This window comes from Pseudomonas sp. Irchel s3h9 (genome assembly GCF_900187475.1).
Classification (GTDB): Bacteria; Pseudomonadota; Gammaproteobacteria; order Pseudomonadales; family Pseudomonadaceae; genus Aquipseudomonas; species Aquipseudomonas neuropathica.
Window position 1 is genome coordinate 1 of record NZ_FYDH01000009.1, and the last position, 111,768, is coordinate 111,768.

The following is a 111,768-nucleotide window of genomic DNA, read 5'->3' on the forward strand; positions in this document are numbered from 1 at the left end:
AAAAAGGAAGGAAAGTATTAATATCGCGCATAAGAACGCCGGTTTGTTAGATGTGTTTGCTCGCACGAACATCATCAATCAAATCGGCGTTCTTGTTTCTGTGTTTCCCGGGATTCCGTGAAGAACCTTTTTTCATCCACAAACTTCGCTACGGCTTGGCCGCCACGCTTCGCACTTCAATCTGGTCGAGCGTCCCTTCCACCATCAATCTCACCCCGTCCGCCATTCTGCTCAGGGCCAGTGCCACCGAGCGGCGGGAGCCGTGGAGGTCGTCGGCGAGGTCACAGGCGATGACGCTGATGGACAGCAGGTCTTCGGAGGCGTTGGCCATGAGGGCTTCGGCGTCGGTGCCGGGGGAGAGTTTGAAGAGGCCGTTCTCACGTTTGGGATGTGGTTCGACGGCTGGTTTGAAATGGTGGTCGAGGGCGCGCTCGGCGGCTTCGTGGAATTTCTTCGAATTGGGGGATTCGTAGGGCGAGGTTGCTTCCGCGCTGAATGTTTCATCGGTCATCGGTGTAAATCCTGAGCAGTTAATTGATTTCCCCGAGTTCGGACTTGCACATCCGGCCACCGATTTTGCGGCGACACACAAAGCCTATCTATAGCCAGCCAACTCGCCTAGTTCATGGGCAGCACCGCACTTTGCAGGAAATTTCCCATAGATTCGCGGGGCGGAAGATCAAAAGATCGCAGGCTTCGCCAGCTCCTACAGGGATGTGTTTCAACAGGTGTAGGAAAGGTGAGTGGTGAGACGCAGAGCGTCTCGGGATGCATTCCCACGCGGAGCGTGGGGACGATCAGTCGGCGAGCGCTGAATCGTGACTTGGCGGTCATCGTGCGGGAAATAGTCTGCATCCTCTTCCAACAGCGTCAGATACTGGCGTTATCGTCCGAATCCCTTACACTGCCCCGGCCGTTCATTTTCCTTTTGAGGCTGTGCGCATGAAATTTCGTTTTCTTCTGTGGATGATGGGTTTGTTGATGGGTAAGGCCAGCCGGACAAATCCTGCGTTCCAGCAGCAGTTGGGTGACAAGGATCTGGTGTTTCAGCTGCAGACGCTGGATGGGAAAGTGGCGCGGCATTTCGTGGTCAAGGATCAGCGCATCACCAGCAAGTCTGGCGTGGTGGCGGAGCCGGCGTTTGCGATTGCGTTTAAAGATGCCGGTTATGGCTTTGCGACGATGCAGGCGAAGAACAAGCAGTTGGCGTTTATGCAGGGCATTCAGGACAAGTCGATCCAGCTTAAGGGCAACCCTGCGCTAGTGATGTGGTTTCAAGGGTTGATGAAGTATTTGAAACCAAGAAAGGCGAAGGCTAAAGCTTAAGAAGTCGTTGACTTGAACAAACCCATGCACGCGCACTGAATAACGGTGCGCTTGTCTTGTAAGGCCATTACTCAGGCTCGCAAAGACAGCCGAACTGTCATTTCTATCAGGTGTTTCGTGCACAGGCGCGATGCTCTACTCAAGTTCCAGTTCCGGCATTAAGGGACTTAACTGACTTGATGGAGCAAGCTCATGACGCAGACACACAGTATTTCGATCCCTAGGTCTCTCGATCCGACATTTGCTCAGGATGGCGTGCTGACCTTACCGATACCTGGTATCGCGGGCGACGAAGCGGCGGCGGTCCTGGCGCTCCCCGATGCAAAATTACTCGTTGCGATACCTTTAACGGGAGCGAATGCCCCGGTTGCCATTGCGAGGCTGAATGACGACGGTTCGCTGGACGAAACCTTCGGTCCGGCGCGCAGAGGTTTTGTTGAAATAGCGCTGGAAGGGGCTCGGATCAGCTATGTATCCGGTCTCGATGCGCTTGAGGATGATGGTTGGCTGATACACCTTCAATATTCCTCGACTACCTCCAATGACGTTGGCCTTGCACTGGTCCGCCTGAAAAATACCGGTGAACTGAACGAGGCGTTCGGCACCAACGGCATGCGGTTTATCTCCCATTACGGCAATCCCCATCCCGCTAGCGTGCCGCGTGAGGCAAGTCACCCGAACACCGGATCCTCACAGACTGCCCACCTCCCATCACGATCAACGGCCCGGCAGGTGGATGGCAAAATCGTCCTGCTCCATTTCGTGTTTTTTGATGATGCACCACTGCCGGCGGGTGTTGTGATTCGTCTGCTAGCGGATGGGTCACTCGATCAATCATTCAACGGTTCGGGCTATGTGGTTGTGGATGTCGCCACATCGAATAACGTCTACGGCATCACCATTCAAGCCGATGGCAAGGTGCTGGTCTGCGGTTCATACCAGGACGGATCGGGAGGTCGTGGAGTTTTTCTGGCGCGTCTGGACGCAAGTGGCGCGCCGGACAGTCAATTCAACAACGGTGTGGCCGTGTTGATGCCCGATGATGAAGGCGAGAGTTTTCTGCAATCGATTTCGGTACGTGAAGGCGATGGCAGGATTATCGTCGCGGGCCAAGCTCTGCGTAATGGTCTCGACGGTGGGTTGATCGCTGCATTCACGACCAGCGGCGCGGCCAACCTTGTGTTCAATGGTGGCAAGCCGCTGTTTTCGCCGTTACTAAAAGGGTTGGCATGGACGCACACCTCACAGGTGGGTGGTTCGATCGTTGTTGTCGGTCAGGGTGAATCAGCCATGGTGACGGCGCGCTTCCTTGCTGATGGAAAACCGGATACGGCTTTCAACGGTACGGGGCATGCGCTGTTTGAAGACAGCGCAGGGGAAGCCTTTGCGCGAGGTTTGGCCGTCATGGGGGACAGCCGGATCGTGGTGTGCATCGAACTCTCCGTCCATTCTGATCTTCCCAACGTCCCTGGGCGTTTCGTGCGCTATCTGGCGGGCACGCCATCCTTGAATAACGATCCGACCTTCGGCGACGGTGGCATCCTCAGATTTCCATTCCCGGAATTCTCGGGATATGACGTCAGGGCGCTGCTGGCGCTGCCGCAAAACAAATTGTTGGTTGCCGTTCGCCTTTCAACGCCCGGTGCGCCTACGCGGATCGTTCGTCTGCTTGAAGACGGTGTTCTCGACTCAGCTTTCGGTGGAGAAGGCTCCGGCTACGTCGAGATCAGGCTGAAAGAAAATTTTTACATGAGCCGGATCCTCGGGTTTACACCGCTGAGCGATGGCGGCTGGCTGGTTCGTGCTCAGTACACGGAAGAGGGCGCGAATAACTCGACGGGTCTGGTGCTGGTCAGACAGCGCGAGGACGGCCAACTGCAGACGTCTTTCGGGGAACAAGGTGTGCTCTATCTTCCCTACGCGAAGATGGGCGGCGGCGGATATACCGGGGTGGTGCAAGCGTCTGCCAGCGGTGCCGCAGGGGCTGGCGCAGCAGGGATGGTCGCTCAACAACTGGACGAAAAAATCGTCGTGGTCAGTAACGTTGAGGATGCTTCCGGCCGGACAAAAGGTATCGTTCTGAGGTTCGATCCGAATGGCTCACCCGATACGACCTTCAACGACACGGGCTTTGCGTTCTTAGAGCTTGCAGAGATTTCGCCTTCTGACATCGTTGCGCAAGCGGCCGCGACCCAGGCTGACGGCGCCGTGGTGATCTGCGGCAATTACTTTGCGGTGAGTGCGCATGGCGCCTTCGTTACTCGTTTCGACGCTACGGGTAAGGTTGACACAGGTTTTGGAATCAAAGGCGCGGTGGACGTGCCCCACGATCAATGGATAAGCCTGGACGTTGCGGCAATCGTCGACGACAAGATTGTTGTGGCCGGCGGTGCGGCGGTGGAGGGCGTCTCTCAGGGCTTGATTGCGGTGCTCAATCTCAGTGGCTCCTACAATCGGGTGTTCAATGATGGTCAACCACTGATTTCGTCACCTGTGTCCCAAGGCGTCAGATGGTTGCATTGCGTGCCGCGTACGGACGGTTCAGTCATCGTTTGCGGTAACAGTGGCACTGGCGCGCTTGATGAGAATCTCAGCGCGGTCACCGCACGCTTTCTGGCGGATGGTTCTCCAGACTCCTCTTTCTTTGGTTCGGGATTTACCGTTTTCAATGAAAGCGCGGGTTTCGAATACCCCCACGGCATGGCGGTAATGGACGATGGGCGCATCGTGGTGGGCGGAGTGTATTTCACCGACTCTGGGTACGATAAAGGCTGGGTGATCCGTTACCTGGACAAGTCGGCTTAAGCCGCAGGTTGGCCCATCGCGGGCAAGCGTCGCTCCAACTGGAGGTCGCTTGCCCGCTTTGCATTCAGGCCTGGCTGAACTGCGAAGCCAGTTCGCGCAATAACACCTCGGCCTCAAGCACTTTACTGACGACGTCGTTGGCCTTGTCGCGAGTCAGGCCGACGCGGTCGAGCAGGGCGTCCGGGATGTCTTCATCCGGGCCGGAGCCAATCCCGCGGCTGCGCAGCAAGCGCACGGCCAGGCAGACGAGGTTCGGGTATTCGGCGTAGGCGCCGTCGTAGCTTGGGTCGTGCTGGAAGCGCAGGGCGGTGGCCAGCTCATCCGGCATGTCCCAGTAGCGCATCAGCCACGAGCCGATCTGTTCACGGCTGATACCGAGCAGATGTTGCTCGATGTAGCTGTGGCACAGGTGCGGGTTGACCTCCAGGTGGCGGCAGATCAGCGAGAAGTGCGGCGGAAAGACGTGGGCCAGCAGCAGGTAACCGAAGTTATGCAGCAGACCGGCCAGATACGTCAGGCCGGCTTCCGGGCGCTGGGCGCGCGGCATGGCACGGGTCAGACCTTCGATGACGGCGGCGGTGTAGATCGACTGCTGCCAGTACGGCGTGGTTTGTTGGGGATGGTCTTTCGGCAGGCTCAGGGTCTTGCCGAGGGCCAGGCCCAGCGCGAGGTTGATCACCAGATCGAAGCCGAGTACGCGAACGATCGCGTCTTCCACCGAACGGATCTTGCCCGGCGAGGCGTAGTACGGCGATGCCGCCCAGCTCACCACTTGCGCGGCCAGCGCCGGGTCGGTTTCAACGACGCCAGTGATGTCGTCGATGGTGGCGTTGGGGTCGACGCGCAGTTTGATGATTTTTTGCGCGGTTTCGGCCAGCGGCGGAATCTCGATGGTCGCTTCCAGACGCTGCTGAATGCGCCGCGCGGTGAACGCTTGCACGGCCTGGGTGATTTCCTCGCGGTCATCGTCCGGGCGGTCGAGGTTCGGGCGGATGCTGCTCAGGGCTTCGCCGAAGTTGGCGGCGCTGGCCTTGGTCAGCATGGTCTTGAAGTCTTCGCTGGCGATTTCCAGCAGCAGGCCCGGCTCGCCGGAGTTGATCAGCAACTTCGGTTCGCGCAGCAGGCTTTCTTCGTAGAGGCACGGCGAGCTGGTCAGCGCTGGCAGGCCCGGCAGCAGGCTCAGGCTGTGTTTGCCGAGCATCTTTTCCAGGCGCTCGGTGGACACGGCAGTCAGACGCCGGCCAGTGAGTTCGGCGAGGCGGTTGAGGTCGAGCAATTGGCTCTGCGGAAACAGCACCATCAGCGCGCCGACGGCGTCGTCCAGCAACACGGCTTGTACCTTGCGCGATGCATTGAGGCCGTGGTGGTCGAGCACTTCTTCGTAGGCGATGCCCAGCTTGCCTAGCAGCAGCCGAATAACAGACGGCGCGTGCGGGGATTCGGGGGCGAGAGCGGCTTCGGTCATGGTCTGTATCCGTTTTTGAAACAATGGCAGGAGTATAACCAGCTTGGTCGGAACGATCTGTCAGAAACTGCGACGGTGCTCACACTTGGCCGTATTGCTGCCCGTGACGCAACCAGCGATCGAGTAATGGGCTGACGTGGGTTGGCCAGCGTTCCAGCAAGGCTTGCGCGGCGTCGCGGACGGCGGGCAGCAGGTCGGCGTCGCGCATCAGGTCGGCGACTTTGAATTGCAGCAGACCGGTCTGGCGGGTGCCGAGCATTTCCCCGGGGCCGCGCAGTTCGAGGTCTTTTTCGGCGATGACGAAACCGTCGTTGGTTTCGCGCATGATGCCCAGGCGCTGGCGACCGATCTGCGACAGCGGCGGATGGTAGAGGAGCACGCAATGGCTGGCGGCGCTGCCCCGGCCAACGCGGCCGCGCAACTGGTGCAGTTGCGCGAGACCGAGGCGCTCGGGGTTTTCGATGATCATCAGGCTGGCGTTGGGCACGTCGACGCCGACTTCGATCACCGTGGTGGCGACCAGCAGTTGCAGGTTGCCGGCCTTGAACTCGGCCATGACGGCGGCCTTCTCGACGGGTTTCATGCGCCCGTGAATCAGCCCGACTTTCAGTTCACCGAGGGCGAGAGTGAGGTCTTCGAAGGTGGTTTCGGCGGCCTGACAGGTCAGCTCTTCCGACTCTTCAATCAGCGTGCACACCCAATAGGCCTGACGGCCCTCGGCGCAGGCACCGCGCACGCGTTCGATGACTTCGACGCGACGGGTGTCGGTGACCAGCACGGTGTTGACCGGGGTGCGCCCGGGTGGCAGTTCGTCGAGGATCGAGGTGTCGAGGTCGGCGTAGGCGCTCATCGCCAGCGTCCGCGGAATCGGCGTGGCAGTCATGATCAGTTGATGCGGGCACATGCGCCCGCCGACGCCTTTCTGCCGCAGCGCCAGACGCTGCTGCACGCCGAAGCGGTGTTGTTCGTCGATGATCACCAGCGCGAGGTTCTTGAACTGCACTTCGTCCTGGAACAGCGCGTGGGTACCGACCACCATCGGCGTGCCGCTGGCGATCTGCTCCAGCGCGGCGACGCGGTTCTTGCCCTTGAGCTTGCCGGCCAGCCATGCGACTTCAATGCCCAGCGGCTCGAGCCAGCGCTTGAAGGTGATGAAGTGCTGTTCGGCGAGAATCTCGGTCGGCGCCATCAGCGCGACCTGATAACCGGCCTCCAGCGCTTGCAACGCGGCGAGGGCGGCGACCACGGTTTTGCCGGCGCCCACGTCGCCTTGAATCAGTCGTAGCATCGGTTCGTGCTGGCTGAGGTCGTAGGCGATTTCATTGCCGACGCGCTGTTGCGCACCGGTCGGGTTGAAGCCGAGGTTGGCCAGATATTTCGGCGGCAGCTTCGTCGCTTTCGGCATCGCTGGTGCGCGCAGTGAACGCATGCTTTCGCGCAGACGTTGCTGTGACAGTTGGTGCGTCAGCAGTTCTTCGAAAGCGAGGCGATGCTGCGCCCAGTGATGGCCGAGGGCGAGTTCGTCGACGTCGGCATCGGCGGGCGGGTTGTGCAGGTAGCGGATCGCATCGGCCAGTGGCGCCAGTTGGTAGTCGCGGGCCAGTTCGGTTGGCAGCCAGTCGGGCAAGGTGTCTGGCTTAAGCATTGTCAGCGTCTGCAGGCACAACTGGCGCAGACGCGCTTGGGTCAGGCCTTCGGTGAGCGGGTAGACCGGGGTCAGGGTTTCATCTACTGGCGGCGGTTCGTCACCGGTGATGGCGCGGTACTCCGGGTGGTAGATTTCCAGGCCGGACGCACCGGGCCGGGCTTCGCCGTAGCAGCGAACCCGCGTGCCGCGCTTGAGGCCTTCTTTCTGTGCGTTGCTGAAATGGTAGAAGCGCAGGCTGAGGCCGCCAGTGCCGTCCTGCAGGCGTACGACGAGGCTGCGCCGGCGACCCATGACCACGTCGGCGCCGCTGACGGTGCCTTCGACCACGGCGTCCTGCCCCGGCCGCAGCGCGCCGATCGGCACCACACGGGTGCGATCCTGATAACGCAGCGGCAGGTGAAACAGCACGTCCTGAAGGTTCTCAAGACCGACCTTGGCCAGTTTCTCGGCCATGGCTTCGCCGACACCCTTGAGTGCCGTCACCGACACTTGCGACAGCTCCGTCATGACGCTCGCTTAACCGGCTGTAACCGGTGCCGCTGGCTTGGCCACCGAACACAGGCGAATGGAGTCGGCGAGGATCTCGATGGCTTTTGGCCGTGGGAAGCTCGCGCGCCAGGCAATGGCCACGGTGCGGAACGGCACCGGCGGCGACAGTGGGCGCACTTCGATCACGCCGGGGGCGTAGTGATGGCTGTCGACCGCCGACAGCGGCAGGATCGAGATGCCCAGACCGGACGCGACCATGTGGCGGATGGTTTCCAGCGAGCTGGATTCAACCGTGGTGTGCTTGGCGCCATCGTTGCCCTTGGTCAGGGTCGGGCAGGCTTCCAGCACTTGGTCGCGGAAGCAGTGGCCTTCGCCGAGCAGCAGCAGGCTCTTGTCGTTGAGCAGGCCGGCGTCGATGGTTTCTTTTTGCGTCCACGGGTGCTGGGCCGGCATCAAGACGTAGAACGGCTCGTCGTAGAGCGGCAGGGTCAGCACGTCGGCTTCGTTGAACGGCAGGGCGATGATGATCGCGTCGAGCTCGCCGTTGCGCAGTTTGTCGCGCAGCACGTGGGTGAAGTTTTCTTCGATGTACAACGGCATCTGCGGGGCGACCCGGTGCAGTTGCGGAATCAGGTGTGGGAACAGGTACGGGCCGACGGTGTAGATCGCGCCGACTTTCAGCGGCGCGGTCAGCTGGTTCTTGCCGGCCTGGGCCAGTTCGCGGATGCCTTGCGCTTGCTCGAGGACTTTCTGCGCCTGGGCGACGATGCCTTCGCCGACCGGGGTCAGGCGCACGGCGCTTTTGCTGCGCTCGAAAATCAGCACACCGAGTTCGTCTTCAAGCTTTTTCACGCCCACCGACAAGGTCGGCTGGCTGACGTGGCAACGTTCGGCGGCGTGGCCGAAATGCTGCTCTTGGGCGAGGGTAACGATGTAGCGTAATTCTGTGAGGGTCATAGCAAGCGTCCATGAAGATGCGGGCCAAGCATACCGGCTGCAATCGATAGACGCACGTTATCAGACTGAGTGTGGAATGCGACTATGGCAAAAAGCAAAAGATCGCAGCCTTCGGCAGCTCCTACATTGGAATGCGATCCTTTGTAGGAGCTGCCGGAGGCTGCGATCTTTTGATCTTGCTACTTAGCGGCGGCGTTCGAGGGAGTAAACAAACGGCGCCACAATTTCAATCGAGCCATTGGTCAACATGTCGGCCGGTGGCTTGGGCAGCGGTTGTGCGCGGCGGATCATTTCCAGGGTGGCCCGGTCCAGATCGGCGTTGCCCGAGCGGCCCACCAGTTCGAACGACAGCACATTACCTTCGGCATCCACTACGAAGCGCAGGCGGTTCAAGCCTTCCTTGCCCCGTGCCTGTGCACTTTGCGGGTACTTTTTGTACTTGGCCAAATGCGCGAGCAGGGTGCCTTGCCAGCTGGCCTTGGCTGCCAACTGTGCCGGCGACGGGCCGGGCGCCGGTGCAGCGGATTTCTCCGTCGGTGCCGGGGTCGGTGGTGTATCGGCCGGTTTCTCCTCGGAAGGTTTTTCCTTCGGCGGATCTGGCAGCTTCTTCTCGACCGGCTTCGGCGGTTTAGGCTTGGGCTTTGGCTTGGGTTTTTGCACCGCGATTTCAGCTTTCGGTGCTTCGGCCAGTTTCGGAATCGGCAACTCTTCAACCGGAGCCGGTGGCTGCGGCGGTGTGACGACTTTCGGCGGAGCAGGCGGTGGCGGGGCCGGAACCGGGGCCAGCTCGACCATCATTGCCTGTGGGGGCAATTCGATGGGCGGGCGGGCGGTCCAGTTCAGCGCCAGCGCGATGGCCAGCGCGTGAACGCCCAGCACCACGGCCAGGCTACCGCTGTAACGCGTCAGCTTATGGCGCGTCGTGATCATTTCTTGGCTGCCGTCTCAAGTCCGACCAGACCGACCTTCAGGTAACCGGCGGAGCGCAGCTTGTCCATCACGCTCATGAGGTCGCCGTAATCCACGCCTTTGTCGGCCTGGAAGAAGATGGTGGTGTCTTTCTTGCCCTGAGTCTTGGCGTCGAGCACGGCGCCAAGGGTTTCGGCTTTCACTTCATCGTCGCCGATGTACAGGCGCTGGTCAGCCTTGACGCTGAGGAACACCGGTTTCTCTGGCCGCGGCGCCGGTTTGGCGGTCGAGGCAGGCAGGTCGACTTTGATGTCCACGGTGGCCAATGGAGCGGCCACCATGAAGATGATCAACAGCACCAGCATCACGTCGATGAACGGCGTGACGTTGATTTCGTGGTTCTCGGCCAGATCGTCGTCTGCGCCTTCTTTCAAATGCAGGCCCATGGCCGATTACCCCACTTTCACCATGTGCGGTTGCGAGCTGCGCTCAGGCTGGTGATCGAGGTCGCGGCTGACCAGCAGCAGAACTTCTGCCGACGCGTCGGAAACCTGCGCCTTGTAACCGGCGATGGAACGGGCGAAGACGTTGTAGATCACTACCGCAGGAATCGCCGCAACCAGGCCCAATGCAGTGGCCAGCAGTGCTTCAGCAATACCGGGCGCTACGACAGCAAGGTTGGTGGTCTGGGTTTTGGCGATGCCGATAAAGGAGTTCATGATGCCCCACACGGTACCGAACAGGCCGACGAACGGCGCGGTGGAACCGATGGTGGCGAGGACGCCAGTGCCGCTGCTCATGTTGCGACCGCAGGCAGCTACCAGACGCTCGAGGCGGAAGCTGACGCGTTCCTTGATGCCTTCCTTCTCGCGGCTGTTGACCGACAGGCGCATCTCTTCGAGGGCGTCGTGCACCAGCAGGTTGGCGAGGGTGCCTTCCTTGCCGGCAGTGGTACTGGCTTCTTTAAGGGTGGTGGCTTTCTTCAGGGCGGCGATCTCGCCACGCAGGCGACGCTTGGCGCCCATCAGCTCGAAGCCTTTGGCGATCCAGATGGTCCAGGTGATGATGGAAGCGATGGCCAGACCGATCATCACGATTTTCACGATGATGTCGGCGTTCTGGTACATGCCCCACGGCGACAGGTCGTGGGCCATGCCCAGGCTGTTGTCGGCTTCGAGAACTTCAGGTACGTCGGCAGCGTCTACCGCTTGCACTGGATCAGTGGCAGCGGGAGCAGCGGCAGGCGCGTTGGCGGCCGCTGCGTGCTGTTCGGTCGCGGCCGGGGTAGCTGGCGCTTGTGCGTCGGCGAACGCGGCGGTCGGTGCCAGCATCATGCTGAGCAGCAGAGCCGCCAGCGCGCTCCAGGCGCGAGGTCGATTGGTTGGCGAAGCGGGGATTTGATTGCGTGTCATGCTGGCCGGACCTGAGATAGAAAAACGTTGATGCTCTTCCAGGCCTCGTGAGGCCGAGAACAAAAGTGAGGTGCATTATTGCAAGTAATTCTTGTTAACAAAAGTAATAGAGTATCTTTTTTTCCTTCATTGCTAGCCGCCCGTCCTTTGCCAGCGCTAGTCTGTGTCTTTCCGATAGGAGTTTTTTGATGTCCGCGCCTTCTGTTTTGATTGCCGGTTGTGGTGATGTCGGCAGTCGTCTGGCCAGGCAATTGCTGGCGGCTGGTTGGGAAGTTCATGGCTTGCGCCGGGATGTTTCGAAGCTGCCCGACGGGGTGATTGGCGTTGCCGGCGACTTGTTCAATGAGGACTGCCCGGCGACCTGGCCGGTGGGTGCCGTGGACTATCTGGTGTATTGCACTGCAGCGACTGATCACGATGAGGCCGGTTATCGCGCGGCTTATGTGCAGGGTTTGCAGAATGTCCTGAGCTGGCTCGACGACTATGGGCAGGTGCCTGAGCGGCTGATCTTCGTCTCCAGCAGCAGTGTGTATGGGCAGCAGGAGGGTGAGTGGGTCGATGAGAACTCAGAGACCATCGCTGCCGGTTATTCCGGGCGATTGATGCTGGAGGCTGAGCAGGTCGCGCTCAATAGCGGTATTCCGGCAAGCATTCTGCGTTTGACCGGGATCTATGGACCGGGCCGCGAGTGGCTGCTGACTCAAGTGCGTCGCGGCTATCGCGTGGCGGTCGAGCCGCCGCTGTATGGCAACCGGATTCATGCTGACGACGCGGCAGGGTTGCTGGCGTTCCTGTTGGAGAGAGATCGGCAGGGCGTGAAGCTGGAGGATTTCTACATCGGCGTCGACGACGCGCCGGCACCCTTGGCCGAGGTAGTGGGCTGGTTGCGTGAGTATCTGGGCGTTACCGAATGGTCGGAAGACGCCAGCGTGCGGCGCACGGGCAGCAAGCGTTGCAGCAATGCCCGGGCTAAAGCGTTGGGCTGGACGCCAATTTACCCGAGCTACCGCGAAGGCTATGCCGCGATCCTAGAAGGTAAATGCTGACTTCCTGACACCCCAAAACAACTGTAGGAGTGAGCCTGCTCGCGATGAGGTCATAACATTCAACACTTGTGCTGACTGTTACACCGCTATCGCGAGCAGGCTCACTCCTACAGGGGATATCTGCGAATTCAGAAGCAGGTTACTGCTTCTCCAGCAACCACTTGCGCTCGCCCGGCGTGTACTGCGGCATTTCATCTGCCAGCGCGGTGTTCACCGCCTGGAAAATCTCTAGCTCCTTGCCCTTGCGCGCAAAGATGTAGGCATTGCCCTGACCGTTGAGCTGCAACCACATGTTGTCGTTGGTGCTGCTCATCGAAGCGCAATCACCTGCCAGGCACAAGGCATAACGGTCGGCTCCTGGCAGCCCGGAGACCTGGCCGTCAGCCTGAAACTGCACGGTGCCGCCTTCGCCCTGACCGCTGGCGATTGTCCAGTTGCCGCCCATGTAGGCGGAATACAGTGCACGTTCGAAACTGGCACCGATCGGTGCGCCTTCCGGCACCGGAATCTGTGCACGGTCGAAAACCTGCTCCGGTTCGTTATCGCTGGCGGCTTGCTGCAGTTGCCCGCCGTCGCGTTTCAGCTCACTGGCGGAGCTGCCATAGAAGTCGACTTTCCAGGCGCCGGACTGTTCACCCAGCAGCCGTCCTTCGACGTTCTCAAAACCGTTGGTGTAGCGGGCCTGACTGGCCTTGGTGTTGACGTCCCATTCCAGGTTCGGGCCGTAGGCCTGAAGCGCTTCGCGCAGGGGGCCGCCCTTGGCTGCGGCATCGATCGCCACCTGATTGATCCAGGTGCCACTGATGTCACGGTCGGCAGGGTTGCTGGCGCAGCCGCCGAGGAAAATGGCGAGCAGCGGGAGAGCTAGCGCTTTGCGCATGGTGGAATCCTTTCAAAACCTTTTCTTGCAGAGCAGTCGGCGCGGCTTTGGAGGCCGCGCCGTGCGCATCACTCGATGACCAGAATGGCATCCATTTCAACCTGCGAACCCTTTGGCAGGGCAGCCACGCCGATGGCGGCGCGGGCCGGGTATGGCTGGTCGAAGTACTTGCCCATGATCTCGTTGACCTTGGCGAAGTGGCTCAGGTCGGTGAGGAAGATATTCAGTTTGACGATGTCCTTGAACGAGCCGCCAGCGGCTTCAGCCACGGCTTTGAGGTTCTCGAACACCTGGACGGTCTGGGCTTCGAAGCCTTCAACCAGTTCCATGGTTTTTGGGTCCAGAGGAATCTGGCCCGACATGTAAACGGTGTTGCCGGCCTTGATCGCCTGGGAGTAAGTACCGATGGCGGCCGGGGCCTTGTCGCTGGTGATTACGGTTTTGGTCATATATGACTCCTTGTAATAGGCAGGTTATGCACGCATGCGGGTGATGCGGATCACCCCGGTCAAGGCGCGCAGTTTCTTGATCACGCGGGCCAGGTGCACACGGTCGTGAACGCTGACCACCAACTGGACCACGCTGATGCGCCCATCGCGTTCGTCCATGCTGATTTTCTCGATATTGCCGTCGGCTGCGTTGACGCTGCTGGCCAGCAGGGCAATCAGGCCGCGCTGGTGTTCCAGCTCGACGCGCAGTTCGACGTTGAATTCGCCGGTGACATCCTTGGCCCACGAGAGCTGGATGCATTTTTCCGGGTTGTGCCTGATTTCACTGATGTTGCGGCAGTTGTCCAGGTGCACGACCATGCCTTTGCCCGCCGACAGGTGCCCGACGATCGGGTCGCCTGGGATCGGCGTGCAGCACTTGGCGTAGCTCAGCACCAAGCCTTCGGTGCCACGAATCGCCAGCGGGCCTTCCGGGCTTGGCAACTGTTCGCCTTCGCCGAGCAGGCGGCGGGCGACCACATAGGCCATGCGGTTGCCGAGGCCGATGTCTTCGAGCAGGTCCTCGATCAGTTCGAGGCGGTACTCGGTGAGCATCGCCTTGACGCGTTCGGCCGGGATCTTCTCCAGCGAACTGTCGAAACCGTTGAGCACCTTGTTCAGCAGGCGTTCGCCGAGGCTGATGGACTCGGAGCGACGTTGCAGTTTCAGCGCATGGCGGATGTGCGTGCGTGCCTTGCCGGTGACGACGAAATTGAGCCACGCCGGGTTTGGCCGTGCGCCCGGGGCGCTGACGATCTCGACTGTGGAGCCGCTTTGCAGTGGTTCGGACAGCGGTGCGAGACGGCGGTTGATCCGGCAGGCTATGCAGCTGTTGCCGACATCGGTGTGCACCGCGTAGGCAAAGTCGACCGCCGTGGAGCCTTTCGGCAGCTCCATGATCCGGCCTTTTGGCGTGAACACGTAGACCTCGTCCGGGAACAGGTCGATCTTCACGCTCTCGATGAATTCCAGCGAGTTGCCGGCACGTTGCTGCATCTCCAGCACGCCTTTGACCCACTGACGGGCGCGGGCGTGAGTGCCTTTTGGCTGCTCGTCACCGCTGGATTTGTACAGCCAATGGGCGGCGATGCCGTTGTTGGCCATCTCTTCCATTTCGCGGGTGCGGATCTGGATTTCGATCGGCACGCCATGCATGCCGAACAGCGTGGTGTGCAGCGACTGATATCCGTTGGCCTTGGGAATCGCGATGTAATCCTTGAAGCGCCCTGGCAACGGTTTGTACAAATTATGCACAGCACCCAGCACGCGGTAACAGGTATCGACCTTGTCGACGATGATCCGGAATGCATAGACGTCCATGATCTCGTTGAAGGCCCGACGCTTGCCGCGCATTTTCTTGTAGATGCCGTAGAGGTGTTTCTGACGACCGCTGACTTCGCCCTGGATGCCGTCGATGGCAAGGCAGTGACCGAGGGATTCTTCGATCTTGTTGACGATTTCCTTGCGGTTGCCCCGGGCGCGTTTGACCGCTTGGTAGATCCGCGCGGAACGCATCGGGTGCATGGCCTTGAAGCCAAGGTCTTCAAATTCGATACGAATGGCATGCATGCCCAGCCGGTTGGCGATGGGCGCGTAGATTTCCAGGGTTTCCTTGGCGATGCGTCGGCGCTTTTCGCCGGACAGCACTTCCAGCGTGCGCATGTTGTGCAGGCGGTCGGCGAGTTTGACCAGGATCACGCGAATGTCGCGTGCCATGGCCATGGCCATTTTCTGGAAGTTTTCGGCTTGGGCTTCGGCCTTGGTCTCGAAATTCATCTGGGTCAGTTTGCTGACCCCGTCGACCAGTTCGGCCACGGTTTCACCGAACTGCGCTTGCAGCGCTTCTTTGGCGATACCGGTGTCTTCGATCACGTCATGCAGCATCGCCGCCATCAGGCTCTGATGGTCCATGTGCATGTCGGCAAGAATATTGGCCACGGCAAGGGGATGCGTGACGTACGCCTCGCCGCTGCGACGGCGTTGACCGTCATGGGCTTGTTCGGCGTAGAAATACGCTCGGCGGACCAGGTTGACCTGGTCGTTGCCGAGGTAGGTCGATAAGCGATCGGCGAGGGCGTCTATGCTCGGCATGATAATTCCTGCCGTAAGCTGTGATCCCGCGCCGTGCTACGTCGACCAGGCATAGGCTTAGACGGCCTCGTTGGACTCGTCCTCGAACGCTGCAAACAGCGGCTCATCCTGGACGATTTCCTGCTCGGCGATGAACTCGTAGCTCATCAGGCCTTCAGCGATTTCACGCAGTGCGACAACAGTCGGCTTGTCGTTTTCCCACTGGACCAATGGCTCTTTGCCGCCGGTGGCCAGTTGACGGGCACGCTTGGTAGAGAGCATGACCAGCTCAAAGCGGTTTTCCACGTGTTCTAGGCAGTCTTCAACGGTTACGCGGGCCATGGTATTCCTCGGAGCGAATGCAATATGCGCGCTGCCCGGTTGGGCGAGCGGACTCAACAGTTTAAAAAATCACCAGCGATTAGGGAAGCGCTGATTTTTTGACCAAGCCCTTCAACGCGCTGCAAGCACCAATGTAAAGCGCTTGCAGCTGTTTTGGGAAGTGCTGATTATCCGAGCAATTCGGCCAGCAATTTGCCGAAACGTACTTGCTGGCGTTTCTGCTGGAGTTGATTGGCGCGGAAAATCGCCTTCAGATCGTCCAGTGCGTGAGCAAAATCGTCGTTGATGATCAGGTAGTCGTATTCGACATAGTGACTCATCTCGCTGACCGCTTCGCGCATCCGCCCGTCAATGATCTCGTCGCTGTCCTGGCCGCGATTGGTCAGGCGTTGGTGCAGGGCCTGAAGCGACGGCGGCAGGATAAAGATCGAGCGTGCTTGCGGCATCAGCTTGCGCACTTGCTCGGCGCCTTGCCAGTCGATTTCCAGAATCAGGTCGTGACCTTCGTCCAGCGTCTGCTGCAGGCGGCTTTGCGAGGTGCCGTAGAAGTTGCCGAAGACTTCGGCGCGTTCGAGGAAGTCGCCATGCTCGCCCATCTTCACGAACTCTTCGCGGGTCACGAAGTGATAGTTTACGCCGTCCACTTCACCCGGACGCATAGCGCGGGTGGTGTGGGAAACCGAAACGCGAATTTCCGGTATGGCATCGGTCAACGCCTTGACCAGACTGCTCTTGCCCGCGCCCGATGGCGCGGAAATGATGTACAGGGTGCCGGTGCTGTGGGTCATGTCGGGGTAGCCTTACTCAATATTCTGCACTTGTTCGCGCATCTGCTCGATCAACACCTTGAGGTTGACGGCGGCTTGGGTGCTGCGCGGGTCGAAGGCCTTGGAGCCCAGTGTGTTGGCTTCGCGGTTGAGTTCCTGCATCAGGAAGTCCAGGCGCCGACCAGCGGCACCGCCGGACTTGAGCACCCGGCGAACTTCGATGATGTGGGTGCTCAGGCGATCCAGTTCTTCGGCCACGTCGCTCTTTTGCGCGAGGATGACCATTTCCTGTTCCAGGCGCTGCGGATCCAGCTCGGCCTTCATGTCAGCGAAGCGATCGAGGACTTTCTGACGCTGGGTCGCGAGCATCTGCGGCACCAGTTCGCGCAGGGTCACGACGTCCTCTTCGATGGAGGTCAGACGCTCGTTGATCAGGCGTGCCAGCTCCGCGCCTTCGCGCTCGCGGCCGGCCTTCAGCTCTTTCAGGCCTTGATTGAAAAGCGCCAGTGCGTCGGCATTCAGCGCCTGCGGGTCGCTCGCATCGCCCACCAGTACGCCGGGCCAGGCCAGCACTTCCAGCGGGTTGAGTGCGGCAGGGTTTTTGATCAGCCCGGCAACGGTCTCGGCTGCAGCAACCAGCTGCGCGGCGCGCTCGCGATCGACTTGCAGGGTTTTGCCGGTGCTTTCTTCGGTGAAACGCAGGGTGCATTCGAGTTTGCCCCGCGACAGGCCCTGACGCAGCGCTTCACGCACCGCGCCTTCGAGGTCGCGAAACGACTCCGGCAGGCGCAGGTGGGGTTCCAGATAGCGGCTGTTCACCGAGCGCAGTTCCCAGCTCAGGGTGCCCTGTGCGCCGGCTTTTTCGACGCGGGCGAAGGCGGTCATGCTGTGCACCATGGCGGTGACCTCGCAAATGCAGATCGGCGCGAAACCTGTGTTCCGCAGGCGCGATATGTATGAATTTAAGCCGACTGGCAGCAAAGGCGCAGGATTGTAGCGCAGTGCGGCGAATGCGCCCAAACACACGGTGTGACAAAGGGCTGCATCCCGTCGGTAACGGGTGTTTCAGGGCCTTCGATCGTCGGGCTGGATTTTTAACGAGTGCCCACGCGCGGTGCAGCGCTCTATAATGCTCGGCAGTTTTCCGTCCCCAGTACAGGTATTCCCTATGAAACGTCCAAGTGGTCGCGCTGCCGATCAGCTCCGCTCGATCCGCATTACCCGCAACTACACCAAACACGCCGAGGGATCCGTACTGGTCGAATTCGGTGATACCAAAGTCATCTGCACCGTCAGCGTCGAAAACGGTGTGCCGCGCTTCCTCAAAGGCCAGGGCCAGGGTTGGTTGACCGCCGAATACGGCATGCTGCCGCGCGCCACTGGCGAGCGTAACCAGCGTGAAGCGAGCCGTGGCAAGCAGGGCGGCCGCACCCTGGAAATCCAGCGCCTGATCGGCCGTTCCCTGCGCGCTGCGCTGGACATGTCCAAGCTGGGCGATGTGACCCTGTACGTCGACTGCGACGTGATCCAGGCCGACGGTGGTACTCGCACGGCTTCGATCACCGGCGCCATGGTTGCACTGGTTGATGCGCTGAAAGTAATCAAGAAGCGTGGCGGCCTGAAGGGTGGCGATCCGCTCAAGCAGATGATCGGTGCCGTGTCGGTCGGCATGTATCAGGGTGAGGCTGTGCTGGATCTGGACTATCTTGAAGATTCCGCCGCCGAGACTGACCTCAACGTGGTGATGACCAGCACCGGTGGTTTCATCGAGGTGCAGGGTACGGCTGAAGGCGCGCCGTTCCAGCCTGAAGACTTGAACGCCATGCTGGAACTGGCCAAGCAAGGCATGAACGAAATCTTCGAACTGCAAAAGGCAGCACTGGCCGACTGAGCAGGTTCATAACCGCAAGGAGGACGCGATGAGTGACGAACAAGAGTTGCTGCCCAAACCGAGCCAGGAGGTTCGCCAGTGGGCGATGTTTTGTCATTTGTCGGCCTTGCTGGGGATCTGGATTCCGTTCGGCAATCTGATCGGGCCGTTGATCCTCTGGCAGATGAAGCGCGAAACGGACCCGTTCATCGACGCTCAAGGCAAGGAGGCGCTGAATTTTCAGATCACCGTCGCCATCGCCTCGTTGATCTGTTTCCTGCTGATGGTGCTGATCATCGGGTTCTTCCTGTTGGGGATACTGGCTATCGGTGCGCTCGTTTTGACCATCATCGCCGGTGTGAAGGCCAATGAAGGTTTTCCTTACCGATATCCGTTTACCTGGCGACTGATCAAATAAGGCGCTCGAAAAGTTTTAAAACAAATGCCCTGACCTGTCAGGGCATTTTATTAATGCAACAAAATTAATCGCTATTATGGGTAGGAATGATCTGATCGCGATGATCGGTCGATACTCTTTCTGTATATACACTTTTAGTCACAACTGCATCGGCTTAGTTAGGATTCATGGCCTTGGAATCAAAGGCGACGATTGTTAAAGTTGCTCGGATAATATTTCTCCTGAAATATTAAGATATATTCAAGCCATCGAAGGCTATTGAATTTCCGAGTAATCAGTGTTGAGACAATCAGCCGGTTCATGAGGTGCGTGCAGGTAAACAGCTCGCCTCTGAATATATAGCCAAGAATAATCCCAATGATTCAGCTCGATTTTTACGGAACACTTGTGGCCGCCTCCTTAGTTCTTTTGCTAGGGCGCGGGCTAGTTATGCGTGTTGGCTTCATGCGCAGTTACAATATCCCTGAACCGGTCGCGGGTGGCCTGGTAGTTGCCTTGATCTTGTTGCTGCTGCGAACGCTAAATATTGAAATTCGTTTCGATACTTCGCTGCAGACACCTTTGATGCTGGCCTTTTTTGCCACCATTGGTCTAAGTGCAGACTTTGCCAGCTTGAAGAAAGGCGGGCGCGTTGTCGGGATATTTCTGTTGGCAGTCACCGGATTGTTGGTGGTGCAAAATGCGATGGGGATCGGGCTGGCAACAATGCTCGGGCTCGATCCATTGATGGGACTGCTGACCGGATCGATCACCTTGGCGGGCGGTCACGGCACTGGGGCTGCGTGGGGTACGGTATTCAGTGAGAAATACGGTCTGGCCTCTGCCTCCGAGCTGGCGATCGCCTCCGCGACGTTTGGTCTGGTGCTGGGTGGTTTGATTGGTGGACCGGTTGCACGGTTGCTCATCAAGCGAGTGCAGGTGCCCGGTTGTCAGAATCAGCAAACGCCGCGGTTGCCAAGAGGCTTCGAGCAACCAAACAAAGAACGCTCGATTACCCCGTTTTCGTTTATAGAAACACTCGCCCTGATTGCAGTCAGCTTGTTGGCGGGCAATCTTCTGAATGGCTGGCTGCACGGTACTTCATTCGAGTTGCCGACGTTCGTTTGTGTTCTGTTTGTTGGCGTGGTCTTGCGCAACGGGCTTTCGGCGTTGGGTCTGTATCAGGTGTTCGAGCGTGAGGTGTCGGTGCTGGGTAATGTCAGCTTGTCGCTGTTTCTGGCGATTGCCCTGATGTCGCTCAAGTTGTGGGATCTGGCCGCACTGGCGTTGCCGATTTTCATCATTCTGGCTGTACAGGCGCTGGTCATGGCGTTGTTCGCGATTTTCGTGACATTCCGGATGATGGGGCGCAACTACGACGCGGCCGTGCTGGCGGCAGGGCATTGCGGTTTCGGATTGGGTGCGACGCCGACGGCGATTGCCAATATGCAGGCAGTGACGCAGCGTTATGGGCCGTCGCAGATTGCCTTTCTGGTGGTGCCGATGGTCGGAGCGTTTTTCATCGATATCATTAATGTCGTCGTGATCAAGCTCTACCTGACCTTACCGTTCTTCGCCGCTGTCTGAGTCCGAATCGGCTTGGCACTGACGCACAAAAAATGCCCGTATCTTGCGATACGGGCATTTTTAACTGCGAAACGACGCTTAGATGGTCAGCGTCCAGTCGTAGTCGACGATCAGCGGTGCGTGCTGCGAGAACCGTGGTTGACGCGGCAGGCGAGCACTGCGCACGAAGCGCCGCAGGCCCGGGGTCAGGATCTGGTAGTCAAACCGCCAGCCGAGATTGAGCATCTCGGCCTGTTCGTTGTCCGGCCACCAGCTGTACTGGTCGCCTTCGCGGCTGACTTCGCGCAGGGCATCGACATAGCCCATGTTGCCGACAATCTCGTCCATCCAGGCGCGTTCTGGCGCCAGGAAGCCCGGGGATTGCTGGCTGTCGCGCCAGTTCTTGATGTCGAGCTTCTGCTGCGCCACGTACAGCGAGCCACAATAAATGTACTCGCGACGTTTGCGCCGCTGTTTGTCCAGGTACTTGCCGAAGTCGTCCATGAGCTTGAACTTCTGGTTCAAGTCCTCATCGCCGTTCATCCCCGAAGGTAGCAGCAAGGTGGCAATACTGACTTTGTCGAAATCTGCTTGCAGGTAGCGCCCGTAGCGGTCGGCCGTCTCGAAACCGAGACCGCTGATGACAGCCTTCGGTTGCAACCGCGAATACAAAGCCACGCCGCCTTGGGCAGGGACTTCAGCATCGCAGGCATAAAGGAAGTAGCCATCCAGTTGGAAGGCTGGGTCATCCAGTTCAAAGGCGGAGGCACGGGTGTCCTGCAGGCAGATGACGTCGGCATTCTGTGCTTGCAGCCAACTGAGCAAACCACGCTCGACTGCAGCCTGAATACCATTGACGTTCACACTGATGATCCGCATAAATGGCCCCAAAAATCGCGTGCGTGTATGATACACGGCGTCAAGCTAATTAGCTAAATCCGTGGTATTTGGGGTTTTTTTCATGCAAGCGTATCAGCGCGATTTCATTCGTTTTGCCATCGATCGCGGCGTTTTGCGCTTCGGTGAGTTCACCCTGAAGTCCGGGCGCACCAGTCCTTACTTCTTCAACGCCGGCCTGTTCAACTCGGGTTCGGCCCTGGCGCAGTTGGGGCGTTTCTACGCTGCAGCCATTGCCGAAAGCGGTATTCCCTTCGACGTTCTGTTTGGACCGGCCTACAAAGGCATCCCGTTGGCAGCGACCACAGCTGTCGCGTTGGCCGAGCACCACGACCGTGATCTGCCATGGTGCTTCAACCGCAAGGAAGCCAAGGCCCACGGCGAGGGCGGCAGTCTGGTCGGCGCGCCGCTGACTGGCGATGTGCTGATCATCGACGACGTGATCACCGCTGGTACGGCAATCCGCGAAGTGATGCAAATCATCGCTTCCCAGGACGGCGCCAAAGCTGCGGGCGTGCTGATCGCGCTGAACCGTCAGGAGCGTGGCAACGGTGAGTTGTCGGCGATTCAGGAAGTAGAACGCGACTTCGGCATCCCCGTCATCAGCATTGTTTCGCTGAACCAGGTGCTGGAATTCCTCGCTGACGACCCGCAACTCAAGCAGCACCTGCCAGCCGTGGAAGCCTACCGCGCCCAATTCGGCGTCTGACACACCTTCTCTGTAGGAGCTGCCGAAGGCTGCGATCTTTTGATTTTGGCATTTGCGAGCAAGATCAAAAGATCGCAGCCTTCGGCAGCTCCTACACAGGAGAGGTGCAGAAGTCTGAGGTTGCAGGCAAAAAAAGACCCCGCTCAGCCTGGCTGAGCGGGGTCTTTTTGTTTGCGTCTGCGCTTACGGACGCTTGCGATTGCTGATCAGCGTGCCCACACCGGTGTCGGTGAAGATTTCCAGCAGGATCGCGTTCGGCACGCGGCCGTCGATGATCAGCGAGCTGCCCACGCCGCCCTGAACCGCTTCCAGTGCACAACGGATCTTCGGCAGCATACCGCCGTAGATAGTGCCGTCGGCGATCAGGTCGTCGACCTGCTGCGTGCTCAGGCCGGTCAACACGGTGCCCGACTTGTCCATCAGGCCGGCAATATTGGTCAGCAACATCAGCTTCTCGGCTTTCAGTGCCTCGGCGACTTTACCAGCCACCAGATCCGCGTTGATGTTGTACGACTCGCCGTTCTCACCCACGCCAATCGGCGCAATCACCGGAATGAAGTTGCCTTTGACCAGCAGGTTCAGCAGTTCGGTGTTGATCCCGACCACTTCGCCGACCTGACCGATGTCGATGATTTCCGGCTGGGTCATCTCCGGGGTCTGACGGGTGACGGTGAGCTTCTTCGCACGAATCAGCCCGGCGTCTTTACCGGTCAGGCCGATGGCGCTGCCGCCGTGACGGTTGATCAGGTTGACGATGCTTTTGTTGACCTGGCCGCCAAGGACCATTTCCACCACATCCATGGTCGCGGCGTCGGTGACGCGCATACCATCGACGAAGTGGCTTTCGATCGACAGACGCTTGAGCAGATCGCCGATCTGCGGGCCGCCACCGTGAACCACGACCGGGTTGATGCCCACGGCTTTCATCAAGACGATGTCGCGCGCAAAGCCGGTTTTCAGCTCCTCACTTTCCATCGCGTTGCCGCCGTATTTGATCACCAGGGTCTTGCCGACATAACGTCGGATGTAAGGCAACGCTTCGGACAGGACCTGGGCGGTATGGGCGGCGGCTTCGCGTTCGAGGGTCATTCAGGGCTCCGGGTGGATCAGAACGGTAGTTGGAGATCAGGTGCAACACGTTTCAATTGGGCGTGGAATACGTCCTTGATACGCGCAAGTTCTGCCTCGTCATCGGCCTCGAAGCGCAGCACCAGCACCGGTGTGGTGTTGGACGCGCGCACCAGGCCCCAGCCTTTGGCGTAATCGACTCGCACGCCGTCGATGGTGGTCAGGTCAGCGCCTGCGCCCCACTGTGCGTCGTGCAGTGCATCAATGATGCTGAATTTGCTCTCTTCGGTCACATGGATATTGATTTCCGGCGTAGAAATATCGTTCGGGAAGGTTGCAAACAGCTCTTCCGCGGTGGATTTTTCCTTGCTGAGGATCTCCAGCAGCCGTGCGGCGCTGTAGATGCCGTCGTCGAAACCGAACCAGCGCTCCTTGAAGAAGATGTGCCCGCTCATTTCACCGGCCAATAGTGCACCGGATTGTTTCATTTTCTTTTTGATCAACGAATGACCGGTCTTCCACATTAGCGGACGACCACCGTATTCCTTGATCAGCGGCACCAGGCGGCGGGTGCATTTGACGTCGAAGATGATTTCCGCGTCCGGGTTGCGCGCGACCACGTCACGGGCGAACAGCATCAGCAGGCGATCGGGGTAAACGATGCTGCCGGTGTTGGTCACCACGCCGACACGGTCGCCGTCGCCGTCGAAAGCCAGGCCGATGTCGGCGTTGGTTTCTTTGACTTTGGCGATCAGATCGACGAGGTTTTCAGGCTTGCCCGGATCCGGGTGGTGGTTCGGGAAGTTGCCATCGACCTCGCAGAACAGCGGGATGACTTCGCAATTCAGCGCTTCGATCAGTTGCGGGGCGATCACACCGGCCGCGCCGTTGCCGCAGTCGACCACGACCTTCATGCGCCGCGCCAGTTTGATGTCCTGGACGATTTCGGTGTTGTAGCGGTCGAGGATCTCGACCTGAGTGACACTGCCGGTGCCGCTGCTCAAGTTGTTGGTCTTGAGGCGCTCGTGCAGGGCCTGGATCTGTTCGTTGGCGAGGGTGTCGCCGGCGATGACGATCTTGAAACCGTTGTAGTTCGACGGGTTGTGGCTGCCGGTGAGCATCACCCCGGATTTGCCGGCCAGGACGTTGGCGGCGTAGTACAGCGCGGGCGTTGGCACCAGGCCGACATCGCTGACGTGGCAGCCGCTTTCGGCGATGCCGCGAATCAGTTCTGCAACCAGCTCCGGGCCGGACAGGCGGCCGTCGCGACCGACGGAAACGTTCGGCTCACCTTGGGCCAGGCTCTGCGAACCGATGGCGCGGCCGATCCAGTAAGCGGTTTCGGCATTGAGGAATTCCGGCACGGTGCCGCGAATGTCATAGGCGCGGAAAATGCTGTCGGGCAGCTTCGGGGCGATCTTGGCTGGGGTGCTCATCTACGGAAATGCTCCATCTCGAAAGTGGCGGGACAGACCGACGAATCGTTCGACGGCAGGCTCAAACTGAAGGGTATGACGGCGTTTTCCACGGAGAGTTCGTGGTATGAAAGGGCCATGATGCCTCGGCGGGCGTGGCTTTCGGCCGGCAAAACCTTGATTTTCGGTGTTAAACCTTTCAGCTGATCTGCTGAAACTTCCCCCTGTAGGAGCTGCCGCAGGCTGCGATCTATTGATCTTGATCTTAAAAATCAAAAGATCGCAGCCTGCGGCAGCTCCTACAGAAGATGGCTCCGGTTATTTGGTGCCGGTATGGCCAAATCCGCCAGTGCCGCGTTCGGTTTCGACGAACTCTTCAACCATTTCGAAATGCGCCTGTACCACCGGTACCAGCACCAGTTGCGCCAGACGTTCGCCGACGGTCATGGTGAAGTCGGTCTGGCCACGGTTCCAGCAAGACACCATCAGCGGGCCCTGATAATCCGAGTCAATCAGACCCACGAGGTTGCCCAGCACGATGCCGTGCTTATGGCCCATGCCCGAGCGCGGCAGGATCAGCGCGGCGAGGTTCGGGTCGCCGATGTAAACCGACAGACCGGTGGGGATCAGCACGGTTTCACCCGGCTTGATCACGATGTCCTGATCCAGCATGGCGCGCAGGTCGAGGCCGGCGGAACCCGGGGTGGCGTATTGCGGCAGCGGGAATTCGGTGCCGATGCGTGGGTCGAGGATCTTGGCTTGCAAAGCGTGCATGTAAATTAAACCTGGTTCAGACGTTCGGCGATAAAGGTGACCAGTTGGCGAGCGATCTTGCTCTTGCTGGTCTGGGCGAAAACCGTGGCGTGCAGCGCACGGTCAATCACGCTGCAGGCGTTTTCTTCGCTGTTGAAACCGATGCTCGGGTTGGCGACGTCGTTGGCGACGATCAAATCGAGATTCTTGTCCTTCAGCTTGCGTGCAGCGTAGTCGAGCAGGTGTTCGGTCTCGGCGGCGAAACCGACACTGAACGGACGGTCGGGACGCGTCGCGATGGTGGCCAGGATGTCCGGGTTACGCACCATTTGCAGGACGAAGCCGTCACCGCTCGTAGGATCTTTCTTGAGTTTTTGCGGGGCGACGACTTCCGGGCGGTAGTCCGCAACGGCTGCCGAGGCGATGAACACATCGCACGGGATCGCCGACTCGCAAGCCGCGAGCATGTCGCGGGCGCTGACCACGTCGATACGCGTGACGCGATCCGGTGTCGGCAGGTGCACCGGGCCGCTGATCAGCGTGACGCGGGCGCCGGCCTCAACTGCGGCTTCAGCGAGGGCGAAGCCCATTTTGCCGGAGCTGTGGTTAGTGATGTAGCGAACCGGGTCGATGTTTTCCTGAGTCGGGCCGGCGGTGATGACGACGTGTTTGCCGGTCAGCGCCTGGCGCTGGAAGCAGTCCGCCGCGCATTGTGCGAGGTCGGTGGCCTCCATCATGCGGCCCATGCCGACGTCGCCGCAGGCCTGGCTACCCGAGGCCGGGCCGAAGGTCTTCAGGCCACGACTTTCCAGGAGTTGCAGGTTGGCCTGGGTCGCCGGATCACGCCACATCGCCTGATTCATTGCCGGCGCGACTGCCACAACGGCGTCGGTGGCCAGCACCAGGGTGGTCAGCAAATCGTTGGCGATGCCTTGGGCCAGGCGGGCGATCAGGTCGGCGGTGGCCGGGGCGATCAGTACCAGATCGGCCCATTTCGCCAGCTCGATGTGGCCCATCGCGGCTTCGGCAGCCGGGTCGAGCAAGTCGAGGTGGACTGGGTGGCCGGACAGCGCTTGCATTGTCAGCGGGGTGATGAACTCGGCGCCGCCATGGGTCATGACCACGCGTACTTCGGCACCCTGATCGATCAGGCGACGAACCAGATCGGCGCTCTTGTAGGCCGCGATGCCGCCGCCGACGCCGAGCACGATGCGTTTCCGATACAGCCGCTGCATAGGTCTGCCTTTCATTTCGTGGGTGACATACGTGGCGAAACCCCCTCCCCAGGGTGAATTCGCCCGCAAAAAAGATGGGCTACGATATCACAGCGACCGCTACGGAACAGCGGCGCCCACAGACAGGGAAGTGCTATGAGTATTCGCGATTGGCCTGCGGCGGAACGTCCGCGGGAAAGGTTGTTGGAACACGGGGCAGCGAGCCTTTCAGACGCTGAGTTACTGGCGATTTTTCTGCGCACCGGGTTGCCCGGACTAAGTGCTGTGGATCTGGCGCGCAATCTGTTGACTCAATTCGGCAGCCTGCGTTTGCTGCTTGAGGCCGATCAGGACGAATTCAGCAAACAATTGGGGCTCGGGCCGGCGAAGTTTGCGCAACTGCAAGCTGCTCAGGAAATGAACAGGCGGCATCTGGCTGAGAAATCACGGCAGAAACCAGCCCTGGAAAACCCTCAGGTCGTTCGCGATTATCTGAAATCGATGCTGCGTCACGAACCGCATGAGGTGTTTGGTTGCCTGTTTCTCGACTCCAAACATCAAGTACTGAATTTCGAGATACTGTTTCGCGGCTCAATCGACAACACCAGCGTGCATCCACGCGAGGTTGTGAAGCGATGTTTGGCCAATAACGCCGCTGCGTTGATCCTGTGCCACAACCATCCATCGGGGAACACTGACCCCAGTCAGGCAGATCGGCTGCTGACCAAGCGACTGCAAAAGGCACTGGAGCTGATTGATGTGCGGGTGCTCGATCACTTCATCGTCGGCGATGGTGAGCCGTTGTCGATGGCTGAGTGTGGCTGGATGTAAAGTTCAGGGGAAAAACGCTAAACCCCTGTAGGAGTGAGCCTGCTCGCGATAGCAATTTTCCAGTCACCGAATGGGTTGACTGAAATGACGCCATCGCGAGCAGGCTCACTCCTACACGTTATGTGCAGGGCAGGTTATTTCAGGTTTACCTTCGAATAGTCCTGGCGGCCAAAGGGGCTTACCGAGTAACCCTGCACGTCCTTACGTGTCAGCGCATAAGCGGTCGGATGCGCCAGCGGCAACCACAACGCCTGCTGCTGAATCTGCGCCTGCGCCTGCTCGTACAGCTTGGTGCGTACACCTTGTTCGCTGGTGGTCTTGCCGGCGCTGATCAGCTTGTCCAGATCGGCATTGCAGTAGCGCGCGAAGTTGGTGCCCGATTTGACCGCGGCGCAGGAAAACTGCGGTGTCAGGAAATTGTCCGGGTCGCCGTTGTCGCCGGCCCAGCCCATGAACAGCAGGTCATGCTCGCCCGCCTTGGCGCGGCGAATCAGTTCGCCCCACTCGATCACGCGGATTTCCGCCTGAATACCGATTTCCGCCAGATCCGATTGCAACAACTGTGCACCGAGGCTTGGGTTCGGGTTGAGCAGGCTGCCTGATGGACGCGTCCAGATGGTGGTCTGGAAGCCGTCTTTCAAACCGGCCTTGGCCATCAGCGCCTTGGCTTTGGCCACGTCATGCGGGTAACCCGGTAGGTTCTTCGCATAACTCCAGGTGTTCGGTGGGTAAGGGCCATTGGCCGCTTCGGCGGTGTCTTCGAACACCGCTTTGATGTAGTTGGCCTTGTCGAAGGCGAGGTTGATGGCCTGACGCACCTCTGGCTTGTCCAGCGGCGGATGCTGGCTGTTGATGCCAACGAAAGAGGTCATGAAGGCGTCAGTCTTTTCGACTTTTAGTGTCGGCTCTTTCAGCGCGGCCTGTACGTCCAAAGGTTTTGGCGACAGGGCGATCTGGCATTCGTTGCGCCGTAGCTTTTGCAGGCGCACGTTGGCGTCCGGGGTGATGGCGAAGATCAACGGGTCTACCGAAGGCTTGCCGCCAAAGTAATCCGGGTTGGCCTTGTAGCGAATCGCCGCGTCTTTCTGGAAGCGGTTGAACACAAACGGGCCGGTACCGATCGGCTGGCTGTTGAGCTTGTCCGTGGCGTTGGCCTTCATCAATTTGTCGGCGTATTCGGCGGAGTAGATCGAGGCGAAGCCCATGCTCAGTGTCGCCAGGAAGGTCGAGTCCGGGTGATCAAGGGTGAAACGCACGGTCAGCGGATCGAGCGCGTCGATCTTCTTGATCAGCGCTGGCAACTGCATCGATTGCGCATGGGGGAAGCCGCTTTGGGCGACTTTGTGCCACGGGTTGGCCGGGTCGAGCATGCGGTCGAAGCTGAATTTGACGTCTTCTGCGGTCAGCTCACGGCTCGGCCTGAAGTAGTCAGTCGTATGAAACTTCACCTGCGGGTGTAGCTTGAAGACATACGTCAGGCCATCGGTGCTGACTTCCCAGCTGTCGGCCAGGCTCGGCACGACTTTGCCGCTGGCGGTGTCGAATTCAACCAGACGGTTCATCAGCACGTCGGCCGAGGCGTTGGTGGTGGTCAGCGAGTTGTACTGCACCACGTCGAACCCTTCAGGGCTGGCCTCGGTGCAGACGCTCAGCGCGGCGGCCTGGGCCAGGGGGCTCAGCAGGAGCGGGGCGAGCAACAGGGGTAGGGCAGCGAGGCGCATGGTCGGTTTCCTTTTACAGATCGAAGGCCCATCTGCAAGTGCAGTCTGGAAAAGGCCTACCCTAGAGGTCTGGATTACAAATGACTATCCCCTTTTTGCATTTTCGGGGCACAGTGATGGCGGTTTTTCAGACCGCGGTGCGCGGTAAAAAGTCTGAATCGCCCGCAAGGGTGGTTTTCTGCGACGAGTGGTAAAAATCGATGCCAGCCTTTATCCAAGCCGTTCGCAGGCTGAAAAAGCGCCTTTTTGTGGACTGTTTGCACACCGAATGTTGTTGCTCTGAAGTCTTTCTGGTATAAAGCAGCGCTCTTTTCTAGGGGCCCGGTTCCTTCACTGTAGGTGTAGCCGGTAAGACCTCTAAAGAAACGCGGCGCCTGGCGCCAAATGACTGAGAGATTAAGCGGCCAACCCATGCCGGGTTGGGCATGTGGTTTTAGAGGGCTGAGGCATGTCGAGAGTATGTCAAGTTACCGGTAAGGGTCCGGTGACTGGGAATAACATTTCCCACGCAAACAACAAAACCCGTCGTCGTTTCCTGCCGAACCTGCAGCATCACCGCTTCTGGGTTGAAGAAGAGAAACGTTTTGTGCGTCTGCGCGTATCTGCCAAAGGCATGCGTATCATCGACAAGCGTGGCATCACTGTCGTGCTCGCCGAACTTCGCCGCGATGGCAAGATTTAAGGGAGCTAATCATGCGTGAATTGATTCGTTTGATCTCGAGCGCCGGTACTGGTCACTTCTACACTACCGACAAGAACAAGCGTACTACCCCGGACAAAATCGAGATCAAGAAATATGATCCGGTTGTTCGCAAGCACGTGATCTACAAGGAAGGCAAAATCAAGTAATTGATTTTTCCCGACTTACGAAAAAGGCCCGTATCTCACGATACGGGCCTTTTTTGTTGCCTCGGATTTTGTGTTTCCTGTTCTGGCCCTATCGCGAGCAGGCTCACTCCTAAATTGGAATGCGGTCACCTGTAGGAGTGAGCCTGCTCGCGATAGGGCCGGATCAGCCAGCGAAAATCCTCAAGCCTTCTGTTCAAAGATCACATAGATCTTGCGGCAAGCCTCAAGCACTTCCCAAGTGCCCCGAAACCCTGCCGGAATCACAAACCGGTCGCCAACGCGCAACGTCTTGGCATTGCCCTCGCCGTCACGCAGCACCGAGACCCCCTGCAGGATTTCGCAGTACTCATGCTCGGTGTAATTCACCGTCCACTGCCCGATCGCACCTTCCCAAACGCCAACGCCCATCTGCCCACAGGGGCTTTCGTACTGATGGAACACCGCTTGCTCAGGATCTCCCTTCAGCACCTTCGCCGGGTCCGGGCGATAGCGTTCGGCTTCGCTGCTGGTCAGGCTGATGTCGACGACGTTCTGGATGTTCATTGTTGTTATCCCCCGTGAATACGGCGCGATTGGCTGGAAAGGGTCAAAGTCTATGTTGATTAAAATCAACACCGCAAGGCCGTATGACCACCTTATGTCAAATATATTGAAACAACCCCGGCCGCTGGTTTAGGGTGGCGGGTGCCTCTGGCCGAAAAACCGGCTGGCCGGGCAGAATTCCTGAGGACGCTGGCGAAGATCGCGCGGCGCTCGTATTCAACAAGCGGAGGACACTCGAAATGACCACCCTGACTCGTGCCGACTGGGAACAACGCGCCCGCGACCTGAAAATCGAAGGCCGCGCCTACCTCAATGGCGAATACACCGACGCCGTCTCCGGGGAGACCTTCGAGTGCATCAGTCCGGTCGATGGCCGTCTGCTTGGCAAGATCGCCAGCTGTGACGCCGCCGACGCCCAGCGCGCCGTGGAAAATGCCCGCGCCACGTTCAATTCCGGCGTCTGGTCGCGCCTGGCGCCGACCAAACGCAAAGCCACCATGATCCGTTTTGCCGGCCTGCTCAAGCAGCACGCCGAAGAACTGGCCCTGCTCGAAACCCTCGACATGGGCAAGCCGATCAGCGATTCGCTGTACATCGACGTTCCGGGCGCGGCGCAAGCGCTGAGCTGGAGCGGTGAAGCGATCGACAAGATCTACGACGAAGTCGCCGCTACGCCGCACGACCAGCTGGGTCTGGTAACCCGCGAGCCGGTAGGCGTGGTCGGCGCCATCGTGCCGTGGAACTTCCCGCTGATGATGGCCTGCTGGAAACTCGGCCCGGCGCTGTCGACCGGTAACTCGGTGATCCTCAAGCCATCGGAAAAATCCCCGCTGACCGCCATCCGTATCGCTGCGCTGGCTGTTGAAGCCGGTATTCCGAAAGGCGTGCTCAACGTGCTGCCGGGCTACGGTCACACCGTCGGCAAGGCGCTGGCCCTGCACAACGATGTCGACACGCTGGTGTTCACCGGTTCGACCAAAATCGCCAAGCAACTGATGATCTACTCCGGCGAATCGAACATGAAACGCGTCTGGCTGGAAGCCGGCGGCAAGAGCCCGAACATCGTCTTTGCCGATGCGCCGGATCTGCAAGCGGCTGCCGAATCCGCTGCCAGCGCCATCGCCTTCAACCAGGGCGAAGTCTGCACCGCCGGTTCGCGTCTGCTGGTCGAGCGTTCGATCAAGGACACATTCCTGCCGATGGTGATCGAGGCGCTGAAAACCTGGAAGCCGGGCAATCCGTTGGATCCGGCGACCAACGTCGGTGCGCTGGTCGACACTCAGCAGATGAACACCGTGCTGTCGTACATCGAATCCGGGCACACCGATGGCGCCAAACTGGTGGCTGGCGGTAAGCGCATTCTTCAGGAAACCGGCGGCACTTACGTTGAGCCGACCATTTTCGATGGCGTGAGCAACGCGATGAAGATCGCTCAGGAAGAGATCTTCGGCCCGGTGCTGTCGGTCATCGCTTTCGATACGGCTGAAGAAGCGATCCAGATCGCCAACGACACGCCGTATGGCTTGGCCGCTGCGGTATGGACCCAGGACATCTCCAAGGCGCATTTGACCGCCAAGGCACTGCGCGCCGGCAGCGTGTGGGTTAACCAGTACGATGGTGGTGATATGACCGCACCGTTCGGCGGCTTCAAGCAGTCGGGTAACGGTCGCGACAAATCGCTGCACGCGTTCGACAAGTACACCGAGCTGAAAGCGACGTGGATCAAGCTGTAAGCCGTTAGGAGGGTCTGTTCGCAAGAGCAGATCCTCCAGACGAGGCAGATCCCTGTGGGAGCGAGCCTGCTCGCGAAAGCGGTGTATCAGTCAGCCCATGTGCTGAATGTGCAGCCGCATTCGCGAGCAGGCTCGCTCCCACATTTGTTTGATGTGGCCTCTAAAAAAATAATCCACAGGAGCGTGGAACATGCGGTGGGCGACGTATTTCGCCGTGTTGGCGTCTGTCTTGAGTGTCGGCCTGGCCCTGGGGGTCAGCATGCCGTTGGTGTCGTTGCGCCTCGAAGGTTGGGGCTACGGCTCCTTCGCCATTGGTGTAATGGCAGCGATGCCAGCAATTGGCGTGTTGTTGGGCGCGAAGATTTCCAGTCATCTGGCGGCACGTTTCGGCACGGCGAACCTGATGCGCCTGTGCCTGTGGGCCGGGGCGCTGTCGATCGGTCTGTTGGCGTTGCTGCCGAGCTACCCGATCTGGCTGGTGCTACGGCTGATGATCGGGGTGATCCTGACCATCGTGTTCATCCTCGGCGAGAGCTGGATCAATCAACTGGTGGTCGAGAACTGGCGCGGGCGACTGGTGGCGCTGTATGGCAGCAGCTATGCGTTGAGCCAACTGTCGGGTCCGTTGCTGTTGGGCGCGCTGGGTACCGAGCATGATTACGGTTTCTGGGTCGGTGTCGCTTTGCTGTTGCTGTCGCCATTGCTCTTGCTGGGTCGCAGCGGTGCGCCGAGCAGTGAAGCCAGCAGCGTAACGTTCAAGGAATTGTGGGGCTTCGCCCGTGAGTTGCCGGCGATTGCCTGGGCGGTGTCGTTGTTCGCCGCATTCGAGGCGATGATCCTGACGTTACTGCCGGTGTATTGCCTGCAACAGGGCTTCACTGCCGAGATTGCGCTGGCGATGGTCAGCACGGTGGTGGTGGGTGATGCGCTGCTGCAACTGCCGATTGGTGCGCTGGCCGATTATCTGTCACGGCGTACGCTATTCGCCGGTTGTGCGGTGGCGTTGATGGTGTCGAGTCTGGCGATTCCGCTGTTGCTCGACACGCTACTGATCTGGCCATTGTGGGTATTGTTCGGGGCGAGTGCCGGTGGTTTGTTCACTCTGTCGCTGATTCTGATTGGCGAGCGTTATCGTGACGATGCGCTGGTGCGGGCGAATGCGCACATTGCGCAGTTGTGGGGTGTCGGTTGTCTGGTCGGGCCGCTGGCTGCGGGGGCGGGCAGCCAGTGGATCAGTGGGCATGCGTTGCCGTTGTTGATGGCGATCGGAGCGTTCGGGTTGGTGATATTGCTGTTGCGCCAAGGTGCATTTGGCGCAGTTACTGAGCCTGCCTGACATCAAAAGATCGCAGCCTTCGGCAGCTCCTACAGGAGGAATGCACTTCAACTGTAGGAGCTGCCGAAGGCTGCGATCCTTTGCTTTTTTAAAGCATTCGCTCAAGCCCTACCGTGGTGCTGAACCACGCATTGAACCGCCGCCACCAACTCCCCGGCTCCTTGGTCAGGGTGTGCATCTGGCCGTTGTCCTCAGTGATCCAGACGATCTGGCCATCCTGTAACTTCGCCTCGTAACTCAGCGCCGGCGCCATCCCCTGCAAGGCCAGCTCACGCACATGCTCGGCCAACTCCGGACTGTCGACCAAGACCCCAACCTCGGTGTTCCACAACACCGAACGCGGGTCGAAGTTGAACGAGCCGATAAACGACTTCTGCCGATCAAAGATCATCGCTTTGCTGTGCAAGCTTGAATCAGAGCCGCGAAACGATTTGCTGTAAAAAACATGCGGGCCACTGCCGTAGTTATCCCCAGGCTGACGGCGCAGTTCATACAGTTTCACGCCATGCTCCAGCAACGCTTTGCGATACGGCGCATAGCCGCCGTGCACCGCTGGCACATCGGTGGCTTCCAGCGAGTTGGTCAGAAGGCTTACCGAGACGCCGGCATCGGCACGACCGGTCAGGTAAACCAGCCCTGGCTGGCCCGGCACGAAATACGCCGAAATCATGATCAGTTCTTTGCTGACGCCGCGCAGCTCCGGACCCAACTGCGTGGTTAACAGCAATTGCGGATCCGGCTCACCCTTGGCCAAGACCTTGCTCGGCGCATCCCACAGCGCCTGATTCCATGCCCAGATCAGCTCTTTGCGCCAGATGTCCATGCGCGGTGCGGTCTTGAACGTCATCAACTGCTGGTACAGCGCGTGATTCTGTTTGCGGGTTTCCTCCAGCGATTCTTCCAGGCGTGTGCGGGTGTTCTCCAGGTCCTTGACGGTCGGTTGGCTGGTAAGGAATTCGTCGATCGGTTTGCTCAGGGCGCTGTTCCAGTACTGGTCGAAACTGTGCCCGAGCTGCTCGGCCACCGGCCCGACACTGAGCATATCGATGTCGGTGAAATTCAGGTTTGGCTCGGCGTCGAAATATTCGTCACCGAGATTGCGCCCGCCGACGATGGCCACGCTGTTATCCGCCAGCCACAACTTGTTGTGCATGCGCCGGTGTTGCAGCGACAGGTTGAACAAGCGGCCTGCCGCGCGGGTGACGCCGGTGCTGCGGCCCAGATGCAGCGGGTTGAACAGACGAATCTGGATCTGCGGATGCGCCGCCAGCGTGGCGATGATCTGGTCCAGACCGTCGCTGGTGGTGTCGTCGAGCAGAATGCGCACGCGCACGCCGCGATCGGCAGCCTTGAGTAGTTCCTCCACCAGCATTCGCGTGCTGATGCCGTCATGGACGATGTAGTACTGCAGATCAAGGCTGGTCTGGGCGTTGCGGATCAGTTCGGCGCGGGCGGTGAACGCCTCGCTGCTGTTGGACAGCAGGCGAAACCCTGAGCGGCCATGGTAGGGCGCCGCTTGTGCCTGAATCGAACGACCGAAGCTGGAATCGGATGCCGGCAACGCCTGACTTGGCTCGCGCGGGACATCGAGACTGGCACAGCCGCTCAGGAACGAGGCGAGTAACAGCGAAGCGAGTAGGGGCTGTCTGAAGCTCACGTAGGATCATTCCGGTTGGCGGCAAGGGTCGGCATATGGACGCGGTTCTCTGGAAAAAGGTCAGTCGGCTTCCGCCAGCAATCTGACAGCGGTCTCGCCGACCTTGCGCACCGCCTCTTCGATCTGCGCTGTCGGTTTGGCAGCGTAGTTCATCCGCAGGCAATTGCGGTACTTGCCTGAGGCGGAAAAGATGCTGCCGACGGCAATCTGTACGCCTTGGTCAAGCAACTCGCGATTGAGTTTCAGGGTGTCGAAACCTTCCGGCAACTCGACCCACAGCATAAAGCTGCCTTGCGGCCGGCTGGCGCGGGTGCCCGCCGGAAAGTAGCGGGTCACCCAATCGATCATCAGGTCGCGACTGCGCTGGTATTGCGTGCGCATGCGCCGCAAATGCGGTTCGAAATGGCCAGCCTTGAGAAATTCGGCGATAGCGATCTGCGGCTGCGGCGCGGTGGAGCCGGTGCTGATGTATTTCATGTGCAACACCCGCTCAAGGTATCGACCCGGCGCGACCCAGCCAATGCGCAGCCCCGGCGCAAGGGTCTTGGAAAACGAACTGCACAACAGCACACGGCCGTCTTCGTCGAAGGATTTGATCGTGCGAGGGCGCGGGTAGGTGTAGGACAGTTCGCCATACACGTCGTCCTCGATGATCGCTACGTCGAAGCGCTGCGCGAGGTTGAGCAGGGCGCGTTTGCGCGACTCCGGCATGATGTAGCCGAGCGGGTTATTGCAGTTGGGCGTGAGCTGGATGACCTTGATCGGCCATTGTTCCAGTGCCAGTTCCAGCGCTTCGAGGCTGATCCCGGTGAGCGGGTCGGTGGGAATTTCCAGGGCTTTCATGCCCAGGCCTTTGAGGGTCTGCATGGCGCCATGAAAGCTTGGCGAGTCCACCGCGACAATGTCTCCCGGTTCGCAGATCGCGTGGATGCTGGTAGACAGCGCTTCGTGGCAACCGGTGGTGATCACCAGATCGCTCGCGCTCAACTGGCAGCCGGAGTCGAGCATCAGTCGAGCGATCTGTTCGCGCAGTTCTAGAGTGCCGTGGATGTTGTCGTAATACAGACCGGGCATGTCCTGACGGCGGCTGATCCGCGCCAGCCCACGCAGCAAAGGCTTCATCGTCGGCGAGCTGATGTCCGGCATGCCACGACCCAGTTGCACGACATCCTTGCGCGGCACCGCACGAATCAACTCCAGCACTTGATCCCACTGCGAAATCTCCACCGGGCGCTGCGCCGGACGGCCGACGGCGGGCAGCTCCGGCAGTTCGCGGCCGACCGGCACAAAGTAGCCGGACTTGGGTTTCGGCGTGGCCAGGCCGCTGTCTTCGAGCACGCGATAGGCCTGTTGCACCGTGCTCAGACTGACCCCGTGTTCGACGCTCAAGGCGCGCACCGATGGCAGCCGGTCACCTGGGCGATAGAAGCCGTTTTCGATGCGCGTGCCGAGCAATTCGGCGAGGTTTACATAAAGGGTCATGGCGCTGCCTCGGTGCGGTGATTCGATAAACCAGTACAGATCTCGCAAAAATCGACAATTCAGTCGACAAAGCGGCAAATCTGTATGGAGTTAATACAGTGTCTTTGAATCTGTAATGGTTTTGCTCGCCCGCGCATCATGGAATCTCTGGCTACCCAAGTAAACAGGAGCATTGAAAATGAACGGCTTGAGCGATGTGCGGTTGACGTTACACGGTCAGGAACTGGCGGCAGGGCAGAAGGACAGTGCGCGCAATGAGATCATGCGCAATGCGCCGTCCGGCCTGAGTCGCTGGAGTCTGTTGTGGCATCGTCTGCACACGCGCAAGGCGTTGCTGGCGCTGACGGCGGATCAGCTCAAGGACATCGGGCTGACGCGTGAGCAGGCGCAGGAGGAGGGGTTGAAGCCGTTCTGGCGGATCTGACAACCACTGATCGCTCCCACGCTCTGCGTGGGAGCGCCGCGCCGGACGCTCCGCGTCCGCTGTGACGCAGAGCGTCACTGGATGCATTCCCACGCAGAGCGTGGGAACGATCACTCAGACCAACTCTTTAAGGCGATGCCACAACATCCCCAACGCCAACAACGGCGAACGCAAATGCTTGCCGCCCGGGAAGGTGATGTGCGGCACCTTGGCAAACAGATCAAAGCCCCCGCTTTGCTGCCCGCTGATCGCTTCGGCCAATAACTTGCCCGCCAGGTGCGTGGCATTCACCCCGTGGCCTGAATAGGCCTGGGCGTAATACACGTTCGGCTGGTCCGCGAGCCGGCCAATCTGCGGCAAGCGGTTCGCGCCGATACCGATCATGCCGCCCCACTGATAGTCGATTTTCACGCCAGCGAGTTGCGGAAACACTTCGAGCATCTTCGGCTGCATGTAGGCGCCGATATCCTTTGGATCGCGTCCCGAATAGTGGCAGGCGCCGCCGAACAGCAAACGACGATCCGCCGAGAGTCGGTAATAATCCAGCGCGACACGTTGGTCGCAGACCGCCATGTTCTGCGGCAGCAGGTTATGCGCCTGTTCTTCGCTCAACGGCTCGGTGGCGATGATGTAGCTGCCCGCGGGCAGGACCTTGCCGCTGAGTTGCGGATTCAGATCACTGAGATACGCGTTGCAGCCAAGCACGAGGGTCTTGGCGCGCACCGAACCTTGAGCTGTATGGACTTTGACTTCAGGGCCGTAATCGATACGCGTCACTGCCGAGTGTTCAAACAGTTTAACGCCCAGTTGCTGCGCTGCTGCTGCTTCGCCCAAGGCCAGGTTCAGCGGATGCAGATGCCCGGAGCCCATGTCGATCAAGCCGCCGACATAGCGTTTGGAACCGACCACCGTGTGCATGTCGTGGGCTTGCAGCAAGCGGGTTTCGTAGCGATAGCCAAGGCCACGCAGTTCTTCGGCGTCTTCGGCAAAGCCTTCGAGGTCGGACGGTTTGTTGGCGAGGTCGCAATAGCCCCAGGTCAGGTCGCAGGCAATCTGAAAACGCTCGACGCGCTGGCGAACGATTTCCACTGCTTCCAGGCCCATCAGTTTCATCTCGCGCACGCCGTCGGCACCGATGACGTTGGTGAACTGATCGAGGCCGTGACCGACGCCGCGAATAAGCTGCCCGCCGTTGCGACCGCTGGCGCCCCAACCGATCTTGTGCGCTTCCAGCAACACCACGCTGAGGCCGCGTTCGGCCAGTTCCAGCGCCGTGTTCAACCCGGAAAAGCCGCCGCCGACCACACAGACGTCGGCCAGCACGTCACCTTGCAACACCGGGTGATCGGGCTGCGGCAGGCTGCTGGCGGCGTAGTAAGAGGCAACGTGGGGTTGGCTCGCGGAGGTAAAGGCGCGGGCAGTCATGGGCGTCATCCAACGGCTAAGTGTCGAGAAAATTTGACGGAGCATAAGCCGCACGCCCGAATGTGGGCAACATTGGTCGGCCTGCGGTGTCTGGATCTCGGCTTTTGCGGCACAATTGTCGCCTATTCCTCCTCGGTCATCGCTGCAATGAGCTGCAACAGCCAGAAAATCCGCACCTTGCGCCAGCAGATACCCTCGTTCGAGTGCGTGCCCGGCTGCCACGATTGCTGCGGCCCGGTGACCACTTCGCCGGAAGAAATGGCCCGCCTGCCACGCAAGACCCGCGCCGAGCAAGATGCGGCGATGGAAGAGCTGAACTGTGTGCACCTGGGGCCGAACGGCTGCACGGTGTATGAAGAGCGGCCGTTGATTTGCCGTTTGTTCGGCACGACCAAGACCTTGCCTTGCCCGAATGAGCGGCGCCCGGTGGAGCTGATTCATCCGAGAGTGGAGAAGCAGATATTCGAGTACATGGCGGCGAATCGGCAGGTTTTGGTTTAGCGCGTTCACTCGGAACCGAGTCGACGCCATCGCGAGCAGGCTCGCTCCCACATTTGGAATGCGTTCCCCCTGTGGGAGCGAGCCTGCTCGCGAGTGGAGCGCCAGCGATCTTCAATCCGGAATAGGTAAGCTCAAGCTCTCCTTCACCTCTTCCATCACGATATAGCTCTTCGACTCGCGCACATGCGGCAGCTTCAGCAGAATGTCGCCGAGCAGCTTGCGGTAAGACGCCATCTCGGAAATCCGCGCCTTCACCAGATAGTCGAAATCCCCCGACACCAGATGACACTCCAGCACGTGCGGCAACTTCAGCACCGCGCGTCGGAACTCCTCGAAAGTGTCGCCGGATTTGTAGTCGAGGCTGATCTCGACGAACACCAGCAAGCTACCCTTCAAATGCTGCGGATTCAGCCGGGCGTTGTAGCCCATGATGATTCCTTCGCGCTCCAGACGCCGTACTCGTTCGGTGCAGGGCGTGGTAGAGAGGCCGACCTTTTCCCCAAGTTCGGTAAAGGAAATCCGCCCGTCCGCCTGCAGGATCCGCAAGATGTTGCGGTCGATCTTGTCCAGCTCACGTTTGGTCTGAGTGTTGGTACGCATAGGGGATGCGCCTCCGTGAAAAGGGTTTTTGCCGAGAATTGTCGCCAAATATAGGCGCTTATATAGTGAAAAGCACTGGCATTTCTTTTTTACACTGCGCGCATCATTGCTCTAACAACAGACGTACGCGGCCCCGCCGCGATGAGGGATACAAAAATGCGCGTAATGGTCTTGGGTAGCGGCGTCATCGGTACCGCCAGTGCTTACTATCTGGCCCGTGCCGGGTTTGAAGTGGTGGTGGTCGACCGACAGCCAGCCGCGGCCATGGAGACCAGTTTCGCCAACGCCGGCCAGGTCTCGCCGGGCTACGCCTCGCCGTGGGCCGCGCCGGGCGTGCCGCTGAAGGCGATCAAGTGGCTGTTGCAGCGCCACGCCCCTCTCGCGATAAAAGCCACCGCCGACATCGACCAGTACCTGTGGATGGCGCAGATGCTGCGCAACTGCACCGCCAGCCGTTACGCGGTGAACAAGGAGCGCATGGTGCGTCTGTCCGAGTACAGCCGCGACTGCCTCGATGAATTGCGCGCCGAAACCGGCATCGCCTACGAAGGCCGCAGCCTCGGCACGACTCAGCTGTTCCGCACCCAGGCACAACTGGATAACGCCGCCAAAGACATCGCCGTGCTGAAAGAATCCGGCGTGCCGTTTGAAGTACTCGACCGCGCCGGCATTGCCCGCGTAGAGCCGGCCCTGGCGGGTGTCACTGACATCCTCGCCGGTGCCCTGCGCCTGCCGAATGACCAGACCGGCGACTGCCAGATCTTCACCACGCGCCTCGCCGAAATGGCCGTGAAACTCGGTGTCGAATTCCGCTTTGGCCAGGACATTCAGAAACTCGACTACGCCGGTGATCGCATCAACGGTGTGTGGATCGACGGCAAGCTGGAAACCGCTGACCGCTACGTACTGGCGCTCGGCAGCTACTCGCCGCAACTGCTCAAACCGCTGGGCATCAAGGCGCCGGTGTATCCGCTCAAGGGTTACTCGCTGACCGTGCCGATCACCAACCCGGCGATGGCCCCGACTTCGACTATTCTCGACGAGACCTACAAGGTCGCGATCACCCGTTTCGATAACCGTATCCGTGTGGGCGGCATGGCCGAGATCGCCGGTTTTGACCTGTCGCTGAACCCGCGTCGCCGTGAAACCCTGGAGATGATCGTCAACGACCTTTATCCTCAGGGCGGCAATCTGGCCGAGGCGAGCTTCTGGACCGGCCTGCGTCCGACCACCCCGGACGGCACGCCGATCGTTGGCGCCACGCCGTTCAAGAACCTGTTCCTCAACACCGGTCACGGCACGCTCGGTTGGACCATGGCGTGCGGCTCCGGTCGTTTGCTGGCCGATCTGATGGCGAAGAAAAAGCCGCAGATCAGCGCCGAAGGCCTCGATATTTCCCGTTACGGCAACAAGACCCAGGAGTCCGCAAAACATGGCAATCCAGCGCCAGCTCACCAATGAGCGCATGAGTCAGATCGTCAGCCACAACGGCACCGTGTATCTGGCCGGGCAGGTCGGCGACGACTTCGACGCCGGGATTGAACAGCAGACTCGCGAGGTACTGGCCAATATCGAGCGCTTGCTCGATCTGGCCGGCACCGACAAACAGCATCTGCTGTCGGCGACGATCTACCTGAACGATATCGAAGCCCACTTTGCCGGGATGAACTCGGTGTGGGACCAGTGGCTGCCCAAAGGCGCCGCCCCGGCCCGCGCCACCGTCGAAGCGAAAATGGCCAAGCCGAGCATTCTGGTGGAAATTTCCATCGTCGCCGCGCTGCCGTAGCCGTTGTAAAGATCCCTCTCCCGGCGCTGTTGGCGGTTCACGTCGTCAGTCGGCGCCGGTTTTTCTTCCCATGACCGCCTAGAAGTCTGCCGCCATGCGTCCTGCCCGTGCCCTGATCGACCTAGAAGCCCTGCGCCACAACTACCGAATTGCCCGCGAAGTCACTGGCGCCAAGGCGCTTGCGGTGATCAAGGCGGACGCCTACGGCCATGGCGCGGTGCGTTGCGCCCAGGCACTGGAAGCCGAGGCCGACGGTTTTGCCGTCGCCTGCATCGAAGAAGCGCTGGAGTTGCGCGCGGCCGGCATCAAGGCCCCGGTGTTGTTGCTCGAAGGCATCTTCGAAGCCGATGAGCTGGCGCTGGTTGTCGAGCATGATTTCTGGACCGTGGTGCATTCGCTGTGGCAGCTCGAAGCGATCGAGCAGGCGACACTGAGCAAGCCGATCACCGTGTGGCTGAAGCTTGATTCGGGCATGCACCGCGTTGGTCTGCATCCCAAGGATTACCCGGCAGCCTACCAACGGCTGCTGGCCAGCGGCAAAGTGGCGAAGATCGTGTTGATGAGCCACTTTGCCCGTGCCGATGAGCTGCACGCGCAGAGCAGCACCGAGCAAGTCGCGGTGTTTGAAGCGGCGCGTCAGGGCCTGGCGGCGGAAGTCAGCTTGCGCAACTCGCCAGCAGTGCTTGGCTGGCCGCAGATTCACAGCGACTGGGTACGTCCGGGCATCATGCTCTACGGCGCGACCCCGTTCGAGGAGGCCAACGCCGTGGCTGATCGCCTGCAACCGGTGATGACCCTGGAGTCGAAAGTCATCTGCGTCCGTGAACTGCCCGCTGGCGAGCCGATCGGCTACGGCGCCAAATTCATCACCGACAAACCGATGCGCATCGGCGTGGTCGCCATGGGTTACGCCGACGGCTACCCGCGTCAGGCGCCGACCGGCACGCCGGTACTGGTGGCGGGTAAACGCAGCCGGATTCTCGGTCGCGTGTCGATGGACATGCTCTGCATCGACCTCACCGATGTGCCTGAAGCTGGCCTCGGTTCGAGCGTTGAGCTGTGGGGCAAAAACATCCTCGCCAGCGAAGTGGCGCAGTGGGCCGACACCATTCCGTACCAGATCTTTTGCAATCTGCGCCGAGTGCCAAGGCTCTATTCCGAGGGTTGACGCCGCTGCGGGGGCGAAGTGTTGTAAATACTGAACGCTGTCGCCATGATAACGCTCAATATTCTTACAACATCAGGAGGCTCCCGCCTTGGACGTCGGTGAACGACTGCAATCGATCCGCAAGCTCAAAGGGCTTTCCCAGCGTGAACTCGCCAAACGCGCGGGCGTCACCAACAGCACCATTTCGATGATCGAAAAGAACAGCGTCAGCCCTTCGATCAGTTCGCTGAGGAAGGTACTGGGCGGGATTCCCATGTCCATGGTCGAGTTCTTTTCCGAAGAAATCCTGCAGGAAGTCCCGACCCAGATCGTCTACAAGGCCAACGAGCTGATCGACATTTCCGACGGCGCCGTGACCATGAAACTGGTCGGCCGCGCGCACCCCAGCCGCGCCATCGCCTTCCTCAACGAAATCTACCCACCGGGTGCCGACACCGGCGAAGAAATGCTCACCCATGAAGGCGAAGAAACCGGGATTCTGGTGGAAGGTCGTCTGGAACTGGTGGTGGGTCTGGAAACTTTTATTCTCGAAGCCGGCGACAGCTACTACTTTGAAAGTACCAAGCCGCACCGTTTTCGTAATCCGTTTGACGCGCCTGCGCGACTAATCAGCGCAGCCACGCCGGCGAATTTTTAACAAAGAGGTGCCAAGCCATGATGGCAAAGGCATCCGGACCGTTTATCTACCGTGCGGTATAACCCCTTCGACTATGGGGTTGTTTCAGTGTGGCGGGCTACCCGCTATACTTCCGCCCGCCTGCGAACCGTGGCCGCAGGCGTGAATAGCCACCATTGAGGGTGAACGCGTGAACCTAATTATGAAAATGCTGGCCGCACCAGCAACCGTACTGGCCCTCTGGGCTGTCAGCGCTCAAGCTGCGACGAATGACGACATTGCCAAACGCCTGGAGCCGGTTGGCCAGGTGTGTGTACAAGGTCAGGAATGCAAGGGGATGGAAGTTGCCGCTTCCGCAGGCGGCGGTGGCGGGGCGAAAACCCCGGATGAGGTGATTGCCAAGCATTGCAATGCTTGCCACGGTACCGGGTTGTTGGGCGCGCCGAAGATCGGTGACACCGCAGCGTGGAAAGAGCGTGCTGATCATCAGGGTGGTCTTGATGGCATCCTGGCCAAGGCCATTACCGGCATCAATGCCATGCCGCCGAAAGGCACCTGCGCCGATTGCTCGGATGATGAGTTGAAGGGCGCGATCCAGAAGATGTCTGGCCTGAAGTAAGGCGCACTTCTGACGAAAAAAACCGTCTTCGGACGGTTTTTTTGTGGGCGCGATTCAAGAACCCCTCACCCCAGCCCTCTCCCGGAGGGAGAGGGGGCAGACCGAGTTGTCTTTCGTCCGACATCGACCTGAAACATCAAGTCGATTATGGATTCGGCAAAGCAGGTTCACGTCGGCGTACCTCTCCAATATCCCCCAATCAGTCCCCTCTCCCTCCGGGAGAGGGCTAGGGTGAGGGCAAACAATCTCCAGTCATAAAAACTCCCGTGGCCGACAATCGTCCAGGAATTTGGGCTGTCCTTTGCAGCAAACTCAAGGCAAGCTCGGTCTACCCCTATTCACGGAACGGGCAGGAGGCTTCAGATGGTGCAGTTGTGTTCGATCGAACAGGCGGTGGACGACGTGCTGGCGCGGTTGCCGGCGCATATCCACATGGGCATGCCGCTGGGGTTGGGCAAGCCCAATCACTTCGTCAACGCGCTGTACCGGCGGATCAAAGGCCTGCCCGAGCGGCAACTGACGATCTACACCGCGCTGTGCCTCGGCCGGCCGAACCTGGGCGATGGTTTGCAAAAACGCTTCATCGAACCCTTCGTCGAACGCGTCTTCGGTGACTATCCGGAATTCGATTTCCTCGCCGACCTGCACCGCGACAGCCTGCCCGCCAACATCCGCATCGAACAGTTCTTCATGCAGCCCGGCAGCCTGCTCAACAGCGCGCCGGCCCAGCAGGATTACGTCAGCAGCAATTACAGCCACGCCGCCCGCGACATCAACGCCGCCGGGCTCAATCTGGTGGCGCAATTACTGGCCAGCAGCAGCGAGCATCCCGATCGACTGAGCCTGAGTTGCAATCCCGACATTACCCTCGACCTGTTGCCGATGATCGCCAAGCGCCGCCACGCCGGGGAGACCATTTTGCTGGTCGGTCAGGTGCACACCGATCTGCCGTACATGCCCGGTGATGCCGAAGTCGATATCGACACCTTCGACCTGCTGATCGACGCGAAGGACAGCAGCACGCTGTTTTCCACGCCGAACATGCCGGTGGGCTTTCAGGATCATTTCATTGGCTTGCACGCGAGTACGCTGGTGCGCGACGGCGGTACGTTGCAGATCGGCATCGGTTCGATGGGCGACGCGTTGACCGCCGCATTGCTGGCGCGTCAGGCGGATAACACCGGTTATAAGGCGTTGCTCGACGACATCAACCTCAGCCAGTGGGCGCAATTGATCGAACGCGAGGGCGGCACGGGGCCGTTCGCCAAAGGCCTGTACGGTTGCAGCGAAATGTTCGTCAACGGCCTGCTGGTGCTGGCGGATGCCGGGATCATCCGCCGCAAGGTCTACCCCGATGTGCCAACGCAGGAACAGGCCAACGCCGGCACCCTCGACGAGGCGGCGCAGACTGACGGCATCTCGGTGCACGGCGGTTTCTTCCTTGGCCCGCGCAGTTTCTACGAGCGCCTGCGTGAGTTACCGCAGAGCAAACGCATCGAATTCAACATGACCCGCATCAGTTACATCAACGAGTTGTATGGGCAGGAAGAGCTCAAGCGCTTGCAGCGTCTTGACGCGCGATTCATCAACACCGTGTTCACTATGACTTTGCTCGGTGCCGGTGTGGCGGATCAACTGGAGGATGGACGGGTACTCAGCGGTGTCGGCGGGCAGTACAACTTCGTCGCGCAGGGCCACGCGCTGCACGATGCCCGATCGATTCTGATCCTGCGTAGCTGGCGCGAATCCGGTGGTGACGTCAGTTCCAACATCGTCTGGGAATACGGCCATTGCACGATCCCACGGCATCTGCGCGACATCGTCGTGACCGAGTACGGCATCGCTGATCTGCGCGGCAAAGCCGACGCAGTAGTGATCGAGTCGCTGCTGAACATTAGTGACTCGCGCTTCCAGCAGGGGCTGATCGAGCAAGCGCAAAAGGTCGGCAAGCTGCCAAAGGATTTCCGCCTCGACCCACGCTTTGCCGATAACACACCGCAGCGTCTGCAGGCGATCGCCGCACGGCATCCGAACCTGTTTCCGGAGTATCCGCTGGGCTGTGATTTCACTGCGATCGAACGGGATTTGCTGCGGGCGCTGAACTGGCTGAAGAGCAAATTCAAACTCACCGAAATCCTCGATCTCGGCAAAGCAGCCCTCGATGCGCCCGAGGCATCGCTATACCCCGAACACCTCGAACGCATGCAGCTGACAAACCCGGAAGGCCTGAAAGAAGACCTCTTCCAACGCCTGCTGCTCACCGGCCTCAAAGCCACCACCCAATAACTGCCTGACCCAAAACAACTGTAGGAGTGAGCCTGCTCGCGATAGCGGTGTTTCAACCGACGAATATATCGACTGACACTACGCTATCGCGAGCAGGCTCACTCCTACAGGGGGGCTGCGGTGTGGCTTTATTCGATGAAAGTGACCACGCCATCCTTCAGCGATTTCACCCGAGCCAGCGATTCAACGCGGTAGCCCTGCGAATCCAGTTCGGCACGCCCGCCCTGGAACGACTTCTCGATCACGATGCCCAGACCGGCAACGGTCGCGCCGGCCTGCTTGATGATCGAGATCAGCGCTTGCGACGCCTTACCGTTGGCCAGGAAGTCGTCGATGATCAGCACGCGGTCGCTGCTGGTCAGGTGGCGCGGAGAGATCGCCACGGTGCTTTCGGTCTTTTTGGTGAAGGAGTAAACGGTCGCCGACAGCAGGTTTTCGGTCAGGGTCAGGGACTGTTGCTTGCGGGCGAAGATCACCGGCACGCCGAGGTTCAGACCGGTCATGATCGCCGGGGCTATCCCTGAGGCTTCGATGGTGACGATCTTGGTGATGCCCGAGTCCTTGAACAGCGAGGCGAATTCGTCGCCGATCAGCTTCATCAGGGCCGGGTCGATCTGGTGGTTCAGGAAGGCGTCGACCTTCAGGACCTGGTCGGAAAGCACAATGCCTTGTTCGCGGATTTTCTGGTGCAATGCTTCCATGAAGCTGTCCTCTTTTGGCGCTTTGTGCGCCGAAGGTCTAGTAAAAAAATGGTCAATTCTAGCGCTTTAACATCGCGCGTATATCAGCCAATGCGCTATTGCCACGCACGACTTTGACTTCGGTCGGTGTGTCGTCGTTGCCTTCCCAGGCCAGATCGTCCGGCGGTAGCTCATCGAGGAAGCGGCTCGGCGCGCAGTCGATGATCTCGCCGTACTGCTTGCGCTTGGCGGCGAAGGTGAAGGCCAGGGTCTGGCGCGCGCGGGTGATGCCCACGTAGGCCAGTCGGCGTTCTTCTTCGATGGTGTCGGCTTCGATGCTGGAGCGGTGCGGGAGGATTTCCTCTTCCATGCCCATGATGAACACGTAAGGGAATTCCAGACCCTTGGACGCATGCAGCGTCATCATCTGCACGCCTTCGGCGCCGTCTTCCTCTTCCTGCTGACGTTCGAGCATGTCGCGCAGGACCAGTTTGCCGATGGCGTCCTCGACGGTCATTTCGCCTTCTTCGTCCTTTTCAAGGGTGTTTTTCAACGCCTCGATCAGGAACCAGACGTTGCTCATCCGGTAATCGGCCGCCTTGTCGCTGGAGCTGTTGGTGCGCAGCCAGTTCTCATAGTCGATGTCCATGACCATGCTGCGCAGCGCCGAGATCGGATCCTCGCCGGCGCACTGCTCACGGACCTTGTCCATGAAGCGTTTGAAGCGCGACAGGCGATCGGTGAAGCGGCTGTCCAGATGTTCGCCCAGACCGATTTCGTCGGTGGCGGCGTACATCGAAATTTTGCGTTCGGTGGCGTAGTTGCCGAGTTTTTCCAGGGTGGTCGAGCCGATTTCGCGGCGTGGCACGTTGATCACGCGCAGGAAGGCGTTGTCGTCATCCGGGTTGACGATCAGGCGGAAGTAGGCCATCAGGTCTTTCACTTCCTGGCGGCCGAAGAAGCTGTTGCCGCCGCTCAGGCGGTACGGCACCTGGTGGTGCTGCAGCTTCAGTTCGATCAGCTTGGCCTGGTAGTTGCCGCGATAAAGGATGGCGAAATCGCTGTACGGACGGTCGGTGCGCAAGTGCAGGCTGAGGATTTCCATGGCCACGCGCTCGGCTTCGGCGTCCTCGTTGCGGCAGCGGATCACGCGGATCTCGTCGCCGTGGCCCATCTCGCTCCACAGCTGCTTTTCGAATTCGTGCGGGTTGTTCGAGATCAGCACGTTGGCGCAGCGCAGGATGCGGCTGGTGGAGCGGTAGTTCTGCTCGAGCATCACCACTTTCAGGGACGGATAGTCGTCCTTGAGCAGCATCAGGTTTTCCGGCCGCGCGCCGCGCCAAGCGTAGATCGACTGGTCGTCGTCGCCGACCACGGTGAACTGGTTGCGCTTGCCGATGAGCATTTTCACCAGCAAATATTGGCTGGCGTTGGTGTCCTGGTATTCGTCGACCAGCAGGTAACGCACCTTGTTCTGCCACTTTTCGAGGATGTCGGCATGTTCTTCGAAGAGTTTTACCGGCAGCAGGATCAGGTCGTCGAAGTCCACAGCGTTGAACGCTTTCAGCGTGCGCTGGTAGTGGGTGTAGACGATGGCGGCGGTCTGTTCCTTGGGATTGCGCGCGTTCTCCAGCGCCTGAGGCGGCAGGATCAGGTCGTTTTTCCAGGCGCCGATCATGTTCTTGATCTCGTCGACGCCGTCTTCGCCCGCGTATTCCTTCTGCATGATGTCGGTCATCAGGGCTTTGACGTCGGTCTCGTCGAAGATCGAGAAACCGGGTTTGTAGCCCAGCCGCACGTGTTCCTTGCGGATGATGTTCAGACCGAGGTTGTGGAACGTGCAGACGGTCAGGCCGCGACCTTCGCCGGCCCGCAGCAGGGTGCCGACCCGCTCTTTCATCTCGCGCGCGGCCTTGTTGGTAAAGGTCATGGCGACGATGTACTGGGCACGAATGCCGCAGTTCTGGATCAGGTGCGCGATTTTGCGCGTGATCACGCTGGTCTTGCCGGAGCCAGCACCGGCGAGCACCAATAGAGGGCCGCCGACGTAGTTCACGGCTTCTTGCTGCCGGGGATTGAGTCGGGACATACGAAAATTCGGGAGTCGTTGACGAAATGGGCCGGCATTTTAACAGGCTCAGCGATTTGTGCTGCTCTCTCCGACTTGTGACGTACCACGCGATTCAAATTTGCCGGTTTTGTTACTTTCGCGGAGGATGCGCGGTGATTTTGCGGCTAATGTTCTCATTCGTGACACAAAATAACGTTTTGATAACCGTTGTCATTTGGTCATTGAACGGCGCAACGGCATAATGCCCCGCCCACATCATTGCAGAGTCTAGGGAGCTAGCTTGTCTACGCCTGTCGAACCCTTGCGTTTGCTGCTACTGGCCGAAGAGCCAGCGTGGACAGCGTTATTGCGTGAGTGTCTGGCTCCGATGGGGAGCGCGGCGGTGCTGATCAGCGCGCCGAGCTGGGATTCGGTCAGCAGTTTGTTCGAAGACAACCGCCATGCGGTGTTGTTGACCCTTCCGGCATTGCAACCGGCACCGGGCCGTTGCAGCCTGCCGACGGTCTTGCTGCTGGAACATGAACCGGACACCGCGCCGGTTGGCGTCAGTGACTGGCTGGTGTTCGACGCCCTCGACGCCGGCATGCTGCGCCGCTGCCTGCGCCATGTGCGCGAACGCGGCGTTCTCGAAAACACCCTGCAACGCCTCGCCGAGCAGGATCCGCTGACCGGCATCGCCAACCGTCAGGGTTTCCAGACCTTGCTTGCTGCGCGCCTCGCGGAAAACGACGGTCGCGGCCTGGCCCTCGGGCATCTCGATCTCGACAACTTCCGCCACGCCAACGATGCGCTTGGCCATCAGGCGGGGGATCGCTTGATCCTGCAAGTGGTCGCACGCCTGAAAAGTCAGCTCGAAGCCGGTGATCAACTGGCGCGGCTGGGCAGCGATGAGTTTGCCCTGCTGATCGACACCCGCCGTGCACCGCAGCGCGCCGAGTGGATGGCCGAACGCATCACCGAAGCGCTCGCCGAACCGTATTGGGTCGATGGCGAAAGCCTGCTGATCGGCTCCAGTCTCGGCATCGCCCACGCCCGTGCGCAGGGCGGCGCCGATCCGCTGATGTGGCACGCCCACATCGCCATGCAGCAGGCCAAGAGCACCCAGGGCTGCACCTTCCATATCTTCAACGAACGCATCAACCGCAATGCGCGGAGCATGGCCGACCTCGAAAGCGAGTTGCGCCGAGCGTTGCGTCGCGATGAGCTGGAATTGCATTACCAGCCACGCCTGAATCTTGAGGATGGCCAGATTGTCGGCCTCGAAGCGTTGGTGCGCTGGCGTCATGGCGAGCGCGGTTTGCTGCCGCCGAGTGAATTTGTCCCTTTGGCCGAGCAGAGCGGTTTGATCGTGCCGCTGGGTTACTGGGTGATTTCCCGGGCCTTGCGTGACATGCAGGCGTTGCGCGAGCGCGGGCTGCCGGCGCTGCACATGGCGATCAACCTGTCATTCCGCCAGTTTCAAGACAGTCAGTTGTTGCCGACGCTGAGCCGGTTGATTGCCGAGCGTGGCGTTGAGGCGCAGTGGCTGGAATTCGAACTGACAGAAACCGCCGTGATGCGCCGTAGCGATCTGGTCAAGCAGACCATGGACGCTCTCGGCCGTCTCGGTGTGCGCTTCTCGCTGGATGACTTTGGCACCGGGTTCTCGTCGTTCGTGCACCTCAACAGCCTGCCGATCACCTTGCTGAAGATCGACAAAAGCTTTGTCGGCGGCATGGAGCAGCGCGAAGAGAACCGCAAACTGGTGCACGCGATGATCAATCTCGCGCACAACCTGCATCTGGAAGTGGTGGCGGAGGGGGTGGAAACCCCTGAACAGCTAGAACTGTTGCGCGGGTTTGGTTGCGATCAGGTGCAGGGTTATCTGATCAGCCGGCCGTTGCCCTTGGCGGAATTGGTTGAATATCTCACCTTCGGCTCAAGCCAGCAGCCAGCCCTCGAGATCGTAAGCTGAACACATAACCCCTGTAGGAGTGAGCCTGCTCGCGATAGCAATCTACCAGTCAACATTTGCTTCGACTGACACACCGCAATCGCGAGCAGGCTCACTCCTACAAGGGATCTCAGTCGGTCTGCGGGACCGTAAACTGACTTGATGACGCAGGCTCCAGCCGAATCATCCGCTTCATTTTCCACTCGAACGCCAGCGTCAAACTCACCGCCGCACACGCCAGGCCCAACGCCAATCCCCACCAGACGCCCGTCGGCCCCCAATTGAGGTGGAACGCCATCCACCACGCCGCCGGTGCGCCAATCAGCCAATAGCAAGCGAGCCCGACCAGAAACGTGGTCTTCGCATCCTTGAGTCCACGGATGCAGCCCATGGCAATCGTCTGCGTGCCGTCGAACAGCTCGAACCACGCCGCCACTGCTAGCAGGCTCACCGCCAGGCGAATCACCTCGGCAAACGCCGGATCGTTGTGATCGAGGAACAACCCGACCAACTGGTTGGGCAACAGCCAGAACACCATCGCGAATCCCAACATCACCACCGCGCCAAAGACGATCCCGACCCGTCCGGACATCCGCGCATCACTCAGTTGCCCGGCGCCGTAATGCTGGCCGACGCGCATGGTGATCGCGTACGACATCCCCGCCGGCACCATGAACGCCACCGAGACAATTTGCAGGGCAATCTGGTGCGCGCCCAACTGCGTGCTACCCATGGTGCCCATGCACAGAGCTGCGAACGCGAACAAACCGACTTCCACCGCATACGTGCCACCGATTGGCAGGCCGAGGCGCCACAACTCTTTCAGGTACTGCCGGTTCGGCCGCGACAGGCCCGCGCGCAGCGGGTACGCGTCATAGGCCGGATGCCGGCGGATGTGCCAGGCCAGCGCCAACGCCATGCAATTGGCGACAATCGCTGTGACCAGGCCGATGCCCGTCAGGCCCATTTTCGGCAGACCGAACATGCCGGTGATCAGCGCGTAATTGAGCAGGAAATTCGCCACCGTGCCGGCCAGACTGATGACCATCACCGGTGTCGCCCGGCCGATTGCACTGGTGAAACCGCGCAGGGCCATGAAACTGAGGTAGCCGGGCAGGGCGAAGGGCAGGGCAATCAGGAATTGCCCGGCCGCGTTGACGTTGGTTTCGGTCTGGCCGAACAGCAGCAACACCGGTTTCAGGTTCCACAGCAGCAACCCGGCGCCCAGCGCCATCAGCCACGCCAGCCACAATCCGGCCTGGGTCAGACGCGCAGCGCCAATGATGTCGCCGGCGCCCTTGCGAATCGCCACCAATGTGCCGACCGCTGCAATCACGCCGATGCAGAAAATCGACACGAACGAATAAGTCGCCGCACCGAGACCGCCGCCCGCGAGCGCTTCAGGACTCAGGCGCGCCATCATCAACGTGTCAGTCAGCACCATCAACATGTGCGCCAACTGTGAAGCAATCAACGGCCCTGCCAGCCGCAGAATGGCCCAGAGTTCGGTACGCACAGGATGCTGCATGGTCATCACCACTCAATTTCAGAGGGAACAGGAGACCGTCGATTCTCGGCGCTTGGCGGGCTTTGCACAAAGGGATAAAAAGGATGGGTGGCATGATTAAAACTCATCCTGGATAAACGGTTTAAGATTGGCTTTATCCCGCTATCGGAGCTTTCTGCATGTCTCGTCGTCTTCCTCCCTTGTATGCCCTGCGCGCATTTGAAGCGGCGGCGCGACATAGTTCGTTCACCCGGGCTGCCGAGGAACTGTCGATCACCCAGAGTGCGGTAAGTCGGCATATTCGGACCCTCGAAGAACACTTCGCCTGTCGGCTGTTTCATCGCAGCGGTCGCAATCTGCAGCTGACCGAAGCGGCGCGGTTGCTGCTGCCCGGGATCCGCGAAGGCTTCAGTGCGCTGGAGCGGGCCTGCAATACCTTGCGTGCCGAGGACGACATTTTGCGCATGAAAGCGCCCTCGACCCTGACTATGCGCTGGTTGCTCGCGCGCCTGAGTCGCTTCCGCCATTTGCAGCCTGGCAACGAAGTGCAACTGACCAGTGCGTGGATGGACGTCGATTCGGTGGATTTCAACGATGAGCCTTTCGACTGCGCTGTTTTGTTGAGTGACGGGCATTTTCCGCCGGATTGGGAGGCGAGTTTATTGTTTCCCGAAGAGCTGATTCCGGTGGGGGCGCCAAACCTGCTGAATGATCAGCCGTGGGATCTGGCTCGACTGGCTTGCACCGAATTACTTCACCCGACACCGGACCGTCGCGATTGGCGCAGTTGGCTGGAACACATGGGGCTGTCCGATCAGGTGTCACTCAAGGGTGGGCAAGTGTTCGATACCCTCGAATTGGGCATGATCGCGGCGGCGCGCGGGTACGGTGTGTCGATGGGCGACCTGTTAATGGTCGCCGAAGATGTGGCGCAGGGAAGGCTGAGCCTGCCGTGGCCAACCGCGGTCGCCAGCGGTTTGAATTACTACCTTGTGTGGCCAAAGACCCGCCCGGGAGGTGAACGTTTGCGCCGTCTCAGCGACTTTCTGCAAAGCGAAGTCCGCGCCATGGAGTTGCCGGCGGTCGCGCGCTTGAGCTGAAACGTTAGAGCCGCCGCAATGCCGGCCTTGTGCCATAACCTTGTTTTCCGCTCAAGTATTTGGATCCACCGCCGAATACGTGCTTGTGGAACCGTCGTGCCGGTATCCACGATTCACCCCCACAACCAGAAAAATTTCCGAGTCGAGATCAAGGAGGATCCCGTGGCTCGGCCAGGAGCTGTCCATGTCTCAACCTCGCGCTCGGATCGCCTCGCAGCTGGGCCTCGCGCTCGCTGTAATACTGGCGATAGTTATCAGTGGCAGTACGGTGTTCGCCTTGCGTTCGCTGGACTCCGCCAACCTCGCCACTCGTGAAGAGCATCTGGCCAGTGAGGCGCGGCTGCTGGCCGACCAACTGAGCACCTTCCACGGCACGCTGCGTGAAAGCACCCAGCGCCTGAGCGGGCTGTTCGAGAAGCGTTTCAGCGCAGGTCTGAGCATTCACCCGAGTGAGCCGGTGAATGTTGCCGGCACCCAGACCCCGGGTCTGCATCTGGGCAGCGAAGTGCTGAACAACAACTTCAAGGAAGTCGACGAGTTCAAGCAGATGACCGCCGGCGTCGCCACCCTGTTCGTGCGCAGCGGCGAAGACTTCATCCGCGTCAGCACTTCGCTGACCAAACAGGATGGCACCCGTGCCATCGGCACCTTGCTCGATCACGCGCACCCGGCCTACGCGAAGTTGATGGCGGGGCAGGGTTACGTCGGTCGCGCCTTGCTGTTCGATCGCTCCTACATGACCCAATACACCCCGGTGCGTGATGGCAGCGGCAAGGTGATTGCGGTGCTGTTCGTCGGCTTCGATTACACCGACGCGCAGAACATCCAGTTCGATAACCTCAAGCGCTTCCGCATTGGCCAGAGCGGTTCGCTGGCGTTGCTCGACGAGCAAAACAAATGGCTGGTCGCGCCAGCGGGGGTGCAGGCGCTGGATCAAGCCGTTCCGGTGATCAAAGGTTTGGCTGCAAAGCCGGGCAAGGGTGAGTTCTGGAGCGACACCTCGGAAGATTTCTATAGCATTGCCGTGCCGTTCGATGGCGGACCATGGTCGGTCGTGGCGAGCATGCCGAAAGCTGAGATCCGCGCGGTGACCTGGAGCGTGGGTACGCAACTGGCCATTGGCAGTCTGTTGGCGATGCTGCTGGCGGTCGGATCTGTGGTCTGGCTGCTGCGCAGCAAACTGGCGCCTCTGGGGGATCTGGTGCGTCAGGCCGAGGCCTTGGGCGCCGGTGATCTGAGCGTGCGCCTGAACGTATCGAGCAACGACGAAATCGGTCAGTTGTCTCGCGCGTTCAACCAGATGAGCCAGGCGCTGTCGACCATGGTCGAGCACATCCGCCGCTCTTCGGAAGAGGTCAACAGCCGTGCCCAGGCCCTGTCCGGTTTGTCCGGCGGTGCCTATGAAGGCATGGAGCAACAATCTGGCGAAATCACCAGCATGGCCGGCGCGGTGGAAGAGTTCAGTGCGACGTCGTTGAACATCGCCGACAACATGGGCGCGACCCAGCGTCTGGCGCAGGAAAATGCCCAGCAAACGCAAATTGGCCGCAGCTCGATGGAAGAAGCGTCGTCCTCGCTGGAGCAAATCGCTGGCGCCCTGAACAGCACCGCCACCGTGATCAACACCCTCGGTCAGCGCTCGCAGGAAATCGGCGGCATCGTGGGTGTGATCACCTCGATCGCCGAGCAGACCAACCTTCTGGCACTTAACGCAGCAATCGAAGCTGCCCGTGCTGGTGAGCAGGGTCGTGGCTTTGCTGTGGTGGCCGATGAGGTGCGCAGCCTGGCTTCGCGTACTCGTCAGGCCACCGATGAAATTTCCAGCATGATTCACAGCATCCAGCAGGAAACCGGCAACGCGATCAGCACCATGGAGCAGGGCAATGTGCTGATGCAGGAAGGCTTGTCGCGCAACGCCAACGTGGCGTCGGCGCTGGCGCGAATCGATGAACAGAGCCGTTCGGCGGGGCAGCAGTTTGCCGCGATTACCACGGCCACTCAGGAGCAGAGCAGCACCGCGACGTTGTTGAGCAGTAATTTGCAGAGCATTGCGTTGGCCAACAGTGAGCAGCGTGAGGTTGTGTCGAACCTGGCTGTTACCGCCAAGGAGCTTGAGAAGCTGGCGGCGGATCTGCGTTCCGAGGTTGATCGCTTTCGTTGATACAGCCTTGATATAGCTTTCGCGAGCAGGCTCGCTCCCACAGTGTCCGGTGCGAATCACAGATTTTGTGAAGACCCGGATCCCCTGTAGGAGTGAGCCTGCTTGCGAATGCAACACTGCAGATCTTCGGCTGAACCTGCAATCTGTCGATCTAATACACTTGCTGAAACGTTTCCGCAGCGCTATAAAAATGACACAACTCCAATAAAGGCTGCTGCCATGACCCCGCTCAAACTCGCCGTCGCCCTCGGCGCATTCTCTGCTGCTTCCCACGCCATGGCCTGGGATTACGTCCTCCTCGATACCAACAAGCCCGCACAAAACTGGACCATCACCAGTGAGCAACTTGGCGTGAAAACCGCCAAACCCTTCTCCGTGAGCCTGCGTACCTTGCACGGTGGGCGGCAGGAAGGCGTCAGCATCGTTGATATCGATAACGGCACAATGAAACTCTCGGTGGTGCCAACCCGAGGCATGAATGTCTTGCAAGCCTCTGTCGGCAGTGTGCGCATGGGGTGGGATTCGCCGGTCAAGGACGTGGTCAACCCGGCGTTCATCGAACTCAACGGACGCGGTGGGCTGGGCTGGCTGGAAGGTTTCAACGAGCTGGTGACCCGCTGCGGGTACGAATGGGTCGGCCATCCAGGCATGGACAATGGCGAACTGCTGACCCTGCACGGACGCGCTGCCAACATCCCGGCCAGTACCGTCACGCTGCACATCGACGAAAAACCGCCTTATGCCATCAGTCTGCGCGGCGAGCTGAAAGAGCAAGCCTTCAAGAAAGTCGACTTTTCGGTGGTCACGGAACTGGTCACCGAGTCTGGCAGCGTGCGCTTTGCACTCAACGATACGCTGACCAACAACGGCGACTATCCAAAGGAATACCAGGCGCTGTACCACAGCAATTTCAGCACGCCGTTCCTCGAGCAGGGCGCACGTTTTGCTGCACCGGTTAAACAGGTCTCGCCGTTCAACGACAAGGCCAAGGGCGATCTGGCTGACTGGCAGACTTATCGCGCACCGACCAAGGACTACGACGAAACCGTCTACAACGTCGTGCCCTATGCCGACGCCAAAGGCGAAACCCTGACTGTTCTGCATAACAAGGCGGGCAGCCTCGGTGTTTCTGTTGGCTTCAATACCCAGCAGTTGCCGGTGTTCTCTCTGTGGAAAAACACCGATACGCAAGGGCAGGGCTATGTCACGGGACTGGAGCCGGGCACCAGTTTTTCTTACAACCGCCGCTATCAGCGTCCGCTGAATCTGGTGCCGACCATTGCACCGAAAGAACACAAACAGTTCCAGATCAGCTACAGCCTGCTCGCGGACAAAGGTGCTGTGGATAAGGCCTTGAAGCGTGTGACCGAGATTCAGGCGGGGCGCGAGACCGAAGTGCGGCAGACGCCGTTGGTGGATCTGACCGAGCATTAAGGTGTCGCCGGCCGATATTGCAGCGCCTCGGCCAAGTGTTCGCGTTTGATTGCATCGACTTGCTCAAGGTCTGCCAGAGTGCGGGCGACCTTGAGTAGCCGGTGTGCTGAGCGCAGCGATAACGTCAGCCGTTCACACGCTGATTCCAGCCATTTCTCATCGGCTGTGGATAACTTGCAGTGTTTTTTCAGTCCTGGCAGATCGAGAAACGCGTTGGCGCAGCCTTGACGCTTTTGCTGTCGCTCGCGTGCCTCGGCCACCAATGCCGCAGCGCTGGCGCTGTCCTCGCCGGGTTTAATCGCAGGATTCAGCGCCGTGGCTTCCCGCGCCACTGTAAGGTGCAAATCGATCCGATCCAGCAGCGGCCCTGACAACTTGTTGCGGTAGCGTTGAACCATGTCCGGAGTGCAGGAGCACTTGCCGCTGGGCTCGCCAAGATATCCACAGGGGCAGGGATTCATCGCTGCGACCAACTGGAATCGTGCCGGAAAACGTACGCGATCCTTGGCTCGGGCGATCACGATGAATCCCGACTCCAAAGGCTCCCGTAAAACCTCCAGAACCTTGCGATCAAACTCCGGCAACTCATCGAGAAACAGCACACCATGGTGGGCGAGGGTGATTTCGCCGGGCTGCGGCTTCGAGCTGCCACCAACGAGTGCCGGCCCGGATGCCGAGTGGTGCGGTTGACGAAAGGGACGCTGCGGCCAATGGGTCAGCGGCGCGCCACTGGCGACCGACTGAATCGCCGCCACCTCTAGCGCTTCACTCTCGGCCAGCGGCGGCAACAGCCCCGGCAGGCGACTCGCCAACAATGTCTTACCCGTCCCAGGCGGCCCGCTGAACAGCAAGTTATGGGCGCCCGCAGCAGCAATCAGCAGCGCTCGTTTCGCCGCCACTTGCCCCTGCACTTCATTCAAGTCGGGATAAGGCTTGCTGGCATGCATCAACCCGTCTGATACATAGGGCTCAACCGGCGTATGCCCATTGAAATGCGCCACCGCCTCCAGCAAATGATCCACCGCAAACACCTTCAACCCCGAAGCCAGGCACGCCTCCTCGGCATTCGCCCGCGGCACCACCAGCGCACGACCCGCCTTGCGCGCCGCAAGTGCTGCCGGCAACACGCCACGCACCGCTCGTACGGCGCCGGACAACGCCAACTCACCCAGACATTCCACATCATCCAGCGTCAGACACGGCACTTGCACACTCGCCGACAGAATCCCCAAGGCAATCGCCAGATCAAACCGCCCGCCATCCTTTGGCAGATCCGCCGGCGCCAGATTCAAAGTGATCCGCCGCGCCGGAAACTGCAGCCCGGAATTGATGATCGCGCTGCGCACCCGATCCTTGCTCTCCTTCACCGCCGCCTCGGGCAGGCCGACCATGGTCAGCGACGGCAGACCGTTGGCCAGATGGACTTCGACGGTGACAGCGGGGGCTTCCACGCCTATCTGGGCGCGACTGTGGACGATGGAGAGGGACATGGTCGTTCCTTGAGCTGAATCGGGGAGCCGCTTCCTGCGGGTTTTTGAAGGGTAGTTGGGAGAAGACGCTTAAGCGGGTCGAGCGGAGCGCGAAAATTTCTCAGGATGTTGCTGGAACAAGTCGCAAGGAATCTATCCAGTACTGCAAGCGGACATGCGAGTTGTTTGTGTAGGAAAAAGCAACGGATTCGGTGAGGACCGAGCCGCGTGAGTAGTCCATTTCTGAGAGTCTTGAAAGAACACCCAAATCACAAGATGGACTGTTTGCTTTGATGATTTCCGCGAATACACTCAAGATTAATGCATAACGTTAAGCTTTAAATTATGATCGTTAGCTTCGGATGTTCTGAAACCGAATACCTGTTCCGCAGCGGTAAAACCCGTTTCTGGTCAGCCATATTGAGTGTCGCGGAACGCAAGCTGACGATGCTTGATGCGGCAGCGGCATTAGCTGATCTCCGGTCTCCTCCGGGAAATCGGCTCGAAGCTCTGGAAGGAGATCGAAAAGGGCAATTCAGCATTCGGATCAACGCCCAATGGCGAATTTGCTTCGTTTGGGGGCTTAATGGCCCTGAGGGTGTGGAAATCGTCGATTATCACTGAGGTGACTATGACTAAGAATGGTATGCGTCCGGTTCATCCCGGTGAGATCCTCAAAGAGGAATACCTGGAGCCTTTGAGCCTTACAGCAGCTGCGTTGGCGAGAGCACTAAATGTGTCGACTCCGACGGTGAACGATATTGTTCTACGGCGGCGAGGTGTCAGCGCTGATATGGCGTTAAGGCTTTCTATCTGCCTGGACACCACCCCTGAATTTTGGCTGAACCTGCAATCGGCTTACGATTTGCGAAAAGCTGAAATTGAGAAAGGAGCTTCCATCCGTGATCAAGTTGAACGGCTGGCACATTGCGCTTGAATCCGAATTCAAGGTCGGACGGTTGGGAGCTCAAGAGTTGCGGTAACTATTTCTCAGAGAACATTTGTAAGGCGTCCTTTGGACGCCTTTTTTTGCTATCTAGTCAAATTCACTGTCTTCTTCCAGCCAGCAGGCCACTTGGCTCAAGCTCTGGCCCACACGTCACGGCAACTTCAATAAACCTCAGTTGATTGGCTGAAGGGCGCACGCTCAAACTAAGCGTTTCTGCGCGCAGTTCAAAAATTTTAAGCAGCTTTGCTTTTCGCTTTTTTAGACTCATACGGACCTTGTGCTTTTGGCGTTTAGGTTGGGTATTCATATCAACTGCAATGCCTTTTTCCACCAAGAACCTGCTGTTCCTATCGGACGTTTTACCTGCTCTCGTTCCACCACCATCAACGGCACATCCTGCAACCGTATCCACAGTTGATTATTCCAATGCAACAAACTCAACGTCATGTCCGGCCAACTGAGCAAGCTGAGGTGTGGACGTTCGCTTGTGATGGGGTGTTGGGCGTCGCGCAGGGTGGGGATGACTTGGTGGGTGAGCCATTCGCGCAGGGCTCGGTATTCGGGGCAGTAGTGGTAGACGAGGAGGGCGTAGATGCCGGATTCGCTGATCAGCAGGGCGTTTTCGATTTGATTGTGGATCAGGGTTTTGCTGGTCTGGTATTGGTCGGGGTCGAGTTTTCGCAGCATGCGTTCGTTGAGGTAGATGTGCAGCAGGCGGCTCAGGTCTCGGGCGCAGAACCAGGGTTGGTTCTGGATGAGGAGGGCGTGGAGGGGGAGTTTGTGGCGGGTGAAGATGTGCGGGCTTAGATAAGTCTCTTCTTGATTCATGGAGCAGTTCCTCTTGCTTAAGGGGCTGCCCTCAATCGTCGCCAAACGATTGGGTGGCAGTTGTACGCGGGTTGGCGAACCGGAGCAAAAGGAACCCGGCAGACCCGAAGGTCTCCCACGCACAACCGCCATGAAACGATGTGGCGGTAAATGTAGCCGCCATCATGGTTGTCGTGCGCCTTAAGCTGTTCGGGTCGCCAAACCCGGTGCTGAACATTCAGCATCGGGTGAGCTTAGAAACCTGGGCTTTTCGGCGCAATCGGACGGCGGTGGTGCAGGTTGTAGGACGTTGCCGGGATGGTTGAAGGGCTGGAGATCAAAAGATCGCAGCCTTCGGCAGCTCCTACAGGGGGCGCGGATTATTCAGCGGACGGCGTCAGCTTCGCTTCCATCTCGGCAACTTTGGCTTCGAGGCTTTCAAGTCGAGCGCGAGTACGCGCCAACACAACCATCTGACTATCAAATTCTTCACGGCTCACCAGGTCGAGTTTGCTGAACGCACTCTGCAGCAGCATCTTGAACTGGCTTTCGATTTCGGCTTTTGGCAGCGGGGTGTCGCCGTTGAACAGGCGGGAGGCGGTGCCGCTCAGGGCGTCGAGGAAGTCTTTGGGCGCGAGCATGGTGGATGTCCTGGAAACAATGGCCGGCAGTGTATCACGCAGTGTCTATAGTCAATCTCGTGGTCAGGGATGCACGCTTTTCGCGCAGGCGGACGGACGGCGACGCACCGTTGTTGTGCGTATCCGCTGTGCCTTCTGCACGGGATGGCTTGCGGCAGCGGCCAAGGGATTGAAATCAGGGGATTTTGGCGAGATGGCAAGGTTTCTGCTTAGTCACCTTCGACCCATGCACTGATGCAGTCGCTGTGACGAATGCAGTGCGGCAGACGGAGCGGGGAGTTTCGTCAGCAGCGGTTAGCTGGCGTCAGTCGGGCAGGTAAGGCCGACGATGCGTTACAAAGCCAGGCACTGCGCTTAGACTTGAGTCGGGTTTGTTTTCCTGGGGCAAGTCCACCAATTCGGGAGAGAGTTTCATGAAGCTAGTCACTGCCATCATCAAGCCGTTCAAGTTGGACGACGTGCGCGAGTCGCTGTCCGAAATCGGCGTGCAGGGCATTACCGTTACTGAAGTTAAAGGCTTCGGTCGGCAGAAGGGTCACACCGAGCTGTATCGCGGCGCGGAATATGTGGTCGATTTTCTGCCCAAGGTGAAAATCGACGTGGCCATCGACGACAAGGATCTGGATCGGGTTATCGAGGCGATAACCAAAGCGGCCAACACCGGCAAGATCGGTGACGGCAAGATCTTCGTGGTCAATCTGGAACAGGCGATCCGCATCCGTACCGGCGAAACCGATACCGACGCGATCTAAGCGCCGCCACAAACCCCAACGCCCCAGGAGAAAACAATATGACTCTGCGTAAATTCGCAGGGCTAGGAGCCCTGTTGTCCATCGTAATGCCAAGCCTTGCAATGGCGGCAGACGAAGTGGCGGCCCCGGTCCTCAATTCCGGCGACACTGCCTGGATGCTCACCTCGACAGCCCTCGTGCTGTTCATGACCATCCCCGGCCTGGCACTGTTCTACGGCGGCATGGTTCGCTCGAAAAACATTCTTTCCGTGATGATGCAGTGCTTCGCCATTACCGGTCTGATCAGCATCTTGTGGGTCATTTATGGCTACAGCATTGCGTTCGACACCACCGGCATGGAGCAGGGCGTCGTCAACTTCAACTCGTTCTTCGGCGGCATGGGCAAGGCGTTCCTCGCCGGTGTCACGCCTTCGAGCCTGACCGGCCCAGCGGCTTTGTTCCCTGAGGCGGTGTTCATCACCTTCCAGATGACCTTCGCGATCATCACCCCGGCGCTGATCGTCGGTGCGTTCGCTGAGCGGATGAAGTTCTCCGCGATGCTGATCTTCATGGCTATCTGGTTCACCCTGGTTTATGCACCGATCGCGCACATGGTCTGGTCCGGCAACGGCGGCCTGATGTGGGACTGGGGCGTGCTCGACTTCGCCGGCGGCACCGTGGTGCACATCAACGCCGGTGTGGCTGGTCTGATTGCCTGCCTGGTATTGGGCAAGCGCAAAGGCTTCCCGACCACCCCGATGGCGCCGCACAACCTCGGTTACACCCTGATGGGCGCGGCGATGCTGTGGGTCGGCTGGTTCGGCTTCAACGCCGGCTCCGCTGCAGCGGCCAACGGCACTGCCGGCATGGCGATGCTGGTCACTCAGATTGCTACCGCTGCTGCGGCACTGGGCTGGATGTTTGCCGAGTGGGTCACCCACGGCAAGCCAAGCGCACTGGGTATCGCATCGGGTGTGGTTGCCGGTCTGGTAGCGATTACTCCGGCTGCTGGCACCGTGGGCCCGATGGGCGCACTGGTGATTGGTCTGGCCGCAGGCGTGGTGTGCTTCTTCTGCGCCACAACCCTGAAACGCAAACTCGGTTATGACGATTCCCTGGACGCGTTCGGCGTGCACGGTATCGGCGGTATCCTCGGCGCGATCCTCACCGGTGTGTTCGCTGCGCCGGCGCTGGGTGGCTTCGGCACCGTTACCGATATCGGTGCGCAAGTCTGGATTCAGGTCAAAGGCGTGGGCTTCACGGTGATCTACACCGCGATCGTCACCTTCATCATCCTCAAGGTCCTGGACGCCGTCATGGGTCTGCGTGTGACCGAGGAAGAAGAGTCGGTGGGCCTCGATCTGGCACAACACAACGAACGCGGCTACAACCTGTAAGTACGCGCACTAAAAAACTTGCCCGGTTCGCCGGGCATTTTTTTGTCTGGAATTTGTCGCAGAGAGAATAGCTGAAAGGATTTTTCGTACGGCTTTGGTCGTGTTTACGACGAGCGTTTTTCTGCGGCCAATGGCTTACATCATTGCAGGAATATTAGGGCCTTTGTTTTTTCCCAGAGCGCGCTAGAATGCGCCCCGAACGTGCGGAGAACTGTATGTGGCAACAGACTCTGATAACCCTGCGGGCGCGGCCCCGGGGCTTTCATCTGGTAACGGACGAGTTACTCGCCGGGCTGCCTGAACTCAGGCAGTGTCGGGTCGGTCTGTTGCATTTGTGGCTGCAGCATACCTCGGCGTCGTTGACCATCAACGAGAACGCCGATCCGGCGGTACGTCGCGACTTCGAACGATTTTTCAATCGTCTGATCCCACAAGGAACAGACGGCTATGAGCATAACGACGAAGGCCTGGACGACCTCCCGGCGCACTTCAAGGCCAGCGTGCTTGGCTGCCAGATCAGTCTGCCGGTTTCGGCAGGTCGCCTGGCACTGGGAACCTGGCAAGGCGTTTATCTGGGCGAGCACCGTGATCATGGCGGTGCCCGAAAAGTCCTCGCCACCTTGCACGGTGAAGGGGCGTAAACCGTTGGTCATCAATGGTTACTGATTTTTTAACGGCGACTTTCGACAGTTGCCAAAGCTGGTCTATAACTAATCTGCTTTTCGCAAGTCATGAGGTAGAACATGAGCGACGATGATCTGGAAAACGACGACCTCGAAGTAGGCGACGAAGACGAGGCCGAGGAAGGTCTGGAAGCAGTAGCGGACGACGCTGCTGAAGACGATGGCGGCGATACGCCGGCCCCGGCTGCCAAAGGCAAAGCCAAGGCTGCGGTGTCGGTAGATGAGTTGCCGAGCATTGAAGCCAAGAACAAGGACCGCGACGCCCTGGCCAAGGCCATGGAAGAGTTCCTGTCGCGTGGCGGCAAGGTTCAGGAAGTGGAGGCCAACGTGGTCGCCGATCCTCCGAAAAAGCCGGACAACAAGTACGGCAGCCGCCCTATCTGAGGCGTGCCGCTGGCTTGCTGAAAAGGCCCGCCGTCGCTGCGGGCTTTTTCATGGGCGAAAGAAAAATTTGAAGGCGATGCAGACCCTGTGGGAGCTGGCTTGCCAGCGATGGCGGCCTGTCAGACAACATTGATGTTGAATGTGCTGGCCTCATCGCTGGCAAGCCAGCTCCCACAGGGAATGATGGAAATCAGGGTCAGTGTTGGGCATTCCAGCGTGCAAGAACGGCAGGCAAATCGCTCAGGCTACGAATCTCGGCATCCGGCAGACGATCCGCTTCCCAGACTTTCCCCGCCGGGTTGAACCAGATCGCCCGCAACCCGGCCTGCTGCGCGCCGGCAATATCATCGCCCGGATGATCACCAATATGCACGGCAGTTTCGGCTGTAGCACCACCACGCTGCAACGCCTCATGAAACAACCGGGCATCCGGTTTGGCAATGCCGATGTCTTCCGCGCACAACGCAAACTTGAAGTAGTCCGCCAAACCCAGCCGACGCACATCGGCATTGCCATTGGTGACTACGCCAAGCGAGTAATGATTGGCGAGAATCTCCAGTACTGGTTCGACTTCAGGGAACACTTCGATCTGATGCCGAGCATGCAGAAACACTTCAAAACTCTTGTCCGCCAGCGTCGACGCCTCGTCATGGGCGTACCCGGCTTCTTCCAGTGCATGGAACAACACCCGCCGGCGCAGCGCGCTGATGCGATGTTTTAGCCCCGGCTCATTGGCCAGCACCCGCTCACGAATCCCCCACAAATGCTCCACCGGCACCGCACCCAGATTCGGCGCATGTTCGCTCAGCCATTCGCGCAATATCGCTTCGGCGCTGACGATCACCGGAGCGGTGTCCCACAAGGTGTCGTCAAGGTCGAAGGTGATCAACTGGATGCTCATGAATCATCGCCTTTCATGCGTTTGGCCCGGGGGTGGGCGCTGTCGTAGACCGCCGCCAGGTGCTGGAAGTCCAGGTGGGTGTAGATCTGCGTGGTCTTGATGTCCGAGTGGCCGAGCAATTCCTGCACCGCGCGCAGATCCTGCGAGGATTCGAGCAGGTGGCTGGCGAAGGAGTGGCGCAGCATGTGCGGGTGCAAGTTCTGCCCCAGTTCGCGTTCGCCGGCGAGTTTCACTCGCACCTGAATCGCCCGTGGACCGAGGCGTCGGCCTTGCTGGCTGACGAATACGGCGTCGTCTGCGGGGTTGGTCATGGCCCGCAGAGGCAGCCATTGTTCGAGGGCTTCGCGGGCCTTTTTGCCCACCGGCAGCAGCCGGGTTTTACTGCCCTTGCCGAGGACTTGAACCATGCCATCGGCGAGGTCGAGTTGATCGAGATTGAGTCCGGTCAGTTCGGAAAGGCGCAGGCCGGAAGAATAGAACAACTCAAGAATCGCCTGATCGCGCCGCGCGAGAAAATCATCCTCGACCGCCCCTTCAAGCAGTTGCAGTGCGCGATCAGTATCGAGGGTTTTCGGCAGTCGGCGCTCGCCTTTTGGCGGTGCCAGACCCGTCGCCGGGTCGTGGTCGCAAAGACCTTCGCGATTCAGATAGTGATAGAGCCCGCGTACTGCCGAGAGCAGCCGCGCGAGGCTGCGCGAGGATTGCCCCTGCGCATGCAGACGGGCGATCAGGCTGCGCAGGCGCTGAATGTCCAGCGCCGCCCAGCTGCCGATGTTCTGTTTGACGCACCAGCCAAGGACTTTATCGAGGTCGCGGCGATAGGCCGAGAGCGTGTGCGGCGACACCTGTCGCTCACTGCGCAGGTGTTCGCAGTAAGCGTCCAGTTGCCGTTCCATGCTCAGCGTACCGAGCGCAGGGAGCTATTGACCCGTGGCAGCACACGGCCCATGACTTCGGCGATGTAGCTGAGGAACAGCGTGCCGACCGAACTCTTGTAGTGCTGCGGGTCACGGCTGGCGATCGCCAGAATGCCGTGGATGCCTTGATGGCTGACCGCGACGACGGCAGTGGAGCCGATCTGCTTGCGTTGTTCTTCGCCGAAGAGGAAGTCCAGTTCATGCTCACGCAGGCTGCCGCTGACGCTTTTGCCTTCGGTAAGCAAGCCGCCGATGGCGACTTGGGCGTCAGCGTGAGTGACCCAGCGACCGACCGGCGCCGGGTTGTCACCGAGCAGGATCAGGCTGACAAAGGGCACCTGAAAATCCTGGCGCAGGCTGTCTTCGACGCTGATCACCACGTCTTCGAGGCTGGCGGCGTCCATAAGGGACAGTATGAGACGGCGGGTCTTGTCGAACAGGCGATCGTTGTCGCGGGCGACGTCCATCAACTGCGAGAGGCGATGGCGCATCTCGATGTTGCGGTCGCGCAGAATGGTCATCTGCCGCTCGACCAGCGAAACGGTATCGCCACGCTGGTGGGGAATACGCAGGGCGGGCAGCAGTTCTTCGTGCTCGACGAAGAAGTCCGGATGAGCCTCGAGGTATGCGGCAACCGCTGCCGCCTCCAGGCTCTCGGACGCTGATTCGTCGGACTGTCGGGCGGGTACCTGAGGCTTATCGGTCATGATTTCTGCTCACTCAAAGACGTACTTGTCCTTCGTATACACGCACTGCCGGACCGGTCATCAGCACCGGTTGGCCAGGGCCTGCCCATTCAATGGACAGACGCCCGCCGGGCAGGTCGATCAATAGCGGCGAATCCATCCACCCCTGGCTGATCGCAGCGACAGCCGCTGCACAGGCGCCGGTACCGCAGGCTTGGGTTTCCCCGGCACCGCGTTCCCACACGCGCAACTGCGCACGGTTACGGTCGATGACCTGGAGAAAACCGACATTCACTCGCGCGGGGAAGCGCGGATGGTGTTCGATTTTCGGCCCCAGCTCATGCACCGGTGCACTGTTGATGTCCTGCACGCGCAACACGGCGTGCGGGTTGCCCATCGACACTGCGGCCAGTTCGACCGTGGTGCCGTCGACTTCCAGCTGATAGCTGGTCGCTTGCGCTGGCGCTTCGAACGGAATGTCCGCTGGCACCAGACGCGGGGCGCCCATGTTCACGCCGATCTGGCCGTCGTTACGCACGTCCAGTTCGATGATGCCGCCCTTGGTCTCGACGCGAATCTGCCGTTTGGCGGTCAGACGCTTGTCGAGCACGAAGCGTGCAAAGCAGCGCGCACCGTTGCCGCACTGCTCGACTTCCGAGCCATCGGAATTGAAGATCCGGTAACGGAAATCCACGTCCGGATTGCTCGGAGCCTCAACGATCAGCAACTGGTCGAAACCGATGCCGGTGTGGCGGTCGCCCCACTGCTTGGCGTGCTTTGGCTGAATATGCGCGTGCTGGCTGACCAGGTCGAGAACCATGAAGTCATTGCCCAAGCCGTGCATTTTAGTAAAACGCAGCAGCATGGGTTACTCCGGCAGCAGGCTTTCGCCGGCAAACAGCTCGGCCACGGTTTCGCGGCGGCGCACTTCAAAAACCTGAGCACCGTCTACCAACACTTCGGCAGCACGGCCACGGGTGTTGTAGTTGGAACTCATCACAAAACCGTAGGCACCGGCCGAATGCACGGCCAGCAGATCGCCTTCGGCCAGGGCCAATTCACGGTCCTTGGCGAGGAAGTCACCGGTTTCGCAGATCGGGCCGACGATGTCGTATTTGCGCGCAGCGGTGTCACGCGGTTTGACCGCGGTGACGTCCATCCACGCCTGATACAGCGCCGGGCGGATCAGGTCGTTCATCGCCGCGTCGACGATGGCGAAGTCCTTATGTTCGGTGTGCTTGAGGTACTCGACCTGCGTCAGCAGCACGCCGGCATTGGCGACGATGAAACGGCCCGGCTCGAACACCAGCGCCAGGTCACGTCCGTTCAAGCGCTCGCGCACAGCCTTGATGTAGTCGGCAGCCAATGGCGGCTCTTCATCGCGATAGCGCACGCCCAAACCACCACCGAGATCGATGTGGCGCAGGTGAATGCCGCAGTCGCCCAGACGGTCGACCAGATCCAGCAGGCGATCGAGCGCATCAAGGAACGGTGGCAGGGTGGTCAGTTGCGAACCGATGTGGCAGTCGACACCGACCACTTCCAGGTTCGGCAGATGCGCGGCGCGCACGTACACGTCTTCGGCGTCGGCGATGGCGATGCCGAACTTGTTCTCTTTGAGACCGGTAGAAATGTACGGGTGGGTGCCGGCATCGACGTCCGGGTTCACGCGCAGCGAAACCGGGGCGCGAACGCCCAGCTCGGCGGCGACCACTTGCAGGCGCTCCAGCTCGTCGGTGGATTCGACGTTGAAGCAGTGCACGCCGACTTCGAGGGCGCGACGCATGTCGTCACGGGTCTTGCCGACACCGGAGAAGACGATCTTGTCAGCGCTGCCGCCAGCGGCCAGAACGCGTTCCAGCTCGCCACGGGAAACGATGTCGAAACCGGCACCGAGACGGGCCAGGACATTCAGTACGCCGAGGTTGGAGTTGGCCTTGACCGCAAAGCAGACCAGGTGCGGCATGCCGGCCAAAGCATCGGCGTAAGCCAGATACTGAGCTTCGATATGCGCGCGCGAGTACACATAAGTAGGCGTACCGAAACGATCGGCGATGGCGGACAGCGCCACACCTTCCGCGAACAGTTCCCCGCCACGGTAGTTAAAAGCGTCCATGGCGATCCCTTATTGGTAAACGTCGTGCTTATGTGCTTTGGACGGTTGCTTCTGCGAAGACTGGGCTTGCTCGGCCGGGTCCTGATCGTCATCCGGCAGGTACAGCGGGCCTTTTTGACCACAGGCCGAAACGAGGCAGGCAACCGCGACGAGCGCAGCAAGGGAAGAGATCAGGCGCTTCATGGCGAAATCCTTGAAAATGCGTTAATTGCGCCGGAGTATACCGGCCACCCGGCGGCTTGCCTATGTGATGGCCTTCCCGTCCGGCGGGGCTTGCCCGTGAGCACTGGTAACCCTGTGTGAGCGAGCCTGCTCGCGATGGCGGTGTGTCAGGCAACAATAATGTTGAATGTGCCGGCCATTCGCGAGCAGGCTCGCTCCCACAGGGTTGGGTGTTCGATGCCCTGACCGGTGCTTGGTCGTTAATCTTTGCAATCGGCCGGCAGCGTCCGTATCTTTCGGCGCTTGAGCCTGATCAGACATTTTTTGAGGTTGCCGCAATGAGTTTGTCCGAAGCCCGTTTCCACGATCTGGTCGACGAAACCCAGGAAAAACTGGAAGACATCTTTGACGAGAGCGACCTGGACATCGATCTGGAAAGTTCGGCCGGTGTGCTGACCGTCAAGTTCGAAAACGGCTCGCAGCTGATCTTCAGCCGCCAGGAGCCGCTGCGTCAGCTGTGGCTGGCAGCGGTGTCCGGTGGTTTCCACTTCGATTACGACGAAGAAAGCGAGCGCTGGATGTGCGACAAGAGCGAAGAGCAACTGGGCGAAATGCTAGAGCGCATCGTCAAGCAGCAGGCTGGCGCTGAATTCGATTTCGAAGGTCTGTGATTCCGTGACTGACACCGCTCCCGTTCGTCCACCGAAGCCGCTGTACAGCAACATCAGCCCGGCCGTGCCTTCGCCGTGCAGCGGCGTTTGCCGATTGGATGAGCAGAAGGTCTGCCTCGGCTGCTTCCGCCATGTCGAAGACATTCGCGAATGGCGCTCGGCAGACGATGACCGGCGACGTGTGATTTGCGCGCAGGCGTCGCAGCGCAAACAGTGCGGCGGGGCGTGACTTGTATATTTTTTGAGCTGTGATAGTGTCCGAACACGCCTCAACCCATCGAGGCCTGGTGAAAACCCCGTCTTTTTTGGCGGGGTTTTGCTTTTTTTGTGTGCAGAAGAAAGGAGTCTGCCCGGATCATGACCGCACCTTCCATCACCCTTACCCGTCTGGACGTGCAACGTCTGGAGCGCCTGATCGACAGCCTGGATGACACGCTGCCGGGCGTGATTGCGCTGCAAACCGAGCTGGATCGCGCCGACACCGTGGTCGGTCACGATGAAGTGCCCGCCGATGTCGTGACGATGAATTCCCGTGTGCATTGCCGCGAAGAAGGCAGTGGCAAGGATTACCACCTGACGCTGGTCTATCCGAAGGACGCCAACGCCGATGAAGGCAAGATCTCGATCCTGGCTCCGGTCGGCAGCGCGTTGCTGGGCCTGAAAGTCGGTCAGCACATTGACTGGCCGGCACCCGGTGGCAAGACCCTCAAACTGACTTTGCTGGAAGTCGAATCGCAACCGGCCAACGGTGGCGCGTTTCCCGAGTAACCCGCCTCAGACCTGTTCGAGTGCCTCGTTCAGGGCGCGCTCCAGATCAGCCTTGTAGCGCAGATACAGATTGCTTGAACTCTGCCCGTCACCGAGCAGGCCCGAAAGGTCGAGGTCGGTGATGTAGCAGCGATAGCGTTCGCTCTCGCGGCGCTGCTCGACGATCTCCCGGGCGACCACGCTGAACAGCTGGTCGCCATGTTCCAGTTCGCTGAATTCCCGTTGATTGCAATACAGGGTGACCTGCACTTCGCCCGGTGCGGCTTTGCCGACGATCGCTTGCACGTCGTAGAACGGCTTGTTCACTGGCGTCTGCGGTGCCGGCCGCGCTTCGACCCGGCGCGCGCGCCCCGGACCTGAAGGCAATAGCTGGTAATACAAAGTGTCGAGACGGCCGTCGGGACCGGCGTCCATCGGCAGCACGGCTTCGCGGCGAAACAGAATCGATTGCAGGAAGCGCTGCAACGGCACCAACAGACTCTGCTCGTCGTGATAGGGCAAATGTTGCTGCCACAGCGCGTTGAACTCATCCAGCACGTACAGCTCGGCCTGCTGCTCGGTGATCCGATAGAACACTTGAATGCACTCCGGCTGGCCCATCGGCAGGATCAGTGCAAGGTCGTGATCTTCCAGTGCCATGGGATCCAGGTGCAGCGGACTGTAACGCGGCTGTTCTTCGCCAAGGTAATCGTGCAGGGCCGGCAGGGTGGCAAGCGCCACATGGTTGACCTGGCCCGGCACCAATTCCAGCACGTGATAGTGCTGCTGCACCTGAATCAGGTAGCGATGGTTCAACTCGCTGAGCAACAGGTTCTGCGCGGTGTCGATGATTTCTTCAACGCGACGGGCAATGAACTGCGCGCGGTTGTGGCAGAAGCAGCGCACCTTCAATGACGGCTGCAACGGCCCGCGCGGCAGGTTGTTGAGGTAATCGCGTAGGCAGTCGAGCAGCGCATGCGGGCCGTCGAAGCGGTTGACCAGTACTTCGTTCCAGCTGTTGAGCGTGACCTGATCCAGCGTCAGCACGAGGTTTTCGCGCACTCCGGCGTAACTCAGCGAGTCGGTACGCTCGGTGGTCATCAGGATATTCAGGTCGCGGTGATGCTTGAGCGGGTCGACGCCGACGTTGACCAGAATCAGCACTTCGCTTGGCACCGCTGCACGCAGCAACGGTTCTTCCGCGACGGTGGGCAAGGGCAGGGCGATGCACTGTTGCAGGCTGCCGAGCAGGTTGAACAGCTCGAACTCGCTCAGGTCGCTGGTGCCGGGATGCAGGGCCAGGCGGGTGCTGCTGTCGATCACGCCGTTGCGGTGGCACCAGGTCAGCAGCTCCAGTAACTCGCGGCTGCGCTTGATCGGTGCGAAGTGTTCCCACTCCAGTGCGGTCAGGCTGCCGTTATACAAGCCCCACTGGGTTTGTCCCGGTTCCTTCTTGTTGCGCGACTGCACCAGGGTCAGGGTGTCTTCGGCCAGATCCGGGGCGATGCCGGGGTTGATGAACTCGACCTTGTCGGCCTTGCGTTCGAAGGCTGCGTAGAGCCGGCGCCCCAGCACATTGAGATCGCGTTTATTGATCAGGCTGACGGTTTGTTCTGTGCGGGCGAACTGGGTCAGGAAGCGGTAGCTGTAGTTCAGCTCATTGACCAGTGCGCGACGCTCGGCGCTGACCTGGCGGACTTTCCACTGGCTGCGGCTGTCGAGCAGCGTCAGTTGTCGCTGATCCCAATGCCATTCGCTGGCCAGTCGTTCCAGCAACGTGCGTTGCCAGCTCTGGGTGCGGCTGTTGCCAGTGAGCTTGCGGTTGACCTTCAGGTACAGCGCGCGGCGCACCAGTTCCAGCCGCTCCGGCTCGTTGCGCGCGGTGAGGTATTCCTCGATACGCCGGTACACGACCATGTACGGATCCAGTTCATCCAGATCCAGCTGATTGGCGAACACGGCTTTTTTGAAGCGCAGGCTCAGGCACTGCACCTGCGGGTGTTCGCTGGCGTAGACCTCGGTCAGCAGCAGCTTGAGCACCGATTTATAGGGTGACTCGATGCCCTTGAACAACTGCCACAATCCGGCACCGATGAACTCGCCCGGCGGAATCCGCGCCAGATGACCAAGGTCGAGGGTTTCGTCGGCGCGGATAAAGCGCTTGGACAGCAGGGTATGGGTGTAAAGGTCGTAGGCGGTTTCTTCGTAAACCGGCACCAGCCACCAGATCGGTGTGCGCCCTGCCAGCCAGATTGCAGTGCGATAAAACTCGTCGAGCAGCAGATAGTGCTGAGTGCTGCCGCAGTTTTCCGAGCTGAGCTGGGTGTCGCGTTCGCCTTTGACGAAGCGCTCCGGGTCGATCAGGAAAAAATGCGCTTCGGCGCCCTGACTCGCCGCCCAGGCTTCCAGCAGCTGGCATTTTTTGCGCAGTTCGGCAAGCTCGCTTTCGTTCAAGTCCGGCGCGTGGCAGACCCACACGTCCATGTCACTCTGATCGGCTTGCGCCAGCGTACCAAGGCTGCCCATCAGGAACAGGCCGTGAATCGGTCGCGGCGGATTGCTGCCGTGACGCGGTTTGTACGAAAACGAACGAGTCAGACGCTGTGCTTCGGTCAGCACGTTGGCGTCGGGCTCGTAATTCGACAGGCCGGCCGGCGTGCTGCCCGACACGTAGCCCGGCAGCAGCGGGTGATTAACATGAAAGAACAGCGGCAACAGCGTCAGTACGCTTTGCTGGCGTGTCGACAGCCCTTCAAGGGCACGACCGAGGCGGCCTTCATTGAGTTTGAGAAAACGCGCGCGCAGCTGGCTGAGTACCTTGCGGTCGATGCCTTCGTCCAGGTCGGGGCGGATTTCGTGGGTGCGCGTCATGTCAGCTCAAACCGGCTCGCAAGCTCGGACGAAGAGGGTCTCGGAATGGGAGGCAGTTTAGCCTTTGCGCAGCGGGACTTTTAAGCTGAATTTGTTTTTTGACGTCAGATTTCTATCGCGGATGGCCGGGCAAGCCCGCGGAAATCCCGTGGCAGGAGTTCCCGTGGGCGAAGTCAGGGGGAATCAGGCGGTTTCCTGCTCTCTCAGAATGGTCAGCACGGTTTGCACACTTTGTGCGGCATCGCGACCGAGGCTGGTCAGATACCCGCCATCGGGCTGGTCGGTCAGTTCTTTTTCAAAGAGGCGTTTGGCGGCGGCGATGTGTTTCGGGGCAGCGGTCTGATGAATTTTCAGACCTTCCTGGGAACTGTCCAGGTTGAAGAGTGCGAGGACTTCCAGTTCGGCAACCAACTCAGGGGTAAGCGACATAAGGACTCCAGACTTTCTAGGAATTGGACGACAGCGTCCCTAAGGTGAACCCGCTTTTGCGGCATGTCCAGTGCTCAGATCAGGGATTTTGTCTTGAGGCGGATTGCAGTGTAGTCGGGAGGCGGGAGTTGGCTGGATGGATGGGTGACAAATTGTGTGGGAGCGAGCCTGCTCGCGAAAGCGGTGTGTCATTTAGCGTTGTTTTTGCTGATGCACGGCATTCGCGAGCAGGCTCGCTCCCACAGGGGGATGTGTTTGGCTTACTGCTTTTCTGGCGGTAATTCCGGCAAGGCGCGCAGCGCCGCTTCGTACCATTCGGTATTGAACGCACGGTCTTCATCGAGCATCGCGTCGATTTCGTAAGCCAGCACGTGAGCCATCAGATTGAGGATTTCTTCGCGCTCGACACCCACCAGGGTCAGCTTGTTGAACGTCGCTTTGGCGGCCGGCGGATTGTCGCTTTTGATCTGGTTTTCGATGGCTTCGATCAACGTCGCTTCGGTGAACTCTTCTTCGTCGTTGTCATTGTCGATGTCTGTCGGCTCGCTCATGGCAGGCTCCTCATGGAAAGGCGCCAGTTTACCCGCATTCAGTGGCGTGATGCTGCTGGCGGGAAAGGCTTGAGCGATCTATAAACAGGCACTGCCCACCCCGCACGGCCTGGAGGCTATGTGATGTTCAAGCTCTACGGATTCTCAGTCAGCAACTACTACAACATGGTCAAACTGGCACTGCTGGAAAAAGGCCTGCCGTTCGAAGAGGTCACGTTCTACCCGACGCAGACACCGGAGTCTCTGGCCATCAGCCCGCGCGGCAAAGTGCCGGTGCTGGGTGTAGACGATGGTTTTATCAACGAAACCGCGATCATCCTCGAATACCTCGAACAGACCCAGAAAGGCACGCCGCTGCTGCCGAGCGATCCGTTCCAACGCGCGCAGGTGCTGGCGATTGCCAAGGAAATCGAGCTGTACATCGAGTTGCCGGGACGCGCTTGTTACGGCGAGGCGTTCTTCGGCATGACCCTGCCGGAGGCGATCAAGGAAAAGACCAAGACTGAATTGCAGCTGGGTTTCGCCGCGCTGGGACGACACGGAAAATTTTCTCCGTACGTGGCGGGCGACAGTATGAGCATTGCCGATTTGTATTTCCTCTACAGCGTGCCGCTGGCCTATGCGGTCGGGCAGAAGCTGTTCGGGATTGATTTGCTGGCGGAGATGCCGCAGGCGAAGGCGCTGCTGGAGCGGTTGGAGCAGAATCCGCATGTGCAGAAGATCGCGGCAGACAAGGAAGCTGCGATGCCGGCGTTTTTGGCGATGATCGCTGCCAAGAAGTGAGTTTTATAGCGCTCTGAAGGAAGCCTTCGCGAGCAGGCTCGCTCCCACATTTGGATTTTTGTTGAACACAAAATTTGTGGCCGACAAAAATCCCCTGTGGGAGCGAGCCTGCTCGCGAAGCTTTTGGCTTTTGGCCTTTAGCGGCTAGCGATCAGCGCCTGACCGCGCACCACCGCTGCCTTGACCTGCGCCGGCGCAGTGCCGCCGATATGATCACGGGCATTCACCGAGCCTTCCAGGGTCAGCACGGCAAACACGTCCTGCTCGATCTGATCACTGAACTGACGCAGTTCTTCCAGGCTCATCTCGGCCAGATCCTTGCCAGTGTCGACGCCGTACTTCACCGCGTGACCGACGATTTCGTGGCAATCACGGAACGGCAGACCACGGCGCACCAGATAATCTGCCAGGTCGGTCGCGGTGGAGAAACCGCGCAGCGCCGCTTCACGCATGATCGCGTGTTTCGGTTTGATCGCCGGGATCATGTCGGCAAAGGCACGCAGCGAATCGCGCAGTGTGTCGGCGGCGTCGAACAGCGGCTCTTTGTCTTCCTGGTTGTCCTTGTTGTAGGCCAGCGGTTGGCCTTTCATCAGGGTCAGCAAACCCATCAGTGCACCGAACACACGGCCGGTCTTGCCACGCACCAGCTCCGGTACGTCAGGGTTTTTCTTTTGCGGCATGATTGAGCTGCCGGTGCAGAAGCGGTCCGGCAGATCAATGAACTGGAACTGCGCACTGGTCCACAGCACCAGCTCTTCGGAGAAGCGCGACAAGTGCATCATCGCGATGCTCGCGGCCGAGCAGAATTCGATGGCGAAGTCGCGATCGGAGACGTTGTCCAGCGAGTTGCCGCCAACTGCGTCGAAGCCCAGCAGTTGCGCGGTGTATTCGCGGTCGATCGGGTAGGTGGTGCCGGCCAGCGCGGCGCTGCCCAGTGGCATGCGGTTGGTGCGCTTGCGGCAGTCGACCAGACGCTCGTAGTCGCGGCTGAGCATTTCGAACCAGGCCAGCATGTGGTGCCCGAAGGTCACTGGCTGCGCGGTCTGCAGGTGGGTGAAGCCCGGCATGATGCTCGCGGCTTCGCGCTCGGCTTGCTCCAGCAGGCCTTTCTGCAGGCGGGTGATCTCGGCGAGGATCAGGTCGATTTCGTCACGCAGCCACAGGCGGATGTCGGTGGCGACCTGGTCGTTACGGCTACGGCCGGTGTGCAGCTTTTTACCGGTAACGCCGATGCGGTCGGTCAGGCGTGCTTCGATGTTCATGTGCACGTCTTCGAGGTCGACACGCCAGTCGAACTGGCCGGCCTCGATTTCGCCCTGAATGGTCTTCAGGCCGTCGATGATGCTGTCGCGTTCGGCATCGGTCAGCACGCCGACCTTGGCCAGCATGGTGGCGTGGGCGATCGAGCCCATGATGTCGTGGCGATACAGGCGCTGGTCGAAAGTGACGGAGGCGGTGAAGCGGGCGACGAAGGCGTCGACGGGTTCACTGAAGCGGCCGCCCCAGGACTGATTGGTCTTGTCAGTGCTCATGAATTCGCTCGTATCGGCTTGAAGAAAGAAGGCGTGAAACGCTGGCGCGGATAATAACAGGGTTGCCAATCCTGTCGCTGACACTGGTCGATACGTTTTTTTCTCATTGCGTCAGCCATAGTGGCCGCTGGTGCTGGGAGATTTGCACAAGGATATTTTTCGATTGAGCAATATCGGCCCGGCGAGCGTCTACAGTTGGACATAAGGGTCGACGCGGCTCTGGATCGCGCAAAGGTCTGGCCGGCGACTATAAGAAGAGGGGGTGGGTGTTTTGTCCTTCGGCAAACCCCGTGAGAAACGCAGGAAACAGCGGGCTTTGAGCAGTACGACCCGGACACTGGCAAATATTGCTGGCCGACGTACGGCACTTTTTGGCGCTCGGGCTAGTCTTAGCGTGGATCGCGGTGACGGACGTCACTTCACCTGTCTACGCTATCCTTGTGCGAGACTCACGCAGGAATCCAGCGCAATATGAATGTCCTGATCGTTGATGACGAACCACTGGCTCGCGAGCGCCTCAGCCGAATGGTGAGCGAGCTCGAGGGTTATACAGTTCTGGAGCCCGGCGCCACGAATGGCGAAGAGGCGTTGGCACTGATCGACAGCCACAAGCCGGATATCGTGCTGCTCGATATTCGCATGCCGGGTCTCGATGGCCTGCAGGTTGCTGCCCGTCTGTGCGAACGTGAAACGCCGCCGGCCGTGGTGTTTTGCACCAGCCCCGATGAATTTGCCGTGGAAGCCCTGCAGGCCAGCGCCGTGGGCTATGTGGTGAAACCCGTGCGAACCGAACATCTGCATGACGCCCTGAAACGGGCTGAACGTCCCAATCGGGCGCAACTCTCGGCCCTGACCCGTCCCGCTGCCGAAAGTGGCAACGGCCCGCGCAGCCATATCAGCGCCCGAACCCGCAAAGGCATCGAACTGATCCCGCTGGATCAGGTGGTCTACTTTATCGCCGACCACAAGTACGTGACCCTGCGCCACGAGGCCGGTGAAGTGCTGTTGGATGAGCCGCTCAAAGCCCTCGAAGACGAATTCGGCGAGCGCTTTGTGCGTATCCATCGCAACGCGCTGGTCGCCCGCGACCGCATCGAACGTCTGCAGCGTACGCCGCTGGGGCATTTCCAGCTGTTTCTCAAGGGTCTAAATGGTGACGCGCTGATCGTCAGTCGTCGGCACGTGGCCGGTGTGCGCAAGATGATGCAGGGCCTGTAACCCGGTCATTCCGGACAGCTCCAGCTCTTTTTTACCAGGCACTGCGGGCCAGGGAGGCCGCGCCGACTCTGATTCAAGTCAAAGTGGATTTGGCTGAGCTGTTATTATCCGCCGTATCTATTCAGTACGGATTGATCCATGTCCTCTCGCGAAATCCGCATCGCCACCCGTAAAAGTGCGCTTGCCCTCTGGCAGGCCGAATACGTCAAAGCCCGTCTTGAAGCGGCCCACCCGGGCCTACTGGTGACGCTGGTGCCCATGGTCAGTCGCGGCGACAAACTGCTCGATTCGCCACTGTCGAAAATCGGTGGCAAGGGCCTGTTCGTCAAGGAACTGGAAACTGCGCTGCTGGAAAACCAAGCCGACATCGCCGTCCACTCGATGAAAGATGTGCCGATGGACTTCCCGGAAGGCCTCGGCCTGTTCTGCATCTGCGAGCGTGAAGATCCGCGTGATGCCTTCGTTTCCAATACTTATGCCAGCCTGGAAGCATTGCCTGCCGGCAGCATTGTCGGTACGTCGAGTCTGCGTCGTCAGGCACAGTTGCTCACCCGTCGTCCGGATCTGCAGATCCGCTTTCTGCGCGGCAACGTCAACACCCGCCTGGCCAAACTCGATGCCGGTGAGTACGACGCGATCATCCTCGCCGCCGCCGGCCTGATCCGCCTCGGCTTCGAAGATCGCATCACCTCGGCGATCAGTGTTGATGACAGCCTGCCGGCCGGTGGCCAAGGTGCAGTCGGCATCGAATGCCGCAGCGCCGACACCGAAATCCACGCCTTGCTCGCACCGCTGCATCACGCCGACACCTCGTCGCGCGTCACCGCCGAGCGTGCCCTCAACAAACATTTGAATGGCGGCTGCCAAGTGCCGATCGCCTGCTATGCCGTGCTCGAAGGCGAGCAGTTGTGGTTGCGTGGTCTGGTCGGTGAGCCAAGCGGCGGCAAGCTGCTCAGCGCCCAAGCGCGCGCGCCACGGGCCGATGCCGAAGCACTGGGGGTGAAGGTCGCCGAAGACCTGCTGAGCCAGGGCGCCGACGACATTCTCAAAGCGGTTTACGGCGAGGCAGGTCACGAGTGACCGGTTGGCGCCTGCTGCTGACGCGCCCCGCGGAAGACTGTGCGGCGCTGGCGCAGACGTTGGCTGGGCAGGGCGTTTTCAGTAGCTGTTTGCCGCTTCTGGACATTGTCCCGCTGCCAGTCTCTGAGAAAATTCGTCAGGCGATTACGCAGTTGCCAAGTTGCAGTGCAGTGATTGTCGTCAGCAAACCGGCGGCGCGTATTGCGCTGGATCTGCTCGAAGGTGCATCTGCGCTGACGATGCCGTGGTTCAGTGTCGGCGCGGCGACTGCGCAGATTTTGCTGGATCACGGTCTGGACGCGAGCTTCCCGGCCACCGGCGATGACAGCGAAGCCTTGCTGCAATTGCCGCGTCTGCGTGAGGCGGTCAGCCAGCCCGGAGCGCAGGTGTTGATCTTGCGCGGGGAGGGTGGGCGTGAACTGCTCGCCGAGCGCTTGCGTGAGCTAGGTGCTAGTGTCGAGTATCTGGAATTGTATCGACGCGACCTGCCAGCCTATGCCCCGGATGAGCTGCCACGGCGGATCGAAGCGGAACGCTTGAACGGGCTGGTGGTCAGCAGTGGACAGGGTTTCGAGCACCTGCGCCAAATGGCCGGTAATACCTGGCCGGCCATCGCGTCGTTGCCGTTGTTTGTACCAAGCCCAAGGGTCGCCGAGCTGGCACGTGCCGCCGGGGCTCAAACAGTTGTGGATTGCCGCGGCGCGAGTGCCGCGGCTTTGCTGACGGCGTTGCGGGAGTATCCCGAACCCGTTTTCTAATGCAAAGGATGGATACGTGAGCGAAACAGCCTTGCCAAAAGATGACGTCCAGCCTGTGATTGAACCCCAGGTTGAAACTCCACCGCCGGCCACAGAGCCGCGCCGAGGCAATGGATTGGCCATCGTCGCCTTGTTGCTCGGCGCCGCCGGTGTCGCGATCGGCGGCTGGGGTGTCTGGCAGGTTCGTCACCTGCAGACCAACACTCAACAGCAGTCCGGTGAAGTGCAGGCATTGAACGATCAGGCGCAGAGCCTGAAGCTCAATGAACAGCGTCTGACCGAGCGCCTCGCGCAACTGCCGGGTGCTGACGAACTTGCCGAGCGCCAGCGTCTGGTGACCCAGCTTCAAGGTGATCAACAGCGCCTAAATCAGCGCCTGGAAACCGTTCTTGGCGCCAGCCGCAAGGATTGGCGTCTGGCTGAGGCTGAGCATTTGCTGCGTCTAGCCAGTCTGCGTCTTTCGGCGTTGCAGGACATCAGCAGCGCTCAGGCGCTGGTCCAAGGCGCTGACGAAATCCTCCGTGAGCAAAACGATCCAGGCTCTTTCGCCGCCCGCGAGCAAGTGGCGAAAACCCTGGTGGCGCTGCGCAGTACTTCGCAACCGGATCGCACCGGTCTGTTCCTGCGCCTCGGTGCGCTGCGTGATCAAGTCATCGACCTCACCGAGCTTGCGCCGGAGTACAAGGATCGTGGCGAATCGCTGCTGGGCCTGACTGCTGACGGTGACGGCGCCAGTCGTTGGGCGCAGTGGTGGGATCAGGTCTCGCGCTATATCCGTATCGATTTCAATGCCGACAAGAATGTGCGGCCGCTGCTGGCCGGGCAGAGCCTGAGTCAGGTGCGTCTGGCCCTGAGCCTTGCGCTTGAGCAGGCGCAGTGGGCAGCCCTCAACGGTCAGGCGCCGGTCTATACCCAGGCGCTGGCCGAAGCGCGCGATGTGCTCAAGGGCAATTTCAACCCGGACAATCCGCAAAGCAAAGTGATGCTCGAACAGGTCGGTGAGTTGAGCAAGGAACCGGTCACGGTCACGACGCCTGATCTGGCCGGCACGCTGAGTGCGGTGCAAGCCTACCTTGAGCGGCGCAACGTTAACGCCGAAGAGTCGGTGAAACCCTTCGCCAAGCCTGCCGCCAACACCGCGCAGGAGATCACGCCATGAAACGCCTGTATGTGATCGTGTTTCTGGTGATCGCTGCGACAGCGGCGCTGGGTCTGGCGATTGCCGAGCATTCCGGTTACGTGCTGGTGGCCTACAAAAGCTTCCGCTACGAGTCCAGCCTGTGGGCGACGCTGGCGGTCATCGCGGTGTTGTGGCTGCTGATCTGGGGGATCAAGGCACTGGTCGAATTGGTCATGGCCTCCAGTGGCGTAGTCAACCCATGGTCGCGCCGCAACCGCAGTCGGCGCGTGCAGGTGGCGATCGAGCACGGTCAACTGGATCTGGCCGAAGGTCGCTGGGCCAGCGCTCAGCGTCACCTGTCTCGAGCGGCTGAAGCCGAGCGCCAGCCATTGCTGTACTACCTCGGTGCTGCTCGCGCAGCCAACGAGCAAGGTCTTTACGAAGAGTGCGATCGTTTGCTGGAGCGGGCGCTTGAGCGTCAGCCCCAGGCGGAGCTGGCCATCGCTTTGAGTCATGCGCAGTTGCAGACTGACCGTGGCGACACCGACGGTGCCTTGGTGACGCTGCAAGCGATGCACGATCGCCATCCACACAATGCGCAGACGTTGCGTCAGTTGCAGCGCTTGTATCAGCAGCGCGGCGAATGGTCGGCGGTGATTCGTTTGCTGCCGGAATTGCGCAAGGACAAAGTCCTGCCGCGCGCCGAACTGGCTGAACTCGAGCGCCGCGCCTGGGGTGAAAACCTCTCGCTGGCTGCGCAACGGGAAGAGGATGGCAGCGTGGGTTTGCAGTCGCTCACGCGCGCCTGGGAGCAGCTCACTTCGGCGCAACGGCAGGAGCCGCCGCTGGTGTTGGCGTACGCCGAACAGTTGCGGCAGTTGGGCGCCCAGGTCGAAGCGGAAGAAGTGCTGCGCACTGCCCTCAAACGCAAGTACGACAGCCATCTGGCCCGTCTCTACGGGCTGGTGCGCGGCAGCGATCCGGCCCGCCAGTTGCAAACCGCCGAAGGCTGGCTGAAGGAGCATCCGAACGATCCAAGCCTGCTGTTGACCCTCGGCCGACTGTGTCTGCAAACCAGTCTGTGGGGCAAGGCACGGGATTACCTGGAAAGCAGTCTGCGTGTGCAGCGCAATCCCGAGGCCTGTGCGGAGCTGGCGCGCCTGCTCGCCCAGTTGGGCGATACCGAGCGCAGTAATCAGTTGTTCCAGGAAGGCCTTGGTCTGCTGGACGAGCGCCTGCTGGCTGCGCCGTTGCCGGTTCCGGCCCATGTCTGAAGTGGCGAGGGAGTTCGCTCCCTCGCTTACCTTTTGTGGCTGAATTTTCCACTTCGTTGAGCGCTTGAGGCAAATTCCTACAGCGGTCTACACCAATTCCTCTCGATCCTGTCGGGTTTTCCCTACACCTCTGGTGAACTGTCGGCAGGGCCTTGCCTTGAAAGGCTGACACGCTTTCCTCTACCGTAACCGTCTGTCTCTACTGTTACGGAAAAGCCATGTCGTTGGCCTGCTCACGCTCCTTGTTCTTCATGGCTTTCACTGCGGGGGCCTTTGCTCTGGGAGCTTCCTATTATCTTGAATATGCAGTCGGCCTGACGCCGTGCAGCCTGTGTCTGGTGCAGCGCCTGTTCCTTACGCTGCTGTGCGTAGTCAGTGGTCTGGCGGCGGTGCACGGTCCCAAACGTGTCGGTTTGTGGTTCTACTGGCTGTTGACCCTGGGCGCCAGCCTGGGTGGGACCACGGCGGCCTGGCGGCAGGTACTGATACAGAGCGATCCGATGCTGCAGCTGCTCAATTGCTCGCCTGCTCCCGAGGCCTTGTTCAGTGGTCTGCCATGGATCTGTGCCCTGCAAACAATGTTTAGCGGCGGTACCGATTGTGCGGAAATATCCTGGACGCTGTTCGACCTGAGTGTCCCGGAGTGGAGCCTGCTGTTCTTTGTCGCGGTATCGATTCTGGCGGTGTATCAATTGTTGCGGCTGGTATGGAGTGCTCTGCAACGCCCGCTCAGCGGCCAAGCGTCGCACCCGGTGCTGTTGCGGGATTAAACACTTGTATGAACTTTATCTCCTGCGTACCTTGAAGCCATAGGCGTGCGGGCATAATCTGGCCCGCACGTGTCATTGGATTTATGTTGCTCGATGACGCTCTGCCCGGCCGACCCCCAAGCCAGAATCAAAAGAGGGGCGCGGGTGTAGAGCAGCATGACCCACAAGGGAAGAGAGATCGCCATGCTCGAAAGTTGTCAGAATGCTCAGGAACGTTGGGGTGGGGTTCATCTGCTGATCGACCGCTGGTTGCAAGAGCGTGAAGAGCTGATCGGTGCCTACGACAAGCTCGGCGCAGAGCCTGATTCGCTGTCCGAGAGCCGCAAGCCCTTGCAGGAGTTCTGCGGCGTGTTGGTCGACTACGTGTCGGCCGGGCACTTCGAAATCTACGAACAGCTGACTGGCGAAGCCAAGGCGTTCAACGACAAGCGCGGCCTCGAACTCGCCGAGACGATCTATCCGCGCATCGATGTCATCACCGAGAAGCTTCTAGCCTTCAACGACCTGTGCGATGAAGGCAAATGCGTTGCAGAGAAGTTCAAAGAGCTAGGTGGCCTGCTCCACGAACGCTTCGAACTTGAAGACTGCCTGATTGAAGTGCTGCACACAGCACACAAGGAAGAAGATCCGGTTCAGGCCTGATCCCGAACCCTGATCAAAAAAAACGGTGCGCCCGAAAGCGCACCGTTTTTTATTGCCCGATCAACTCGTCGCACCACGCAATTCCACTTCAAACACCAGCGGTGTGAACGGCGCAATCAGGTCACCGGCACCGTCAGCGCCATAGGCCTGATCCGATGGAATCACCAGGCGCCATTTCGCGCCTACCGGCATGTTCTGCAACGCGGTGCGCCAGCCGGCAATCACGCTGTCGAGGTTGAACCATTGTGGCTGAGTGTTCTGATCGAACACGGTGCCATCCGGCAGCCGTCCGACATACAGCACCTGCACTTTTCCATCGGGGCCAGCCTTGCCGCCAGTGCCCGGTGTCAGCTCGGTGAGCAGGATGCCGTCAGCCAGTTCCTTAACACCCGGTTTGGCTTTTTCAGCGATGAGAAAGCGTTGCTCGTTTTCCATCGCCGCATCACTTGAAGGCTGTGCAGAGTGCTCGGCGTTTTGCGCTTCATGATCAGCCAGAATCTGCTCGATGCGTGCTTCGCTCAGCGCCAGCGGCTTGCCTTGGTAGGCTTGCTGCAAGCCATCGACCAGCGCCTGAATCTGCAGTTGCGGGACTTCCTGACGCAGTCGTTCACCGAGGCTGGCACCGAGGCTGTAGGCCAGATCGTGAGCATCGTTCGCGGTGTTTTTTTCGTCAGCGTGAACGGCCGAAAAAACCATGCAGAGGGATAAAAAAAAGTAGCGCGACATGGGCACACTCCGTCCTGAGATGCGGTGGATTATGCCAGCGCGAACGTCTGCAACGGTGAACTGCTTTTGACTTCGCGCAGAACATTTTCGATTCGGTGCAACGCAACGCAATCGATACTGTCAAGATGCCCTAGCGGCGGTAACTGCAGAGGTCTAGTATGAGCCGCACTCACGTCAGCCAGGAGGTAAACCATGTCGGCCACCAAGAAGCCTGTAAATACTCCGTTGCACTTACTCCAACAACTCTCGGGCAGCCTGCTCGAGCATCTGGAAAACGCTTGCTCCCAAGCCTTGGCTGATGCTGAAAAACTGCTCGCCAAACTGGAAAAGCAACGCGGCAAGGCGCAAGAAAAACTGCACAAATCCCGCACCAAATTGCAGGACGCAGCCACTGCCGGTAAAGCCAAGGCACAGAACAAAGCCAAGGCCGCAGTGAAAGAACTGGAAGACCTGCTCGATGCCTTGAAGGATCGTCAGTCCGACACTCGCAGCTACATTCTGCAACTCAAGCGCGATGCACAGGAAAGCCTGAAACTGGCCCAGGGTGTGGGTCGCGTTCAAGAAGCCGTGGGCAAAGTACTGTCCACCCGCGCCGCCAAACCGGCAGCGGCACCGGCGAAGAAAGCGGCTGCCAAACCGGCTGCAGCCAAGCCTGCAGCGAAAACCGCAGCGGTTAAACCTGCGGCAAAAACGGCGGCCAAACCTGCTGCCAAGGCACCGGTGAAAGCGGCGACCAAGCCAGCTGCCAAAACCGCGGCAAAACCTGCGGCGAAAAAACCGGCTGCGACGAGCGCTGCCAAACCGGCGGCTAAAACCACTGCTGCAAAACCAGCTGTTGCCAAGCCAGCCGCTAGAACGGCCGCCGCCAAACCGGCTGCAAAACCAGCCGCGAGCAAAGCTGCTCCGGCGAAAGCTGCAGCTGCCAAACCGGCCGCTAAACCTGCGGCGAAAGCTGTGGCGAAACCAGCCGCAAAACCTGCTGCCAAAACCGCCGCTGCCAAGCCAGCCGCAAAACCGGCTGCCGCTAAACCCGCTGTAAAAGCCGCCGCAAAACCTGCCGCCAAGCCGGCTGCAAAACCAGCAGTGAAAGCCGCCGCCAAGCCAGCCGCGAAACCGGCCGCCGCTGCTAAACCAGCGACCACTGCTGCCAAGCCTGCTGCTGCAAAACCGGCCGCCAAACCAACTGCCAAACCTGCCGCCAAACCAGCCGTGAAAAAGCCTGCCGCTGCCAAACCAGCTGCCGCCAAACCGGCTACCACTCCAGCTGCCAAGCCTGCCGTGCCAGCCACTCCGGCCACGCCAGCCGCCGCTGCTCCAGCCGCCGCCACCTCGACTCCTTCGACTGCGCCATCGCCAGCCGCTGCGTCGAGCGTCAGCAACAACCCGACCAGCGCTTCCTAAGTGCCGGTTGCCGCGACGCGCAGCACTTGCAGCGCGTCGCGGTTCGGGCTGGCCGCCATGCCGGCCAATCCTTCAAGCCAGGTCTTCGAGCCTGCATCGTTTAGCGCCCATTCCTGCGCCACCCCTTCAAGCCGTGACAGCAACGCTCGTTCAGCCTCAAGCTCCAGTGATTTGATCTGCTCGCGCATGCCTTTCAGCACCGCATCATCAACGGCCCGTACTTTCCATTGCATCCGCAGGGAGCGCAGCGGCTGTACCACCTCGGTATCCCAAGGCTCGGTCAGCGTCTGAAGCTGGCTTACACGTTGTTCATCACAGATCACCCCGCGTTGTTCGAGCCATAAACCGCACAGCAGCAGGCACACATTGGCGCCCGCCGTTTGCAGTCGCAGGCAGGCATCTTCCACGCCCGGGCGGGCGTAGGTGGCAAGGGAAAAGCTCCACAGGTCAGAGGACATCGTGCTACTCGCGCCAGTTGTGAGCGAAGCTGGTAGACTCCGCCGCCATTATGATCCGACTTCAGAACCTGACTTTACAGCGTGGCCCGCAACGTCTGCTAGAAGACGCCGAGCTGACCCTGCACGCCGGCCACAAAGCCGGCCTCATCGGTGCCAACGGCGCCGGCAAATCGAGCCTGTTCGCTTTGATTCGGGGCGAACTGCACCCCGACTCGGGTGATTGCTTCCTGCCGGCTGACTGGCGCATCGCCCACATGCGCCAGGAGATCGAGACCCTTGAGCGTCTTGCCGTCGACTATGTGCTCGATGGCGATTTACGTCTACGCGAGGTGCAACGTGACCTCGCCGCCGCCGAAGCGGCGCACGACGGTGCCGCTCAGGCCCGCCTGCACTCGGAACTCGACAGCGCCGACGGCTACACCGCCGACGCGCGGGCGCGCAAATTGCTCGCCGGTCTCGGCTTCACCAACGAGCAGATGGATCGCCAGGTAGGAGATTTCTCCGGTGGCTGGCGGATGCGTCTGAATCTGGCGCAGGCATTGATGTGCCCGTCCGACCTGTTGTTGCTCGACGAACCGACCAACCACTTGGACCTCGACGCGATCATCTGGCTCGAAGAGTGGCTGAAAAGCTACCCGGGCACCTTGCTGCTGATCTCCCACGACCGTGATTTCCTCGATGAAGTCGTCGATCACGTGGCCCACGTCGATCAGCGCAAAATCACCCTGTATCGCGGCGGCTATACCGCGTTCGAACGCGCCCGTGCCGAGCGTCTGGCCCAGCAGCAACAGGCCTACGAGAAGCAGCAGGCGCAACGTGCGCACATGGAAAGCTACATCGCCCGCTTCAAGGCGCAAGCGACCAAGGCGCGTCAGGCGCAGAGCCGGATCAAAGCCCTGGAGCGGATGGAAGAGCTATCGGCGGCCCACGTCGATTCGCCATTCGACTTCGTCTTCCGCGAGTCGACCAAGATCTCCAGCCCGCTGATCGACCTGTCGGATGCGCGTCTGGGCTATGGCGACAAAACCATCCTGGAGAAGGTCAAGCTGCAACTGACCCCGGGCGCGCGGATCGGCCTGCTCGGCCCGAACGGCGCAGGTAAGTCGACGCTGATCAAAAACCTCGCCGGCGAGCTGTCACCGATCGCCGGGCGCCTGACCCGTGGCGAAAACACCGTGGTTGGCTACTTCGCCCAGCATCAGCTCGATTCGCTGGATTCCAAGGCCAGCCCGTTGTTGCACTTGCAGCGCCTGGCGCCGACCGAGCGCGAGCAGACTCTGCGTGACTTCCTCGGCGGTTTCGACTTCCGTGGCGCGCGCATTGATGAGCCGGTACTGAATTTCTCCGGTGGTGAAAAAGCGCGTCTGGCCCTGGCGTTGATCGCCTGGGAACGCCCGAACCTGTTGCTGCTCGACGAACCGACCAACCACCTCGACCTGGAAATGCGCCTGGCGCTGACCATGGCGCTGCAGGAATTCAGCGGCGCGGTGCTGGTGGTGTCTCACGATCGTCACTTGCTCAAGAGCACCACCGACAACTTCTACCTGGTCGCTGATGGCAAAGTCGAAGAGTTCGATGGCGACCTCGAAGACTACGCGCGCTGGCTGGTGGAATACCGCCAGCGCAACGCGCCGGTCAGCACCACCCCGGTGAATCCGGACAAGACCGACAAAAAGGCCCAGCGTCAGGCTGCTGCTGCGTTGCGTCAGCAACTGGCCCCGCACAAGCGTGAAGCCGACAAGCTTGAAGCCGAGCTGGGCAAGCTTCACGAGAAACTGGCCAAGGTCGACGCCAGCCTTGGCGACAGCGACATTTACGAGCCGGCGCGTAAGAACGAACTGCGTGATCTGCTCGCTGAGCAGGCCAAATTGAAGGTTCGCGAAGGCGAGCTGGAAGAAGCGTGGATGGAAGCCCTAGAGGTGCTGGAAAGCATGCAGGCGGAGCTGGAGGCGCTGTCCTGATGGAAGCGTTCAAGCTGCCGCTGCCGGCGGAGTGGGTCGAGCCGATCTGGTTCGCGGTGCAGATTCTGCTGATCCTGCTGGCCGGTTATCTCACCCAGCGCTTCGTCGCCAAAGCCCTGACCCGCCTGGGTGAGCGCTATCCATTCCCGCCGCAGTTGCTGATGCCACTGCGCGGCGTGTTGCGCTGGCTGATCATGGGCAGTGCGCTGATCTTTGTTCTGGAACGCCTCGGTGTCTCGGCCACGGTGCTGTGGACGGCGCTGTCAGGGTTCGTCGCCGTGGCGGCGGTGGCGTTCTTCGCGATGTGGAGTGTGCTGTCGAATCTGCTCTGCGCGATTCTGATCTTCACGGTTGGGCCGTTCCGGCTGGGCGATATCGTTGAGCTGGTGGACACCACGGACAAGCCTGGTGTCAAAGGCCGGGTGGTGGCGATCAATCTGCTTTACACCACGTTGATCGAGGCGGAAGAGTTGGGGACTGGCAGCGCGATGGTGCAGGTGCCGAACAGCTTGTTTTTCCAGCGCTCGGTGCGACGTTGGCGCGGGACTGATGTGTTTCCTTCCAGCGGGTTTGAGAAGTAAGTCTTACAGCAAGATCAAAAGATCGTCCGATCGCGGCCCGAGCCTTCGGCAGCTCCTACAGGGATCGCATTCCAAAGTAGGAGCTGCCGGAGGCTGCGATCTTTTGCTTTTAGGCCCAATCCGCATTAGCTTGAGCGTCTGTCACGATTCAGATGCGAGGTGTGCGATGGAGCTTCAAACATGGCTGGCATTTTTTGCCGCCTGCTGGGTGATCAGTCTGTCCCCGGGTGCTGGCGCCATTGCGTCGATGTCCAGCGGTCTGCAATACGGTTTCTGGCGCGGTTACTGGAACGCCCTCGGCCTGCAGATTGGCCTGGCGGTGCAAATCGCGATCGTCGGCGCCGGTGTTGGCGCGATCCTGACCGCCTCGGCCACCGCCTTCCACGCGATCAAGTGGTTCGGTGTGGCTTATCTTGTTTATCTGGCCATCAAGCAATGGCGCGCGCTGCCCATGGACATGAGCGACGACGCGGCGGTACGACCGATCGGCAAGCCGCTGGCGCTGGTGTTCCGCGGCTTTCTGGTGAACATCAGCAACCCCAAGGCTTTGGTGTTCATGCTCGCGGTGCTGCCGCAGTTCATCAACCCGCATGCGCCGTTGCTGATTCAGTATGTAGTAATCGGTGTAACGATGATCTTCGTCGACCTGATTGTCATGGCGGGCTACACCGGTCTGGCGTCGAAGGTGCTGCGTTTGCTACGCACCCCGCAGCAGCAGAAGCGTATGAACCGCACGTTTGCCGGACTGTTCATCGGTGCGGCGGCGTTTATGGCGACGTTGCGTAAAGCGGCGGCGTAAACCTCGCGAGCACAAAAAAGGCGACCTTTGCGGGTCGCCTTTTTTGTGGCTGGGACGCAGAGCGTCCCGGGATGCATTCCCACGTCGAGCACGGGGACGATCAGGCGCCAGTCATCAGCGCAAAATCACCGGCGCAGTATCACGCGGCAGATTGTTGCGCTGTGGTGCTTCGCGCGGCTGCTCGTAACCGCCGCCACCGAGCTGCATGCTCAGTTGCCCGGCCACGTCCTCACCCAGCGCCTTCGACACGTCACGCACCACCCGTGGGCGGTTCAGCGAGATCTTGATGTCGCGGTGGTTCACCAGTTTGGTGTCCTGCGCTTCGCCCATCGCCGTGAAGGCCGAGGTGATTTCGAAGGTCTTGGTGTTGATCAGGCTGAAATCCGCCACCAGCGTCAGGCCCAGTACCGTCGAATAGCTGTCGGTGTGCGCCAGTTCGTTGATGTCCTGAGTGAAGTCGATGTCCGACACCGTACCAAACAGCACATAGTCGGCGCCCTTGAAGTTGCCGGCCTTGATGCGCTTGATCACGTCGTAGACGTCACCCTTGGACGACGCGGTGTACGGCGTGCCTTGCACTAGCTGGAACATGCCGGTGCGCAAAATTTCACCCTTGATGTCGCCGGTGAATTTGCGCAACTCGCCTTGCTCGATGTAGCTGGTGCTCGCTTCGATCTCGTTATAGCTCGAAGAGCCGCTGGAGCTGTAGTAACCCTCGCGATGATTGCTCTGGGCCGAAACGATGTGGATGTATTGCTCCACACGCTCCTGATAGGCCAGATCCGTCACCGCGACTTTCGGGGCCGCCTGCACGCTGAACGCGCAAGCCAGGGCCATCATGCCAATCCATGCGCGCATCAATTAACGCTCCGTGGTTTTGCGGATCTCTTTTTCGTCCATCCACTCGGCCAGACCGCTTTCAACGTCGATCAGTTGCAGGCTGAATTTGTAGAAGACGTCCTTGTAATCGCTGCTGCGCTTGACGATCGAGCTGATCGAGCCTTCGATGCGGTACTTGGCGGCAACCATGTTGCCAGTCTTGGCCACGGTGCTTTTCTTGTACAGGCCGCTCTGGTTTTGCAGCTTGAGCTGGTCAACCTGGCTTTGCATGGCGTTGTTGTCGCTGGCGAAACGCGCTACACCGGTTTTCATCAGCTGAGTCTTGATGCTGGTGGTGATTTCGCGGGTGTCGATGTACTCGCTGGTCTTGTTCTTCACGTCGTAGACCTGAACCACCGGACGGCCCTGCAGAATGCCGGACTGGGCCAGCGAGCGGGTCATCGACTCGGCGATCATTTGCAGGTCGGTCGAACCGAATTCGTTGGTCACGGTTTCAACCGCTTTGGTGTCGCCGTAGCTGATGTTCTTGCTGCCCAGGGTCGGCGAGGTGTTGGCGCAACCGGAGGCCAGTAGGGCGATAACAGCGATGCAGGAAAAGCGTGCAAACATGGGAATGCTCTCTAAAACAGGAATAGGGTGACAGGCTTACGGCGTCTTGATTTCCAGACGGAAGTCCACGGCTTTCGGGGTCGGGGCGATGCCTTGGATGAAGCTGGTCTGGGCGCCGTACATCATTTGGCTTTTCCACACTTCTTCTTCGGCAATCGGGAAGCCTTCCGCGCCGAGCCAGGCGAAGCGGTAGTAGAAAATCTTGTTGCTGTTGAGGGTGTTGCTCAACTGCACGTTGACCGTCATGAAGCCGTTTTCGCGGGCCACGCGCATGGCGCCGACGACAATGTGTTTCTGTGGACCCATGGCCACGACTTTGCTCGCGGCGCTGCCCGGCTCTGGCGGTGGCGGGGTGGCGCAGCCGCTCGCCAGCAAGGCGAGGGCGGCGACGGCGATGAGTTTGAAGCGCATGCAAAGACTCCGTTCTTAAGGTTGTTTGAGGCTGGCGACGTTGGTCGCGCTGGCGCTCGGGATGACGTGGGCGGCGAGGCCACCGGCGAACACCTGGTTGCCCACGGCGCGCAGAGTGATCACTTGATAACGCTGATCGACGGTGACCTTGACCACCGAACCGCCCACGGCGCTTGGCAGGGTAACCTGATGCTCACCCTTTTTCAGACGCAGACGCACCACTTGGGTGTTGTCCGGCAGGGTGCGCCACGTACGGGTATCGGCACCTTCGAGCACAGCTGAAGAGATACCGACGGCGAGACCTGCCAGCGGGTTGGTTTCGTTGATCTGCTTCTGCGCAACACCCTTGGTGATTGCCCGCACGGTGGTGCGCAGGATGATCCCCGGCATGTCGTCACGCAGGGCGCGGCGGGACATCGCGGTGGTGCTGTTGAGGGCGGTCAGATCGACCTGCTGGCCATCGACACCGATCTGCGCGAACGGCGCGGTGGAGGTGTCTGGCTTGATGATCGGGAACGACAGCGGCGTAATCACCACATTGTTTGAGATCGGCAATGGCAGCGGCACGCGGATCGAGTCGCGGGCTGGCGCCAGACCACTCTGGACGACGATGAGAATGTCGCTGTCGTCGGATTTGCCCGGCTTGTCGAGGTTGACCAGCGCCTGTTCCAGCAGCGGCGTGTTCGGACGCAATTCGGCAGCCTTGCGGTAGCCCGGTGCAGCCAGGCCTTTTTCGCCCAGTGCTTCATAGACGAACCCGGACAGGTAATGGCTGAAAGCACTCTGGTAGCTGTTCTTCAGACCGACCACTTCCGGTGCGTCGAGGCTGGCGACCGGATAACCTTGCAAGTCTTTGTACTGCGTTTTAATGCCTTCTTTCTCGGCCTCTTCTTCGCTCTTGAGGTATTCCTTGTCACGCAGCTCGGCGATCACCGCTTCGCGCTCGTGAGTCTTCTTGATCGCGGTACGCGCGCCGTCGAAGTCATTGACCGCCAGCAGGTTCAGGGCCATCTGGGTGGTCAGCATGACTTTTTCGTAGTCGTAGCCTTCGTAGCGACGCACCTTGTCGTTGACCAGGAAACTGCCGAACTGGGCCAGATATTTGTCGGTGTCGAGCTTGACCGAATCTTCCCACTTGCCCACCACCTGATCAGCGCTGGTCCAGGCGTTCTGGCTGCCGGACAGGTCGCCCTTGGCGCGCAGCAATTCACCTTTCTCGAAGTAATAGAGCAGGTCTTTGTCCGGGCCGGTGTTGTTCTTTTCCAGCAGAGTCAGCGCGGCGTCAACATTGCCGGTGGCCAGTTGCTGATTGGTCTGGGCGAGTTCGGAGTCGTAGTTGCGAAACGCCGAACAGCCGGACAGCAGAGTGACGGCGCTGAGCGCAATCAGAGTGGGAGCGCGGAATGCCATGGGGGTACTTCTTCCCTGGAGTAATACAGCCGCGAATGCTGGTCGGGCTGGTGTGACCCATCGACAGTGGCGCTGGCCTCCTGCCAATTCCTCATAACCTGAGGAGCTTTAATGCCGTTTCGCGATAGCGAGGGCGCGGCATTATAGGCGGGCGGTGGTGGCTATGTAATATCTTTTTAATTGCACTTGTTAGTTTGGTGCCATTACTTATTTCAGGTCGGATACCGCACTGCCGGTCGGCGCTCCGCTGGGCTGGAACGCGCTGCCATTGGCAAACACTCGCTCACCCAAAGCCCGCAGGCCGATGACCTGGCGGCTCTGGTCGATGCGGATTTTCATGGGCGTAGCGCCGGGAGCGTTGGGCAGGCTGATCAGGTGCTCACCTTTTTTCAGGCGCAGGCGCACGACTTGGGTGAGGTTGGGCAAGGTGCGCCAAGTGCGCGTGTCGGCATGCTCGAAAGCATCCCAGTGGGTGACGTAGGAGGCTTTGCTCGGATCGCGTCGATTGTCCCTGGCCTGAACATCGGCTGCCAGAAATGCTCGATAGGTTGTGCGCTGAATAATGCCCGGCATGTCGTCACGCAGGGTGCGCAAGGACATGTCGGCAATGCTGTTGACCGCAATCAGCTTTTTTTGACGACCATCGATGCTCAGTTGGTTGAATGAAGGCGTCGAGGTGTCGGGCACCATTATGGGGAACGAGATATTGGCGACGATGACCTGACCGTCCGCGAGCTTCACCGGGTAGGGCACACGCACGGAGCTGCGGGCCGGCGCCAGGCCGCTTTGTACGATGATCAGCACATCGCTTTCATCTGCCTTCAGACCAGGGCTGTCGAGGTCGCGCAGTGCCTGTTGGAAAAACGCCATGTCCGGACGCAGTTCAATTGCCTGACGATAGCCGGGCGCTGCCAGATCTTTCTCGCCCAGTGCTTCGTAGGTGAAGCCGGCGAGATAGTGACTGAATGCACTTTGGTAGCCGTTTTTCAGCGCAATCACCGCAGGCGATTCGAGCATCACCACGGGGTAACCTTGCAGGTCCTTGTAATGCACGCGCGCGCCCTGGGCCTTGGCCGCTGCTTCGACACGCTCGTATTCCAGCTCCCGCTGTCGGGCTATAAGCGCTTCGCGCTCGTGGGTTTTCTTGATGTCGGCACGGGCGCCGTCAAAATCATTCATGGCCAGTTGGTTGAGGGCCATTTGCGTGGTCAGCATGACTTTTTCGTAGTCGTAGCCATCGTAGCGGCGCAGCTTGTCATTGATGATGCTGCCCCAGTGATCGCCCATGGCAGCGAGCAACTTGTCGCCGGTGGTCTGGATCGTGTCCTGGCGCTCGATGATCATCTGCTCGGCGCTGCGCCAGGTTGTCTGGCTCTGCGCAAACTCGCCGCCCGCACTCAGTACGGCGCCCTTTTCGAAATAGTAGAGCAGGTCTTTTTCCGCAGCCGGATTGTTCGCTTCGATCACGGCCAGGGCGCTGTTGATGTTGCCGGCCTTTAACGGGTCGGTGGTCTGTTGCAGTTCCAGATCGTAGTTGCGATATGCACCGCAGCCGCTCAGTTGCACAACGGCGGCGATCAACAGGGGAAAGTGCAAGCGGTGGCGCATGAAAGCGGTTCATCCTTGAGCGGGAAATGCGACAGGTCGCGCAGTATAGGGTGCAATAGTGGCTAAGTGATGTGGCGTTTTTGCAGGCCGATGGCTCGCGTCTTGTGTGGCGTTACGTCGACAAAGCTTGAGGGAAACGCGTTCGAAGTGAACAATATGTAACTTCGCATTTCCATTTGAGACTCATTCATGACTGCCTCGTCCCGTTTTCTGGCTTGGCTGGTGTTCCCGTTGTTTGCCCTGAGCAGCTTTAATCTGCTGGCCGATACCGTGGAAGGCGCGCCGCAAGCGCTGCACCTGCTCGATTACATCAGCGCCGACTACCCGCCGACGGTAGCGGCGGGCAAGGTTGTCGATGATTCCGAATACCGCGAGCAACTGGAGTTCACGCGGGCGCTGCAAGGCTTGATCGCCGGCATGCCGGCCAAGCCTGAAAAGGTTGCGCTGGAGCAGGGTGTCAGCGCTTTGCACGCGGCAATCACTGCCAGGCAGGATGGCGCCGAAGTGGCCCGGCAGGCACGGCAACTGGGCGCGCAACTGGCGGTGGCGTATGAGGTCAGCCAAGCGCCGATCATCACCCCCGATCCCACCCGGGGTGCGCCGCTCTATGCGCAGAATTGCTCGGTGTGCCACGGCGACAGTGGCGCCGGTGACGGTCCGGCGGGCCTCGGCATGACCCCGGCACCGGCCAATCTGCGTGATGCGGCGCGGCTGGATCACCTGAGTCTGTACGCGATCTACAACACCCTCGGCCAAGGCGTCGAAGGCACCGACATGCCGGCGTTTGCCGATCAGCTCGATGATCGGCAGCGTTGGGATCTGGCGACCTACATCGCCGGGTTCAGCGCTGATCCGGCGGCGGCCAAAGCCGAGAAAACCTACAACATCGCCGATCTGGCGCGCCAGACACCGGCCGAAGTGCAGGCCGCCGATGGTCCGCAAGCTGCAGCGACGTTCCGTGCACAACGCGCGCAGCCGCCGCAGGTCAAGCGTGGCCCGGCGCAGTTGCTCGACTACACCGCCGCAACGCTGGACAAGAGCCTTGCCGCCTATCGCGCCGGTGAACACGATCAGGCTTACGACCTGTCGGTGGCGGCGTATCTGGAAGGCTTTGAGCTGGTCGAAAGCTCGCTGGATAACGTTGACGCCAATGTGCGCAAGGACACCGAAAAATCACTGATGGCGTATCGGCAATCGTTGCAGGACGGTTTGTCGGTCGAGCAGGCCGAGCAGCGCCTGGACGCCGCCAAAGCCAAGCTTAAAGAGTCCGCCGGGTTGCTCGGCAGTGACGGTTTGAGCTGGTCGCTGAGCTACATCTCCGGTTTGCTGATTCTGCTGCGTGAAGGTCTGGAAGCGATTCTGGTGCTGGCAGCTATCCTCGCTTTCCTGCGCAATACCGGCCAGCAATCGGCGGTGCGCAGCGTCAACGTCGGTTGGGGCTTGGCGTTGCTGGCCGGCCTCGGCACCTGGGCGCTGGCGGCGTATGTGATCGACGTCAGCGGTTCGCAGCGTGAACTGCTCGAAGGTGCGACGGCGCTGTTCGCCAGTGTCATGGTCTTGTGGCTGGGCGTGTGGATGCACGACCGTCGCCATGCCGCAGCTTGGCAGGATTACATCAAGAGCAGCCTGGTTGGCGGCGGCGGGCGTTTCGGCTTCGCGATCCTCGCGTTCTTCTCGGTGTACCGCGAGCTGTTCGAAGTGATCCTGTTCTACGAAACCCTGTGGTTGCAGGCGGGTCCGGCCGGGCATGACGCCGTGCTCGCCGGTGGCGCGACGGCACTGGTGCTGCTGGTCGGTCTGGCGTGGGTGATTCTGCGCGGTTCGGCGAAACTGCCGTTGACGTTGTTCTTCAGCATCAACGCGGCGCTGCTGTGCGCATTGTCGGTGGTGTTTGCCGGGCATGGCGTGAAGGCGTTGCAGGAAGCCGGGATCTTCGGCACGCGGCCGGTGGCGTTCTTCGAGTTTGATTGGCTGGGGATTCATGCCGATGCGTATTCGTTGACGGCGCAGGCGGTGGCGATTCTGGCGATTGCTGTGTTGTATGGGCGTAGTTGGATGGCGGAAAAGCGGCGGGTAGTCGCCTGAAAAGCATTCGCTGCGCTCACATTCGCGAGCAGGCTCGCTCCCACAGGGTTTACGCGTAACCTGTGGGAGTGACGGTGCGACGATTCGATCTGCTAGCGAATTGTTTTTGGAGATTAGAAAAATGCGTGTATGGATCGATGCCGACGCCTGCCCAAGGGCAGCGAAGGATCTGGTGGTGAAATTCGCCCTCAAGCGCCAGTTCGAAGTAGTGCTGGTGGCCGGGCAGCCGCAGATCAAGCCGGGACTGGCCATCGTCAAACTGATCGTGGTGCCGAGCGGTCCGGATGCGGCAGACGATTATCTGGTCGAACACGCAGTGCCCGGTGAGCTGGTGATTTGCAGCGATATCCCGCTGGCCGATCGTTTGGTGAAGAAGGGCGTCGCGGCGCTGGATCCGCGCGGCAAGGAGTTCGATGCGCAGAACATGGGCGAGCGCCTGGCCGTGCGCAACCTGTTCACTGATCTGCGCGAACAAGGCCAGATGAGCGGCGGACCGGCCCCGTTTGGCGATCGTGAGAAGCAGGCGTTTGCCAATGCGCTGGATCGCATTCTCACGCGCCTGACCCGCAAACCTTAAGCCTTGCACAAATCCCCTTGTAGGAGTGAGCCTGCTCGCGATAGCGGCCGGTCATTCAACAGATATGTTGCCTGATACACCGACATCGCGAGCAGGCTCACTCCTACAGTAGACCGTATCAGGCGTCGCTTTCGTGGGTCAGTTCGAGCACGCGGTCGACCAGTTTGTTGATCCCCGAAGCCGCCTCACTGATGTTCTGTGCCAGCATGTAAGCCGGGGTCGTCACCAGTTTGCGCGCCTTGTCTTCGATGATTTCCGTCACCGCACAGTCTTCGTGGGTGGCGCCCATCTTGTTCATCGCCGTGGCGGTGTCGGCGTCGTTGCCGATGGTGCAGGTTACGCCCGGGCCGTAGATCTTCGCCGCCAGTGCCGGCGAGATGCACATCAGACCGACCGGTTTGCCCGCTTCGGCAAATGCCTCGGCCAGCGCCAGTACTTCCGGCTGCACGCTGCAGCCAGCGCCTTCAACAGCAAAGTTCGACAGGTTCTTCGCCGCACCAAACCCACCCGGCACGATCAGCGCATCGAAGTCATCGACGTCGGCTTCGCGGATGTCCTTGATGTTGCCGCGGGCAATGCGCGCCGATTCCACCAGAACGTTGCGCGACTCGGGCATTTCTTCGCCGGTCAGGTGATTGATCACGTGCAATTGCGCGATGTTCGGGGCGAAGCACTGCACCTGCGCACCGCGTTGGTCGAGGCGCAGCAGGGTGATGACGCTTTCATGGATCTCGGCGCCGTCGTACACGCCACTGCCGGACAGGATCACTGCAACTTTTTTGCTCATGGGTTTCTCTCCAGATTCATGGCGCTAAATGTCCACTAAATTGTCGTGCGTTGCCATAGGCTCAAGGGGTGGTTGCACCTGCGTGGAACGCTTTCTACATGGATCGCAACAACGGCGGGGTGTTCATTATTTGGGGTTGACTGCTGCGTAACGAGGGGGAGATTTTTGGCGTAAGACCGCTGCTGGCGAACTTGGATGCGCCAGAGCAGCGAGGATAAAAGTGACCTGTCTGACTGAAAGGGCCGGCCAGCCCGCTCAGTGCCGGCGGGCTGTAGCAAGTCGCCAGCGAGTTATTCGGCTGGCGTCTTCGGTGCGGCAGGCTTGGGTTCTTCGGCTTGATTCAGCAGTGCAGCTTTCGCGGCTTGCTCGTCGGCGTAAACCTGTTTGGCCAGCCGCGCATTCTTGAAGCGGCGGCGCAGCCACAGGCCAACTCCAAGAATCAGCAGCGCCCCGAGTACCCACAACTCGTACTTCTTGATGCTGCCGAGCATGCCTTCCAGTACCGCACCGAAGTGGTAAGCGGCGGCAGCCAGTGCGGTCGCCCAGATCGCCGCACCGATGCCGTTGAGCAGCAGATAACGTCCCGGCGGATACCCCGACAGACCGATCGCCACCGGCATCACTGTGCGCAGACCGTAAACGAAACGGAAACTCAGTACCCAGATGTCAGGATGCTTACGAATGTGCTCCAGCGCGCGGTCGCCCATCAGCTGCCAGCGCGGTTTGCGCGCGAGTAATTTGCGCCCGTGCTTGCGGCCGAGGAAGTACCACAGCTGATCGCCGGCATAGCTGCCGAAGAACGCCACGACCACCACCAGGTTGATGTCCATGTATCCACGAAACGCGAGGAAGCCCGCGAGCACCAGAATGGTTTCGCCTTCGAAGAACGTGCCGAGGAACAAGGCAAAGTAGCCAAAGTCATGCAGAAATTGTTGGAGCATTGTCTGGGTGCTGGCGAAATGAACGCGCAGCCTAACCCTTCGGACACATTCATGAAAGTGTCCAAATGTGTCTCGACGTGAACAATTCCTACACTGACAATGGAATGCGGCTACATGTCACGGGGCACACATAACTGTCATCTGTTCGTCATAATGGCCGTCTATAACTGTCACGCTCGCCCGTTTGCGCGGGCTCAGGAGTCCGCCGTGAGCTTTACCCCTGCCAATCGTCTGTTCCCTGCCACTCGCCTGCGTCGCAACCGTCGTGATGATTTTTCGCGTCGGCTGGTGCGGGAAAATGTGCTGACAGTCGATGACCTGATCCTGCCGGTGTTCGTGCTCGACGGTGAAAACCGCCGCGAAGCCGTGGCCTCGATGCCTGGGGTAGAGCGGCTGACGATCGATTTGCTGCTCGAAGAAGCGGCCAAGTGGGTGGAACTGGGGATTCCGGCGCTGGCGCTGTTCCCGGTCACTCCGCCCGAGCTGAAATCCCTCGACGCCGCTGAGGCCTGGAATGCCGAAGGCATCGCTCAGCGCGCCACCCGCGCTCTGCGTGAGCGTTTCCCTGAGCTGGGAGTGATCACCGACGTCGCGCTCGATCCATTCACCACCCACGGCCAGGACGGCATTCTCGACGAAGAAGGCTACGTACAGAACGACATCACCGTCGACGCACTGGTCCGTCAGGCGTTGTCCCATGCTGAAGCTGGCGCGCAGGTGGTGGCGCCGTCGGACATGATGGACGGTCGCATTCAGGCAATCCGCGAAGCGCTGGAAATCGCCGGCCACGTCAACGTGCGGATCATGGCTTATTCGGCCAAGTACGCCAGCGCCTATTACGGCCCGTTCCGCGATGCTGTCGGTTCGGCGTCGAACCTCGGCAAGGCCAACAAGGCCTCTTATCAGATGGACCCGGCCAACAGCGACGAAGCGCTGCACGAAGTCGGCGCCGACTTGTCTGAAGGCGCGGACATGGTCATGGTCAAGCCCGGCATGCCGTATCTGGACATTCTTTTCCGGGTAAAAGATGCCTTCAAAGTGCCGACCTTCGTCTATCAGGTTAGCGGCGAATACGCCATGCACATGGCGGCGATCCAGAATGGCTGGTTGAGCGAGGCGGTGATTCTCGAATCACTGACCGCCTTTAAACGTGCCGGCGCTGATGGCATCCTGACTTACTTTGCTGTCCGCGCCGCTCAATTGTTACGAGAGCAGAAATAGCCCTCCCAGGAACATTCAATGAATACCGAAGGACTCACGGAAGTTGCAGTAAAAGAAGCTCAACCGGTGGTCGAGCAAATCACCGAGACCCCGCCGGAGCTGGAGCCTGCGCCACCCGCGCCAGTCGCCGAACCTGTCGCGGCGGCGCCAGTGATTGCCATACCGGGCCTGGATGACAGCAGCCTGTACATCCACCGTGAGCTTTCGCAACTGCAATTCAACATCCGCGTGCTGGAACAGGCGCTGGACGAGTCCTATCCGTTGCTGGAACGCCTGAAGTTCCTGCTGATCTTCTCCAGCAACCTTGACGAATTCTTTGAAATTCGCGTCGCCGGCCTGAAGAAGCAGATTACCTTCGCCCGTGAACAGGCCGGTGCTGACGGCTTGCAGCCGCATCAGGCGCTGGCGCGGATCAGCGAGCTGGTTCACGGTCACGTTGACCGTCAGTACGCGATCCTCAACGACATCCTGTTGCCGGAGCTGGAAAAGCATCAGGTGCGCTTTATTCGTCGCCGCCACTGGACGACCAAGATCAAAACCTGGGTGCGCCGCTATTTCCGCGACGAGATCGCGCCGATCATCACCCCGATCGGCCTCGACCCGACGCACCCGTTCCCGTTGCTGGTGAACAAGAGTCTGAACTTCATCGTCGAGCTCGAAGGCATCGATGCCTTCGGTCGCGATTCCGGTCTGGCGATCATCCCGGCACCGCGTTTGCTGCCACGAATCATCAAGGTGCCGGAAGAAGTCGGCGGCCCGGGTGACAACTATGTGTTCCTGTCGTCGATGATCCACGCCCACGCCGATGACCTGTTCCAGGGCATGAAGGTAAAAGGCTGCTATCAGTTCCGCCTGACCCGAAATGCCGACCTGGCGCTCGATTCCGAAGACGTCGAAGACCTGGCCCGCGCCCTGCGTGGCGAGCTGTTCTCGCGTCGTTACGGTGACGCGGTGCGTCTGGAAGTCGCTGACACCTGCCCGAAACACCTCTCGGACTACCTGCTCAAGCAGTTCAACCTGAGCGAGAGCGAGCTGTATCAGGTCAACGGCCCGGTCAACCTGACGCGGCTGTTCAGCATCACCGGTCTGGACAGTCATCCGGAGCTGCAATACACGCCGTTCACCCCGCAGATCCCGAAACTGCTGCAGAACAGCGAAAACATTTTCAGCGTGGTCAGCAAGCAGGACATCCTGCTGCTGCACCCGTTCGAGTCGTTCACCCCGGTGGTCGACCTCCTGCGTCAGGCGGCGAAAGACCCGCACGTGCTCGCTGTGCGCCAGACGCTGTACCGCTCCGGTGCCAACTCCGAGATCGTCGATGCGCTGGTGGATGCCGCGCGTAACGGCAAGGAAGTGACGGCAGTCATCGAGCTGCGTGCACGGTTCGACGAAGAGTCCAACCTGCAACTGGCCAGCCGTCTGCAAGCGGCCGGTGCGGTGGTGATCTACGGCGTGGTCGGCTTCAAGACCCACGCCAAGATGATGCTGATCCTGCGTCGCGAGGCCGGCGAGATCGTCCGTTACGCGCACCTCGGCACCGGGAACTATCACGCCGGTAACGCCAAGCTCTACACCGACTACAGCCTGCTGACCTCCGACGATGCCTTGTGCGAAGACGTCGGCAAACTGTTCAGCCAGTTGATCGGCATGGGTAAAACCCTGCGCATGAAGAAGCTGCTGCATGCGCCGTTCACCCTGAAGAAGGGCATGCTCGACATGATCACCCGCGAGACGCAATTTGCGCTCGACGGCAAACCGGCGCACATCATCGCCAAGTTCAACTCGCTGACCGATCCGAAGATCATCCGCGCGCTGTACAAGGCCAGCCAGTCCGGCGTGCGCATCGATCTGGTGGTGCGCGGCATGTGCTGCCTGCGTCCGGGCATCGCCGGTGTTTCGCACAACATCCATGTGCGCTCGATCATCGGCCGATTCCTGGAACACACCCGCGTGTTCTACTTCCTCAATGGCGGCGATGAGCAGATGTTCCTCTCCAGCGCCGACTGGATGGAGCGCAACCTCGACAAGCGCGTCGAGACTTGCTTCCCGGTAGAAGGCAAGAAGCTGCTGACCCGGGTGAAGAAAGAGCTGGAGCTGTATTTGACCGACAATACCCACAGCTGGAGTTTGCAGTCGGATGGTCGTTACATCCGCAACACGCCGACCGGCAACCAGAACCCGCGCAGTGCGCAGGCGACGTTGCTGGAGCGGTTGGGTAGCCCGATCTTGCCGGTGAGCAGTTGAGGCCTTGAAGGTCAAAAGCCCCTCACCCTAACCCTCTCCCAGAGGGAGAGGGGACTGACCGGGTTGGATGGGCGAGTTACGCCGACCTGAACTACCGAGTCGAACTCAGGCCTTGAAGCCAACGGAGATCGGCTCCCTCTCCCTCGGGAGAGGGCTGGGGTGAGGGGGAAGGCCCACCTCCAATTTCAAGCCGAACCCAATAAAAAAGGCGATCCCTGTGGATCGCCTTTTTTGTGCCTGCCCGACTCAGTGGACGGTAAGGACGATACCAACCCGCGTCAGCCAATCCGCCTCAAGCCCGAAATCCGCCTGAGTCAGCTGATTCTCATCTAGCCAGTTCTCCGGGAATTCCACATCGAGGGTGTTGCCCTTGGCATGCAGCACCACCTGCGGCATCGCCTGAGTACCGCGAATGTGGTGGAACAGGATCGCAAAGCGCAGCAGCACACAGAGGCGAATCAGCTTGTCGCCGTCGTCGCCGAAATCGGCAAACTTGTCCTTGGGAATGTTGCGGCGATGACCACGCACCAATAGCGCGAGCATCTGTTGGTCTTCGCGGGAGAACCCGGCGAGGTCCGAGTGTTCGATCAGGTAAGCACCGTGTTTGTGGTAGTGATAGTGCGCGATGTCGAGACCGACTTCGTGCACTTTCGCTGCCCAACCGAGGAGTTCGCGCCAGATGCCGTCGTCCAGCTCCCAGTCCACTGCCACCTGGTCAAACGCGTGCAAGGCTTTGCGCTCAACCCGCGCCGCCTGTTCCAGGTCGACGTGGTAACGCTCCATCAGCGAGGTCAGGGTGCGCTCGCGCACGTCTTCATGATGATGACGGCCGAGCAGGTCGTAGAGCACGCCTTCACGCAGAGCGCCGTCGCAGTGGTCCATGCGTTGCAGTTCGAGGGCGTCGAAAATCGCTTCGAGAATCGCCAGACCCGCCGGGAAGATTGTCCGGCGATCAGGCTTGATGCCTTCGAAATCGATCTTGTCGACGTCACCGAGCTTGAACAGGCGGCGCTTGAGCCACGCCAGGCCTTCGGCATTCACTTCGCCAGTGCCGTGACCGCCGGCCTTCAGCGCCAGGCCGATGGCACGGATGGTGCCCGAGGAGCCGATGGCTTCATCCCAGGTCAGGCGATGCAGGGCGTGTTCGATGCTCATGATCTCCAGCCGCGCCGCGGTATACGCCTGGGCGTAGCGGGCCGGGGTGATCTTGCCGTCCTTGAAGTAGCGTTGAGTGAAGCTGACACAGCCCATTTGCAGGCTTTCGCGCAACAATGGCTCAAAGCGCTGGCCAATGATGAATTCGGTACTGCCGCCGCCGATATCGGCGACCAAACGTTTGCCCGGGGTGTCGGCGAGGGTGTGCGACACGCCCAGATAAATCAGGCGCGCTTCTTCACGGCCGGAAATGACTTCCACCGGATGACCTAGGATTTCTTCGGCGCGGTGGATGAATTCGAGGCGGTTGCGCGCTTCACGCAGGGCGTTGGTGCCGACGATGCGCACGGCGCCCAGCGGCATACCGTTGATCAGTTGGGCAAAACGCTTGAGGCAATCGAGGCCGCGTTGCATCGATTCTTCGTTGAGATGGCGCTCATCGTCGATGCCGGCGGCAAGTTGAACCTTCTCGCCGAGGCGTTCGAGAATGCGGATTTCACCGTTCTGGGCCTTGGCCACGACCATGTGAAAGCTGTTCGAGCCCAGGTCGATTGCGGCGATCAGGGACAGATTCTTGGCTTGGGATTGCGGCATGGTCAGGGGGTCTCGGTCGATAACCCCGTCATCGTGCCACGATCAAACGCTGGCGCCAACGCGCATGGTTCAAACCGCCGGAGCGCGCACCCCGAACCTGATCGTTCCCACGCTCTGCGTGGGAATGCCTCACCGGACGCTCTGCGTCCGCTTTTGGGACGCGGAGCGTCCCTGGCTGTATTCCCACGCGGAGCGTGGGAACGATCAGGATGAGGCAGATTCAGGCTGTCGCTTCCACCGTGCCAATAAAGTTCGCCAGCTCTGCCGTCTGCGGATGGGCAAACAACACCTTCGGATCCCCCACCTCATGGACTTTGCCATGATGCATGAACACGAGTTTGTCGCCGACCTCGCGGGCAAAGCGCATTTCATGGGTGACCATGATCAGCGTCATACCTTCCTTGGCCAGTTGTCGCACCACGCTGAGCACTTCATTGACCAGTTCCGGGTCGAGCGCCGAGGTGATTTCATCGCAAAGCAACACTTTTGGCGACATCGCCAGCGCCCGGGCAATCGCTACCCGCTGTTGCTGGCCCCCAGACAACCGATCCGGGAAGGCATCGAACTTTTCCCCGAGCCCCACGCGCTCCAGCATCTCCCTGGCCAGCTCCGCAGCCTTGGCTTTCGGCACTTTCTGTACCACCTGCGGCGCGAGCATGACGTTTTCGCCCACGGTCAGGTGCGGGAACAGGTTGAACTGCTGAAACACCATGCCGACTTTCTGCCGCAGGCTGCGCAGATCGGCGCGGGCGGCATCGAGGTATTCGCCGTCGACTTCGATCACGCCGTCATTGATCGATTCCAGACCATTGAGGGTGCGCAGCAGGGTGGATTTGCCCGAGCCGCTGCGGCCGATGATCGCCACCACTTGGCCTTCTTCGACACTGAGGTCGATGCCTTTGAGCACGTGGTGATCGCCGTAATATTTATGCAGGGCGGAAATTCTAAGCAGAGGCATGCAGTCTCCTTTCCAGGTAGCGCGCACTGAGGGACAAGGGGTAGCAGAGCAGGAAGTAGCCGAGGGCGACGAGGCCGTAGACCATGAACGGTTCAAACGTGGCATTGGCGAGCATGCCGCCGGTCTTGGTCAGTTCGGTGAAGCCGATGATCGAGGTCACGGCGGTGCCCTTGACCACCTGCACCGAGAAACCCACGGTCGGCGCCACAGCGATGCGCAGTGCTTGCGGCAGGATCACGTAGCGCAGTTGTTCCAGCGGATTCAGCGCCAGACTCGCCGAGGCTTCCCACTGGCCATGGGCGATCGACTCGACGCAGCCGCGCCAGATCTCCGCCAGATAAGCGCTGGTAAACAAGGTCAGGGCAATCGCTGCGGCCATCCACGGCGAGATTTCGATCCCGGCCAGCGCCACGCCGAAGAACACCAGAAACAACTGCATCAACAGCGGCGTGCCCTGAAACAGCTCGATCCAGGTGCGGGCGATGCTGCTCGGCACAGAGTTTTTCGAGATGCGCATGACCAGGATCAGCAGCCCGACGATCCCGCCACCAATGAACGCCACCAGCGACAGCGCCAGTGTCCATTGCAGGCCGGTGAGCAGGTTGCGCAGGATGTCCCAAAAGGTGAAATCGCTCATACGCGGCTCCCGCTTCGACTGATATAGCGTCGGCCAATCCAGTTCAGCAACTGGCGAATCAGCAGCGCCATGCACAGGTAGATCAGCGTGGTCAGCGCATAGGTTTCAAAGGCGCGGAAGTTGCGCGACTGAATGAAGTTGGCGGCGAAGCTCAGCTCTTCGGTGGCGATTTGCGAACACACCGCCGAGCCGAGCATGACGATGATGATCTGGCTGCTCAGGGCCGGCCAGACCTTGCCCAGTGCCGGCAGCAGCACCACGTGGCGGAACGCCTCGAAACGCGTCATCGCCAATGCCGCTGCGGCTTCCAGCTGTCCGCGCGGGATTGCCTGAATGCCGGCGCGAATAATTTCCGTCGAATAAGCACCGAGGTTGATCACCATCGCCAGCACCGCCGCTTGCCACTCGGAAATCTGCACGCCCAGCGACGGCAGGCCGAAGAAGATAAAGAACAACTGCACCAGAAACGGCGTGTTGCGGATCAACTCGACGTAGACGCCGAAGATTGCCGAGAACGGGCGGATGTTCCACGCCCGCACCAAAGCCCCGACAACTCCGACACCGACCCCGAGCAGCGCACCGATGGCCGTCAGCTCAAGGGTGAACAGCGCCCCGCGCAGCAACAGGTCGGTGTTTTCCACCACCGGCATGAAATCGAACTGATAAGCCATGAAGGTCTCCCGCGCAGTCGATCAGAGATCGGCCGGCAGCGGCTCTTTCAGCCAGGTCTGCGAGTTCTTTTCCAGTGCGCCGTCAGCCTTGGCGGTGGTCAGGATGTCGTTGACCTTGGCCAGCAGCGCCGCTTCGTTCTTGTTCACGCCAACGTAGACCGGCGAATCCTTGAGCTTCACTTTCAGCGCAGGGACGCGTTTCGGGTTCTTTTCGCTGATCGCGACCATCACCACGTTGCCGCTGGCGATCAGATCAACCTGGCCGGCGAGGTAGGCGGCGATGGTCGAGTTGTTATCTTCGAAGCGCTTGATGGTCACGCCTTCGGGGGCGACCTTGCTCAGTTCGATGTCTTCGATGGCGCCACGGGTGACGCTGATGGTCTTGCCCTTGAGGTCGTCGAGGCTGGCGATGGCTGCATCTGGCGGGCCGAACACGGCGAGGTAGAACGGCGCATAAGCACGGGAGAAGTCGATGACTTTTTCGCGCTCAGGGTTTTTGCCGAGGCTGGAGATCACCAGATCGACTTTGCCGGTGGTCAGGAACGGGATGCGGTTGGTGCTATTCACCGGGGTCAGTTCGAGTTTGACCTTGAGCTGGTCCGCCAGCAGTTTTGCCGTGTCGATATCGAGGCCGCGCGGTTTCATGTCCGGGCCGACCGAGCCGAATGGCGGGAAGTCCTGGGGCACGGCGACTTTCAGCGTGCCGCGTTTGACCACGTCGTCGAGACCGTCGGCGTGCGCGGGGGCCTGGCTGAGCAACAGGCTGGAAAACAGAGCGGCGAGGAGGGCGCTGTAACGCTTGGTCATGGACAATCTCCGGATCGGCGGGAAGTGATTTCTGCGATCGGACAGAGCATGGGCCGTGCCAATACACCGGTTTCGACGCGGCAGACCGCGGTTTCAGCGGCTTTGTTCGGTCTTACTGGTCTGAACAGTCAGGTTGTTTTTCGCACTGCCATGGCGCACCGGTGTGGTTCGCCGAACCCTGCTGGGGCACGACTTGCCGGACTCGGCGAATAGCTTTACAACTAGCCGCACATTGGCCTGGCGCGTCTGAAAAACCATGAACTCGATTTCCCGTGCGGTACCCGAAGTGGCGCTGCAAGCGATCCGCAAACTGATCACTGAGCAGGGTTTCGGTGCGGGCGATGCGTTGCCGTCGCAACGGGACCTGGCGCTGCAACTGGGCGTCAGCCGGGCGTCGTTGCGTGAGGCGTTATCCTCGCTGAGTGCGCTGGGTGTGGTCAGTATTCAGCCGGGCAAAGGCGTGTTCGTGCAGTCGCCCGTAGAGTTGCCGCGTGGCGCGCAGGCACCGGGCTGGCCATTTGCGGCGCAAGCGTCACCGCTGGATATCTTTCAGTTGCGCTATGCGCTGGAAGGCTTCGCCGCAGGGCTGGCGGCGGTCACGTTAAGCACGTTCGATCTGGATGCGCTCGAAGACAACGTTGCGGCCATGCGTGACCAATTGAGGGCTGGTGACTTTGAGGCAGCAGCAAAACTGGACTTCGAATTCCACCGCCGAATCCTCTTGGCCAGCGGCAATCAGGCGATGTTGAGCATCCTCACTGCCAGCGCCGAGATCTTTCTCGAGAGCCAGAAACTACCGTTCATCCGCACCGAGCGCGCCATGGAAACCTGGCAGGAACACCGCAAGATCCTCCGGGCCCTTACACGCCGCGCCTCCGGTGCTGCACAAAAAGCCATGCAGGAACACGTGCGCAACGCCGCCCTGCGTACCGGAATTGCTTTCATTGCCCCCGCCACGACGTGACTTGAGCTATACCCAAACTCATCGAGTGCCATAGCAAGACTCAATCAACTGCGGCTTCCTGAACAGGGGAAGGGCGGCTATGATGGGCCACGTTTTTTTGCTTACAACCTGGAGAATTCCATGAGCAGCGATCTTATCAAACACGTTAGCGACGCTAGCTTCGAAGCCGACGTACTCAAGGCCGAAGGCGCTGTCCTGGTCGATTACTGGGCTGAATGGTGCGGTCCTTGCAAAATGATCGCTCCGGTTCTGGACGAGATTGCCGAGACTTACAAAGGCAAGCTGACCGTTGCCAAACTGAACATCGACGAAAACCAGGAAACCCCGGCCAAGCACGGCGTGCGTGGTATCCCGACCCTGATGCTGTTCAAGAACGGCAACGTTGAAGCGACCAAAGTCGGCGCCCTGTCGAAGTCGCAACTGGCGGCTTTCCTCGACGCCAACATCTAAGCGTCGCTGTAAAGTGCCTGAAAAAAAGCCCCGCAAATTAGCGGGGCTTTTTGCGTATTCAGGGCTAGACGCTCCGAAACTCAGGTGGTACATTCGGCCCCGCACTGGTTTCTCCATTGCCCCCTGCTAGCCGTCGCCGACGCACTCCTTTTCGAATTAGTTCGCGATCCTGTCGCCTTCTCCGCGGCGCGGCCTCATTAAGCCAAAAGCTTAATTTCCCCCCCTCCATAAATGATTACGTCATTCCTATATGAATCTGACTGAACTCAAGCAAAAGCCGATTACCGAACTGCTCGAATTGGCCGAACAGATGGGCATAGAAAATATGGCCCGTTCGCGCAAGCAGGACGTGATTTTCTCCCTGCTGAAAAAGCACGCGAAAAGCGGCGAGGAAATCTCCGGTGATGGCGTGCTGGAGATTCTCCAGGACGGCTTCGGCTTCCTGCGCTCCGCTGACGCTTCCTACCTGGCCGGCCCGGACGATATCTACGTCTCGCCAAGCCAGATCCGCCGTTTCAACTTGCGCACCGGTGACACCATCGTTGGCAAGATCCGCCCTCCGAAGGAAGGCGAGCGGTATTTCGCCCTGCTCAAGGTCGACACGATCAACTTCGATCGTCCCGAGAACGCGAAAAACAAGATTCTCTTCGAGAACCTGACTCCGCTGTTCCCGACCGTGCGCATGAAGATGGAAGCCGGTAACGGCTCCACCGAAGACTTGACCGGTCGTGTCATCGACCTGTGCGCCCCGATCGGCAAAGGCCAGCGTGGTCTGATCGTTGCACCGCCGAAAGCCGGTAAAACGATCATGCTGCAGAACATCGCCGCGAACATCGCCCGTAACAACCCTGAAGTTCACCTGATCGTGCTGCTGATCGACGAACGTCCGGAAGAAGTAACCGAAATGCAGCGCACCGTGCGCGGCGAAGTGGTTGCCTCGACCTTCGACGAGCCGCCGACCCGTCACGTACAGGTAGCCGAAATGGTGATCGAGAAGGCCAAGCGCCTGGTCGAGCACAAGAAAGACGTGGTGATCCTGCTCGACTCCATCACCCGTCTGGCCCGTGCCTACAACACCGTGATCCCGAGCTCCGGCAAGGTATTGACCGGTGGTGTCGATGCCCACGCCCTCGAGAAGCCAAAGCGTTTCTTCGGTGCCGCGCGTAACATCGAAGAAGGCGGCTCGCTGACCATTATCGCCACCGCGCTGGTTGAAACCGGCTCGAAGATGGACGAAGTGATCTACGAAGAGTTCAAGGGTACCGGCAACATGGAACTGCCTCTGGATCGTAAGATCGCCGAGAAGCGTGTGTTCCCGGCCATCAACATCAACCGCTCCGGCACCCGCCGCGAAGAGTTGCTGACCGCCGACGACGAACTGCAGCGTATGTGGATCCTGCGCAAGCTGCTGCACCCGATGGACGAAGTGGCTGCCATCGAGTTCCTGGTCGACAAGCTGAAGACGACCAAGACCAACGACGAGTTCTTCTTGTCGATGAAGCGTAAGTAATACACACGCTGTAAAAAAGAACGCTCCCGAAAGGGGGCGTTTTTTTGCGTACGCGCCGCATAACTTTCGTAACGCGCTACTGTCCTTGTCTGGAGCGGTTTGTACCTACAAGGATAAGAAAGGTTATGCACACGTTTGGCAATCGCCGTGATATCGACGGATTACGGGCGCTGGCGGTTATTCCCGTCGTCCTGTTTCATTTCGGATTCAACACATTCAGCGGCGGCTTTGTCGGCGTTGATGTGTTCTTCGTCATTTCCGGTTTTCTGATCACTTCAATCCTGTTTCGTGAAATCAGCGCGCAGCGCTTCAGCTTCCTCGACTTCTGGGGGCGTCGCGCCCGACGCATCCTGCCGGCGTTGACTGTGGTTGTGGTGGTGACGCTGACATTAGGCTGGCTGTTGCTGACGGCCAAGGACCTTGCCGAACTGGGGCGAACGATTCGTTACCAGTCGCTGTTCATTTCCAACATCCTGTTCATGCGCGAAGACGGCTACTTTGCGCCGGCGTCGGAGCTCAAGCCGCTGCTGCATACCTGGTCGCTGGCGGTAGAAGAGCAGTACTACATCTTCTTCCCGTTGATGATGGTGTTGCTGATGCGCTACGTCCGCCATTGGCGCTGGATGCTGTTCGCTGTCCTGCTGGTGTCGTTCGGCCTGAACATCATCTATATCGAACGCCGGCCGGAATTTGCCTTTTTCTCGTTGCCGACCCGCGCCTGGGAATTGCTCTGCGGGGCCATGCTGGCGGTGATGCCCGTGCCCAAGCATGTCGCGCGGCCGTGGCTGCGGCAGTCTGTTGGCCTGGCCGGTCTGGCGGCGGTGCTGGTGGCGGTGTTCACCTACGACAAGTCCACGGTGTTCCCGGGCTGGGCAGCATTGCTGCCGGTATTGGGCACGACGGCGCTGATCTGGTCGGGTGCACAGGGCCCAACGTGGGCGGGCCGGTTGTTGAGTATCCGGGTTCTGGTGTGGATCGGCTTGCTCTCCTATTCGCTGTATCTGTGGCATTGGCCGGTTTACGTGTATGCCAATGCGATCTCCATCGACGGTATCCAGCCGCTGGAAGCGCTCGGTTGGATGGCCCTGGCATTGGCGCTGGCCTGGCTGAGCCTGCGCTATATCGAACTACCCTTCCGTGAAAAGCGTGTATTCGCCAGCCGTAACTCAGTGTTGATAGGAGGTTTGGTGTCGATCGCCGTGCTGGCGATTACCGGTTCGGCCATTCGTTCGGCAGACGGCGTGCCGCAGCGCCTGACCGGCAAGGCACTGGAATATGCGCAATCGCGCGAGTGGAATGCGGGGCAGTCGAACTGCATGCACTTGAGCACGGACAAGGCACTGACCAAATCCTGCCTTGTGGGCGGTGATCAACATATAACGGCGACGAAAATGTTCTGGGGCGACAGTCACGCCGCCGCGTTGTTGCCAGCCATCGAAGGCAATGCCGGGCGCAACGTGCAGCCGGTGTGGCTGTACAGCTTGACCGGGTGCCCGCCGATCATCGATGACCACTTACGCCCTCAGTGCAAAGACTTCAACCAGCGCAACATGGACCGCGTCAGGAGTCTGGGGATCAAGGACGTGGTGTTGGCGGCGAACTGGAGCCTGTACGTTTATGGTCGTGAAGACGGCGATGGCGATATACAGTTCCTGCTTGATCGCAAGGACAACCCGCGCCAGGCAGAGCAGCGCATGGCTGCCGCCCTCAAGGCGCAAGTGGCCGAGTTGCGTGAAGCGGGTGTGCAAGTCTGGCTGTTCAAGGAAGTGCCACTGCAACACAAGAGCTTCATCGACCGTCTGACCAGTCTGGCGCGCATCGGCCGTTCGGCAGAAGGTCTCGGTCGCCCGCTCAACGAACATTTGGCTCGCCAGCAGTTTTTCACTTCGTTGTTCGGCTCGATGAGCGCCGCTGATTCCGGCATTCATGTCATCGATCCGACGCCGCTGATGTGCAAGGACGGCTTGTGCGCCATCGATGTCGATGGCCACTCGCAATACAAGGATGCCGATCATCTTTCGGACGTTGGCAGCGCCAGACTGAGCCCGTTGTTTGCGCCATTGATGCTGGGCACCAGCGACAATTGATTGATGCCAGGCTCTGACGGGCTGCTGTTTG

General features: G+C 59.9%; 107 protein-coding genes and 2 pseudogenes. 54 read left to right on the forward strand and 55 right to left on the reverse strand.

The window, feature by feature from the left end:
• Positions 1–148: 148 nt before the first annotated feature.
• The gene (locus CKW26_RS15945) at positions 149–511 is read right to left on the reverse strand and encodes a DUF6124 family protein (RefSeq protein WP_095049317.1); all 363 of its coding nucleotides are present in this window, start codon (positions 509–511) and stop codon (positions 149–151) included.
• 431 nt (positions 512–942) lie between these two features.
• Here CKW26_RS15945 and CKW26_RS15950 point away from each other — a divergent pair, with 431 nt between their 5' ends.
• A complete protein-coding gene (locus tag CKW26_RS15950; protein WP_007920327.1) occupies positions 943–1,326 on the forward strand; it encodes a hypothetical protein in 384 nt (127 codons plus the stop codon).
• A gap of 192 nt (positions 1,327–1,518) precedes the next feature.
• Complete coding sequence (locus tag CKW26_RS15955) at positions 1,519–4,131, forward strand: hypothetical protein (protein ID WP_095049318.1); 2,613 nt, start codon at positions 1,519–1,521, stop codon at positions 4,129–4,131.
• A gap of 64 nt (positions 4,132–4,195) precedes the next feature.
• On the opposite strand, the gene CKW26_RS15960 is transcribed toward CKW26_RS15955, so the two are convergent.
• From CKW26_RS15960 to exbB, 6 genes are all read right to left on the reverse strand, one after another.
• Positions 4,196–5,596: an aminoacyl-tRNA deacylase and HDOD domain-containing protein gene (locus tag CKW26_RS15960; RefSeq protein ID WP_095049319.1), complete on the reverse strand. Its 1,401-nt coding sequence runs from the start codon at positions 5,594–5,596 to the stop codon at positions 4,196–4,198.
• A gap of 79 nt (positions 5,597–5,675) precedes the next feature.
• Positions 5,676–7,751 carry an ATP-dependent DNA helicase RecG gene (recG, locus tag CKW26_RS15965; RefSeq protein WP_095049320.1) on the reverse strand — a complete coding sequence of 692 codons (2,076 nt, stop codon included), beginning with the start codon at positions 7,749–7,751 and terminating at the stop codon, positions 5,676–5,678.
• A gap of 9 nt (positions 7,752–7,760) precedes the next feature.
• Positions 7,761–8,690 carry a hydrogen peroxide-inducible genes activator gene (locus CKW26_RS15970; RefSeq protein ID WP_007920331.1) on the reverse strand — a complete coding sequence of 310 codons (930 nt, stop codon included), beginning with the start codon at positions 8,688–8,690 and terminating at the stop codon, positions 7,761–7,763.
• A 183-nt stretch (positions 8,691–8,873) separates the two neighbouring features.
• The gene (locus CKW26_RS15975; protein ID WP_093429658.1) at positions 8,874–9,620 is read right to left on the reverse strand and encodes an energy transducer TonB; all 747 of its coding nucleotides are present in this window, start codon (positions 9,618–9,620) and stop codon (positions 8,874–8,876) included.
• Entirely contained in the window at positions 9,617–10,045 is a 429-nt protein-coding gene (exbD, locus tag CKW26_RS15980; protein ID WP_007920333.1) for a TonB system transport protein ExbD, read from the reverse strand. The genes CKW26_RS15975 and exbD overlap by 4 nt, the downstream gene beginning before the upstream one ends.
• A 6-nt stretch (positions 10,046–10,051) precedes the next feature.
• Positions 10,052–11,011: a tonB-system energizer ExbB gene (gene exbB / locus CKW26_RS15985; RefSeq protein WP_095049321.1), complete on the reverse strand. Its 960-nt coding sequence runs from the start codon at positions 11,009–11,011 to the stop codon at positions 10,052–10,054.
• Positions 11,012–11,199: 188 nt separating this feature from the next.
• Between exbB and CKW26_RS15990 the strand changes: the two genes are divergently transcribed.
• Positions 11,200–12,057, forward strand: coding sequence for an SDR family oxidoreductase (locus CKW26_RS15990; RefSeq protein WP_095049322.1), 858 nt, complete (start codon positions 11,200–11,202; stop codon positions 12,055–12,057).
• A gap of 139 nt (positions 12,058–12,196) precedes the next feature.
• Here CKW26_RS15990 and CKW26_RS15995 read toward each other — a convergent pair whose 3' ends face one another.
• From CKW26_RS15995 to CKW26_RS16020, 6 genes are all read right to left on the reverse strand, one after another.
• A complete protein-coding gene (locus CKW26_RS15995; protein WP_095049323.1) occupies positions 12,197–12,937 on the reverse strand; it encodes a hypothetical protein in 741 nt (246 codons plus the stop codon).
• 68 nt (positions 12,938–13,005) lie between these two features.
• Complete coding sequence (locus CKW26_RS16000; RefSeq protein ID WP_003229509.1) at positions 13,006–13,386, reverse strand: RidA family protein; 381 nt, start codon at positions 13,384–13,386, stop codon at positions 13,006–13,008.
• Between the two features lie 24 nt (positions 13,387–13,410).
• Positions 13,411–15,516: a bifunctional GTP diphosphokinase/guanosine-3',5'-bis pyrophosphate 3'-pyrophosphohydrolase gene (gene spoT / locus CKW26_RS16005; protein WP_007920338.1), complete on the reverse strand. Its 2,106-nt coding sequence runs from the start codon at positions 15,514–15,516 to the stop codon at positions 13,411–13,413.
• Positions 15,517–15,573: 57 nt separating this feature from the next.
• The gene (rpoZ, locus tag CKW26_RS16010; RefSeq protein WP_008030604.1) at positions 15,574–15,837 is read right to left on the reverse strand and encodes a DNA-directed RNA polymerase subunit omega; all 264 of its coding nucleotides are present in this window, start codon (positions 15,835–15,837) and stop codon (positions 15,574–15,576) included.
• A 167-nt stretch (positions 15,838–16,004) separates the two neighbouring features.
• Positions 16,005–16,625 (reverse strand): guanylate kinase, encoded by a 621-nt coding sequence (gene gmk, locus CKW26_RS16015; protein ID WP_008078609.1) that lies wholly within the window; start codon positions 16,623–16,625, stop codon positions 16,005–16,007.
• Positions 16,626–16,637: 12 nt separating this feature from the next.
• The gene (locus CKW26_RS16020) at positions 16,638–17,501 is read right to left on the reverse strand and encodes a YicC/YloC family endoribonuclease (RefSeq protein WP_093429970.1); all 864 of its coding nucleotides are present in this window, start codon (positions 17,499–17,501) and stop codon (positions 16,638–16,640) included.
• 271 nt (positions 17,502–17,772) lie between these two features.
• Between CKW26_RS16020 and rph the strand changes: the two genes are divergently transcribed.
• The 3 genes from rph (at position 17,773) to gltS (ending at position 20,458) form a co-directional block, all read left to right on the forward strand.
• Positions 17,773–18,495: a ribonuclease PH gene (gene rph / locus CKW26_RS16025; RefSeq protein ID WP_016985814.1), complete on the forward strand. Its 723-nt coding sequence runs from the start codon at positions 17,773–17,775 to the stop codon at positions 18,493–18,495.
• Positions 18,496–18,523: 28 nt separating this feature from the next.
• Entirely contained in the window at positions 18,524–18,892 is a 369-nt protein-coding gene (locus CKW26_RS16030; protein WP_007920344.1) for a DUF4870 domain-containing protein, read from the forward strand.
• Between the two features lie 357 nt (positions 18,893–19,249).
• Positions 19,250–20,458 (forward strand): sodium/glutamate symporter, encoded by a 1,209-nt coding sequence (gene gltS, locus CKW26_RS16035; RefSeq protein ID WP_095049324.1) that lies wholly within the window; start codon positions 19,250–19,252, stop codon positions 20,456–20,458.
• A gap of 78 nt (positions 20,459–20,536) precedes the next feature.
• Here gltS and CKW26_RS16040 read toward each other — a convergent pair whose 3' ends face one another.
• Complete coding sequence (locus CKW26_RS16040; protein WP_007920349.1) at positions 20,537–21,316, reverse strand: exodeoxyribonuclease III; 780 nt, start codon at positions 21,314–21,316, stop codon at positions 20,537–20,539.
• Between the two features lie 82 nt (positions 21,317–21,398).
• On the opposite strand from CKW26_RS16040, the gene pyrE reads away from it, so the two are divergent.
• Positions 21,399–22,043, forward strand: coding sequence for an orotate phosphoribosyltransferase (gene pyrE / locus CKW26_RS16045; RefSeq protein WP_008078597.1), 645 nt, complete (start codon positions 21,399–21,401; stop codon positions 22,041–22,043).
• A 183-nt stretch (positions 22,044–22,226) separates the two neighbouring features.
• Here the strand turns inward: pyrE and argB are convergent, their stop codons facing one another.
• The 4 genes and pseudogenes from argB to coaBC all read right to left on the reverse strand — a co-directional run bounded on the left by argB (position 22,227) and on the right by coaBC (position 26,514).
• Complete coding sequence (argB, locus tag CKW26_RS16050; protein WP_003229488.1) at positions 22,227–23,132, reverse strand: acetylglutamate kinase; 906 nt, start codon at positions 23,130–23,132, stop codon at positions 22,227–22,229.
• Between the two features lie 17 nt (positions 23,133–23,149).
• Positions 23,150–24,526, reverse strand: a pseudogene (locus CKW26_RS16055) (phosphomannomutase/phosphoglucomutase); the annotation flags it as partial.
• A 318-nt stretch (positions 24,527–24,844) separates the two neighbouring features.
• On the reverse strand, positions 24,845–25,300 hold the full coding sequence (dut, locus tag CKW26_RS16060; RefSeq protein WP_095049326.1) for a dUTP diphosphatase: 456 nt from the start codon (positions 25,298–25,300) through the stop codon (positions 24,845–24,847).
• A gap of 5 nt (positions 25,301–25,305) precedes the next feature.
• The gene (gene coaBC / locus CKW26_RS16065) at positions 25,306–26,514 is read right to left on the reverse strand and encodes a bifunctional phosphopantothenoylcysteine decarboxylase/phosphopantothenate--cysteine ligase CoaBC (RefSeq protein WP_007920365.1); all 1,209 of its coding nucleotides are present in this window, start codon (positions 26,512–26,514) and stop codon (positions 25,306–25,308) included.
• A 135-nt stretch (positions 26,515–26,649) separates the two neighbouring features.
• Here coaBC and radC point away from each other — a divergent pair, with 135 nt between their 5' ends.
• Positions 26,650–27,324, forward strand: a complete 675-nt coding sequence (gene radC / locus CKW26_RS16070) for a DNA repair protein RadC (protein WP_093429665.1) — start codon at positions 26,650–26,652, stop codon at positions 27,322–27,324.
• 134 nt (positions 27,325–27,458) lie between these two features.
• Here radC and CKW26_RS16075 read toward each other — a convergent pair whose 3' ends face one another.
• Positions 27,459–29,045 (reverse strand): ABC transporter substrate-binding protein, encoded by a 1,587-nt coding sequence (locus tag CKW26_RS16075; protein ID WP_095049327.1) that lies wholly within the window; start codon positions 29,043–29,045, stop codon positions 27,459–27,461.
• A 448-nt stretch (positions 29,046–29,493) separates the two neighbouring features.
• Between CKW26_RS16075 and rpmB the strand changes: the two genes are divergently transcribed.
• Both rpmB and rpmG read left to right on the forward strand, forming a co-directional pair.
• Entirely contained in the window at positions 29,494–29,727 is a 234-nt protein-coding gene (gene rpmB / locus CKW26_RS16080) for a 50S ribosomal protein L28 (RefSeq protein ID WP_007920377.1), read from the forward strand.
• 11 nt (positions 29,728–29,738) lie between these two features.
• A complete protein-coding gene (rpmG, locus tag CKW26_RS16085) occupies positions 29,739–29,894 on the forward strand; it encodes a 50S ribosomal protein L33 (protein WP_003177274.1) in 156 nt (51 codons plus the stop codon).
• A 180-nt stretch (positions 29,895–30,074) separates the two neighbouring features.
• Here rpmG and CKW26_RS16090 read toward each other — a convergent pair whose 3' ends face one another.
• Positions 30,075–30,437 (reverse strand): cupin domain-containing protein, encoded by a 363-nt coding sequence (locus CKW26_RS16090; RefSeq protein ID WP_095049328.1) that lies wholly within the window; start codon positions 30,435–30,437, stop codon positions 30,075–30,077.
• A 239-nt stretch (positions 30,438–30,676) separates the two neighbouring features.
• Here CKW26_RS16090 and CKW26_RS16095 point away from each other — a divergent pair, with 239 nt between their 5' ends.
• Together CKW26_RS16095 and CKW26_RS16100 are read left to right on the forward strand one after the other, a co-directional pair.
• The gene (locus tag CKW26_RS16095) at positions 30,677–32,170 is read left to right on the forward strand and encodes an aldehyde dehydrogenase (RefSeq protein WP_016985821.1); all 1,494 of its coding nucleotides are present in this window, start codon (positions 30,677–30,679) and stop codon (positions 32,168–32,170) included.
• Between the two features lie 190 nt (positions 32,171–32,360).
• On the forward strand, positions 32,361–33,506 hold the full coding sequence (locus tag CKW26_RS16100) for an MFS transporter (protein WP_095049329.1): 1,146 nt from the start codon (positions 32,361–32,363) through the stop codon (positions 33,504–33,506).
• 88 nt (positions 33,507–33,594) lie between these two features.
• Here the strand turns inward: CKW26_RS16100 and CKW26_RS16105 are convergent, their stop codons facing one another.
• Both CKW26_RS16105 and CKW26_RS16110 read right to left on the reverse strand, forming a co-directional pair.
• Positions 33,595–35,163 (reverse strand): phospholipase D family protein, encoded by a 1,569-nt coding sequence (locus CKW26_RS16105; protein ID WP_095049330.1) that lies wholly within the window; start codon positions 35,161–35,163, stop codon positions 33,595–33,597.
• 60 nt (positions 35,164–35,223) lie between these two features.
• On the reverse strand, positions 35,224–36,645 hold the full coding sequence (locus CKW26_RS16110; RefSeq protein ID WP_095049331.1) for a PLP-dependent aminotransferase family protein: 1,422 nt from the start codon (positions 36,643–36,645) through the stop codon (positions 35,224–35,226).
• Positions 36,646–36,823: 178 nt separating this feature from the next.
• Between CKW26_RS16110 and CKW26_RS16115 the strand changes: the two genes are divergently transcribed.
• Complete coding sequence (locus CKW26_RS16115; RefSeq protein WP_095049332.1) at positions 36,824–37,069, forward strand: DUF1127 domain-containing protein; 246 nt, start codon at positions 36,824–36,826, stop codon at positions 37,067–37,069.
• 114 nt (positions 37,070–37,183) lie between these two features.
• Here the strand turns inward: CKW26_RS16115 and CKW26_RS16120 are convergent, their stop codons facing one another.
• The gene (locus CKW26_RS16120; protein WP_095049333.1) at positions 37,184–38,494 is read right to left on the reverse strand and encodes an FAD-binding oxidoreductase; all 1,311 of its coding nucleotides are present in this window, start codon (positions 38,492–38,494) and stop codon (positions 37,184–37,186) included.
• Positions 38,495–38,641: 147 nt separating this feature from the next.
• Between CKW26_RS16120 and CKW26_RS16125 the strand changes: the two genes are divergently transcribed.
• Positions 38,642–38,995 (forward strand): YkgJ family cysteine cluster protein, encoded by a 354-nt coding sequence (locus CKW26_RS16125; RefSeq protein WP_064389779.1) that lies wholly within the window; start codon positions 38,642–38,644, stop codon positions 38,993–38,995.
• A 111-nt stretch (positions 38,996–39,106) separates the two neighbouring features.
• On the opposite strand, the gene CKW26_RS16130 is transcribed toward CKW26_RS16125, so the two are convergent.
• On the reverse strand, positions 39,107–39,595 hold the full coding sequence (locus CKW26_RS16130) for an Lrp/AsnC ligand binding domain-containing protein (RefSeq protein ID WP_003177284.1): 489 nt from the start codon (positions 39,593–39,595) through the stop codon (positions 39,107–39,109).
• Positions 39,596–39,751: 156 nt separating this feature from the next.
• Here CKW26_RS16130 and dadA point away from each other — a divergent pair, with 156 nt between their 5' ends.
• From dadA to CKW26_RS16160, 6 genes are all read left to right on the forward strand, one after another.
• Positions 39,752–41,056: a D-amino acid dehydrogenase gene (gene dadA, locus CKW26_RS16135; protein WP_095049334.1), complete on the forward strand. Its 1,305-nt coding sequence runs from the start codon at positions 39,752–39,754 to the stop codon at positions 41,054–41,056.
• Entirely contained in the window at positions 41,028–41,381 is a 354-nt protein-coding gene (locus tag CKW26_RS16140) for a RidA family protein (RefSeq protein WP_042561737.1), read from the forward strand. Before dadA ends, CKW26_RS16140 begins: the two co-directional genes overlap by 29 nt.
• Before the next feature lie 94 nt (positions 41,382–41,475).
• A complete protein-coding gene (gene alr, locus CKW26_RS16145) occupies positions 41,476–42,549 on the forward strand; it encodes an alanine racemase (protein ID WP_095049335.1) in 1,074 nt (357 codons plus the stop codon).
• Between the two features lie 88 nt (positions 42,550–42,637).
• Positions 42,638–43,186: a cupin domain-containing protein gene (locus CKW26_RS16150; protein WP_007920393.1), complete on the forward strand. Its 549-nt coding sequence runs from the start codon at positions 42,638–42,640 to the stop codon at positions 43,184–43,186.
• Positions 43,187–43,367: 181 nt separating this feature from the next.
• Positions 43,368–43,784: a cytochrome c5 family protein gene (locus CKW26_RS16155; RefSeq protein ID WP_095049336.1), complete on the forward strand. Its 417-nt coding sequence runs from the start codon at positions 43,368–43,370 to the stop codon at positions 43,782–43,784.
• A gap of 363 nt (positions 43,785–44,147) precedes the next feature.
• Positions 44,148–46,070 carry an acetyl-CoA hydrolase/transferase C-terminal domain-containing protein gene (locus CKW26_RS16160; RefSeq protein ID WP_095049337.1) on the forward strand — a complete coding sequence of 641 codons (1,923 nt, stop codon included), beginning with the start codon at positions 44,148–44,150 and terminating at the stop codon, positions 46,068–46,070.
• A gap of 128 nt (positions 46,071–46,198) precedes the next feature.
• On the opposite strand, the gene CKW26_RS16165 is transcribed toward CKW26_RS16160, so the two are convergent.
• Both CKW26_RS16165 and rep read right to left on the reverse strand, forming a co-directional pair.
• Positions 46,199–46,771, reverse strand: coding sequence for a xanthine phosphoribosyltransferase (locus CKW26_RS16165; RefSeq protein WP_007920398.1), 573 nt, complete (start codon positions 46,769–46,771; stop codon positions 46,199–46,201).
• A gap of 58 nt (positions 46,772–46,829) precedes the next feature.
• Positions 46,830–48,839, reverse strand: coding sequence for a DNA helicase Rep (rep, locus tag CKW26_RS16170; RefSeq protein WP_095049338.1), 2,010 nt, complete (start codon positions 48,837–48,839; stop codon positions 46,830–46,832).
• Between the two features lie 262 nt (positions 48,840–49,101).
• On the opposite strand from rep, the gene CKW26_RS16175 reads away from it, so the two are divergent.
• Positions 49,102–50,775 (forward strand): bifunctional diguanylate cyclase/phosphodiesterase, encoded by a 1,674-nt coding sequence (locus tag CKW26_RS16175; RefSeq protein ID WP_095049339.1) that lies wholly within the window; start codon positions 49,102–49,104, stop codon positions 50,773–50,775.
• Positions 50,776–50,884: 109 nt separating this feature from the next.
• Here the strand turns inward: CKW26_RS16175 and CKW26_RS16180 are convergent, their stop codons facing one another.
• The gene (locus CKW26_RS16180) at positions 50,885–52,282 is read right to left on the reverse strand and encodes a NorM family multidrug efflux MATE transporter (protein ID WP_095049340.1); all 1,398 of its coding nucleotides are present in this window, start codon (positions 52,280–52,282) and stop codon (positions 50,885–50,887) included.
• Positions 52,283–52,440: 158 nt separating this feature from the next.
• Between CKW26_RS16180 and CKW26_RS16185 the strand changes: the two genes are divergently transcribed.
• From CKW26_RS16185 to CKW26_RS16195, 3 genes are all read left to right on the forward strand, one after another.
• Complete coding sequence (locus CKW26_RS16185) at positions 52,441–53,361, forward strand: LysR substrate-binding domain-containing protein (RefSeq protein ID WP_095049341.1); 921 nt, start codon at positions 52,441–52,443, stop codon at positions 53,359–53,361.
• A 184-nt stretch (positions 53,362–53,545) separates the two neighbouring features.
• A complete protein-coding gene (locus tag CKW26_RS16190) occupies positions 53,546–55,522 on the forward strand; it encodes a methyl-accepting chemotaxis protein (RefSeq protein ID WP_007920409.1) in 1,977 nt (658 codons plus the stop codon).
• Between the two features lie 219 nt (positions 55,523–55,741).
• On the forward strand, positions 55,742–56,956 hold the full coding sequence (locus CKW26_RS16195) for an aldose 1-epimerase family protein (RefSeq protein ID WP_095049342.1): 1,215 nt from the start codon (positions 55,742–55,744) through the stop codon (positions 56,954–56,956).
• On the opposite strand, the gene CKW26_RS16200 is transcribed toward CKW26_RS16195, so the two are convergent.
• Positions 56,953–58,446, reverse strand: coding sequence for a YifB family Mg chelatase-like AAA ATPase (locus CKW26_RS16200; protein WP_095049343.1), 1,494 nt, complete (start codon positions 58,444–58,446; stop codon positions 56,953–56,955). The two genes, CKW26_RS16195 and CKW26_RS16200, sit on opposite strands and share 4 nt — an antisense overlap.
• A gap of 324 nt (positions 58,447–58,770) precedes the next feature.
• Between CKW26_RS16200 and CKW26_RS16205 the strand changes: the two genes are divergently transcribed.
• Positions 58,771–59,049, forward strand: a complete 279-nt coding sequence (locus CKW26_RS16205) for a type II toxin-antitoxin system RelE/ParE family toxin (RefSeq protein WP_095049344.1) — start codon at positions 58,771–58,773, stop codon at positions 59,047–59,049.
• A gap of 7 nt (positions 59,050–59,056) precedes the next feature.
• A complete protein-coding gene (locus CKW26_RS16210) occupies positions 59,057–59,362 on the forward strand; it encodes a HigA family addiction module antitoxin (protein WP_095049345.1) in 306 nt (101 codons plus the stop codon).
• Positions 59,363–59,471: 109 nt separating this feature from the next.
• Here CKW26_RS16210 and CKW26_RS16215 read toward each other — a convergent pair whose 3' ends face one another.
• The 3 genes from CKW26_RS16215 to CKW26_RS16225 form a co-directional block, all read right to left on the reverse strand.
• On the reverse strand, positions 59,472–59,705 hold the full coding sequence (locus CKW26_RS16215) for a hypothetical protein (protein ID WP_141231867.1): 234 nt from the start codon (positions 59,703–59,705) through the stop codon (positions 59,472–59,474).
• Positions 59,678–60,202 carry a Bro-N domain-containing protein gene (locus tag CKW26_RS16220; RefSeq protein WP_095049347.1) on the reverse strand — a complete coding sequence of 175 codons (525 nt, stop codon included), beginning with the start codon at positions 60,200–60,202 and terminating at the stop codon, positions 59,678–59,680. Before CKW26_RS16220 ends, CKW26_RS16215 begins: the two co-directional genes overlap by 28 nt.
• A gap of 359 nt (positions 60,203–60,561) precedes the next feature.
• On the reverse strand, positions 60,562–60,822 hold the full coding sequence (locus CKW26_RS16225; RefSeq protein ID WP_095049348.1) for an accessory factor UbiK family protein: 261 nt from the start codon (positions 60,820–60,822) through the stop codon (positions 60,562–60,564).
• Between the two features lie 413 nt (positions 60,823–61,235).
• Between CKW26_RS16225 and glnK the strand changes: the two genes are divergently transcribed.
• The 4 genes from glnK to sutA all read left to right on the forward strand — a co-directional run bounded on the left by glnK (position 61,236) and on the right by sutA (position 64,017).
• The gene (gene glnK, locus CKW26_RS16230; RefSeq protein WP_002555808.1) at positions 61,236–61,574 is read left to right on the forward strand and encodes a P-II family nitrogen regulator; all 339 of its coding nucleotides are present in this window, start codon (positions 61,236–61,238) and stop codon (positions 61,572–61,574) included.
• A gap of 38 nt (positions 61,575–61,612) precedes the next feature.
• Entirely contained in the window at positions 61,613–62,950 is a 1,338-nt protein-coding gene (locus CKW26_RS16235) for an ammonium transporter (RefSeq protein WP_038359173.1), read from the forward strand.
• Positions 62,951–63,165: 215 nt separating this feature from the next.
• A complete protein-coding gene (locus CKW26_RS16240; RefSeq protein WP_095049349.1) occupies positions 63,166–63,591 on the forward strand; it encodes a secondary thiamine-phosphate synthase enzyme YjbQ in 426 nt (141 codons plus the stop codon).
• Between the two features lie 102 nt (positions 63,592–63,693).
• A complete protein-coding gene (gene sutA, locus CKW26_RS16245) occupies positions 63,694–64,017 on the forward strand; it encodes a transcriptional regulator SutA (RefSeq protein ID WP_095049350.1) in 324 nt (107 codons plus the stop codon).
• A 196-nt stretch (positions 64,018–64,213) separates the two neighbouring features.
• Here the strand turns inward: sutA and CKW26_RS16250 are convergent, their stop codons facing one another.
• From CKW26_RS16250 to CKW26_RS16275, 6 genes are read right to left on the reverse strand one after another with little or no spacing between them, the layout of a single operon-like run.
• Positions 64,214–64,918, reverse strand: coding sequence for an HAD family hydrolase (locus tag CKW26_RS16250; RefSeq protein ID WP_095049351.1), 705 nt, complete (start codon positions 64,916–64,918; stop codon positions 64,214–64,216).
• Positions 64,915–65,814 carry a tyrosine recombinase XerC gene (gene xerC, locus CKW26_RS16255; RefSeq protein ID WP_007950060.1) on the reverse strand — a complete coding sequence of 300 codons (900 nt, stop codon included), beginning with the start codon at positions 65,812–65,814 and terminating at the stop codon, positions 64,915–64,917. Before xerC ends, CKW26_RS16250 begins: the two co-directional genes overlap by 4 nt.
• Positions 65,815–65,816: 2 nt before the next feature.
• On the reverse strand, positions 65,817–66,542 hold the full coding sequence (locus CKW26_RS16260; RefSeq protein ID WP_064116398.1) for a DUF484 family protein: 726 nt from the start codon (positions 66,540–66,542) through the stop codon (positions 65,817–65,819).
• A 13-nt stretch (positions 66,543–66,555) separates the two neighbouring features.
• Positions 66,556–67,386 (reverse strand): diaminopimelate epimerase, encoded by an 831-nt coding sequence (gene dapF / locus CKW26_RS16265; RefSeq protein WP_007911094.1) that lies wholly within the window; start codon positions 67,384–67,386, stop codon positions 66,556–66,558.
• A 3-nt stretch (positions 67,387–67,389) separates the two neighbouring features.
• The gene (lysA, locus tag CKW26_RS16270; protein WP_095049352.1) at positions 67,390–68,637 is read right to left on the reverse strand and encodes a diaminopimelate decarboxylase; all 1,248 of its coding nucleotides are present in this window, start codon (positions 68,635–68,637) and stop codon (positions 67,390–67,392) included.
• A 9-nt stretch (positions 68,638–68,646) separates the two neighbouring features.
• Positions 68,647–68,820, reverse strand: coding sequence for a lipoprotein (locus tag CKW26_RS16275; RefSeq protein WP_007911098.1), 174 nt, complete (start codon positions 68,818–68,820; stop codon positions 68,647–68,649).
• Positions 68,821–69,137: 317 nt separating this feature from the next.
• Between CKW26_RS16275 and cyaY the strand changes: the two genes are divergently transcribed.
• The 3 genes from cyaY to rnk all read left to right on the forward strand — a co-directional run bounded on the left by cyaY (position 69,138) and on the right by rnk (position 70,238).
• Positions 69,138–69,470: an iron donor protein CyaY gene (gene cyaY, locus CKW26_RS16280; RefSeq protein WP_077575013.1), complete on the forward strand. Its 333-nt coding sequence runs from the start codon at positions 69,138–69,140 to the stop codon at positions 69,468–69,470.
• A gap of 4 nt (positions 69,471–69,474) precedes the next feature.
• Positions 69,475–69,699 (forward strand): DUF1289 domain-containing protein, encoded by a 225-nt coding sequence (locus tag CKW26_RS16285; RefSeq protein WP_093429716.1) that lies wholly within the window; start codon positions 69,475–69,477, stop codon positions 69,697–69,699.
• A gap of 128 nt (positions 69,700–69,827) precedes the next feature.
• Positions 69,828–70,238 carry a nucleoside diphosphate kinase regulator gene (rnk, locus tag CKW26_RS16290; protein ID WP_007911103.1) on the forward strand — a complete coding sequence of 137 codons (411 nt, stop codon included), beginning with the start codon at positions 69,828–69,830 and terminating at the stop codon, positions 70,236–70,238.
• Positions 70,239–70,244: 6 nt separating this feature from the next.
• On the opposite strand, the gene CKW26_RS16295 is transcribed toward rnk, so the two are convergent.
• From CKW26_RS16295 to CKW26_RS16305, 3 genes are all read right to left on the reverse strand, one after another.
• Positions 70,245–73,088 carry a class I adenylate cyclase gene (locus CKW26_RS16295; protein WP_095049353.1) on the reverse strand — a complete coding sequence of 948 codons (2,844 nt, stop codon included), beginning with the start codon at positions 73,086–73,088 and terminating at the stop codon, positions 70,245–70,247.
• Positions 73,089–73,271: 183 nt separating this feature from the next.
• Positions 73,272–73,517, reverse strand: a complete 246-nt coding sequence (locus CKW26_RS16300; RefSeq protein WP_047596728.1) for a TIGR02647 family protein — start codon at positions 73,515–73,517, stop codon at positions 73,272–73,274.
• 260 nt (positions 73,518–73,777) lie between these two features.
• Positions 73,778–74,068, reverse strand: coding sequence for a hypothetical protein (locus CKW26_RS16305; RefSeq protein ID WP_095049354.1), 291 nt, complete (start codon positions 74,066–74,068; stop codon positions 73,778–73,780).
• Positions 74,069–74,191: 123 nt separating this feature from the next.
• Here CKW26_RS16305 and CKW26_RS16310 point away from each other — a divergent pair, with 123 nt between their 5' ends.
• Positions 74,192–74,851: a glutathione S-transferase family protein gene (locus CKW26_RS16310; RefSeq protein ID WP_095049355.1), complete on the forward strand. Its 660-nt coding sequence runs from the start codon at positions 74,192–74,194 to the stop codon at positions 74,849–74,851.
• 137 nt (positions 74,852–74,988) lie between these two features.
• Here the strand turns inward: CKW26_RS16310 and argH are convergent, their stop codons facing one another.
• The gene (argH, locus tag CKW26_RS16315) at positions 74,989–76,383 is read right to left on the reverse strand and encodes an argininosuccinate lyase (RefSeq protein WP_095049356.1); all 1,395 of its coding nucleotides are present in this window, start codon (positions 76,381–76,383) and stop codon (positions 74,989–74,991) included.
• Positions 76,384–76,717: 334 nt separating this feature from the next.
• Here argH and CKW26_RS30520 point away from each other — a divergent pair.
• From CKW26_RS30520 to rsd, 8 genes and pseudogenes are all read left to right on the forward strand, one after another.
• A pseudogene (locus CKW26_RS30520) lies at positions 76,718–76,858 on the forward strand (sensor histidine kinase); the annotation flags it as partial.
• Complete coding sequence (locus CKW26_RS16320; protein ID WP_093429721.1) at positions 76,855–77,601, forward strand: LytTR family DNA-binding domain-containing protein; 747 nt, start codon at positions 76,855–76,857, stop codon at positions 77,599–77,601. The pseudogene CKW26_RS30520 and the gene CKW26_RS16320, both read left to right, overlap by 4 nt.
• A 138-nt stretch (positions 77,602–77,739) precedes the next feature.
• Positions 77,740–78,681, forward strand: coding sequence for a hydroxymethylbilane synthase (hemC, locus tag CKW26_RS16325; RefSeq protein ID WP_093429722.1), 942 nt, complete (start codon positions 77,740–77,742; stop codon positions 78,679–78,681).
• Positions 78,678–79,439: a uroporphyrinogen-III synthase gene (locus tag CKW26_RS16330; RefSeq protein ID WP_095049357.1), complete on the forward strand. Its 762-nt coding sequence runs from the start codon at positions 78,678–78,680 to the stop codon at positions 79,437–79,439. Before hemC ends, CKW26_RS16330 begins: the two co-directional genes overlap by 4 nt.
• A gap of 16 nt (positions 79,440–79,455) precedes the next feature.
• Complete coding sequence (locus tag CKW26_RS16335; protein ID WP_095049358.1) at positions 79,456–80,598, forward strand: uroporphyrinogen-III C-methyltransferase; 1,143 nt, start codon at positions 79,456–79,458, stop codon at positions 80,596–80,598.
• Positions 80,595–81,833: a heme biosynthesis protein HemY gene (locus CKW26_RS16340; RefSeq protein ID WP_095049359.1), complete on the forward strand. Its 1,239-nt coding sequence runs from the start codon at positions 80,595–80,597 to the stop codon at positions 81,831–81,833. The genes CKW26_RS16335 and CKW26_RS16340 overlap by 4 nt, the downstream gene beginning before the upstream one ends.
• A gap of 218 nt (positions 81,834–82,051) precedes the next feature.
• Positions 82,052–82,603: a disulfide bond formation protein B gene (locus CKW26_RS16345; protein ID WP_095049360.1), complete on the forward strand. Its 552-nt coding sequence runs from the start codon at positions 82,052–82,054 to the stop codon at positions 82,601–82,603.
• Between the two features lie 183 nt (positions 82,604–82,786).
• Positions 82,787–83,245: a sigma D regulator gene (rsd, locus tag CKW26_RS16350; RefSeq protein ID WP_095049361.1), complete on the forward strand. Its 459-nt coding sequence runs from the start codon at positions 82,787–82,789 to the stop codon at positions 83,243–83,245.
• A 60-nt stretch (positions 83,246–83,305) separates the two neighbouring features.
• Here rsd and CKW26_RS16355 read toward each other — a convergent pair whose 3' ends face one another.
• Positions 83,306–83,971, reverse strand: a complete 666-nt coding sequence (locus tag CKW26_RS16355; protein WP_095049362.1) for an FKBP-type peptidyl-prolyl cis-trans isomerase — start codon at positions 83,969–83,971, stop codon at positions 83,306–83,308.
• Between the two features lie 192 nt (positions 83,972–84,163).
• Between CKW26_RS16355 and CKW26_RS16360 the strand changes: the two genes are divergently transcribed.
• A complete protein-coding gene (locus CKW26_RS16360; RefSeq protein WP_095049363.1) occupies positions 84,164–85,372 on the forward strand; it encodes an AlgP family protein in 1,209 nt (402 codons plus the stop codon).
• On the opposite strand, the gene CKW26_RS16365 is transcribed toward CKW26_RS16360, so the two are convergent.
• A complete protein-coding gene (locus CKW26_RS16365; protein WP_095049364.1) occupies positions 85,369–85,830 on the reverse strand; it encodes a TIGR02444 family protein in 462 nt (153 codons plus the stop codon). The two genes, CKW26_RS16360 and CKW26_RS16365, sit on opposite strands and share 4 nt — an antisense overlap.
• Positions 85,831–85,880: 50 nt before the next feature.
• On the opposite strand from CKW26_RS16365, the gene CKW26_RS16370 reads away from it, so the two are divergent.
• The 3 genes from CKW26_RS16370 (at position 85,881) to CKW26_RS16380 (ending at position 89,171) form a co-directional block, all read left to right on the forward strand.
• The gene (locus CKW26_RS16370; protein ID WP_095049365.1) at positions 85,881–87,791 is read left to right on the forward strand and encodes an ATP-binding cassette domain-containing protein; all 1,911 of its coding nucleotides are present in this window, start codon (positions 85,881–85,883) and stop codon (positions 87,789–87,791) included.
• The gene (locus CKW26_RS16375) at positions 87,791–88,372 is read left to right on the forward strand and encodes a mechanosensitive ion channel family protein (RefSeq protein WP_095049366.1); all 582 of its coding nucleotides are present in this window, start codon (positions 87,791–87,793) and stop codon (positions 88,370–88,372) included. The genes CKW26_RS16370 and CKW26_RS16375 overlap by 1 nt, the downstream gene beginning before the upstream one ends.
• Positions 88,373–88,538: 166 nt before the next feature.
• Positions 88,539–89,171, forward strand: coding sequence for a LysE family transporter (locus CKW26_RS16380; protein ID WP_095049367.1), 633 nt, complete (start codon positions 88,539–88,541; stop codon positions 89,169–89,171).
• A 114-nt stretch (positions 89,172–89,285) separates the two neighbouring features.
• Here the strand turns inward: CKW26_RS16380 and CKW26_RS16385 are convergent, their stop codons facing one another.
• The 5 genes from CKW26_RS16385 to CKW26_RS16405 form a co-directional block, all read right to left on the reverse strand.
• On the reverse strand, positions 89,286–90,029 hold the full coding sequence (locus CKW26_RS16385) for a penicillin-binding protein activator LpoB (protein WP_095049368.1): 744 nt from the start codon (positions 90,027–90,029) through the stop codon (positions 89,286–89,288).
• 3 nt (positions 90,030–90,032) lie between these two features.
• Positions 90,033–90,620: a penicillin-binding protein activator LpoB gene (gene lpoB, locus CKW26_RS16390; RefSeq protein WP_016772610.1), complete on the reverse strand. Its 588-nt coding sequence runs from the start codon at positions 90,618–90,620 to the stop codon at positions 90,033–90,035.
• A gap of 36 nt (positions 90,621–90,656) precedes the next feature.
• Positions 90,657–91,031 (reverse strand): YcfL family protein, encoded by a 375-nt coding sequence (locus CKW26_RS16395; protein ID WP_007911131.1) that lies wholly within the window; start codon positions 91,029–91,031, stop codon positions 90,657–90,659.
• Positions 91,032–91,046: 15 nt separating this feature from the next.
• Positions 91,047–92,441: a COG3014 family protein gene (locus tag CKW26_RS16400; protein ID WP_095049369.1), complete on the reverse strand. Its 1,395-nt coding sequence runs from the start codon at positions 92,439–92,441 to the stop codon at positions 91,047–91,049.
• Between the two features lie 207 nt (positions 92,442–92,648).
• Complete coding sequence (locus CKW26_RS16405; RefSeq protein WP_095049370.1) at positions 92,649–94,049, reverse strand: COG3014 family protein; 1,401 nt, start codon at positions 94,047–94,049, stop codon at positions 92,649–92,651.
• Positions 94,050–94,238: 189 nt separating this feature from the next.
• Between CKW26_RS16405 and CKW26_RS16410 the strand changes: the two genes are divergently transcribed.
• Together CKW26_RS16410 and CKW26_RS16415 are read left to right on the forward strand one after the other, a co-directional pair.
• Positions 94,239–96,134: an FTR1 family protein gene (locus CKW26_RS16410; RefSeq protein ID WP_095049371.1), complete on the forward strand. Its 1,896-nt coding sequence runs from the start codon at positions 94,239–94,241 to the stop codon at positions 96,132–96,134.
• Between the two features lie 121 nt (positions 96,135–96,255).
• Complete coding sequence (locus CKW26_RS16415; RefSeq protein ID WP_007911138.1) at positions 96,256–96,711, forward strand: YaiI/YqxD family protein; 456 nt, start codon at positions 96,256–96,258, stop codon at positions 96,709–96,711.
• Between the two features lie 118 nt (positions 96,712–96,829).
• On the opposite strand, the gene elbB is transcribed toward CKW26_RS16415, so the two are convergent.
• A complete protein-coding gene (gene elbB, locus CKW26_RS16420) occupies positions 96,830–97,498 on the reverse strand; it encodes an isoprenoid biosynthesis glyoxalase ElbB (RefSeq protein WP_095049372.1) in 669 nt (222 codons plus the stop codon).
• Between the two features lie 290 nt (positions 97,499–97,788).
• Positions 97,789–98,439 carry a DedA family protein gene (locus tag CKW26_RS16425; RefSeq protein WP_095049373.1) on the reverse strand — a complete coding sequence of 217 codons (651 nt, stop codon included), beginning with the start codon at positions 98,437–98,439 and terminating at the stop codon, positions 97,789–97,791.
• Positions 98,440–98,646: 207 nt separating this feature from the next.
• Here CKW26_RS16425 and hemB point away from each other — a divergent pair, with 207 nt between their 5' ends.
• Both hemB and ppk1 read left to right on the forward strand, forming a co-directional pair.
• Positions 98,647–99,660 carry a porphobilinogen synthase gene (gene hemB / locus CKW26_RS16430; RefSeq protein WP_095049374.1) on the forward strand — a complete coding sequence of 338 codons (1,014 nt, stop codon included), beginning with the start codon at positions 98,647–98,649 and terminating at the stop codon, positions 99,658–99,660.
• 18 nt (positions 99,661–99,678) lie between these two features.
• Positions 99,679–101,904, forward strand: a complete 2,226-nt coding sequence (ppk1, locus tag CKW26_RS16435) for a polyphosphate kinase 1 (RefSeq protein ID WP_093429741.1) — start codon at positions 99,679–99,681, stop codon at positions 101,902–101,904.
• A gap of 246 nt (positions 101,905–102,150) precedes the next feature.
• On the opposite strand, the gene ppx is transcribed toward ppk1, so the two are convergent.
• The 5 genes from ppx to CKW26_RS16460 all read right to left on the reverse strand — a co-directional run bounded on the left by ppx (position 102,151) and on the right by CKW26_RS16460 (position 106,726).
• Positions 102,151–103,653: an exopolyphosphatase gene (gene ppx, locus CKW26_RS16440; RefSeq protein WP_093429742.1), complete on the reverse strand. Its 1,503-nt coding sequence runs from the start codon at positions 103,651–103,653 to the stop codon at positions 102,151–102,153.
• A 220-nt stretch (positions 103,654–103,873) separates the two neighbouring features.
• On the reverse strand, positions 103,874–104,611 hold the full coding sequence (locus CKW26_RS16445) for an amino acid ABC transporter ATP-binding protein (RefSeq protein WP_095049375.1): 738 nt from the start codon (positions 104,609–104,611) through the stop codon (positions 103,874–103,876).
• On the reverse strand, positions 104,598–105,248 hold the full coding sequence (locus tag CKW26_RS16450; RefSeq protein ID WP_095049376.1) for an amino acid ABC transporter permease: 651 nt from the start codon (positions 105,246–105,248) through the stop codon (positions 104,598–104,600). The genes CKW26_RS16445 and CKW26_RS16450 overlap by 14 nt, the downstream gene beginning before the upstream one ends.
• Complete coding sequence (locus tag CKW26_RS16455) at positions 105,245–105,919, reverse strand: amino acid ABC transporter permease (RefSeq protein WP_093429744.1); 675 nt, start codon at positions 105,917–105,919, stop codon at positions 105,245–105,247. The genes CKW26_RS16450 and CKW26_RS16455 overlap by 4 nt, the downstream gene beginning before the upstream one ends.
• Before the next feature lie 21 nt (positions 105,920–105,940).
• Positions 105,941–106,726 (reverse strand): transporter substrate-binding domain-containing protein, encoded by a 786-nt coding sequence (locus tag CKW26_RS16460; protein ID WP_095049377.1) that lies wholly within the window; start codon positions 106,724–106,726, stop codon positions 105,941–105,943.
• Positions 106,727–106,982: 256 nt separating this feature from the next.
• On the opposite strand from CKW26_RS16460, the gene CKW26_RS16465 reads away from it, so the two are divergent.
• The 4 genes from CKW26_RS16465 (at position 106,983) to CKW26_RS16480 (ending at position 111,737) form a co-directional block, all read left to right on the forward strand.
• Complete coding sequence (locus CKW26_RS16465) at positions 106,983–107,690, forward strand: FadR/GntR family transcriptional regulator (protein ID WP_095049378.1); 708 nt, start codon at positions 106,983–106,985, stop codon at positions 107,688–107,690.
• Between the two features lie 120 nt (positions 107,691–107,810).
• Positions 107,811–108,140, forward strand: a complete 330-nt coding sequence (gene trxA / locus CKW26_RS16470; RefSeq protein WP_003206727.1) for a thioredoxin TrxA — start codon at positions 107,811–107,813, stop codon at positions 108,138–108,140.
• 250 nt (positions 108,141–108,390) lie between these two features.
• Positions 108,391–109,650 carry a transcription termination factor Rho gene (gene rho / locus CKW26_RS16475; RefSeq protein WP_003229334.1) on the forward strand — a complete coding sequence of 420 codons (1,260 nt, stop codon included), beginning with the start codon at positions 108,391–108,393 and terminating at the stop codon, positions 109,648–109,650.
• Positions 109,651–109,775: 125 nt separating this feature from the next.
• The gene (locus CKW26_RS16480; protein ID WP_095049379.1) at positions 109,776–111,737 is read left to right on the forward strand and encodes an acyltransferase family protein; all 1,962 of its coding nucleotides are present in this window, start codon (positions 109,776–109,778) and stop codon (positions 111,735–111,737) included.
• The last annotated feature ends 31 nt before the right edge of the window (positions 111,738–111,768 follow it).

What these genes read in the sequence shown, in the direction of transcription:
- CKW26_RS15945 (WP_095049317.1), bottom strand. Translation starts at nt 511, where the DNA reads ATGACCGATGAAACATTCAGCGCGGAAGCAACCTCGCCCTACGAATCC.
- CKW26_RS15950 (WP_007920327.1), top strand. Translation starts at nt 943, where the DNA reads ATGAAATTTCGTTTTCTTCTGTGGATGATGGGTTTGTTGATGGGTAAG.
- CKW26_RS15955 (WP_095049318.1), top strand. Translation starts at nt 1,519, where the DNA reads ATGACGCAGACACACAGTATTTCGATCCCTAGGTCTCTCGATCCGACA.
- CKW26_RS15960 (WP_095049319.1), bottom strand. Translation starts at nt 5,596, where the DNA reads ATGACCGAAGCCGCTCTCGCCCCCGAATCCCCGCACGCGCCGTCTGTT.
- recG (WP_095049320.1), bottom strand. Translation starts at nt 7,751, where the DNA reads ATGACGGAGCTGTCGCAAGTGTCGGTGACGGCACTCAAGGGTGTCGGC.
- CKW26_RS15970 (WP_007920331.1), bottom strand. Translation starts at nt 8,690, where the DNA reads ATGACCCTCACAGAATTACGCTACATCGTTACCCTCGCCCAAGAGCAG.
- CKW26_RS15975 (WP_093429658.1), bottom strand. Translation starts at nt 9,620, where the DNA reads ATGATCACGACGCGCCATAAGCTGACGCGTTACAGCGGTAGCCTGGCC.
- exbD (WP_007920333.1), bottom strand. Translation starts at nt 10,045, where the DNA reads ATGGGCCTGCATTTGAAAGAAGGCGCAGACGACGATCTGGCCGAGAAC.
- exbB (WP_095049321.1), bottom strand. Translation starts at nt 11,011, where the DNA reads ATGACACGCAATCAAATCCCCGCTTCGCCAACCAATCGACCTCGCGCC.
- CKW26_RS15990 (WP_095049322.1), top strand. Translation starts at nt 11,200, where the DNA reads ATGTCCGCGCCTTCTGTTTTGATTGCCGGTTGTGGTGATGTCGGCAGT.
- CKW26_RS15995 (WP_095049323.1), bottom strand. Translation starts at nt 12,937, where the DNA reads ATGCGCAAAGCGCTAGCTCTCCCGCTGCTCGCCATTTTCCTCGGCGGC.
- CKW26_RS16000 (WP_003229509.1), bottom strand. Translation starts at nt 13,386, where the DNA reads ATGACCAAAACCGTAATCACCAGCGACAAGGCCCCGGCCGCCATCGGT.
- spoT (WP_007920338.1), bottom strand. Translation starts at nt 15,516, where the DNA reads ATGCCGAGCATAGACGCCCTCGCCGATCGCTTATCGACCTACCTCGGC.
- rpoZ (WP_008030604.1), bottom strand. Translation starts at nt 15,837, where the DNA reads ATGGCCCGCGTAACCGTTGAAGACTGCCTAGAACACGTGGAAAACCGC.
- gmk (WP_008078609.1), bottom strand. Translation starts at nt 16,625, where the DNA reads ATGACCCACAGCACCGGCACCCTGTACATCATTTCCGCGCCATCGGGC.
- CKW26_RS16020 (WP_093429970.1), bottom strand. Translation starts at nt 17,501, where the DNA reads ATGGTGCACAGCATGACCGCCTTCGCCCGCGTCGAAAAAGCCGGCGCA.
- rph (WP_016985814.1), top strand. Translation starts at nt 17,773, where the DNA reads ATGAAACGTCCAAGTGGTCGCGCTGCCGATCAGCTCCGCTCGATCCGC.
- CKW26_RS16030 (WP_007920344.1), top strand. Translation starts at nt 18,524, where the DNA reads ATGAGTGACGAACAAGAGTTGCTGCCCAAACCGAGCCAGGAGGTTCGC.
- gltS (WP_095049324.1), top strand. Translation starts at nt 19,250, where the DNA reads ATGATTCAGCTCGATTTTTACGGAACACTTGTGGCCGCCTCCTTAGTT.
- CKW26_RS16040 (WP_007920349.1), bottom strand. Translation starts at nt 21,316, where the DNA reads ATGCGGATCATCAGTGTGAACGTCAATGGTATTCAGGCTGCAGTCGAG.
- pyrE (WP_008078597.1), top strand. Translation starts at nt 21,399, where the DNA reads ATGCAAGCGTATCAGCGCGATTTCATTCGTTTTGCCATCGATCGCGGC.
- argB (WP_003229488.1), bottom strand. Translation starts at nt 23,132, where the DNA reads ATGACCCTCGAACGCGAAGCCGCCGCCCATACCGCCCAGGTCCTGTCC.
- dut (WP_095049326.1), bottom strand. Translation starts at nt 25,300, where the DNA reads ATGCACGCTTTGCAAGCCAAGATCCTCGACCCACGCATCGGCACCGAA.
- coaBC (WP_007920365.1), bottom strand. Translation starts at nt 26,514, where the DNA reads ATGCAGCGGCTGTATCGGAAACGCATCGTGCTCGGCGTCGGCGGCGGC.
- radC (WP_093429665.1), top strand. Translation starts at nt 26,650, where the DNA reads ATGAGTATTCGCGATTGGCCTGCGGCGGAACGTCCGCGGGAAAGGTTG.
- CKW26_RS16075 (WP_095049327.1), bottom strand. Translation starts at nt 29,045, where the DNA reads ATGCGCCTCGCTGCCCTACCCCTGTTGCTCGCCCCGCTCCTGCTGAGC.
- rpmB (WP_007920377.1), top strand. Translation starts at nt 29,494, where the DNA reads ATGTCGAGAGTATGTCAAGTTACCGGTAAGGGTCCGGTGACTGGGAAT.
- rpmG (WP_003177274.1), top strand. Translation starts at nt 29,739, where the DNA reads ATGCGTGAATTGATTCGTTTGATCTCGAGCGCCGGTACTGGTCACTTC.
- CKW26_RS16090 (WP_095049328.1), bottom strand. Translation starts at nt 30,437, where the DNA reads ATGAACATCCAGAACGTCGTCGACATCAGCCTGACCAGCAGCGAAGCC.
- CKW26_RS16095 (WP_016985821.1), top strand. Translation starts at nt 30,677, where the DNA reads ATGACCACCCTGACTCGTGCCGACTGGGAACAACGCGCCCGCGACCTG.
- CKW26_RS16100 (WP_095049329.1), top strand. Translation starts at nt 32,361, where the DNA reads ATGCGGTGGGCGACGTATTTCGCCGTGTTGGCGTCTGTCTTGAGTGTC.
- CKW26_RS16110 (WP_095049331.1), bottom strand. Translation starts at nt 36,645, where the DNA reads ATGACCCTTTATGTAAACCTCGCCGAATTGCTCGGCACGCGCATCGAA.
- CKW26_RS16115 (WP_095049332.1), top strand. Translation starts at nt 36,824, where the DNA reads ATGAACGGCTTGAGCGATGTGCGGTTGACGTTACACGGTCAGGAACTG.
- CKW26_RS16120 (WP_095049333.1), bottom strand. Translation starts at nt 38,494, where the DNA reads ATGACTGCCCGCGCCTTTACCTCCGCGAGCCAACCCCACGTTGCCTCT.
- CKW26_RS16125 (WP_064389779.1), top strand. Translation starts at nt 38,642, where the DNA reads ATGAGCTGCAACAGCCAGAAAATCCGCACCTTGCGCCAGCAGATACCC.
- CKW26_RS16130 (WP_003177284.1), bottom strand. Translation starts at nt 39,595, where the DNA reads ATGCGTACCAACACTCAGACCAAACGTGAGCTGGACAAGATCGACCGC.
- dadA (WP_095049334.1), top strand. Translation starts at nt 39,752, where the DNA reads ATGCGCGTAATGGTCTTGGGTAGCGGCGTCATCGGTACCGCCAGTGCT.
- CKW26_RS16140 (WP_042561737.1), top strand. Translation starts at nt 41,028, where the DNA reads ATGGCAATCCAGCGCCAGCTCACCAATGAGCGCATGAGTCAGATCGTC.
- alr (WP_095049335.1), top strand. Translation starts at nt 41,476, where the DNA reads ATGCGTCCTGCCCGTGCCCTGATCGACCTAGAAGCCCTGCGCCACAAC.
- CKW26_RS16155 (WP_095049336.1), top strand. Translation starts at nt 43,368, where the DNA reads ATGAAAATGCTGGCCGCACCAGCAACCGTACTGGCCCTCTGGGCTGTC.
- CKW26_RS16160 (WP_095049337.1), top strand. Translation starts at nt 44,148, where the DNA reads ATGGTGCAGTTGTGTTCGATCGAACAGGCGGTGGACGACGTGCTGGCG.
- CKW26_RS16165 (WP_007920398.1), bottom strand. Translation starts at nt 46,771, where the DNA reads ATGGAAGCATTGCACCAGAAAATCCGCGAACAAGGCATTGTGCTTTCC.
- rep (WP_095049338.1), bottom strand. Translation starts at nt 48,839, where the DNA reads ATGTCCCGACTCAATCCCCGGCAGCAAGAAGCCGTGAACTACGTCGGC.
- CKW26_RS16180 (WP_095049340.1), bottom strand. Translation starts at nt 52,282, where the DNA reads ATGCAGCATCCTGTGCGTACCGAACTCTGGGCCATTCTGCGGCTGGCA.
- CKW26_RS16185 (WP_095049341.1), top strand. Translation starts at nt 52,441, where the DNA reads ATGTCTCGTCGTCTTCCTCCCTTGTATGCCCTGCGCGCATTTGAAGCG.
- CKW26_RS16190 (WP_007920409.1), top strand. Translation starts at nt 53,546, where the DNA reads ATGTCTCAACCTCGCGCTCGGATCGCCTCGCAGCTGGGCCTCGCGCTC.
- CKW26_RS16195 (WP_095049342.1), top strand. Translation starts at nt 55,742, where the DNA reads ATGACCCCGCTCAAACTCGCCGTCGCCCTCGGCGCATTCTCTGCTGCT.
- CKW26_RS16200 (WP_095049343.1), bottom strand. Translation starts at nt 58,446, where the DNA reads ATGTCCCTCTCCATCGTCCACAGTCGCGCCCAGATAGGCGTGGAAGCC.
- CKW26_RS16205 (WP_095049344.1), top strand. Translation starts at nt 58,771, where the DNA reads ATGATCGTTAGCTTCGGATGTTCTGAAACCGAATACCTGTTCCGCAGC.
- CKW26_RS16210 (WP_095049345.1), top strand. Translation starts at nt 59,057, where the DNA reads ATGACTAAGAATGGTATGCGTCCGGTTCATCCCGGTGAGATCCTCAAA.
- CKW26_RS16220 (WP_095049347.1), bottom strand. Translation starts at nt 60,202, where the DNA reads ATGAATCAAGAAGAGACTTATCTAAGCCCGCACATCTTCACCCGCCAC.
- CKW26_RS16225 (WP_095049348.1), bottom strand. Translation starts at nt 60,822, where the DNA reads ATGCTCGCGCCCAAAGACTTCCTCGACGCCCTGAGCGGCACCGCCTCC.
- glnK (WP_002555808.1), top strand. Translation starts at nt 61,236, where the DNA reads ATGAAGCTAGTCACTGCCATCATCAAGCCGTTCAAGTTGGACGACGTG.
- CKW26_RS16235 (WP_038359173.1), top strand. Translation starts at nt 61,613, where the DNA reads ATGACTCTGCGTAAATTCGCAGGGCTAGGAGCCCTGTTGTCCATCGTA.
- CKW26_RS16240 (WP_095049349.1), top strand. Translation starts at nt 63,166, where the DNA reads ATGTGGCAACAGACTCTGATAACCCTGCGGGCGCGGCCCCGGGGCTTT.
- sutA (WP_095049350.1), top strand. Translation starts at nt 63,694, where the DNA reads ATGAGCGACGATGATCTGGAAAACGACGACCTCGAAGTAGGCGACGAA.
- CKW26_RS16250 (WP_095049351.1), bottom strand. Translation starts at nt 64,918, where the DNA reads ATGAGCATCCAGTTGATCACCTTCGACCTTGACGACACCTTGTGGGAC.
- xerC (WP_007950060.1), bottom strand. Translation starts at nt 65,814, where the DNA reads ATGGAACGGCAACTGGACGCTTACTGCGAACACCTGCGCAGTGAGCGA.
- CKW26_RS16260 (WP_064116398.1), bottom strand. Translation starts at nt 66,542, where the DNA reads ATGACCGATAAGCCTCAGGTACCCGCCCGACAGTCCGACGAATCAGCG.
- dapF (WP_007911094.1), bottom strand. Translation starts at nt 67,386, where the DNA reads ATGCTGCTGCGTTTTACTAAAATGCACGGCTTGGGCAATGACTTCATG.
- lysA (WP_095049352.1), bottom strand. Translation starts at nt 68,637, where the DNA reads ATGGACGCTTTTAACTACCGTGGCGGGGAACTGTTCGCGGAAGGTGTG.
- CKW26_RS16275 (WP_007911098.1), bottom strand. Translation starts at nt 68,820, where the DNA reads ATGAAGCGCCTGATCTCTTCCCTTGCTGCGCTCGTCGCGGTTGCCTGC.
- cyaY (WP_077575013.1), top strand. Translation starts at nt 69,138, where the DNA reads ATGAGTTTGTCCGAAGCCCGTTTCCACGATCTGGTCGACGAAACCCAG.
- rnk (WP_007911103.1), top strand. Translation starts at nt 69,828, where the DNA reads ATGACCGCACCTTCCATCACCCTTACCCGTCTGGACGTGCAACGTCTG.
- CKW26_RS16295 (WP_095049353.1), bottom strand. Translation starts at nt 73,088, where the DNA reads ATGACGCGCACCCACGAAATCCGCCCCGACCTGGACGAAGGCATCGAC.
- CKW26_RS16300 (WP_047596728.1), bottom strand. Translation starts at nt 73,517, where the DNA reads ATGTCGCTTACCCCTGAGTTGGTTGCCGAACTGGAAGTCCTCGCACTC.
- CKW26_RS16305 (WP_095049354.1), bottom strand. Translation starts at nt 74,068, where the DNA reads ATGAGCGAGCCGACAGACATCGACAATGACAACGACGAAGAAGAGTTC.
- CKW26_RS16310 (WP_095049355.1), top strand. Translation starts at nt 74,192, where the DNA reads ATGTTCAAGCTCTACGGATTCTCAGTCAGCAACTACTACAACATGGTC.
- argH (WP_095049356.1), bottom strand. Translation starts at nt 76,383, where the DNA reads ATGAGCACTGACAAGACCAATCAGTCCTGGGGCGGCCGCTTCAGTGAA.
- CKW26_RS16320 (WP_093429721.1), top strand. Translation starts at nt 76,855, where the DNA reads ATGAATGTCCTGATCGTTGATGACGAACCACTGGCTCGCGAGCGCCTC.
- hemC (WP_093429722.1), top strand. Translation starts at nt 77,740, where the DNA reads ATGTCCTCTCGCGAAATCCGCATCGCCACCCGTAAAAGTGCGCTTGCC.
- CKW26_RS16340 (WP_095049359.1), top strand. Translation starts at nt 80,595, where the DNA reads ATGAAACGCCTGTATGTGATCGTGTTTCTGGTGATCGCTGCGACAGCG.
- CKW26_RS16345 (WP_095049360.1), top strand. Translation starts at nt 82,052, where the DNA reads ATGTCGTTGGCCTGCTCACGCTCCTTGTTCTTCATGGCTTTCACTGCG.
- rsd (WP_095049361.1), top strand. Translation starts at nt 82,787, where the DNA reads ATGCTCGAAAGTTGTCAGAATGCTCAGGAACGTTGGGGTGGGGTTCAT.
- CKW26_RS16355 (WP_095049362.1), bottom strand. Translation starts at nt 83,971, where the DNA reads ATGTCGCGCTACTTTTTTTTATCCCTCTGCATGGTTTTTTCGGCCGTT.
- CKW26_RS16360 (WP_095049363.1), top strand. Translation starts at nt 84,164, where the DNA reads ATGTCGGCCACCAAGAAGCCTGTAAATACTCCGTTGCACTTACTCCAA.
- CKW26_RS16365 (WP_095049364.1), bottom strand. Translation starts at nt 85,830, where the DNA reads ATGTCCTCTGACCTGTGGAGCTTTTCCCTTGCCACCTACGCCCGCCCG.
- CKW26_RS16370 (WP_095049365.1), top strand. Translation starts at nt 85,881, where the DNA reads ATGATCCGACTTCAGAACCTGACTTTACAGCGTGGCCCGCAACGTCTG.
- CKW26_RS16375 (WP_095049366.1), top strand. Translation starts at nt 87,791, where the DNA reads ATGGAAGCGTTCAAGCTGCCGCTGCCGGCGGAGTGGGTCGAGCCGATC.
- CKW26_RS16380 (WP_095049367.1), top strand. Translation starts at nt 88,539, where the DNA reads ATGGAGCTTCAAACATGGCTGGCATTTTTTGCCGCCTGCTGGGTGATC.
- CKW26_RS16385 (WP_095049368.1), bottom strand. Translation starts at nt 90,029, where the DNA reads ATGCGCGCATGGATTGGCATGATGGCCCTGGCTTGCGCGTTCAGCGTG.
- lpoB (WP_016772610.1), bottom strand. Translation starts at nt 90,620, where the DNA reads ATGTTTGCACGCTTTTCCTGCATCGCTGTTATCGCCCTACTGGCCTCC.
- CKW26_RS16395 (WP_007911131.1), bottom strand. Translation starts at nt 91,031, where the DNA reads ATGCGCTTCAAACTCATCGCCGTCGCCGCCCTCGCCTTGCTGGCGAGC.
- CKW26_RS16400 (WP_095049369.1), bottom strand. Translation starts at nt 92,441, where the DNA reads ATGGCATTCCGCGCTCCCACTCTGATTGCGCTCAGCGCCGTCACTCTG.
- CKW26_RS16405 (WP_095049370.1), bottom strand. Translation starts at nt 94,049, where the DNA reads ATGCGCCACCGCTTGCACTTTCCCCTGTTGATCGCCGCCGTTGTGCAA.
- CKW26_RS16410 (WP_095049371.1), top strand. Translation starts at nt 94,239, where the DNA reads ATGACTGCCTCGTCCCGTTTTCTGGCTTGGCTGGTGTTCCCGTTGTTT.
- CKW26_RS16415 (WP_007911138.1), top strand. Translation starts at nt 96,256, where the DNA reads ATGCGTGTATGGATCGATGCCGACGCCTGCCCAAGGGCAGCGAAGGAT.
- elbB (WP_095049372.1), bottom strand. Translation starts at nt 97,498, where the DNA reads ATGAGCAAAAAAGTTGCAGTGATCCTGTCCGGCAGTGGCGTGTACGAC.
- CKW26_RS16425 (WP_095049373.1), bottom strand. Translation starts at nt 98,439, where the DNA reads ATGCTCCAACAATTTCTGCATGACTTTGGCTACTTTGCCTTGTTCCTC.
- ppk1 (WP_093429741.1), top strand. Translation starts at nt 99,679, where the DNA reads ATGAATACCGAAGGACTCACGGAAGTTGCAGTAAAAGAAGCTCAACCG.
- ppx (WP_093429742.1), bottom strand. Translation starts at nt 103,653, where the DNA reads ATGCCGCAATCCCAAGCCAAGAATCTGTCCCTGATCGCCGCAATCGAC.
- CKW26_RS16445 (WP_095049375.1), bottom strand. Translation starts at nt 104,611, where the DNA reads ATGCCTCTGCTTAGAATTTCCGCCCTGCATAAATATTACGGCGATCAC.
- CKW26_RS16450 (WP_095049376.1), bottom strand. Translation starts at nt 105,248, where the DNA reads ATGAGCGATTTCACCTTTTGGGACATCCTGCGCAACCTGCTCACCGGC.
- CKW26_RS16455 (WP_093429744.1), bottom strand. Translation starts at nt 105,919, where the DNA reads ATGGCTTATCAGTTCGATTTCATGCCGGTGGTGGAAAACACCGACCTG.
- CKW26_RS16460 (WP_095049377.1), bottom strand. Translation starts at nt 106,726, where the DNA reads ATGACCAAGCGTTACAGCGCCCTCCTCGCCGCTCTGTTTTCCAGCCTG.
- CKW26_RS16465 (WP_095049378.1), top strand. Translation starts at nt 106,983, where the DNA reads ATGAACTCGATTTCCCGTGCGGTACCCGAAGTGGCGCTGCAAGCGATC.
- trxA (WP_003206727.1), top strand. Translation starts at nt 107,811, where the DNA reads ATGAGCAGCGATCTTATCAAACACGTTAGCGACGCTAGCTTCGAAGCC.
- rho (WP_003229334.1), top strand. Translation starts at nt 108,391, where the DNA reads ATGAATCTGACTGAACTCAAGCAAAAGCCGATTACCGAACTGCTCGAA.
- CKW26_RS16480 (WP_095049379.1), top strand. Translation starts at nt 109,776, where the DNA reads ATGCACACGTTTGGCAATCGCCGTGATATCGACGGATTACGGGCGCTG.